The 115,343-nt window shown below is 40.1% G+C and carries 104 protein-coding genes, 1 tRNA gene and 8 pseudogenes (2 of these 113 running past the window's edge); 51 read left to right on the forward strand and 62 right to left on the reverse strand.

The window, feature by feature from the left end; genetic code table 11:
- The 18 genes and pseudogenes from M1E86_RS03980 to M1E86_RS04065 all read right to left on the reverse strand — a co-directional run.
- On the reverse strand, window positions 1-811 hold the 5' portion of the coding sequence (locus tag M1E86_RS03980) for a fimbria/pilus outer membrane usher protein (RefSeq protein ID WP_213912915.1). The gene continues 1,679 nt to the left of window position 1, outside the view; only the first 811 of its 2,490 coding nucleotides appear in the window; its start codon is at window positions 809-811; the stop codon falls past the left edge of the window.
- A 46-nt stretch (window positions 812-857) separates the two neighbouring features.
- Window positions 858-1,409, reverse strand: a complete 552-nt coding sequence (locus M1E86_RS03985) for a fimbrial protein (RefSeq protein WP_213912914.1) — start codon at window positions 1,407-1,409, stop codon at window positions 858-860.
- A 41-nt stretch (window positions 1,410-1,450) separates the two neighbouring features.
- Window positions 1,451-1,900 (reverse strand): annotated as a pseudogene (locus M1E86_RS03990) (fimbrial protein); the annotation flags it as partial.
- Between the two features lie 491 nt (window positions 1,901-2,391).
- The gene (locus M1E86_RS03995) at window positions 2,392-2,874 is read right to left on the reverse strand and encodes a hypothetical protein (protein ID WP_213912913.1); all 483 of its coding nucleotides are present in this window, start codon (window positions 2,872-2,874) and stop codon (window positions 2,392-2,394) included.
- Window positions 2,864-3,682, reverse strand: a complete 819-nt coding sequence (locus M1E86_RS04000) for a winged helix-turn-helix domain-containing protein (RefSeq protein ID WP_213912912.1) — start codon at window positions 3,680-3,682, stop codon at window positions 2,864-2,866. The genes M1E86_RS03995 and M1E86_RS04000 overlap by 11 nt, the downstream gene beginning before the upstream one ends.
- Window positions 3,683-4,033: 351 nt before the next feature.
- Window positions 4,034-4,552 carry a 4-hydroxyphenylacetate 3-monooxygenase, reductase component gene (gene hpaC / locus M1E86_RS04005; protein ID WP_125892066.1) on the reverse strand — a complete coding sequence of 173 codons (519 nt, stop codon included), beginning with the start codon at window positions 4,550-4,552 and terminating at the stop codon, window positions 4,034-4,036.
- A gap of 19 nt (window positions 4,553-4,571) precedes the next feature.
- The gene (hpaB, locus tag M1E86_RS04010) at window positions 4,572-6,134 is read right to left on the reverse strand and encodes a 4-hydroxyphenylacetate 3-monooxygenase, oxygenase component (RefSeq protein WP_125892068.1); all 1,563 of its coding nucleotides are present in this window, start codon (window positions 6,132-6,134) and stop codon (window positions 4,572-4,574) included.
- Between the two features lie 522 nt (window positions 6,135-6,656).
- Window positions 6,657-7,547, reverse strand: a complete 891-nt coding sequence (gene hpaA, locus M1E86_RS04015) for a 4-hydroxyphenylacetate catabolism regulatory protein HpaA (RefSeq protein WP_102139502.1) — start codon at window positions 7,545-7,547, stop codon at window positions 6,657-6,659.
- Between the two features lie 276 nt (window positions 7,548-7,823).
- The gene (gene hpaX, locus M1E86_RS04020; protein ID WP_213912911.1) at window positions 7,824-9,191 is read right to left on the reverse strand and encodes a 4-hydroxyphenylacetate permease; all 1,368 of its coding nucleotides are present in this window, start codon (window positions 9,189-9,191) and stop codon (window positions 7,824-7,826) included.
- Window positions 9,192-9,354: 163 nt separating this feature from the next.
- Window positions 9,355-10,161: a 4-hydroxy-2-oxoheptanedioate aldolase gene (gene hpaI, locus M1E86_RS04025; protein ID WP_213912910.1), complete on the reverse strand. Its 807-nt coding sequence runs from the start codon at window positions 10,159-10,161 to the stop codon at window positions 9,355-9,357.
- 10 nt (window positions 10,162-10,171) lie between these two features.
- Complete coding sequence (gene hpaH, locus M1E86_RS04030) at window positions 10,172-10,975, reverse strand: 2-oxo-hept-4-ene-1,7-dioate hydratase (RefSeq protein WP_125892076.1); 804 nt, start codon at window positions 10,973-10,975, stop codon at window positions 10,172-10,174.
- A gap of 120 nt (window positions 10,976-11,095) precedes the next feature.
- Window positions 11,096-12,559 carry an NAD-dependent succinate-semialdehyde dehydrogenase gene (locus M1E86_RS04035; RefSeq protein ID WP_125892078.1) on the reverse strand — a complete coding sequence of 488 codons (1,464 nt, stop codon included), beginning with the start codon at window positions 12,557-12,559 and terminating at the stop codon, window positions 11,096-11,098.
- Complete coding sequence (locus tag M1E86_RS04040) at window positions 12,556-13,782, reverse strand: Bcr/CflA family multidrug efflux MFS transporter (protein ID WP_426099257.1); 1,227 nt, start codon at window positions 13,780-13,782, stop codon at window positions 12,556-12,558. Before M1E86_RS04040 ends, M1E86_RS04035 begins: the two co-directional genes overlap by 4 nt.
- Before the next feature lie 40 nt (window positions 13,783-13,822).
- A complete protein-coding gene (locus M1E86_RS04045) occupies window positions 13,823-14,206 on the reverse strand; it encodes a 5-carboxymethyl-2-hydroxymuconate Delta-isomerase (protein ID WP_125892082.1) in 384 nt (127 codons plus the stop codon).
- Between the two features lie 9 nt (window positions 14,207-14,215).
- Window positions 14,216-15,097 carry a 3,4-dihydroxyphenylacetate 2,3-dioxygenase gene (hpaD, locus tag M1E86_RS04050; RefSeq protein ID WP_426099258.1) on the reverse strand — a complete coding sequence of 294 codons (882 nt, stop codon included), beginning with the start codon at window positions 15,095-15,097 and terminating at the stop codon, window positions 14,216-14,218.
- Between the two features lie 249 nt (window positions 15,098-15,346).
- The gene (gene hpaE / locus M1E86_RS04055) at window positions 15,347-16,813 is read right to left on the reverse strand and encodes a 5-carboxymethyl-2-hydroxymuconate semialdehyde dehydrogenase (protein ID WP_426099259.1); all 1,467 of its coding nucleotides are present in this window, start codon (window positions 16,811-16,813) and stop codon (window positions 15,347-15,349) included.
- Window positions 16,813-17,592, reverse strand: a complete 780-nt coding sequence (locus tag M1E86_RS04060) for a fumarylacetoacetate hydrolase family protein (protein WP_125892088.1) — start codon at window positions 17,590-17,592, stop codon at window positions 16,813-16,815. Before M1E86_RS04060 ends, hpaE begins: the two co-directional genes overlap by 1 nt.
- Window positions 17,592-18,221, reverse strand: a complete 630-nt coding sequence (locus tag M1E86_RS04065) for a fumarylacetoacetate hydrolase family protein (protein ID WP_213912906.1) — start codon at window positions 18,219-18,221, stop codon at window positions 17,592-17,594. Before M1E86_RS04065 ends, M1E86_RS04060 begins: the two co-directional genes overlap by 1 nt.
- Window positions 18,222-18,651: 430 nt before the next feature.
- On the opposite strand from M1E86_RS04065, the gene hpaR reads away from it, so the two are divergent.
- The 4 genes from hpaR to M1E86_RS04085 all read left to right on the forward strand — a co-directional run bounded on the left by hpaR (window position 18,652) and on the right by M1E86_RS04085 (window position 26,737).
- Window positions 18,652-19,107, forward strand: coding sequence for a homoprotocatechuate degradation operon regulator HpaR (hpaR, locus tag M1E86_RS04070; RefSeq protein ID WP_102139493.1), 456 nt, complete (start codon window positions 18,652-18,654; stop codon window positions 19,105-19,107).
- A gap of 501 nt (window positions 19,108-19,608) precedes the next feature.
- A complete protein-coding gene (locus M1E86_RS04075; protein WP_213912905.1) occupies window positions 19,609-21,282 on the forward strand; it encodes a ShlB/FhaC/HecB family hemolysin secretion/activation protein in 1,674 nt (557 codons plus the stop codon).
- A gap of 24 nt (window positions 21,283-21,306) precedes the next feature.
- Window positions 21,307-26,478 (forward strand): DUF637 domain-containing protein, encoded by a 5,172-nt coding sequence (locus M1E86_RS04080; RefSeq protein ID WP_213912904.1) that lies wholly within the window; start codon window positions 21,307-21,309, stop codon window positions 26,476-26,478.
- Window positions 26,462-26,737 carry a hypothetical protein gene (locus M1E86_RS04085; protein WP_407072567.1) on the forward strand — a complete coding sequence of 92 codons (276 nt, stop codon included), beginning with the start codon at window positions 26,462-26,464 and terminating at the stop codon, window positions 26,735-26,737. The genes M1E86_RS04080 and M1E86_RS04085 overlap by 17 nt, the downstream gene beginning before the upstream one ends.
- 827 nt (window positions 26,738-27,564) lie before the next feature.
- Here the strand turns inward: M1E86_RS04085 and M1E86_RS04090 are convergent.
- A pseudogene (locus tag M1E86_RS04090) lies at window positions 27,565-27,831 on the reverse strand (choline transporter); the annotation flags it as partial.
- Between M1E86_RS04090 and M1E86_RS04095 the strand changes: the two are divergent.
- The gene (locus M1E86_RS04095; protein ID WP_110592367.1) at window positions 27,812-28,090 is read left to right on the forward strand and encodes a hypothetical protein; all 279 of its coding nucleotides are present in this window, start codon (window positions 27,812-27,814) and stop codon (window positions 28,088-28,090) included. The pseudogene M1E86_RS04090 and the gene M1E86_RS04095 sit on opposite strands and share 20 nt — an antisense overlap.
- Before the next feature lie 296 nt (window positions 28,091-28,386).
- Here the strand turns inward: M1E86_RS04095 and M1E86_RS04100 are convergent, their stop codons facing one another.
- Window positions 28,387-29,310 carry an SEL1-like repeat protein gene (locus tag M1E86_RS04100; RefSeq protein ID WP_110592366.1) on the reverse strand — a complete coding sequence of 308 codons (924 nt, stop codon included), beginning with the start codon at window positions 29,308-29,310 and terminating at the stop codon, window positions 28,387-28,389.
- 35 nt (window positions 29,311-29,345) lie between these two features.
- Here M1E86_RS04100 and M1E86_RS04105 point away from each other — a divergent pair, with 35 nt between their 5' ends.
- A complete protein-coding gene (locus M1E86_RS04105) occupies window positions 29,346-29,825 on the forward strand; it encodes a type VI secretion system tube protein TssD (protein WP_213912903.1) in 480 nt (159 codons plus the stop codon).
- On the opposite strand, the gene M1E86_RS04110 is transcribed toward M1E86_RS04105, so the two are convergent.
- Window positions 29,822-30,838: a hypothetical protein gene (locus tag M1E86_RS04110; RefSeq protein ID WP_213912902.1), complete on the reverse strand. Its 1,017-nt coding sequence runs from the start codon at window positions 30,836-30,838 to the stop codon at window positions 29,822-29,824. The genes M1E86_RS04105 and M1E86_RS04110 overlap by 4 nt on opposite strands.
- A gap of 307 nt (window positions 30,839-31,145) precedes the next feature.
- On the opposite strand from M1E86_RS04110, the gene cdiI (M1E86_RS04115) reads away from it, so the two are divergent.
- Window positions 31,146-31,238, forward strand: a complete 93-nt coding sequence (cdiI, locus tag M1E86_RS04115; protein WP_423811129.1) for a ribonuclease toxin immunity protein CdiI — start codon at window positions 31,146-31,148, stop codon at window positions 31,236-31,238.
- A 145-nt stretch (window positions 31,239-31,383) separates the two neighbouring features.
- Here the strand turns inward: cdiI (M1E86_RS04115) and M1E86_RS04120 are convergent.
- A pseudogene (locus M1E86_RS04120) lies at window positions 31,384-31,650 on the reverse strand (choline transporter); the annotation flags it as partial.
- 158 nt (window positions 31,651-31,808) lie between these two features.
- Here M1E86_RS04120 and M1E86_RS04125 point away from each other — a divergent pair.
- Both M1E86_RS04125 and M1E86_RS04130 read left to right on the forward strand, forming a co-directional pair.
- Window positions 31,809-33,602 (forward strand): DUF637 domain-containing protein, encoded by a 1,794-nt coding sequence (locus tag M1E86_RS04125; protein WP_426099260.1) that lies wholly within the window; start codon window positions 31,809-31,811, stop codon window positions 33,600-33,602.
- 12 nt (window positions 33,603-33,614) lie between these two features.
- Window positions 33,615-34,217: a hypothetical protein gene (locus M1E86_RS04130; RefSeq protein ID WP_213912901.1), complete on the forward strand. Its 603-nt coding sequence runs from the start codon at window positions 33,615-33,617 to the stop codon at window positions 34,215-34,217.
- A 136-nt stretch (window positions 34,218-34,353) separates the two neighbouring features.
- On the opposite strand, the pseudogene M1E86_RS04135 reads toward M1E86_RS04130, so the two are convergent.
- Both M1E86_RS04135 and M1E86_RS04140 read right to left on the reverse strand, forming a co-directional pair.
- Window positions 34,354-34,548 (reverse strand): annotated as a pseudogene (locus M1E86_RS04135) (choline transporter); the annotation flags it as partial.
- A 442-nt stretch (window positions 34,549-34,990) separates the two neighbouring features.
- Complete coding sequence (locus tag M1E86_RS04140) at window positions 34,991-35,911, reverse strand: SEL1-like repeat protein (protein WP_213912899.1); 921 nt, start codon at window positions 35,909-35,911, stop codon at window positions 34,991-34,993.
- Between the two features lie 31 nt (window positions 35,912-35,942).
- Between M1E86_RS04140 and M1E86_RS04145 the strand changes: the two genes are divergently transcribed.
- Window positions 35,943-36,422, forward strand: coding sequence for an Hcp family type VI secretion system effector (locus tag M1E86_RS04145; RefSeq protein WP_125895269.1), 480 nt, complete (start codon window positions 35,943-35,945; stop codon window positions 36,420-36,422).
- Here the strand turns inward: M1E86_RS04145 and M1E86_RS04150 are convergent.
- Window positions 36,419-37,435: a hypothetical protein gene (locus M1E86_RS04150; protein WP_426099261.1), complete on the reverse strand. Its 1,017-nt coding sequence runs from the start codon at window positions 37,433-37,435 to the stop codon at window positions 36,419-36,421. The genes M1E86_RS04145 and M1E86_RS04150 overlap by 4 nt on opposite strands.
- A gap of 307 nt (window positions 37,436-37,742) precedes the next feature.
- Here M1E86_RS04150 and cdiI (M1E86_RS04155) point away from each other — a divergent pair, with 307 nt between their 5' ends.
- The gene (gene cdiI / locus M1E86_RS04155; RefSeq protein WP_410480046.1) at window positions 37,743-37,871 is read left to right on the forward strand and encodes a ribonuclease toxin immunity protein CdiI; all 129 of its coding nucleotides are present in this window, start codon (window positions 37,743-37,745) and stop codon (window positions 37,869-37,871) included.
- Window positions 37,872-37,979: 108 nt separating this feature from the next.
- Here cdiI (M1E86_RS04155) and M1E86_RS04160 read toward each other — a convergent pair.
- Window positions 37,980-38,246: pseudogene (locus tag M1E86_RS04160) on the reverse strand (choline transporter); the annotation flags it as partial.
- Window positions 38,247-38,642: 396 nt separating this feature from the next.
- Between M1E86_RS04160 and M1E86_RS04165 the strand changes: the two are divergent.
- Both M1E86_RS04165 and M1E86_RS04170 read left to right on the forward strand, forming a co-directional pair.
- On the forward strand, window positions 38,643-39,038 hold the full coding sequence (locus M1E86_RS04165) for a hypothetical protein (protein ID WP_213912897.1): 396 nt from the start codon (window positions 38,643-38,645) through the stop codon (window positions 39,036-39,038).
- A gap of 50 nt (window positions 39,039-39,088) precedes the next feature.
- Complete coding sequence (locus tag M1E86_RS04170; RefSeq protein ID WP_213912896.1) at window positions 39,089-39,448, forward strand: hypothetical protein; 360 nt, start codon at window positions 39,089-39,091, stop codon at window positions 39,446-39,448.
- A gap of 6 nt (window positions 39,449-39,454) precedes the next feature.
- On the opposite strand, the gene M1E86_RS04175 is transcribed toward M1E86_RS04170, so the two are convergent.
- Together M1E86_RS04175 and M1E86_RS04180 are read right to left on the reverse strand one after the other, a co-directional pair.
- Entirely contained in the window at window positions 39,455-40,411 is a 957-nt protein-coding gene (locus M1E86_RS04175) for a hypothetical protein (RefSeq protein WP_213912895.1), read from the reverse strand.
- Window positions 40,411-40,890 carry an Hcp family type VI secretion system effector gene (locus M1E86_RS04180; RefSeq protein ID WP_213912894.1) on the reverse strand — a complete coding sequence of 160 codons (480 nt, stop codon included), beginning with the start codon at window positions 40,888-40,890 and terminating at the stop codon, window positions 40,411-40,413. The genes M1E86_RS04175 and M1E86_RS04180 overlap by 1 nt, the downstream gene beginning before the upstream one ends.
- 335 nt (window positions 40,891-41,225) lie before the next feature.
- Between M1E86_RS04180 and cdiI (M1E86_RS04185) the strand changes: the two genes are divergently transcribed.
- Window positions 41,226-41,354 (forward strand): ribonuclease toxin immunity protein CdiI, encoded by a 129-nt coding sequence (cdiI, locus tag M1E86_RS04185; RefSeq protein ID WP_410480046.1) that lies wholly within the window; start codon window positions 41,226-41,228, stop codon window positions 41,352-41,354.
- Between the two features lie 108 nt (window positions 41,355-41,462).
- Here the strand turns inward: cdiI (M1E86_RS04185) and M1E86_RS04190 are convergent, their stop codons facing one another.
- The 4 genes from M1E86_RS04190 to M1E86_RS04205 all read right to left on the reverse strand — a co-directional run bounded on the left by M1E86_RS04190 (window position 41,463) and on the right by M1E86_RS04205 (window position 45,134).
- Window positions 41,463-43,469 (reverse strand): BCCT family transporter, encoded by a 2,007-nt coding sequence (locus tag M1E86_RS04190; protein ID WP_125893718.1) that lies wholly within the window; start codon window positions 43,467-43,469, stop codon window positions 41,463-41,465.
- A gap of 420 nt (window positions 43,470-43,889) precedes the next feature.
- Window positions 43,890-44,156 (reverse strand): DksA/TraR family C4-type zinc finger protein, encoded by a 267-nt coding sequence (locus tag M1E86_RS04195; RefSeq protein WP_125893738.1) that lies wholly within the window; start codon window positions 44,154-44,156, stop codon window positions 43,890-43,892.
- Window positions 44,157-44,227: 71 nt separating this feature from the next.
- The gene (locus M1E86_RS04200) at window positions 44,228-44,668 is read right to left on the reverse strand and encodes a GNAT family N-acetyltransferase (protein WP_213912892.1); all 441 of its coding nucleotides are present in this window, start codon (window positions 44,666-44,668) and stop codon (window positions 44,228-44,230) included.
- 142 nt (window positions 44,669-44,810) lie between these two features.
- Window positions 44,811-45,134 (reverse strand): hypothetical protein, encoded by a 324-nt coding sequence (locus M1E86_RS04205; protein ID WP_125893722.1) that lies wholly within the window; start codon window positions 45,132-45,134, stop codon window positions 44,811-44,813.
- Window positions 45,135-45,433: 299 nt separating this feature from the next.
- Between M1E86_RS04205 and M1E86_RS04210 the strand changes: the two genes are divergently transcribed.
- Window positions 45,434-46,120 (forward strand): DUF421 domain-containing protein, encoded by a 687-nt coding sequence (locus tag M1E86_RS04210; protein WP_213912891.1) that lies wholly within the window; start codon window positions 45,434-45,436, stop codon window positions 46,118-46,120.
- 49 nt (window positions 46,121-46,169) lie between these two features.
- Here the strand turns inward: M1E86_RS04210 and cptA are convergent, their stop codons facing one another.
- On the reverse strand, window positions 46,170-47,879 hold the full coding sequence (gene cptA, locus M1E86_RS04215; RefSeq protein ID WP_213912890.1) for a phosphoethanolamine transferase CptA: 1,710 nt from the start codon (window positions 47,877-47,879) through the stop codon (window positions 46,170-46,172).
- Between the two features lie 356 nt (window positions 47,880-48,235).
- Here cptA and M1E86_RS04220 point away from each other — a divergent pair, with 356 nt between their 5' ends.
- From M1E86_RS04220 to M1E86_RS04265, 10 genes and pseudogenes are all read left to right on the forward strand, one after another.
- Window positions 48,236-49,414, forward strand: a complete 1,179-nt coding sequence (locus M1E86_RS04220; RefSeq protein WP_125893728.1) for an ion channel — start codon at window positions 48,236-48,238, stop codon at window positions 49,412-49,414.
- 33 nt (window positions 49,415-49,447) lie between these two features.
- The gene (ccmA, locus tag M1E86_RS04225; protein ID WP_125893730.1) at window positions 49,448-50,080 is read left to right on the forward strand and encodes a cytochrome c biogenesis heme-transporting ATPase CcmA; all 633 of its coding nucleotides are present in this window, start codon (window positions 49,448-49,450) and stop codon (window positions 50,078-50,080) included.
- Window positions 50,065-50,730, forward strand: coding sequence for a heme exporter protein CcmB (ccmB, locus tag M1E86_RS04230; RefSeq protein ID WP_004914238.1), 666 nt, complete (start codon window positions 50,065-50,067; stop codon window positions 50,728-50,730). The genes ccmA and ccmB overlap by 16 nt, the downstream gene beginning before the upstream one ends.
- A 427-nt stretch (window positions 50,731-51,157) precedes the next feature.
- A pseudogene (locus M1E86_RS04235) lies at window positions 51,158-51,769 on the forward strand (POTRA domain-containing protein); the annotation flags it as partial.
- Window positions 51,770-51,772: 3 nt separating this feature from the next.
- Window positions 51,773-52,867, forward strand: coding sequence for a ShlB/FhaC/HecB family hemolysin secretion/activation protein (locus M1E86_RS04240; protein ID WP_426099434.1), 1,095 nt, complete (start codon window positions 51,773-51,775; stop codon window positions 52,865-52,867).
- Window positions 52,868-52,878: 11 nt separating this feature from the next.
- The gene (locus M1E86_RS04245) at window positions 52,879-59,700 is read left to right on the forward strand and encodes a filamentous hemagglutinin N-terminal domain-containing protein (protein WP_426099262.1); all 6,822 of its coding nucleotides are present in this window, start codon (window positions 52,879-52,881) and stop codon (window positions 59,698-59,700) included.
- A complete protein-coding gene (locus M1E86_RS04250; RefSeq protein ID WP_426099263.1) occupies window positions 59,697-64,406 on the forward strand; it encodes a hemagglutinin repeat-containing protein in 4,710 nt (1,569 codons plus the stop codon). Before M1E86_RS04245 ends, M1E86_RS04250 begins: the two co-directional genes overlap by 4 nt.
- Entirely contained in the window at window positions 64,403-64,633 is a 231-nt protein-coding gene (locus tag M1E86_RS04255) for a hypothetical protein (RefSeq protein WP_319863458.1), read from the forward strand. Before M1E86_RS04250 ends, M1E86_RS04255 begins: the two co-directional genes overlap by 4 nt.
- A gap of 20 nt (window positions 64,634-64,653) precedes the next feature.
- On the forward strand, window positions 64,654-65,352 hold the full coding sequence (locus M1E86_RS04260; RefSeq protein ID WP_319863457.1) for a hypothetical protein: 699 nt from the start codon (window positions 64,654-64,656) through the stop codon (window positions 65,350-65,352).
- Window positions 65,333-65,563, forward strand: coding sequence for a hypothetical protein (locus tag M1E86_RS04265; RefSeq protein ID WP_196724419.1), 231 nt, complete (start codon window positions 65,333-65,335; stop codon window positions 65,561-65,563). The genes M1E86_RS04260 and M1E86_RS04265 overlap by 20 nt, the downstream gene beginning before the upstream one ends.
- A gap of 15 nt (window positions 65,564-65,578) precedes the next feature.
- On the opposite strand, the gene M1E86_RS04270 is transcribed toward M1E86_RS04265, so the two are convergent.
- Window positions 65,579-65,755, reverse strand: coding sequence for a SymE family type I addiction module toxin (locus tag M1E86_RS04270; RefSeq protein WP_413776248.1), 177 nt, complete (start codon window positions 65,753-65,755; stop codon window positions 65,579-65,581).
- Window positions 65,756-65,761: 6 nt separating this feature from the next.
- Window positions 65,762-65,881, reverse strand: a pseudogene (locus M1E86_RS04275) (helix-turn-helix domain-containing protein); the annotation flags it as partial.
- A gap of 63 nt (window positions 65,882-65,944) precedes the next feature.
- Between M1E86_RS04275 and M1E86_RS04280 the strand changes: the two are divergent.
- A complete protein-coding gene (locus M1E86_RS04280) occupies window positions 65,945-67,735 on the forward strand; it encodes a VENN motif pre-toxin domain-containing protein (protein ID WP_319863455.1) in 1,791 nt (596 codons plus the stop codon).
- A complete protein-coding gene (locus M1E86_RS04285) occupies window positions 67,732-68,001 on the forward strand; it encodes a colicin immunity domain-containing protein (protein ID WP_285315907.1) in 270 nt (89 codons plus the stop codon). Before M1E86_RS04280 ends, M1E86_RS04285 begins: the two co-directional genes overlap by 4 nt.
- A gap of 61 nt (window positions 68,002-68,062) precedes the next feature.
- Here the strand turns inward: M1E86_RS04285 and M1E86_RS04290 are convergent, their stop codons facing one another.
- On the reverse strand, window positions 68,063-68,290 hold the full coding sequence (locus M1E86_RS04290; RefSeq protein ID WP_285315905.1) for a SymE family type I addiction module toxin: 228 nt from the start codon (window positions 68,288-68,290) through the stop codon (window positions 68,063-68,065).
- Window positions 68,291-68,366: 76 nt separating this feature from the next.
- Window positions 68,367-68,486: pseudogene (locus M1E86_RS04295) on the reverse strand (helix-turn-helix domain-containing protein); the annotation flags it as partial.
- Window positions 68,487-68,549: 63 nt separating this feature from the next.
- Here M1E86_RS04295 and M1E86_RS04300 point away from each other — a divergent pair.
- On the forward strand, window positions 68,550-70,388 hold the full coding sequence (locus tag M1E86_RS04300; protein WP_319863453.1) for a VENN motif pre-toxin domain-containing protein: 1,839 nt from the start codon (window positions 68,550-68,552) through the stop codon (window positions 70,386-70,388).
- A gap of 2 nt (window positions 70,389-70,390) precedes the next feature.
- Entirely contained in the window at window positions 70,391-70,705 is a 315-nt protein-coding gene (locus tag M1E86_RS04305; RefSeq protein WP_036942875.1) for a hypothetical protein, read from the forward strand.
- Window positions 70,706-70,751: 46 nt separating this feature from the next.
- Here the strand turns inward: M1E86_RS04305 and M1E86_RS04310 are convergent, their stop codons facing one another.
- Window positions 70,752-70,979, reverse strand: a complete 228-nt coding sequence (locus tag M1E86_RS04310; RefSeq protein WP_319863449.1) for a SymE family type I addiction module toxin — start codon at window positions 70,977-70,979, stop codon at window positions 70,752-70,754.
- A gap of 515 nt (window positions 70,980-71,494) precedes the next feature.
- Between M1E86_RS04310 and M1E86_RS04315 the strand changes: the two genes are divergently transcribed.
- From M1E86_RS04315 to M1E86_RS04325, 3 genes are all read left to right on the forward strand, one after another.
- Window positions 71,495-71,845, forward strand: coding sequence for a thioredoxin family protein (locus tag M1E86_RS04315; protein ID WP_319863447.1), 351 nt, complete (start codon window positions 71,495-71,497; stop codon window positions 71,843-71,845).
- A 42-nt stretch (window positions 71,846-71,887) separates the two neighbouring features.
- Window positions 71,888-72,682, forward strand: coding sequence for a sulfite exporter TauE/SafE family protein (locus M1E86_RS04320; RefSeq protein ID WP_426099264.1), 795 nt, complete (start codon window positions 71,888-71,890; stop codon window positions 72,680-72,682).
- Between the two features lie 222 nt (window positions 72,683-72,904).
- Window positions 72,905-73,915, forward strand: a complete 1,011-nt coding sequence (locus M1E86_RS04325) for a LacI family DNA-binding transcriptional regulator (RefSeq protein WP_213912883.1) — start codon at window positions 72,905-72,907, stop codon at window positions 73,913-73,915.
- 72 nt (window positions 73,916-73,987) lie between these two features.
- On the opposite strand, the gene M1E86_RS04330 is transcribed toward M1E86_RS04325, so the two are convergent.
- The 6 genes from M1E86_RS04330 to M1E86_RS04355 form a co-directional block, all read right to left on the reverse strand.
- Window positions 73,988-74,959 carry an ABC transporter permease gene (locus M1E86_RS04330; RefSeq protein ID WP_004905244.1) on the reverse strand — a complete coding sequence of 324 codons (972 nt, stop codon included), beginning with the start codon at window positions 74,957-74,959 and terminating at the stop codon, window positions 73,988-73,990.
- Between the two features lie 10 nt (window positions 74,960-74,969).
- The gene (locus M1E86_RS04335; protein ID WP_248467732.1) at window positions 74,970-76,454 is read right to left on the reverse strand and encodes a sugar ABC transporter ATP-binding protein; all 1,485 of its coding nucleotides are present in this window, start codon (window positions 76,452-76,454) and stop codon (window positions 74,970-74,972) included.
- A gap of 156 nt (window positions 76,455-76,610) precedes the next feature.
- Window positions 76,611-77,471 carry an ABC transporter substrate-binding protein gene (locus M1E86_RS04340; RefSeq protein ID WP_370661211.1) on the reverse strand — a complete coding sequence of 287 codons (861 nt, stop codon included), beginning with the start codon at window positions 77,469-77,471 and terminating at the stop codon, window positions 76,611-76,613.
- A 151-nt stretch (window positions 77,472-77,622) separates the two neighbouring features.
- On the reverse strand, window positions 77,623-78,696 hold the full coding sequence (locus M1E86_RS04345) for a zinc-binding dehydrogenase (protein WP_248467733.1): 1,074 nt from the start codon (window positions 78,694-78,696) through the stop codon (window positions 77,623-77,625).
- A 730-nt stretch (window positions 78,697-79,426) separates the two neighbouring features.
- Window positions 79,427-80,728 (reverse strand): anaerobic C4-dicarboxylate transporter, encoded by a 1,302-nt coding sequence (locus M1E86_RS04350; RefSeq protein ID WP_094963063.1) that lies wholly within the window; start codon window positions 80,726-80,728, stop codon window positions 79,427-79,429.
- Between the two features lie 69 nt (window positions 80,729-80,797).
- Window positions 80,798-81,526 (reverse strand): aspartate/glutamate racemase family protein, encoded by a 729-nt coding sequence (locus M1E86_RS04355; RefSeq protein WP_248467735.1) that lies wholly within the window; start codon window positions 81,524-81,526, stop codon window positions 80,798-80,800.
- Window positions 81,527-81,986: 460 nt separating this feature from the next.
- On the opposite strand from M1E86_RS04355, the gene hypT reads away from it, so the two are divergent.
- Window positions 81,987-82,898 carry a hypochlorite stress DNA-binding transcriptional regulator HypT gene (hypT, locus tag M1E86_RS04360; RefSeq protein WP_285315902.1) on the forward strand — a complete coding sequence of 304 codons (912 nt, stop codon included), beginning with the start codon at window positions 81,987-81,989 and terminating at the stop codon, window positions 82,896-82,898.
- Window positions 82,899-83,161: 263 nt separating this feature from the next.
- Here the strand turns inward: hypT and M1E86_RS04365 are convergent.
- From M1E86_RS04365 to mutY, 4 genes are all read right to left on the reverse strand, one after another.
- Window positions 83,162-83,237: transfer RNA gene (locus M1E86_RS04365), tRNA-Phe, on the reverse strand.
- Between the two features lie 183 nt (window positions 83,238-83,420).
- Window positions 83,421-84,494 carry a membrane-bound lytic murein transglycosylase MltC gene (gene mltC / locus M1E86_RS04370; RefSeq protein WP_213912882.1) on the reverse strand — a complete coding sequence of 358 codons (1,074 nt, stop codon included), beginning with the start codon at window positions 84,492-84,494 and terminating at the stop codon, window positions 83,421-83,423.
- A gap of 54 nt (window positions 84,495-84,548) precedes the next feature.
- The gene (locus M1E86_RS04375) at window positions 84,549-84,818 is read right to left on the reverse strand and encodes an oxidative damage protection protein (protein WP_004264665.1); all 270 of its coding nucleotides are present in this window, start codon (window positions 84,816-84,818) and stop codon (window positions 84,549-84,551) included.
- A 10-nt stretch (window positions 84,819-84,828) separates the two neighbouring features.
- On the reverse strand, window positions 84,829-85,881 hold the full coding sequence (gene mutY / locus M1E86_RS04380) for an A/G-specific adenine glycosylase (protein WP_125893704.1): 1,053 nt from the start codon (window positions 85,879-85,881) through the stop codon (window positions 84,829-84,831).
- A gap of 289 nt (window positions 85,882-86,170) precedes the next feature.
- On the opposite strand from mutY, the gene trmB reads away from it, so the two are divergent.
- From trmB to M1E86_RS04405, 5 genes are all read left to right on the forward strand, one after another.
- The gene (gene trmB / locus M1E86_RS04385; RefSeq protein ID WP_213912881.1) at window positions 86,171-86,890 is read left to right on the forward strand and encodes a tRNA (guanosine(46)-N7)-methyltransferase TrmB; all 720 of its coding nucleotides are present in this window, start codon (window positions 86,171-86,173) and stop codon (window positions 86,888-86,890) included.
- Complete coding sequence (locus tag M1E86_RS04390) at window positions 86,890-87,219, forward strand: YggL family protein (protein WP_004914167.1); 330 nt, start codon at window positions 86,890-86,892, stop codon at window positions 87,217-87,219. Before trmB ends, M1E86_RS04390 begins: the two co-directional genes overlap by 1 nt.
- Window positions 87,220-87,332: 113 nt before the next feature.
- Entirely contained in the window at window positions 87,333-88,259 is a 927-nt protein-coding gene (gene glsB / locus M1E86_RS04395; RefSeq protein ID WP_094962054.1) for a glutaminase B, read from the forward strand.
- A gap of 23 nt (window positions 88,260-88,282) precedes the next feature.
- Entirely contained in the window at window positions 88,283-89,014 is a 732-nt protein-coding gene (locus M1E86_RS04400; protein WP_213912880.1) for a DUF2884 domain-containing protein, read from the forward strand.
- 212 nt (window positions 89,015-89,226) lie between these two features.
- Entirely contained in the window at window positions 89,227-90,177 is a 951-nt protein-coding gene (locus M1E86_RS04405) for a siderophore ABC transporter substrate-binding protein (RefSeq protein WP_125893698.1), read from the forward strand.
- A gap of 162 nt (window positions 90,178-90,339) precedes the next feature.
- On the opposite strand, the gene hemW is transcribed toward M1E86_RS04405, so the two are convergent.
- From hemW to rsmE, 9 genes are all read right to left on the reverse strand, one after another.
- Window positions 90,340-91,479 (reverse strand): radical SAM family heme chaperone HemW, encoded by a 1,140-nt coding sequence (hemW, locus tag M1E86_RS04410; protein WP_213912879.1) that lies wholly within the window; start codon window positions 91,477-91,479, stop codon window positions 90,340-90,342.
- Window positions 91,472-92,065, reverse strand: coding sequence for an XTP/dITP diphosphatase (locus tag M1E86_RS04415; protein ID WP_125893694.1), 594 nt, complete (start codon window positions 92,063-92,065; stop codon window positions 91,472-91,474). Before M1E86_RS04415 ends, hemW begins: the two co-directional genes overlap by 8 nt.
- Before the next feature lie 16 nt (window positions 92,066-92,081).
- Window positions 92,082-92,666 carry a YggT family protein gene (locus tag M1E86_RS04420; protein WP_102139769.1) on the reverse strand — a complete coding sequence of 195 codons (585 nt, stop codon included), beginning with the start codon at window positions 92,664-92,666 and terminating at the stop codon, window positions 92,082-92,084.
- Window positions 92,667-92,685: 19 nt separating this feature from the next.
- Window positions 92,686-93,507 carry a pyrroline-5-carboxylate reductase gene (proC, locus tag M1E86_RS04425; RefSeq protein ID WP_213912878.1) on the reverse strand — a complete coding sequence of 274 codons (822 nt, stop codon included), beginning with the start codon at window positions 93,505-93,507 and terminating at the stop codon, window positions 92,686-92,688.
- Window positions 93,508-93,520: 13 nt separating this feature from the next.
- Window positions 93,521-94,213 carry a YggS family pyridoxal phosphate-dependent enzyme gene (locus M1E86_RS04430; RefSeq protein ID WP_125893690.1) on the reverse strand — a complete coding sequence of 231 codons (693 nt, stop codon included), beginning with the start codon at window positions 94,211-94,213 and terminating at the stop codon, window positions 93,521-93,523.
- A gap of 146 nt (window positions 94,214-94,359) precedes the next feature.
- Complete coding sequence (gene ruvX, locus M1E86_RS04435) at window positions 94,360-94,779, reverse strand: Holliday junction resolvase RuvX (RefSeq protein ID WP_125893688.1); 420 nt, start codon at window positions 94,777-94,779, stop codon at window positions 94,360-94,362.
- Window positions 94,779-95,342 (reverse strand): YqgE/AlgH family protein, encoded by a 564-nt coding sequence (locus tag M1E86_RS04440; RefSeq protein ID WP_125893686.1) that lies wholly within the window; start codon window positions 95,340-95,342, stop codon window positions 94,779-94,781. The genes ruvX and M1E86_RS04440 overlap by 1 nt, the downstream gene beginning before the upstream one ends.
- Before the next feature lie 136 nt (window positions 95,343-95,478).
- A complete protein-coding gene (gene gshB / locus M1E86_RS04445) occupies window positions 95,479-96,426 on the reverse strand; it encodes a glutathione synthase (protein ID WP_213912877.1) in 948 nt (315 codons plus the stop codon).
- A gap of 9 nt (window positions 96,427-96,435) precedes the next feature.
- Complete coding sequence (rsmE, locus tag M1E86_RS04450) at window positions 96,436-97,167, reverse strand: 16S rRNA (uracil(1498)-N(3))-methyltransferase (RefSeq protein ID WP_125893682.1); 732 nt, start codon at window positions 97,165-97,167, stop codon at window positions 96,436-96,438.
- A gap of 571 nt (window positions 97,168-97,738) precedes the next feature.
- On the opposite strand from rsmE, the gene M1E86_RS04455 reads away from it, so the two are divergent.
- Window positions 97,739-98,257, forward strand: a complete 519-nt coding sequence (locus M1E86_RS04455) for a prepilin peptidase (protein WP_248467748.1) — start codon at window positions 97,739-97,741, stop codon at window positions 98,255-98,257.
- A gap of 41 nt (window positions 98,258-98,298) precedes the next feature.
- Here M1E86_RS04455 and M1E86_RS04460 read toward each other — a convergent pair whose 3' ends face one another.
- Entirely contained in the window at window positions 98,299-98,943 is a 645-nt protein-coding gene (locus M1E86_RS04460) for a DsbA family protein (protein ID WP_213912876.1), read from the reverse strand.
- Between the two features lie 175 nt (window positions 98,944-99,118).
- Window positions 99,119-99,991: an MBL fold metallo-hydrolase gene (locus M1E86_RS04465; RefSeq protein WP_213912875.1), complete on the reverse strand. Its 873-nt coding sequence runs from the start codon at window positions 99,989-99,991 to the stop codon at window positions 99,119-99,121.
- Window positions 99,992-100,121: 130 nt separating this feature from the next.
- Here M1E86_RS04465 and M1E86_RS04470 point away from each other — a divergent pair, with 130 nt between their 5' ends.
- The gene (locus M1E86_RS04470) at window positions 100,122-101,042 is read left to right on the forward strand and encodes a LysR family transcriptional regulator (RefSeq protein ID WP_213912874.1); all 921 of its coding nucleotides are present in this window, start codon (window positions 100,122-100,124) and stop codon (window positions 101,040-101,042) included.
- Here M1E86_RS04470 and M1E86_RS04475 read toward each other — a convergent pair.
- Window positions 101,016-101,951 carry a LysR family transcriptional regulator gene (locus M1E86_RS04475; protein ID WP_213912873.1) on the reverse strand — a complete coding sequence of 312 codons (936 nt, stop codon included), beginning with the start codon at window positions 101,949-101,951 and terminating at the stop codon, window positions 101,016-101,018. The genes M1E86_RS04470 and M1E86_RS04475 overlap by 27 nt on opposite strands.
- Before the next feature lie 126 nt (window positions 101,952-102,077).
- On the opposite strand from M1E86_RS04475, the gene lysA reads away from it, so the two are divergent.
- From lysA to M1E86_RS04495, 4 genes are all read left to right on the forward strand, one after another.
- On the forward strand, window positions 102,078-103,337 hold the full coding sequence (gene lysA, locus M1E86_RS04480; protein WP_112307884.1) for a diaminopimelate decarboxylase: 1,260 nt from the start codon (window positions 102,078-102,080) through the stop codon (window positions 103,335-103,337).
- A 171-nt stretch (window positions 103,338-103,508) separates the two neighbouring features.
- The gene (locus M1E86_RS04485; protein WP_213912872.1) at window positions 103,509-104,144 is read left to right on the forward strand and encodes a sel1 repeat family protein; all 636 of its coding nucleotides are present in this window, start codon (window positions 103,509-103,511) and stop codon (window positions 104,142-104,144) included.
- Between the two features lie 21 nt (window positions 104,145-104,165).
- Entirely contained in the window at window positions 104,166-104,822 is a 657-nt protein-coding gene (locus M1E86_RS04490; protein WP_213912871.1) for a hypothetical protein, read from the forward strand.
- Complete coding sequence (locus tag M1E86_RS04495; RefSeq protein WP_213912870.1) at window positions 104,819-105,514, forward strand: hypothetical protein; 696 nt, start codon at window positions 104,819-104,821, stop codon at window positions 105,512-105,514. Before M1E86_RS04490 ends, M1E86_RS04495 begins: the two co-directional genes overlap by 4 nt.
- Before the next feature lie 79 nt (window positions 105,515-105,593).
- Here M1E86_RS04495 and fadE read toward each other — a convergent pair whose 3' ends face one another.
- Window positions 105,594-108,059 (reverse strand): acyl-CoA dehydrogenase FadE, encoded by a 2,466-nt coding sequence (fadE, locus tag M1E86_RS04500; protein WP_319863439.1) that lies wholly within the window; start codon window positions 108,057-108,059, stop codon window positions 105,594-105,596.
- A gap of 390 nt (window positions 108,060-108,449) precedes the next feature.
- Between fadE and lpcA the strand changes: the two genes are divergently transcribed.
- Together lpcA and M1E86_RS04510 are read left to right on the forward strand one after the other, a co-directional pair.
- Window positions 108,450-109,028, forward strand: coding sequence for a D-sedoheptulose 7-phosphate isomerase (lpcA, locus tag M1E86_RS04505; RefSeq protein WP_125893661.1), 579 nt, complete (start codon window positions 108,450-108,452; stop codon window positions 109,026-109,028).
- 28 nt (window positions 109,029-109,056) lie between these two features.
- A complete protein-coding gene (locus M1E86_RS04510) occupies window positions 109,057-109,824 on the forward strand; it encodes a class II glutamine amidotransferase (RefSeq protein ID WP_213912868.1) in 768 nt (255 codons plus the stop codon).
- Here M1E86_RS04510 and M1E86_RS04515 read toward each other — a convergent pair.
- On the reverse strand, window positions 109,795-110,532 hold the full coding sequence (locus M1E86_RS04515; RefSeq protein WP_213912867.1) for a L,D-transpeptidase family protein: 738 nt from the start codon (window positions 110,530-110,532) through the stop codon (window positions 109,795-109,797). The genes M1E86_RS04510 and M1E86_RS04515 overlap by 30 nt on opposite strands.
- 416 nt (window positions 110,533-110,948) lie before the next feature.
- Here M1E86_RS04515 and M1E86_RS04520 point away from each other — a divergent pair, with 416 nt between their 5' ends.
- The 5 genes in view from M1E86_RS04520 to nqrE are tightly spaced (at most 4 nt apart) and all read left to right on the forward strand, a layout consistent with a single transcriptional unit that may run on beyond the window.
- Window positions 110,949-112,292, forward strand: a complete 1,344-nt coding sequence (locus M1E86_RS04520) for a Na(+)-translocating NADH-quinone reductase subunit A (RefSeq protein ID WP_125893655.1) — start codon at window positions 110,949-110,951, stop codon at window positions 112,290-112,292.
- Between the two features lie 4 nt (window positions 112,293-112,296).
- A complete protein-coding gene (locus tag M1E86_RS04525) occupies window positions 112,297-113,535 on the forward strand; it encodes an NADH:ubiquinone reductase (Na(+)-transporting) subunit B (RefSeq protein WP_213912866.1) in 1,239 nt (412 codons plus the stop codon).
- Window positions 113,528-114,322: a Na(+)-translocating NADH-quinone reductase subunit C gene (locus M1E86_RS04530; protein ID WP_426099265.1), complete on the forward strand. Its 795-nt coding sequence runs from the start codon at window positions 113,528-113,530 to the stop codon at window positions 114,320-114,322. The genes M1E86_RS04525 and M1E86_RS04530 overlap by 8 nt, the downstream gene beginning before the upstream one ends.
- The gene (locus M1E86_RS04535) at window positions 114,315-114,944 is read left to right on the forward strand and encodes an NADH:ubiquinone reductase (Na(+)-transporting) subunit D (RefSeq protein ID WP_213912864.1); all 630 of its coding nucleotides are present in this window, start codon (window positions 114,315-114,317) and stop codon (window positions 114,942-114,944) included. The genes M1E86_RS04530 and M1E86_RS04535 overlap by 8 nt, the downstream gene beginning before the upstream one ends.
- A 4-nt stretch (window positions 114,945-114,948) precedes the next feature.
- Window positions 114,949-115,343: the 5' portion of an NADH:ubiquinone reductase (Na(+)-transporting) subunit E gene (gene nqrE / locus M1E86_RS04540; RefSeq protein ID WP_125893647.1), read on the forward strand. Its footprint extends 202 nt past the window's final position; only the first 395 of its 597 coding nucleotides appear in the window; it begins with the start codon at window positions 114,949-114,951; its stop codon lies off the right edge, out of view.

Below are 115,343 nucleotides of genomic sequence, written 5' to 3' on the forward strand. Positions count from 1 at the left end.
TTTCATCGGTTTCTAACGATAAACCGGTATATTGCCATGAGTCAAAAATAGAAGAGTAAAAATAGTTTTCACCCACCGTTAAAAGCGACGCAATATTGGTTAATGATCGATACGCAAAAATACGGCTGACGATAGCATCACTATATTGGCTATTATAATTACCAGATGATTTCCTATAGTTAGCTTGGTAGTCTGCTCTAAGTCGCCATGAACTTATATTCAATCCAGTTGTACCATTAACAGAAAGATAAGTTTCTTTGGAGCCACTATTCTGGCGAGTCAAAGAGCTTGTTAATGTGTAATCAAGTAAAAAGCCATTAACCCCATCTTCCCAACGGGTTGGTGGGATCCAGCTTGGGTCGGTGTACTCTAAGTAGCTTTGGGGTAATACTAACGAGAGTGTTAATGTTGATAAATCAACATTTAAAGTTGTTCCTTCTAAATCTGATAAGTCTATACATTGATCATTGTCGCGATATTTAACTAATTGTAATCCTTTATCATTTAATCCTAATTTACTTAGTGTGTTAGATGGTAAACAGATAATATCAAATAGAGTACTTTCTGCTGATATTGAAGAGGCGACCCGAATATCTTGTGCATTACCTAAGCGCTCATTATTAACTTTAAGGGTTAAGTAGTAAGTACCAGGCATAATAAATCCAGCCTGAGAAAATTGGCTAAAGTCAATATTCTCAGTATCTTCAGTATCTAGCATATCGGTATTAAACTCTACAGAAGAGGCCATAGCAGAGACACCAGATAGATAGGAGATAATAATTAAATAGTGAAAAATATTAAATTTAGCCATAGTTTTATCATTAAAGTATTTTCAATTGGTTAATTTCTGTTTTTTATTAGTCGTAAGTTATATTAAATTTAATAATGGTAAAATAATCACCAGGTTCAGCTTCATTATCTAGGGTGTTTATTTCTGTTTCATATTTTAAAAAACTGGTTTTTGTTTTTTCATCAAAATAGATTGAGCTATTTGAAATGGAATATGATTTGTTTGGAGGTAATAAATTATTTTTTTCATCATAAATATAAAGTAACACACCAGTTTTTGGTCCCGATAGTTTAATTGCGTCCATACGTGAGTCTTGTGGCGCAAAAAATTTAATGTTCATTCCTTTGTTATTATTAAATTTACTAATACAGTCATTTAACTTAATATTAAAAGGCTTTCTTGTTTCTGTTTTTTTTTCGTCAGTATTGGTTGTATTTGTAGATGCTGAGTTATAATCAATATATTGATATTGACTATCTGTTCCTATAGAGCATGGAGATGAAACAATATTTCCTTTCAAAAATGCTTCACCGCGAAAATCATTACTTTCTATATTTTCTATATAGGCAGAAGTATAATTAGCGAACAAAGTTATCCATAAAAGATATATTTTTTTCATAAAGAACCTTTTATAGGGAGGGGATTCCCTCCCATAAGGAATTATTCGTAAGTAATTTTAAAGTCAGCAATAGAGTTGAATTCACCTTCTGTTACTGCTGTTGCAGTATCAATACGTTTTGCTAATGCGGTAAATTCTAAAACGTTTTCACCTTTTTTATTACGGATTTGACTCATAACTGATTTAGCTTCATCAAATTTAAAATCCTTGATTTGAATGCCTACGTTACTTGCTGTACCTGTAGTACCTAAAAATTCCTTATTAGCACCTACATAACTTTTCCCGCCAAAGGTAATTTTGATATCCTTAACAGCGACCCAGTTACTGTCTTTATCTTTACTGAATTCATCAAAGTTACATTCTTTTAATTTGATAGAGATATTTTTTTCAGCGGCATTACCAGCTTCTAATGAAGCACGAGAAAGTTGTCCAAAAGGAATTTCTTGTTTTACACTTTCAGATTCAATATTACATGGTGAGTTTACAACTTGCCCGCTAAAGTGTTATTCACCACCGTAGCCATTAGCTAAAGTGGAAGTAGATATAGTTGAAGCAGCAAATAAAAAAGCAATAGAAATTTTATTCAATTTCATAATGTTACATCCTTAAAAAAGTAAATATCTCATTTCAATAGGTCTCTAAATAGAGGGACTGCTATCGAAATAAAAGTTAAATTTGATAATCACAAAACACTTAACGTATTCATCAAATAGTTTTTAGCGTGGTCATTTCGACGAGGAGAATGTTACCCTTAATTTAAGTTTTTCGGAATAAAAATCTTCCGTTTTAATAAAGAATGAAATATTAATCTAATGTTGATTTTATATTAATGTTTTTTAATGTTTTTATTCTGAATTTGCTTTTATTGAAATGTTTTAATGTTTGTAGGTTTAAGGTATTTTAAGGTGATTTAATATGGTGGCGTGTTTTAGAAATAAAAAAAGCATCAAGATATAAAATCTGGATGCTTTTTTTCCACTAATTAGATAGTGCAAATAAAAAGAGGAGAGAAATTTTCTTCAAAAATATAATTTTTATCACTTAACCTTTTTATTTTTACAAAGTAAAGTTGATTAATTTCAGGTACTCCTCGAATATTGAACTTACCTTTCGCCTGGTCACCGGGATCTGTAAATATATTTTCTACGCGTAAAAAAAAATGATCACCTAAAGTTTCTTTTTTAATTAGGTACTTTCTGGAAATATTATAATTTTCCCCTTCGCTATTGATTCTTCCATTCATAACAAAAGTATGCTGGTCAGGTTTGTTTTCATTAGGAATGACACTAAGCAGATAGTAGCCTTTTAAATCAGAGCGACTATCTGAGATGTTTATTTTTACAGTTGCCCTGCAGTTGGGAATGATGGGAGTATTAATGATGTGATAAGCATATAAACTTACAGAAACCAAAATTATAGCTATGGTTAGTAAGAATAATATTTTTACGGGTGATTTATCTGACATAAAAATTCTCACAGCTCACAGTTGTGTTATCTTTAGGTACAGTAGGGCAATATGATAAAAACAAAAAGTTATCATATAAATTTTTATCATTGGCAATAATGCCTACATTATAATAAAAAACCGTTGCCGATTTTTTACAGTCGATATCTAGCTTAGTTAGTTCATTTTGAATTGTTTCAAAGCTGATTGTTGTGGTGTCTGGCTTATGATAACTATTTATGTAGCGGATACTGCATTGATCGATACGACCAACTTCAGGATATTCTGTTCGGCTTGCAAAGAAATAACTTTTAAATAGGTATAATAAGCAGAAAATAATGAGTCCAATAAGTGAAATTTCAACATATCGGTTATTTAACATGTAGTTTTTTTTATTTCCAGCCGCTTGGGTTTGAGTACCTTCGAGCATTTCCGATGAAGGGGTTATTTCCAAGTCAGTAGTAAATAATAATTCATCACTATTATCATTTATTTCCTCACGCCCATTCTCAATTTTTAGGCCAGCAGAAAATTTAAACCCAACTTTAGGTACAGTTGTGATAATTTCATCATCAGAAAAAGATGATAAATGGCGTCTGAGTACAGAAACACTACTATTTAGGTTATTATCAGAGACAACTTGGTTATGTTCCTCCCAAACCCTGCGTAATATGGTTTCTCGGTCAACGATATCATGGTTGTTTTGCACTAAAACTAATAACAAGCGATTTAGCGTGGTCGTTAGCTTTAAGGCATCATTAATATCGTCGGTATATAACAGCCCCTGATGACTGTCATAATTAATATGATTATTAATCAAATAGTTCATTTTTAGATTGATTCTATTTATAGTTAAAATATTTATATTATTTGAGTTTATACCTGTTATTTATGTTGTGTCAATTAAGCATATTTGGTGTAATTTTGAACTTGATTAAAAATCAAATGGTTATGTTTTTGTTTACGTATGCTATGTGTAAGAGAGGAAGCGTGGTTTGTTTTTCAGAATAATGCTATTTTTTAATGTTATTATAAAATAGCTAATATAGGTAAAAGAAATTTCAAGATGAAACATTTTATGGGGGGGAAGTTATTAGGTCACTATTATTTTAGTGAAATCATGGTATATAAAAAAATAGCCCCAAAGATAAGAGGCTATTTAATCTAAATACTTTAGCAATTAAGCGGTTGGCTCAAGTATTTGGTGCATAACAGGGTGGAATCTACGTTTGAAATAGACTAAGCCATGGCCTTCATCACGTACAATGATTTGTTTCATTTCAACCATATAGACAGAATGCGTGCCAATATCTTGAACTTGTGTGATCTCACCTTCAAGGTTGGCAAGGGCATTTTTTAACAGGGGTTGCTGTAAAATACCACTTTCCCATACACTCCAGCCGAAACGCTCTTCCATCGTTGAACCTTTCATGCCTGCGAAATGGCATGCGAGGTCTTCTTGTTCATGGCTTAGCACGTTGACACACAGGCGGCCATTCTTTTGAAATACCGCATTCATAGCGCTATTGCGGTTAACACAGACCATCAAAGTGGGTGGCGTATCTGTAACTGAACAGACTGCGGTAGCTGTGATTCCACAGCGACCCTCAGCCCCATCCGTGGTGACGATATTGACTGCTGCACCAAGACTTGCCATCGCATCTCTGAAACGCAGGCGATGTTCATTTTCTAAAGACATTTTGACCTCCTGCTGCCGATTATTTCAGCAGCGAATCTAACTGATTAATATCATTGTTGTTATGCAGGTGTGGACGTTTCCATCCGTGTTGATCGTAGTCTGATAAACAGCGATCAACCATATCTGTCATGGCTTTCATATTGCCAGAACCGTATGCATGACGCAGACATTGCAGGCGAATTTCATCTTGGCTCCCTGCGTAGTTAATTTCATACAGTTCGTGGCGGCCACCAAATTCACTACCGATTGCATCCCACATAAGTTTAAGGATCTTGATACGTTCAACGTGATCCATCCCATTAGAGCCGCGAACATATTTAGCTAAATACTTATCAATTTCTGGATTATTCATATCACGAACGCTTGATGGTAGGTAAATCAGGCCACTTGTCACGTTACTTTCAATGATATTCTTGATTTTGGTGTAAGCCATTGGTGCCATAACACGGTAAGTTTGGATGGCTTGTGTATCTGGTAGATAAGCACCGCCTTCCCATGCTTGCGCTTCAGAGGTCATTGCATCGGTTAATGACCAGAACAGATTGCGCCACGCGACCACTTCACCGAGATCGGCCTGTACACCACGGAAATCAATAACACCTGTACATTCTAAACTTTTTTGTAACAATCCGGTAATGAAGTCTAATTTAACCGCTAAGCGGACACAAGCTTGTAATGGGAATAAACGTGCAAAACCACCTTGAACTGCCCAATTACGTGCACGGTCGAAATCACGATAAATTAGCACGTTTTCCCATGGGATTAACACGTGATCCATAACGAGAATGGCATCATTCTCATCGAAACGGCTTGATAATGGGTAATCAAATGGTGCGCCAGTGGCACCAGCCACTAATTCATAAGATGCACGTGAGATTAACTTCACGCCATCTGCATCCATTGGTGCAACAAACATCAGGGCAAAGTCAGGGTTATCGCCCATCACTTGTGCGGAACCAAAACCGATAAAATTGTAATGCGTCAATGCCGAGTTAGTCGCAACGACTTTGGCTCCACTGACAATAATCCCTGCATCTGTTTCTTTTTCGAGTTTGATATAAACATCTTTCACTTCATCAGCAGGCTTATGGCGGTCGATTGGCGGGTTAACAATCGCATGGTTAAAGTACAGGCCGCTTTCTTGAATGCGCTTGTACCAATTGCGCGCGTTATCTGCAAATTGACCATAATATTCAGGGTTTGCACCTAAACAGCTGGCGAATGCCGCCTTATAGTCTGGAGTGCGTCCCATCCATCCGTAGCTCTGACGTGACCAATCTGCGATAGCGTCACGCTGTTGGCGCAGTTCATCGGCACTTTTAGCGAAGCGGAAGAATTTGTGAGTGTATCCACCGTTGCCTGTGTCGGTGTTCCAGCAAAGTTGGTCATGAGTCGTTTTATCATGAAGCGCATCATATAATTGTCCTATAGAAGCAGCTGAATTACGAAAAGCAGGGTGAGTGGTGACGTCTTTTACGCGCTCGCCATAAATATAGATTTCGCGGCCATCTTGTAAGCTTTTTAAATATTCTTGGCCATTAAAAGGGCGTTTAGCATCGGAACGAAAATCTTCTGGTTTCATGTCTACCTCGTTATCTCACAATGAGGGCTTGCATTGATAGGGCACAAAGGCTGCAAGCTAAATATGTTAATTTTATGTTTGTTTTGTGTTTCTTAATTGAATCGCTTTACGAGGAGGTTTTAAAGAGACTTTCTAAAGGTTTACTGGTACTTTTCGTTGAAAGGCGATTTTTGTGGGAGAAATGTGATCATCTCGATGTTTTAATATTAATATAATGCTTTATGGTGTATATAACATATTGATTATAATTGTTAAGTTGGTTTATTTCTATGTTAATGTTGTATTTTGTTTTAGTGTGTTATTGTTCTTTTTTTAACCTGATAATTCACTTTTAGTTAAGCACTGTTGGCATTTTTATAAAATTAAAACAAAATGTATAAAACATCAAAAATGTTTTTAAAATGTAAAATATTTTGAGGGGTGATAGTTTGTAGGGACAGAGGAAAGATGGTTTGATATGTAAATAGAGAGGCTTGATGATTTTTTATCTAAATATAAGAATAAAATCACTAAGGATCTCTTTTAATGAATATTTTGTTCTCGCCATAGGCTCGGAGAGCACCCGACTAACCGGTTAAAAAACCGCGCAAAATAGGCGGGGTCTTTGAAACCGAGTTGGTAAGCAATCTCAGAAACAGGGCTATCGGAAAATAACAACATTCGTTTAGCTTCACGTAATATTCGGTCAAAAATCAATCTTTTCGGTGGCCGGTTAGCAAACCGCCGGCACATATCTTTAAGGCGTGACTCTGTGACATCAAGTTTTTTGGCATATTCAGGTACTGCAAGGTGTTCATGATAATGCAAGTCAATAAGCTGATTAAACCGCTGGAATAGACGATGTTCGCCTCTAACCCCCGTTGTTGGGTGTTCATCAAGTGGAATCGAGCGCAGCAGAAACGTAAATAACGCTTGGGCTAAAGAAGCGAGGGCTTGGTCTTTACCTATATAGTTATTAGCCGATTCACGTGCCATCAATGCCCAGTAATGGTTAAAGGTATCGATATCATCAGGTTTATCAGCAACAGATAAACATATAGCTGGAATATCCACTAAGTCGGGATTTGCTGGGTATAACGACCCCAGTAATGGCGTAATTAAATCCTGTCTTACGGTTAATACATGGCCATCAGTGTCTTCTTGAGTGAAAAATGCATGGGCAACGGATGGAGGCGTAAGAATAAATAATGGGGCTTGAACGGAATAGCGCGACTCATCGAGCTGCAAAGTAATATGGCCCGTAACCAAATAGTGCAATTGGAAGAAACCGTCATGGCGATGCGCTTGCATATCACGACCAAAGAAGGCCGCCATATTGCCAAAGGTTTGGTAATGGACGTCGTCGGTGCCTTGGGTTTCGTCGTAGTCTGTACTGATGTCAATATTCGTAATTAAAGTTGAGTTACCCTTCATTCTTCGGCTCGCAGCGTTGTTGGCCTCACAAGCCAACCCTAGTCACATACTTTAGTATGCTCCTAGGGATTAGCTTGCTTGCCGCTTAGCTGCAACTCGAATTGCTCTTCATTCTTTGGCCCGCAGCGTTGTTGGCTTCACATGCTAACCCTAGTCACATACTCGTGTATGCTCCTAGGGATTAGCTTGCTTGCCGCCTAGCTGCAAGCCAAATTATTTTGAGCAATATCCATGGTTATTGAGTTACAGCACTCTAATTTATTAAACCTTACATTTTTAAGGTGTTGCCCTTGGTCTTGAGTTTTTCATTGGGATAGCAATGACTAACAGCGCGCCGACCACCAGCAAACCAGCCACAAAATAGAGGCCTGAGTTAAAGCTACCGGTTTGGTCTTTTAGCCAACCAATTAACAGTGGACTGACGGCAGAACCTATATTACCCGTTGCGTTGATAACCGCAATACCGATGGCACGAGCACGTAAACTGATTGATTGGTCTGGGGTTGTCCAGAACACGGCCATCGCAGTAAATGAACCCGTTGAGGCCATAATAATACCAATTAATTGAATGACGGGATGGCTTGTCATCGCAGCGAGAACCCAGCCGGCAGCCGCAAATAAATACGGTAAAGCGGTATGCATTTTCCGTTCTTGTAATCTATCAGAGCGACGACTCCAATAGATCATCCCGAGAATAGTACAAAATTGTGGGATAGCGGTTAATAGCCCAATCATGGCATTACTACTGCCTTCATTGAAGCTTTGCATGATCTGCGGTGTCCAAATATTAATCGCACTTAACGTATTGGTTAAACAGAAATAAGCAACGGTGTACATCAAGATCACTGGGGTGAAAATTTCTTTCCATAAGCTTTTGTTCTGCAATGCGGTATGGCTTTTGGAGCCATGCGGCTGCACAAGCTCTAATTGGTCTTGGTCCATCATTTCTTGCAGTGTGTCTTTGTCTTCTTGGGTCAGCCATTTGGCTTTCTTTGGCGAATCATCAAGGTAGAACCAAACCAACACACCGAGGATCACGGATGGGAAGCCTTCCAGCAGGAACAGCCATTGCCAACCTTTTAGGTTTAAAATGCCATCCATACCTAGAATATAACCGGATGCGAGTGAACCGAATGCCATGGTGACAGGCATCGCAATCATAAACAAAGCATTAGCACGAGCGCGGAAATAGGCCGGGAACCAGTAAGTCAGATAAACTAAAATCCCAGGTAGGAAGCCCGCCTCTGCGACTCCCACTAACATCCGCAGGACGTATAAGCTCGTTGGCCCTGTGGCAAACATGGTAGCCGTAGATGCGATCCCCCAAAGTACCATGATGGTGGCTATCCAACGGCGAGCGCCAACAATCCCCAACATAATGTTACTGGGAATACCAAAAATCACGTAAGTGGCGTAAAACAAGGTAGCCGCTAAGCCGAACATGGTGGACGTTAGACCGATGTCTTTCCCCATGGTTAGACCCGCAAAGCCAATATTAATACGGTCTAAGAAGGAAAAAACAAATAGCACAAATAAAAAAACAATCAAACGTTTAAATAATTTATTAATTACCCGTTGCTGCGGCTCGGTTAAATTTTTATGTTGTTCAGCAGGGTTAGTGCTTGCAAGTTGTTGATTACTCATATTGTAGGGCCCTCAATTCTTTCTTTTACAGATTATTATAGGTACAAGGGACGAGTAGGCAGTCATGGTGCTGTCTGCCCAATGTTGCGATATTGATTTCTTATTTATCTAATTAAGTTATTTGTCTGTAGGGTTAAAATTAACTTATTTAGAGATAGTGTAATTAATAAACGCTTGGTGTACTTGAAGTCACCTCTGAGACGGTTTTACCAAACTTTGCGGCTAGCGCTTCTGCGGTACGAGCCAGTAGCGTGGTATCAACCCCGACGGCAACAAATAGTGCGCCGAGTTTCAGATAATGTTCAGCCACATCTGGGGCTGCCATCAAAATACCGGGTGCCAAGCCAGCCTCACGAATTTGTAAAGTTGCCTTTTCGATTGCGGCTTTGACTTCAGGGTGGTTAGGGTTCCCTGAAAAGCCCATATCCGCACTAAGATCTGCAGGGCCGATAAACACACCATCGACGCCTTCAACTTTTAGGATCTCGGGAAGGTTATTCATGGCTTCACGAGTTTCAACCTGTACTATCACACACATTTCATCATTGGCACGGGTTAAATAATTAGGCACTCGGTTCCAACGGGAAGCACGTGCTAAAGCACTGCCGACACCGCGTATACCCGCTGGTGGATAGCGTGTTGCGCGTACCGCTTGTTTGGCTTGCTCTGCGTTTTGTACCATTGGCAGCAACAACGTTTGTGCGCCAATATCCAGTAATTGCTTAATAATGACCGGATCATTCCAAGGTGGGCGTACCACGGGTTGTGAAGGGTAGGGAGCAATCGCTTGTAATTGAGATAATGTCGTTTGCACATTATTTGGTGCATGTTCACCATCAATTAGTAACCAGTCAAAGCCTGCACCAGCAAGTAACTCAGCACTATATGGGCTGCACAAGCCAAGCCATAAACCAATTTGTGGTTGCCCACTTTTTAGCGCTTTTTTAAATTTATTTTCTAAAATATCCATGCCATTTTCCTTACACGAAGCGGCAGCTAATTGAACCCATATTGCCGTAATCAACGTGAAACACATCACCTTTACGAGCAGGAACAGGGCGTGTAAATGAGCCACCTAAGATAATTTGGCCCGGCTCAAGTTGCACATTATGCGGTGCTAATTTATTGGCTAGCCATGCCACGCCATTCGCTGGGTGATTGAGTACAGCAGCGGCTACGCCAGATTCTTCAATGACGCCATTACGATAGAGCAGGGCGCTAATCCAGCGCATATCCAAATCGCGTGGTTTGATTGGTCGGCCACCTAAAATCACCGCGCCATTCGCTGCGTTATCTGAAATGGTATCGAACACTTTACGTGGTCGATTGGTCTCAGGGTCGATGTTGTGACAACGCGCATCGATCAGCTCAAGGGCTGGGATCACATAGTCAGTGGCGTTATACACATCAAAGATGGTGCAGTTTGGCCCACGTAATGGCTTTGCGAGTACGAAGGCTAATTCAACTTCAATACGTGGCACGATAAAGCGGTCTGTTGGAATATCACAGCCATCATCAAAAAACATATCGTCAAGAAGCGCACCGTAATCAGGTTCATCAATTTGTGAACTTGCTTGCATGGCTTTGGATGTTAACCCAATCTTATGGCCTTTGAGCACACGTCCTTCAGCAATTTTCACGCCAACCCACTCTTTTTGAATAGCATAAGCGTCATCGATCGTCATTTCTGGGTGATCGAGGGATATTTGACGAATTTGCTCACGTGACTTTTCAGCCTGATTTAGGCGCTGTGCGATTTGTGAGATTACATCTTTTTGTAACATGCTGTTAATACTCCTATTCACCTATTCTATTTCGAGAGCAGCGCTGCACTAAAGCGCTTCGCTGCCACTCGAACTATTCAAGGTGTAAATTGAATGCGTACCCAGCGGTACTCAATTTAACTAATTGGAAAGACCACCAAAGCAGAGGTATTTCACTTCCAAATAATCTTCAATTCCGTAGCGTGAACCTTCACGCCCCAGACCAGACTGCTTAATACCACCAAATGGGGCTACTTCGTTTGAAATAATGCCTTCATTGATACCCACCATGCCGCTTTCTAATGCCTCTGCAACACGGTAGATACGACCGATATCTTTTGAATAGAAATAAGATGCCAAGCCAAATTCAGTATCATTTGCCAGAGCAATCGCTTCTTGCTCATCGCGGAATTTAAATAAAGGTGCCAGTGGGCCGAATGTTTCTTCTTTAGCGACTTTCATGGCTTCAGTGACGCCAGTGATAACGGTAGGCTCAAAGAACAGCCCCCCTAATTTTGCCGGTTTGCCCCCAGCGATGACTTTTGCACCGTGGGAAACCGCATCCGCAATATGTTCTGTGACTTTATCGACCGCGGCTTGGTTAATCAGAGGGCCTTGCTGGGAGTCAGCTTGTGTCGCAGGGCCAATTTTCAGCTCATTCACGGCTTTTGCTAAACGAGTTGCAAATTCATCGTAAACGCCTTCTTGGACTAAGATACGGTTAGCACATACACAGGTTTGCCCACTGTTGCGGAATTTAGCCGCTAACGCACCTTGTACGGCTGCATCTAAATCGGCATCATCAAACACGATAAATGGTGCGTTACCACCGAGTTCAAGAGACATCTTTTTCACCGTATTGGCGCACTGTTCCATCAGCAATTTACCGACTCGCGTTGAGCCCGTAAATGTGAGTTTGCGAACAATTGGGCTTGAAGTCATCACGCCACCAATAGCTTTAGCATCCGTACCTGGAACAATGTTAAACACACCAGCAGGAATACCCGCTTCTTCCCCTAACGCTGCCAACGCTAATGCAGATAATGGTGTTTCTGCCGCGGGTTTTAATACCATCGTACAGCCTGCTGCTAATGCGGGGCCGACTTTGCGAGTGATCATGGCATTTGGGAAGTTCCATGGCGTGATAGCCGCAACCACACCCACAGGTTGTTTTATCGTCACAAGGCGACGCCCCGGTAAAGGTGATGGGATGGTTTCCCCATACACACGTTTACCTTCTTCTGCAAACCACTCAATAAAGCTGGCACCATAGGCAATTTCTCCCATCGATTCAGTGATCGACTTACCTTGTTCAGCACTGAGTAATTCAGCCAATTCCTTTTGGTTATCCATCATTAAACGGAACCATTTGTTTAAAATTTGGCTACGCTCTTTGGCGGTTTTAGCGCGCCATGCGGGGAGTGCTTTTTCTGCGGCTTCGATAGCTTGTTGGGTCTCTAACGCACCGACATTGCTGACGTTAGCGATAACCGCATTATTTGCAGGGTTAGTGACCTCAAACACACCTTTATTTTGGGCATCAACCCATTGGCCGTTGATATAAGCTTGTTGGCGAAATAATGTAGAATTGGTATTTATGCTCATTTTTCGTTGTTCTCCGAAGACACTGATTGGACTTGTGGGCGGATATTTTTAGCTGATAGCTGTTGGCTAACAAAACTTAACCCGGCACACAGCGCCATAACAAGTGCCATAGCGAATGGGGATTCATCTTGTAATACAGAAACTGCAACGCTGGCGACAGCCGCTAAGGCAAACTGAATGGAAATCGCAAGTGCACTGGCACTTCCTGCGATTTTCCCGCGATGTTGCAGTAAGAGTGACAAACTGTTGGTGCCGATAGCATTGACCATCGATAAGAACAGCACGACTAGAATAACAATTATGGGCAAACTTTGTTGGTAAAATAGGAGTAACAGCAGACCAAACGCTAATTGAAACCCACTTTGCATAGTCAGTATGCGCGTTAAACTATAGGTTTTTAGCAGTTTAACGTTCAGCAACAACATGACAATCATCCCCAAGATGTTACAGCCGAACAGCAAACCATAATGTTGTTCAGAAACACCGAAATAATTGATGTACACAAACGGTGAACCACTAATAAAGGCAAACATACCGGCAAAAGAGAATGCCATAGTGCCAATAATACTCAGTGCTTCTCGGTCTGTGAGCACCTGCGCATAATTCTTGAAGGCGACACAAAGGATATTTTCAGAACCGCGCTGGTGAGTTAGCGTTTCAGGGAGCAAGAAAAAAATCGCACACACCGAAGCTAAGCCAATCAACGCTAATAAGTAAAAAATCACTTGCCACTGAAAATGAACAAGTAAAAACCCCCCTAAAAGTGGTGCCAGTAGCGGGGCTATCATGGTCACAAGTGTCATTAATGACAGTACTTTAGGTAGCTCATGGGCAGGATAAACATCCCTTGCAATCGCTCTAGCCATAACAATGGCCACTCCACTACCAAAAGCTTGCAGCGCTCGGAATACAATCAAGGTATTTGCGTTGGTGGCTTGTGCGCATAACAAACTGGCAATAGTGAAAATGGCAAGGCCACTTAACAACATTTTCCGCCGGCCAAGAAGGTCACTTAATGGGCCATAAAACAGCATTCCCACGCAGAAGCCAGCAAAAAAGGCGCCAAGGGTGTACTGCATTTGCCCTTGGGTGGCGTGTAATGCCATTCCCATTTGAGGAAGGGCTGGAAGGTACATATCGATAGACAATGGACCGAATGCCACGAGTGACCCCAGTAATGGGATCAAATAGTGCGGTATGTGTTTATCGAAATTTTTAACCATCTTGCCCTCTCAATAAAATGAAGAATAAAGCTTTAAACTCTTAGTCCTTAAACAAGGCATGAACATTGTTCTGTTTATAATTTAAAACAGGATCAAGCTCTTCCATGGTAAAAGACAGCGCCAGATAGCGTTTTGCCATTAAATCGGCAAAATGGACTTTGATCAGGTCGAAAATCATTTCCCCCGTTTTTTGCCTATCTTCAAGAGAGCGCCCGGCACCGATTTTTAGCGTCATATGGACAAATGCATAATCGTGTTTGCCATCAGCCATTTGCCAAGTATCTAGCCAAATTGCACGGCTACGAATGCCGCCTAATGGAAAAATACCGGTAGCAGCAAGGGCTTCATTCACTTGAGCAAACAGCTCTGGAAGTTTCGCTTCTTCACGAATGTTTTCTGTACATTCTGCATAAAAATGAGGCATAACCGTTCCTTATGCGTTGGCAGCTTGTTTATCAGTGATATAGCTAGGAAGCGGGAACACGGCATTAATTTGCCCGGTGCCTGAGCTGGCAAACAAGTCAGTTAAAACTTCCACTTTTTCAGCGTATTTATCCCAACCTAACATACCTAACAGCATCACGGTGTCGTGCATATGGCCTTCGCCATAGCAGTAATCGGCATACTCAGGCAACATTTTGCAGAACTCTCCAAAACGGCCTTCACGCCAAAGTTTGACGACGCGTTTATCCATTTGCTCATCAAATTCACGTGTGTAGCTATTCATACCGTCTTCGGCTTTTTGGTCATCAATAAAACGGTGTGATAATGACCCGCTCGCCAGTACTGCAACGGTTCCATCGTATTTTTCAATAGCAGTCAGTACGGCTTCACCTAATTTGCGGCTGTCTTCAAAACTATGAGAAGTACAGAATGCTGAAATTGAGATAACTTTAAAGTGGCGGTCACTATTCATGTAGCGCATAGGCACTAATGTCGCATATTCGAGGGTTAAGCTTGGGATTTCATGAGCTTGAGCACGAACGCCTAATTTACGTGCTTCTTCACCAATCATTTGGCCTAATACCGAGTTCCCATCATATTCATATTCCATATCACGAATGAAATGTGGAAGTTCATTACTGGTGTAAATACCTTTGAAATGATCCGCACAGTTAATGTGATAGGCGCTGTTGACTAACCAGTGTGTATCAAAAACAATAATGGTATCAACGCCTAATTCACGGCAACGACGGCTGATTTCTTTGTGCCCATCGATAGCGGCTTGGCGACATCCAAAATTTTTACCTGGTAGTTCTGATAGGTACATGGATGGGACGTGTGTTATTTTTGCGGCGAGTACCAATTTACCCATTTCATCCTCTCTTACCCGTTATATTTTGAGCTGTAGCGGTGTTGGCTTCACAAAACCACCCTAATCACATACTTATGTATGCTCATAGGGATGATTTCGCTTGCCGCCTAGCTACAACTCAAACTATTTAGGGTAAGGAACGCATTACCAATTATTTGTTGTAGCTATTAATTTTTTATGAATCATTTACAGTTCAAATTATTACAGGTTGTTTAATTGACTAATTGAATAAAAACTGTTTTCAGTAACCTATACACCCCAGCGAGGGATGTTGTGGTCTCCGTAGGAGATACAGACGTTCTTCATTTCTGCGAACACTTCGAAGCTGTATTCACCACCTTCACGGCCAACACCAGAGGCTTTGACACCACCGAATGGTTGACGTAAGTCACGCACGTTTTGGGTATTTACAAACACCATACCTGCTTCGATACTGCGAGAAAGGCGTAAGATCTTGCTGACATCTTGCGTCCAAATGTACGAGGCCAGACCGTACTCCACATCGTTCGCCATACGGAGACCATCTTCTTCAGTCTTGAATGGGATCAAACAAGCGACGGGTCCAAAGATCTCTTCTTGAGCAACACGCATGCGGTTATCGACATCCGCCAGAACGGTTGGGCGCAAGAAATGACCATTTTTCAGGTGTTCAGGAAAATCCGTTGGCTTATCTGGGCCACCCGCTAACAGGGTTGCGCCTTCTTCCATACCAATGCGAATATAACCGGACACTTTGTTCCAGTGTTGCTGGCTGATCAAGGCACCGACTTGTGTTTTCGGATCGTTCGGGTCACCGACGATCAGGCGGTTTGCGCGTTCAGCAAAACGTTTTACAAACTCAGGGTAAATGCTTTCTTGAATGAAAATACGGGAGCCTGCGGTGCAACGTTCACCATTGATAGAGAAAATCGTAAACAGCGCAGCATCCATTGCGCGTTCAATATCCGCATCTTCAAAAATCAGAACTGGGGATTTACCACCCAATTCCATTGAATATTTTTTCAGCCCTGCGTTTTGCATAATGGTGCGGCCTGTTGCCGTACCTCCGGTGAATGATACTGCGCGCACATCGTGATGTTTCACCAGCGCATCACCTGCTGTTGCGCCATAACCTTGGACCACGTTCAAAACGCCCGCAGGAATACCAGCTTCTAGAGCCAGTTCACCAAGGCGATTCGCTGATAATGGTGATAACTCAGACATTTTCAGCACCGCAGTATTACCTAGTGCTAAACATGGGGCGGTTTTCCACGTTGCGGTCATAAATGGCACGTTCCATGGGGAGATTAACCCACATACACCGACAGGTTGGATCAGGGTGTAGTTCATCATTTTGTCGTCAACCGGATAGGTGCGACCATTCATTTGTTGGCAAATTTCAGCAAAGAATTCAAAGTTGTGTGAAGCACGAGGGATCAACACATTTTTGGTTTGATGAATAGGTAAACCAGTGTCTTTGGTTTCCATTTCCGCAATTTGAGGAACGTTTTCATCGATTAATTCGCCCAGACGGCGCATTAAGCGGGCACGTTCTTTCATTGGGGTATTAGCCCATTTGGGAAATGCGTCTTTTGCTGCGGCGACGGCTTGATTGATTTCATCTTGCCCACCCGAAGCGACTTCAGCGAGTACTTCGCCAGTTGCTGGGTTGGTGGTTTGAAAATACTCTTTGCTAGCAACGTTTTTACCGTTGATCCAATGATTAATCTTAGTCATTACACACGTTCCTCATACTCTTTTTCGCTGATAATGGTGTTGACCAATCTGCCAACGCCTTCAACTTCAACAATGACTTCGTCACCCGGTACCACGTCAGACAGCCCTTTTGGTGTCCCCGTCGCAATCATGTCTCCCGGTTGCAGTGTCATAAAGTCACTGAGGTAAGCAATTAAAAATGGAATATCGAAAATGAGATCGGCCGTGGTGCCTTTTTGACGTAATTCACCATTAACATAGGTGTATAAAGCCAAGTTATGGGGATCTTTAATGGCGTCTTTATCGACGATCCAAGGGCCGATCGGCGTTAAGGTATCGCGGCTCTTAACACGTAAATTTGGGCGATAATAGTTCTCTAAATAGTCACGGATCGCATAGTCATTACACACGGTGTAGCCTGCGACATAATCCATGGCATCTTCTCTTGAGACCTTATGAGCCGTTTTTCCAATCACCACCACTAACTCAGACTCATAATGCATATATTCAACATTATCAGGGCGAACAGAAACTTGGCGGTGACCTGTTAAGCTACTTTCTGCCTTTAAGAAAATTAAAGGTTCTTCAGGCGGCTTAAATTCTAATTCGGCAGCATGGTCTGCATAGTTCAAACCAAGGGCAAATAACGTCCCTTGAGCAGGGGGTAACCATTCAACATCAGGAGAATCACCCGCGATCACATCCCCATTAGGTAATGTAATGGCTTCGTTATCACCAACAGTGACGGAATATTCAGTGCCTTTAAAAAGGATTTTGGCGCGTTTTGTTATAGTAGACATTATTTTCCTCCTGCTGCCACAACGGTATTTTTCAGGCTAGGAAAGCCTTCCGCTTGGATAACCACGTCATCACCGGGTTTGATGGTGACACGTTGCTGTGGTGTGCCGAGTAGGATCACATCCCCTTGCTTTAAGGTGGCAAAGTCACTTAATGCAGCCACTAACTCGCTAGCATCGCGGATCAGATCTTTAGTTGACCAGCGATCTACTTCTTTGCCATTTACTAGGGTGATGATATCGACAGGCGTATTTAATGACGTTGCGACCATTTTGCCAATTGGGCAGAAAGTATCACGGCATTTTGCTTTAATGGCAGGGCGATAGAAGGTGTCTTCTGGCAAGCTCACTTCATTTGCCAGTGCAAACCCAGCAATATACTGATGAGCATCAGCTTGACTGACTTTGCGTGCATTTTTTCCTATCACCAAGGCTAGCGTAGCGCCACTTTGTACTTCTTCACCTACAGGGTGCAAAATTTGCTCGCCTGAATTGATACGCGTATTACGCGGCTTAATAAACCACACCGGGGTTTTGGGTGGGGTCTTATAAGGGGCTTGCTGGAATGCCTCAAGCCAATGGCTAAGCTGGCTTTGATGATTGAGGGCAACGGCAAATACAGTGCCTTTCATTGACAACTCCTTAATGAAAAGAATTCAACTTTCGAGTAATTATTAACATATTAATAAAGTATAATTTTTAAATTAGCAATAGGTTTATGGAAATGTTAATTTTAATTGTGATCTCATTAACATAATTGAACTGTCTTTCTGTAAGGTGTTGTTATAAATAAAATTATTATTTTTCAATTTTTTTTTAGTTTACAAAAAATTAACTTTAAAGTTGGGTTTTAAATTATTTACTCATTAATATTTTAGGGTTTTTCTTTGAGATTGTTATTTGGCCGTGCTACTCTTAAATAAGGCAAATTGGCGATGTGGAAATTTATGGTGATAATCAACGGGTTCACTAAAGCATTGTGCCAATAAAGCACTGTGGCAGCCGCCATAAAATACCTAAACTGGGCTAAATAACGTTAATTAAGTGGTGAGTTTTAAGCTTATGCATGAATCATTGACAATTGCATTATTGCAGGCAAGGGAAACCGCAATGGGTTTTTTTCGACCGATATTAAAGTCGTATAATTTGACTGAACAGCAATGGCGTATCATTCGAGTTTTAGCTGATAAGCGTTCAATTGATTTTCATGAATTATCAGTCCAAACCTGTATTCTGCGGCCAAGTTTAACGGGGATCTTAACCCGCATGGAGCGCGAAGGTTTAATTTTCCGCTTAAAACCATTGAATGATCAGCGAAAATTATATGTCTCTTTGACACCGGCAGGGCAAGAGTTGTACGACAAAGCTCGGCAGGAAGTGGAAGAAGGCTATCAAAAAATTGAGCAGGCTTTCTCGCCAGAAAAAATGCAGCAATTGACTGCATTGTTGGATGAGTTAATCGCTTTAGAGAGCCCAGATTACAGTAATATCGCTGCTGATAAGAGAAAGAGCGCCTAAATTTTCGTCATATTTCGAACTCTAGCTGTGTTGGCTTCTTTCGGCTATTTGGGTCACATACTTGTGTATGTGGCCTAGAACCACTTCAATTGCCACCTTCCTACAATTCGAATTATTTTGAACATAGTTATTACTTAAATAATTCACTTTTCCCTTTAGATTCACTGAAGTTGAACTTCATTTATACTTTTAGTTGAGTAGCCAATCCCTCACTGTCATATCTTATTTGTAATTGTGAAATTACCTATAGGTTGCTTGTGACAAATTCTTCAGAAAAATCATTCCTAATAAAATCAAATGATTGATTTTCAGTATATAACGTTAGACTTTATCGTTAATTGCAATTTGGTCAAATTAATACAGTGAAATAGCGCAAAAAAACAATATTAAGAATGAAAGTATTAATTTTTAGTCATGGTGGATTTTTTTTATCTAAAAGCAGTTAATGAGAATAAGTTACATTACGGTAAATTTACTGTTCGTAACGAAAATTTAGATAATATGACAAAATATCAAATTATGTGGCGTTTATTATGCTTATCGTTGTTTATGATTTCGCCCTATGGCTACACGGAAAATCAATTATTCCCTTCCACGAATGAAAGTATTCAATTTGAACAAAAACAACGGTTAGAGTCGGAGTTAATCCAACGTAATCTATTGGAAAAACAAAGCACTATTTCCATTGAAGATGCATTGCCATCTCCTTCCCAAAATGAAATATGTTTCCTTATCAGTGAAATCCAATTTGTCGGCGCTACACAGCTCACCAGTAAAACTCAAACTCAGTTAACCTCATCTTATTTAAAACGCTGCCTCACACTGAGTGAAATACAAAAGCTCACCAAGCATGTAACTAATTACTATATGGAACAGGGATTTATTACCTCTCAAGCCATCATTCCAGAGCAAGATTTATCCTCACATCAATTACTATTACAAGTGATTGAAGGGCATATTGAAACTATCGAGATTGAAAACTCCCCTAAGCGTTTAGCTCATCAAATATTCCCTCATCAACAAGGCAAAATATTAAACCTACGGCATATTGAACAAGGGTTGGAGCAACTCAACCGACTATCATCAACCAAATACACCATTGATATCCAACCAGGAAGTCAAAATGGTTACTCTCGGGTTATTATTCATCAACAAGGGAAAAAATGGCCTATCACGAGCCAGTTGAATCTCGATAACTCGGGTATGGAGGCAACGGGAAAACAGCTGCTTACCGGCGGTTTAACGGTAGATTCCCCATTAGGGTTTGGTGAGCAGTGGTCAGTCTCGGGCAATACCGATATGGATGGAAGTGTATCCCACCATAACCGTTATATCGTTGCGAATGTGAATGTGCCTTATGGTTATTGGTCATACCATTACCAATTTTACCGTAACAGTACGTTACAGCCGTTTTATGCATCGGGGCAGCAATATCGTTATGAAGGCAAAAATACCAATCAGCAGCTTGATATCAGTCGCTTAATTTATCGCGATGGGAAGCAACGGCTTACACTTCAAAGTAGCTTAAAACATAAAAATGCCAACACCCAGTTAGCTTCCCAAACCTTGAGTATCAGCAGCCCAACTTTAACCTCGCTCTCATTTACCCCGCAGTACAGCACCACGCTTGGACAAGGTTACTTCACGTTTAACCCAGCCGCTGAATGGGGGATATCTGCCTTTGGTGCCTCACCCGATACCCTCGCGAAAGACTCACCGCGCAGCCATTACCGTAAATTCAGTCTAAGCAGCAGCTATCAGTATTTTTTCTCTAATGCTTTGACCTATTTAACCTCATTTTACGGCCAATATTCGCCCGATAACTTATACGGTATTGAACGCATAAGTGTTGGAGGCCAGTACTCTGTCCGTGGCTACCACGAGCAGTCTTTAAGTGGTAACCGAGGCGGATATTGGCGTAATGAAATTAATAAAGACATCGCCAATACGGCAATTGGGCAACTGCGTTTTATCGGAGCTTTAGATTACGGGTTTATTGCCTCAGATAAATACCACGTTGAACATGACACTTTAGCCGGCGGAGCCGTTGGCCTCTCTTTTACAGGCAATAGCCTAATTTATTCTCAGTTTCTACTCAGTAAACCTTTGCATTATCCCTCACAACTTAAACCAGACAATTGGTCGGCTTATTGGTCGGTCTCATTTTCTCTGTAGCTTTACGTTTTTAAAGGATTATTTATGCTAAATGAACAATTACCTTCTCGCTCAAAGCGGATATTAAGTTACACCATTATTTTCTTAACTGCCGTCTACCCCTTACATCCCGCTTGGGGAGCTGCCATGACGGCAGCAGATAAAAACACCCAAATCAGCCAACAAAATAACGTCCCGATTATTAATATCGCCACGCCGAATGGAGCGGGAATATCCCACAATAAATTTCAACAATTTAATGTCGATAAACAAGGGGCGGTACTCAATAACGCCACCACTAATGTGAATTCCCAAATTGCAGGGCAAATCAAAGCCAATGCGAATTTAAAGGGAAATGCCGCTAATCTGATTATCAACGAAGTTACCGGCAGTAGCCGCTCAGAATTACAAGGTAAGTTGGAAGTAGCAGGCAAAGGGGCGAATGTCTTAATTGCTAACCCGAATGGGATTACCTGCAATGGCTGTAGCTTTGTGAATACCCCAGCGATTACCTTGACCACGGGAAAACCCATTCTGGATAACAAGGGGGCATTGTCTGCGGTTGAGGTGAAAAAAGGCAGTGTGGTTATTGGCGCCAATGGCCTGAATGCCGAAGCACAAACCTATGCCGATATTATCAGCCGCGCCACCGAACTAAATGGGCAAATCAAAGCCAAAAACTTGACCTTGATGCAAGGCACCAACCGTGTCGATTTTCAAAAAGGCATCGTAACACCGATTGCGGGTGAAGGGGCAAAACCCAGTATTTCCGTAGATACCAAAGCACTGGGTGGGATGTATGCCAACCAAGTGAAATTGGTGAGTACTGAATCAGGGGTGGGGATTAACCTCAGCAATGTGCAAGCCAACCAACATGACCTGACGTTAACCGTCGATGGGAAAATTACTCTTGCGGGTAATATCCAAGGGAAAAAAGACATTAATGTCAGCACCAAAAACCTGCAAATTAACGCCAATGCCAACGTGAATGCCGCCAAAGACATCACATTAGCGACCAACACCCTCGCCAATAACGGGAAAGTTACCGCAGGCAAGGATATGCGTGTCTTTGCTGATAACGTCAGTAACACAGGAAATAGCGCACTTATTCAGGCACAAGATAATTTGTGGATACAAAAAAATGCCAAGGGGGATTTGAGTACGCTGATTGAGAATAAGTCAGGGACGATAAAGACCAATGCGGGGGACTTGGTTGTTAGGACAAAAAAACTGACAAATACGGCGAATGCATCTCCAATAGAAATTTCCAATATCAATGCGACTACCAGTGATAAAAATGGCACTTATGTATCTTCTTTTTTTGGTACTAGGCAAGGAGTTGTATCAATTATTTCACTCTACCCTCGATTAGAAAATTTTCCCTATAAAAAATGGTTTGGGGAGATGGATTTGATCAGCAATGACAGCATTAATGTTGAACGAAAACAGTATTTGAATCTGGGAAATATTGGGACTATCGCATCAGGAAAGAATGCCTATATTAATGCAAATGATTTAGTTAGCGATTTTGGAAAAATTGCAGCAAAAAACAATGTGATATTGACAGGACAAAATGCATCAATATCCTCTTTTAACTCAGGCAAGTTAGATCTTTGGTATAAATATGATACATCTAATGTAGATTTAGGAAAATTTGCAGATGAAAGTGATGATGATGGAACTTATGATATTTTTTATGTTGGTGAGCCGGTAGACTTTAAATTAATCGATAAACTTTATTCTTGGGCTCCCGAAGCCTTAAATTATAAAACGATATCGGCAGGAAATAATGTTGTTCTTGATTTTAAAAACGACATTAATCTTGAAAGTAAACTTCCTAATACTGAAAAACCCATAGCAAAAATAGTACAAGTAGGTAATCCATCTTTTGCCATTACTGCAAAAAACATTATCTTAAATTCCAATAATATAAATATTTCTACCAACTTACAGTCTGAAAATGATCTGTCTATTATCGCTGGTCAAAACATTAATATTCATGATGCACAACTGGTTGCAAAACAATCACAAAGCCTAATTGCCAATAACGACCTTAACCTTAAACAGGTTAATTTAACGGCTAAAGACAGTACCTTGATTGCGAAAAATGGCAATCTTCAATATAGCTTAAATCCTGTCTCTGCGTTTAAAGATAATGTCTTATCTCCTCCGGTTATCAACGCCGCAAACTCGTTACATATCCAAGCGGGTAAAAATATCACTTTTGATAATGCGCAGTTAGCCAAAACGAATAAACTTACCCTCAGTGCCAATGACAATATTGTTATTCATCGCGATGAATCCAATTTCATGAAACTCGCGGTTTCAGAGCCTGTCACCAATATTAATGCGTTACTCACAAAAACAGGAAATTGGACAAGTTCAGGGGAAATAAACCTCACCGCAGGTAAAAATATTGAAGCGCATGGCATAGCCTTCAACAGTGGAAAATCACTGACGTTCAATGCAGGCCAAGATATTCGTCTAGGCTCAAAAGCCATTAAAGATGTCGATAACATATTTAGAACCAATCGCTACCCAGAATTACGTTCGCAACTCATCGCAAATGGTAATATTACGTTAAATGCAGCCCGTGATATTGACTTGCAGTCGGCTAACCTTCAGTCCAAAGACAAAATTATTGCACTTTCTGGCCGTGATCTTAAATTAACCGCTACCGCTTACTCTGCCATTCCCAACCCCAACGAAGATAACCAAGATGTACGTTATGTGACCTCGACACTTTCCGGTGACAAAGGCATCACACTGGCCTCCAATGGCGCACTCACTGCACAAGGTAGCACAATCAAATCCCTAGATGACATCACACTCTCAAGCGGTGGAAATGTACGCTTAGAGTCGGTCAAAACGAACTATCGTAAGCAGTCAGGGAAAAAATTTGAAGAGTTATATCGCCAAATTGGCACTGAAATTAACAGTGGTAAAACCCTGACCATTTTGTCAGAGGGGAGCATTCTTTTCCAAGCGTCTCGTCTCGTTGCCAAAGGTGCGATGGATATTGCGGCAAAAGGTGGGTACCTCTATGCCCAAGCCATGGAGGAAAGCAGTTACTTCGAAGAGTATAAAAAGAAATGCAATAGATGGACGCTTTGTATCACGAAAAAGGAAGTGAGAAAAACACGCAGTGATAAAACCAATAAAGTCACTGAATTTACTGCTGGTGGCGACATTAACTTATTGGCAAAAGATGATGTCACCTTAGAAGCCACCAAAATTAATACGGGCAAGAATGCCAAAATCACCAGTCAAACCGGTAAGGTCAATTTTAAAGCGGTCAAAAACTCGCAATTTGAACAGGTGATTACAAATTCTAACGGTTTTTATATCACCCAACGTAATAAAGGCTATACCTCAGATAAATGGGTTTTACCTGCATTGCATATTGGTGGAAAACTGACTGTTGATGCGAATAAAGGGATCACTGCGGATGTCAAAACCAAAGAAGGACAGTCATTCGAGCAGGCGCTAGCCATATTAAGTCGCACTCCGGGGTATGAGTGGCTCGGGGACGTTAAAAATAACAAAAACATCAATTGGGCTGTTGTAAAAGATGCTTATAGCCAGTGGGATATAAAAACTGAAAGCCTTAATCCAGTCGTAGGTGCTGTGATTGCCATTGCTGTAGCGGCTGCTACTTATGGAACCTCTACAGCCGCCAGTGTTGGTGGACTTGCGAGCTCGACTGCCACAAGCATGGGGGCTTCAGCGACGACAGCGTCAATGGCTTCTGCTGCGGCACAGGCGGGGTTTGCCTCACTTGTTTCTCAAGCGTCTGTCGCATTAGTTGAGAATAAAGGAAACCTGTCAAAAACCTTATCTAGCCTAGGGAAAAGTGATACTGCAAAATCAATAGTGACCAGTATGATTATTGCGGGTTCACTTGAAGGGTTTGATATTGCGTTATATGGCAAAGTCACTGATCCTGCCAAAGTGACCTTACCAAAACTCAGTGATGGAAATTGGACTCAAGTCGCGCAGCGTGTGGTAGGGCAAAGTGCTATCAGCTCAACCATCGGAACAGCGATCCAAGGAGGGAGCTTCACGGACAACTTTAAAACAGCCCTACTCAATAGTGTGGCAGGGCAAATTCAAGCCGAAGGGGCTAACCTGATAGGCGACAAATTCCAGTATTTATATGTAGATAAACAGGGAAATATTCTGGGGCATGCAGGAAAAGCTCTAAGTCATGCGGGGTTGGCGGCGCTAAGTGCAGAAATTAGTGGTGGTAATGTAAAAGGGGCCGTCGTTGGTGCATTAGCCGCTGAATTGGCAGCACTATCTCTTGATAACAAAAGCAAAAATAATTTAAATGCAGATACTCAAATAATCAAGGTGGTTGGGGCTTTATCTGGCGGTATTTATACAGGTGAAGCGAGTGGTGCATACAGTGGTGCTAATGCCGCAGAAAATGTATTTCTTTTTAATCACCATTACCATAATTTTTTTGGAAATACGGGCGATAACTTTTTCGCAAGTGGTTTTGAACTTGAAAAAGTATTAGCGAGTGATAGCAGCCTTACGGAGCAAGAAAAACGTAGTATTCGGAAAAATTATCTTAACGGTGCTGGGGGAGAAGACCCTGTAAAGTTAATATTAGAGCATCTTCCCGTTTCAGATACTATGATGGCATTAGCACAGGCCAAGGATACTAAAGATTACGCAATTGCACTATTAACATCGTTACCATTAGAACGAGCTGTAGCCGTTATGGGGCGATTGATCAAAACAACAGGCACGGCCCTTCAGCGGAAACCATTAAAAGGAGGGGCTGGAGGTAACTGGAATGTCATGAATGAAATCGTTGACCCAACTGTAGTGAAACAGGTGACGCCGACTAGTTGTGGCGCTGCATGTGGGGAAATGATATTAAAAGATCGTAATATTTTCACATCTCAGATTAAATTAGGTACAGAATTAACATCAATGAATTCACTTGCCAATAAACTAAATAAAGTTGACAGCGGTTGGGTTGCTAATAATGTTTCTTCCTCAAGTTTTGAGTCATTAAATCGTACCGGTTCTTGGAGTGCAATGATGTGGGACTCAGGTAATAAAGTTGGTCATTGGGTTGTTGTTAAAGGCGTAGACAATGGAGGTAATGTAATAATCAACGATCCATTTAAAGGAACACGGTACACAATGAAAGTTAACGAATTTAAGGATGCATGGAATGGACATAGTGTCTACAAACCATAATATATTTTTATTATCAATAGATTATGATAATACAACGAAAAATATTAGCTATGGTTTTAGTGTCAATAAAGAAACTAAATTTTTCATGGCAAGTATATTTGAGGCTAAAGGAATAAAAGGTATAAATTATACGGATGAACTCGATAAGTTAATAATGTCTATAATGCCATATAAACCAGAAATATCTAAATTTTTAAGTGAGATAACTTGGGATTATATCGAAGGCAGAAATATATCTCTACCAGCTAATTTAATTTAAAACATGGCTCTACGCTAGAATCATTATTCAAATTTTGTAACAGTCTCCTATTGATAACCTGAGTGAGCTTGATGAGGCTTCCAGTATTTGAATGGGTTTGTTGGATCAGCGAGGCCATTTGAGCAGAAATATACGGTTCATCCACTGTGAGGTGTTTTGACTTGAAGGAGGGTTTATCCGACGAAGCCTTATATGTATTAGCTCAGACCTTACAGTTACCGGTTATTTATAAGGTGTCTGTCAGGTCAAATCTAGTTCAGTTTTTTCTGCCGGGGGGAGGGCGGCCTAGACTGTAATTTAAATTGTGTACTTGCCTGCTTTTGATATGTTAATCCCAACAAAAAAGCACGAGCTATCAAATGACACTACGAGAATTTTTAGAGGGGCCTTGGAATGGAAATGCCGTTTTTAGTCAGTAGTGTATATCTTAATAATATACAATATATTAATGGAAAGGCTTTTTTAACTATATCGATAAACGGTGTTAGTCACGTTTTTATAGCGTATCCTGAAGGGGGGGAGATATCAGTCATGAGATCATCGGATGAACTATCAAAACTATTAATGCACCTATCACAATATGAAAGCTCGATATATAAAAAGATATTCACCTTGGTATGGGATTATGTTAAAGGCAAAGACGTAATACTTCCTGCAAAATTATTATAAGAAATCTGGTAATAACAATCAGTAAGCCCCAATGATAGGGGGTAGATAGCTCTAAGTTCAATAGAATTGAGCAAAAAAGATTGAAAACACAGGCGGCTATAATTTTAGCCGCCTGTGAATTCTTATAGATACATTTTAGGTAGTGCTTCTTTTTTGGTCTACTTACCCAACAAGTGCAAGAAGTGAATATGTTTTTCGTACTGATCAAGAATATCGTGAATGATTTGCTCTTTTGCCCAGCCCATAACATCGTAGTCTTGCCCACCTTCTTTTAAGTGAATTTCAGCGCGATAATAGCGTTGTTCTTCGCTCTTTTCATCATCACTTTCTGTCCCCATACCTGCTAAAGCAAAGGCTGGTTGAATGTAGTAACAGGGGAGAAATTCATAGAAAAAGTTTATATCTTTGCCTAAATCGACTTCAAAGCTAAATTACCAGTCCTTCCCACATGATTTAAATAACAGAGCAGTCGGTTTCTATATCTCAATTAGCAACAACGGCAATAATGCGAAGCTCAAGTTGTGTTTTAAATTCATCGCAAATGGCAATATCACGTTAAATGCCGCTCGTGATATTGACTTGCAGTCGGCCAACCTTAAATCCACAGACAAGGTCATAGCGCTTTCAGGTCGTGATACTAAACTATCCTCAATTGCCGCCGTGCTAGAGCTCGAATTATTTTGAATACCAATTTGTTTTCGTCATATTTCGCATTGTGGCATTGTTGCTGGCACTGGCGTGCGGATATACTTAATCGTTATGCAGCCATTTTGGTCGGCAGGCGTTGGTCTATCACATCTTGAATCACATTTAGCCGTTTCACATCTTCCAATGTAAAAAATTCCGCTCTATAAGCAGTCATGTGCCCCCCTTAATAGTTAGCTTACGTGACGGACACCTTAACTTAGCCCAGAGCGGACATTACAATTTTGCTATTACAGCGTTTGATCGCTTAAGCTCCTTTATGTTAACACTATGTATTAATTACTTTTTTTATGCATTTTTTTATCTAAGTAGTCAATCCGTGATTGAATATCGGTGTAACCTAGTTGATAAGCTCTCTTGTATAAGTTGATCGCCTTCTCATAACTTTGAGGAACACCTAGCCCCTCCTCATACATTAAGCCCAAATTAATTAACCCGCCAAGCCCTTCTTTATTTGAAGCATCTTGATAGAGCTTTACTGCTTTATTGATATCGATTTGAACACCAAAGCCATGCTGATAAAGCAACCCCATTGAATTCATTGCCGCGGGATCTCCGTTTGCAATGCCTATTTCATAGCATTTTATTGCCTCATCATAATTTTCTAAGTCACTGTACAAATCACCTAATCGAGTAATCGCAAAATCATTACCGAATTTAATCGATTCTTTATACCATTTTTCAGCCAACTTAGTGTTTTTCTCTCCACCTCGACCATCTCTATATAAATCACCTAAACTCATCATGGCGCTGCTTGATTTATGCTTTTTAATTGCTATTTCAAACATTTCTTTAGCTTTGATGTAGTTATTTTCGTATTTATATAATATACCTAAATTATAGTCCGCGGAGGATGACCCAAGTTCAGCGGCTTTTTGATAAAGTAAAATGGCCTCATCTTTTCTCCCTTGGTCTTCTGTTAGCATTGCCAAACGATTCATCCCGTTTGCATCATTCTTATCCGACAGTCTCTGATAAATTTCTTTTGCCTTTTCGAGGTTTTTTGCGACACCAGTGCCCGTTTCATAAAAACGCCCGACGATTAATAAAGCCTCATCATCCCCTTGTTTTGCTAAAGCCTCACACGCAAGAAAATTATTCTCTTCAGGAATACATTTAATCGCAGGTTCAGAATAAGACAATACGGGATTGCATAAGAGTAGGAATACAGTGACTATTGTAATTTTATTGTTTAACATAATCAAAATTCACCTAATTATGGACTTATTTACTAATGGCTAATTTAATATATCTAACGTTAGAAGGAAAACAACAAGGTTTGATATCACGCGGTTGTGGAACTTTAGATTCAATCGGAAACCGTTATCAAACAGGTAAAGAAGATGCGATATTTGTCACTGAGTTAAATTTTTCCATATCCAGAGCGCAAAATTTGTCGCACCAACCTATTGAATTTACCAAATTGATAGATAAATCATCACCATTATTGTTAATTGCGGTTTCAAATAATGAAACTCTCAATCTCGTCTTCGATTATTATCGTACGGCTCAAAATGGCGGAATTGAAAAATATTTCACAGTAAAATTAAACGAAGCCTCTATTGTTGACTACTCACATCAATGCCCAAACAATATTTTACGTAATGATATCGAACCGGAGGAGCGATTGACGATCCGATATCGTGATATTACAACAGCTCAAATCATGGCTGGCACATCGGGCTATAGTATATCCAATGATAGCGTATTCTAATTTTTATACTTATTAATTAAGTGTCGAATTTCAGCAACAAAAGCATCATCACTCGCGGCATTACTTGGGCTTGCAGCTAACGTGATTAATGGGCTTAATTCCTCTTCAACAAAATAATAGGCCATGGTGATTTGACTTTTGTCCATCGCGTTATAAACGGCGCGATTTTTATTCTTCAGTCGCCTTGCTGCTTCCGCCATTTTTTCAATGGTGCCATAGCTGTATATTAGAGTGGCTGCAATGACTGTTCGACTGATCACCGCGCGGGGACCACCGAAAGGTTTAAAAAAAGACGGGTGCTTTGTGATAATAGAAGCAACAATACGCGTGATGATGGCAGTGACAATAAAATTCCGAATCTGTGATTCCGTCATGACATCAATCGTCACACCTTCGGCAAAATTTCTAACCGATACATTCACTCGCTGTTCAACATCAAATCTGTCATTAAAATTAATTGGTTTATTTATATTAGAAACCGTGCTTGCCATTTGAATATAATCAGATAGCTTTCGTTTTCTCGTTGGCGGCATTTGGCTAACGATAGACCCAATGACAATATTGATAACCTCAGAAAGGTTTTCATAGGGGTCATAAACAAACCGCAGTAAATAGATAGCCTCAACATTTTCTTGCATGACACGAGGATTTCGAGATACCCGAGATTTTAGAATAAAATCCATCCCTCGTAGAGTCGGAGGGATTACACCAAGTTCTGCTGCTGTATCTATTGTTCGTTTAACACCTTTTACTGATGTTACGCCAAAATCCTCTGTTCCTTTTACCCAGGGATTACTGAGTGCCGTTTTAACCGAAGGTTCATCACCATCACACCGATAATAAATTGATTCATCTAACCCGCTAGGGGGTAAATATTCATTGGAGCGATTATGTGCGCTTTTAAGGTTTTTCAAAATTCGACGATAAATAGCCAATCTTTTTTCCATGGCTTCATTAGCATCCATGATTTCACCGTTTTTGCAGTAAAACCACTCTAAATCCCCACACTGCATACAATCCCCCACCTTATCCTTAAGTTAAACTTAAATCATAAATGAAAGAGAATTAAATGAATACATTTAACTTTGTATTTATTGATTACCATAAGACCCATTATGCTAAACGAGCAAGTTTAGAGAATAAAACAGCCCGTTAGACATCATAAAACCGCCTCAGCGCGTTTTTAGCAACACTGAGATTGAATGCGAAAACACACTGAAATCGTAGAAAAACATAAACCTGTTTTGTGGTGATTAACGATTTAACCAACCAAGTCAACGCGGATGGTAACCGAATCAATTAGAAAAAAGACACTTGGTCATGTCTGTCTATTTGAGGGATAAAACTTTCTTCTACTATGCCAGATTAGCTTGTGAAAAATATTTAAAAGTTCATCCTGAAGCGCTTAGCTAGCGTCAGTACTTTATTATCAAAAATGCAAATGTCATAAAATAGGATCCTATTGCATTAATTGACAATCGAATAAACACAGGCGGCTATAATTTTAGCCGCCTGTGAATTCTTATAGATACATTTTAGGTAGTGCTTCTTTTTTGGTCTACTTACCCAACAAGTGCAAGAAGTGAATATGTTTTTCGTACTGGTCAAGAATATCGTGGATGATTTGCTCTTTTGCCCAGCCCATCACATCGTAGTCTTGCCCACCTTCTTTTAAGTGAATTTCAGCGCGATAGTAGCGTTGTTCTTCGCTCTTTTCTTCATCTGTTTCAGTCCCCATACCCGATAACGCAAATGATGGTTGAATATAGTAACGGAGGCGAACTTCATAGAAAAAGTTCATATCGTCGCCTAAATCCACTTGAAAGCTAAATTACCAGTCCTTCCCACATGATTTAAATAACAGAGCAGTCGGTTACTGCGGATGTTAAATCGAAAAATGGTCAGAGCTTAGAAAATGCCTTAGAGGCTCTTGGTCAAACAGAAGGTACACAGTGGCTTGCAGGCTTAAAAGACCATGAAGATGTGCAGTGGAACTTAGTTAAAGACGCCTATGACAGTTGGGATTATAAAAGCCAGAGTTTAAACCCGGTTGCTGCTGCGCTGATTATGATAACTGTTGCAGCGATGACGTCAGGTACAGCAACAAAATTTGCGGCTTGGGCAGCATCCGGTAGCAGTGGTACGAGTGCTGCGGTGATATCAGGCGCGGCTTACTCTGGTATGACAGCTCTTTCAACACAAGCAGCGATCGCACTGGCTGAAAACCAAGGAAACCTATCCAAAGCGCTTAATTCACTAGGTAAAAGCGAAACAGTTAAATCTATTGTTGCTCAAATGGTGATCTCCGGGGCGCTTAATGGTTTAGATGTCAAAATGGGATGGACAAAAGGGAATCCGGGGAATGCTAAGTTACCTTTATTAAATAATGGGGATTGGAATAAGGTTGCTCAGCGTGTTGCCGCGCAATCTGTGATTAGTTCAACCGTGAATACCACGATCCAAGGTGGCAGCTTTACCGATAACTTTAAGAGTGCCTTACTTAGTAATATTGGCAATCAGGTGAATGCGGAAGGTGCAAAGTTAATCGGTGATAACGGAGAAATTTTAGGGCATACAGGCAAATTATTAAGTCATTCAGTTGTTGCAGGGGTGAGTGCTGAAATCGCAGGGGGAGATGCCAAAGGTGCAGTTGTTGGTGCGTTAGCAGCAGAATTAGCTGCAATTTCATTGAACAGTAAATTGTTTGAGCCCAAATATATCAATGAGCAAGAAAGACAACTCGCATTGCTACAAGATGCTATCAAGGGTAATGACGCCAAAACTCAATTCACTAAAGTATTAGGTGGATTTGCAGGGGCATCAATTACCCATAAGCCAGAAGGCGCTTTTTCTGCCGCTAATTCTGCCGAGTTGGTATATACGTATAATTATACAGAGCATCAGTTACAGCAAATCATTATAGAGAACAATCTGGATATGATGGCGGCGGCTAAAGGAGATAAAGCTGCTGCACGACGTGTTGCGGCGCGCCAAGAAGCGGCAATATTTGTTGGTTTTGTTGCAGCAGGTGGATACGTCGCAGTTATTGGCGGCGAAATTGTTTTAGCAGCATCTCCTGAAATATTAGCTGCAGCAAAATTAGGAATGCAGGGATGTAAAGCAGGGCTAGTGCTCTGTTTCAATAAACTAGCCATTAGTTCAGCTGAAGTTATTGCCCCAGAAGCCGCTGTTTCTAGCGGAGCAGCTTTAGGAGCTGGTTATAAATTACTAGCGAGCTCTGAGGAGGCAGCCAAAGCACTTGCAAATACCACAATGAACAGTTCAAAGCATATGCTAATGGCTGGAAAACAAGATGCGAGTAAACTAAAGTCCCTCCTAAATGTTGAGAAACTACGTGTTGAGGCTAATAAAAAAGTTATTGAGGAAATTAATAAATTTTCATCTAAAAACAAAGCTAGAGATACAGCAACCATGGTTGCTGCATATGATATAAAAAAAGGCACTATCATTGTCAAAGGTAGCGTAGGTAATAAAATTGAGGCCGATATGCTTCATAAAGATACAATAACTCTTCTCAAGAAAAAATTGGGAGGAGCTGATGTTGGGACTAAAACTATTTATTGTAATAATATTGTTGGGGGGTGTGGAGAGGTATTAGCTGCTGACCAGCTAATAAGGAAAGGAGTTAATCCAACAGATATAAGGATTTCGCAAGCATATAGACCTAGAGATGCCCATGGATTCGATATATCAGAAGTTCCCCCAGAAGCGCTTGTACCTACTTGTAAAAATTGTGTCAAAGTATTTTTAGAATAATAAGGGATATCTATGGAATTGCAGCTAGATAACAATTGGTCACCCGATTTTGCTTGTAACTATACTTGGGTCGCCGGAGATAAAAATGGATTGCTTTCCTTGATGTTAAGTAATGGTTATGGTTGGCTCCCAATAGTTTTACTTAACTCATCTATTAGCAAGAATGATATTAATCTTTTATGTGAATATATAGATGGGGAATCAACAGACTATGTCAATGAAATAAATTTGAATGGCAGTTATACAGTTGATTTATACTCAAGCTATTCTTATGTATCATATCGCGATAAGAATGAGTTAATAAAAAGTTTTAATTCTAGACTTGAAAATAATAAGAACTGTATTGCTTCACTAGCTACCAAAATGGGAATGTTTTGTTATGAGGCTTTAGAGTTACCTTCTGAAGGTGAAAACTATCCAATAGGTTATGATGGTGAAACAAAAATGGGAGATTATTATCGTTTTATTGTTCCGACAGTATTTTTAACAATAGATGATATTCCTATCCCTCTTAGAAATTATATTGTTGTCTCAGATACTATTGATTTCACTGTAGACCAGTTATTTGATAACGACAAAATTAGTGAGTATTTTCCTCGTATGTACCATGGTTAAGATTATGGGCTATACGAAAAAATAAAACATGGCGAAAGTTTGGAATGTATCATAAATAACCGCCATCTTTATATAAAGATGGCGGTTATTACTGTATAAACTTCAGTCTTTAATGTTCACTCGCACTTTTTTAGGGTTACTTACTCAATAAGTTCAAGAAATGAATATGTTTTTCATATTGGTCTAGGATATCGTGAATGATCTGCTCTTTTTCCCAGCCCATCACGTTATAATCTTGCCCACCTTCTTTTAAGTGAATCTCAGCGCGATAGTAGCGTTGCTCTTCGCTCTTTTCTTCATCACTTTCTGTCCCCATACCCGATAACGCAAATGGTAATATCACGTTAAATGCCGCTCGCGATATGGATTTGCAATCTGCTAATCTTCAATCCAAAGACAAAATCATTGCACTTTCCGGCCGTGATCTTAAACTATCCTCAATTGTCGCCTTGCTAGAGCTCGAATTATTTTGAATATCAATTTGTTTTCGTCATATTTCGTATTGTGACATTGTTGCTGGTGCTGGCGTGCGGATATACCTAATCGTTATGCAGCCATTTTGGTCGGCAGGCGTTGGTCTATCACATTTTGAATCACATTTAGCCGTTTCACATCTTCCAATGTAAAAAATTCCGCTCTATAAGCAGTCATGTGACCCCCTTAATAGTTAGCCTACGTGACGGACATCTTAACTTAGCCCAGAGTGGACATTACTAAATTGGAGCCACAGCGTTGGATAGCTTAAGCACCTTTATGTTAAATTCAGACATTAATTACTCTTTTTCTATGAAGTTTTTATTTAAGAAATCAATGCGCTTTTGGATATCTTCATAACCTAGTTGATAAGCTCTTTGATATAATTCGACAGCTTTTTCATAATTTTGGGGTACACCGAGTCCTTCCTCATACATTAATCCAAGATTTACCAATCCACTAAATTCATCTTTGCTAGCTGATTTTTGATAAAGTTCAACCGCTTTATTGATATCGCGTTTTACGCCAAAACCATATTTATATAATAATCCCATAGAGTTCATAGCCACAGGATCACCTTTTTTTATGGCAATTTCATAACATTTTATTGCTTCATCATATTTTTCTAAATTTCCATACAACATACCTAGCCGTGTAATCGCGTAATCATTACCTGATTGTATCGATTCCTTATACCACTTCTCAGCCAACTCCGTATTTTTTTCTCCTCCAAGACCATCACTATATAAATCTCCCAGACTCATCATGGCATAACTGGAATTATGTTCTTTAATGGCTATTTCATACATTTCTTTTGCTTTAACATAATCATGATTTAATTCATATAACATTCCTAAATTATTGTTTGCTGAGGATGAACCTAATTTTGCAGCTTTTAGATAAAGCTCAATAGCCTCTTCTTTTTTTCCTTGATCTTCTTTGAGCATAGCTAACAGATTAGTCCCTCTCGCACTGTTTTTATCCGCAAGTTGCTGATAAATTTCTTCTGCCTTTTCGAGATTTTTTTTCACACCAGTGCCCGTTTCATAAAAACGCCCCACCATAACTAAGGCATCGTCATCCCCTTTTTGAGCCAAGGTCTCACAGGCTGCAAAGTTCATTTCTTCGGGGATGCATTTAACCTCGGATTCAGCATGAGCCAATACAGGGTTGCATAAGACTAAGAATAAGGTGACGACTGCGAATTTATTGTTTAACATAACCAAAATTTACCTACAAATGGACTTATTAATGGCTAATTTAATCTATCTCACATTAGAAGGGAAACAACAAGGGTTGATATCACGTGGTTGTGGAACTCTGGATTCAATCGGAAATCGTTTTCAAATAGGGAAAGAAGACTCAATTTTTGTCACCGAATTAAACTTTTCCGTATCTCGAGCTCAAAACTTGTCGCATCAACCCGTAGAATTCACCAAACTGATAGATAAATCATCGCCGTTATTGTTAATTGCCGTTTCAAATAATGAAATCCTCAATCTGGTTTTCGATTACTATCGCACAGCTCAAAATGGCGGAATTGAAAAATATTTCACGGTAAAATTAAACGAGGCCTCTATTGTTGACTACTCACACCAATGCCCAAACAATATTTTACGTAATGATATTGAGCCTGAAGAGCGGCTGACGATTCGATATCGTGATATTACAACCGCTCAAATAATGGCGGGTACATCGGGCTACAGTATCTCCGATGATAGCGTCTTTTAATTTTTATACTTGTTGATTAAATGGCGAATTTCAGCAACAAAAGCATCATCACTCGCGGCATTGCTTGGGCTAGCCGCCAATGTGATTAACGGGCTTAATTCCTCTTCAACAAAATAATATGCCATGGTGATTTGACTCTTATCCATTGCATCATAGACGGCGCGATTTTTATTTTTTAGCCTTCTGGCCGCTTCAGACATTTTCTCAATCGTTCCATAACTGTATATAATCGTTGCCACGATAACGGTTCGACTTATCACCTTCTTAGGACCGCCGAACGGTTTAAAAAAAGACCGATGCTTTGAAACAATCGCGGCAACAATCCGAGTGATTATCGCAGTGACAATAAAATTACGAATTTTCGATTCGGTCATAACTTCAGCGCAAACGCCGATAGCAAAATTTTTAACTCCTACATCTATGTCCCGTTTGACATTAAATCTATCTTCAAAGTTAATTATTTGATTTTGATTAGATTGCGTCTTTACCATTTGAATATAATCAGATAATTTTTGTTTTCGCGTTGGTGGCATTTGGTTAACGATTGAGTCAATAATAATATTGACGACCTCAGAAAGATTCTCATAGGGGTCATTAATAAATCGTAATAAATAAATCGCCTCAATATTTTCTTGCATGACTCGAGGATTTCTAGAAATTCGAGATTTAAGCAGAAAGTTCATTCCCATCAACGGAGGGGGCAAAACACCAAGATACGCAGCGGTATCTTCTATTCTTTTGACACCCTTAGCGGATGTCACACCGAAATCTTCGACTCTTTTCACCCAGGGATTATTTAACGCATTATCAACAGTTGGGGGATTACCTTCACACCGATAATAAATCGATTCATCTAATCCTGTCGGGGGTAAGCAATCTTTTGAACGATTATGTGCATTCTGAAGCTCACGTTTTATTTTTTCAAAGATAGCGAACCGTTTTTTTTGGGCTTTATTTGCATCGATGATTTGACCGTTATGACAGTAAAACCACTCTAAATCCCCACACTGCATACAATTTCTTACCTTATCCTTAAGTCAAACTTAAATCATAAATGAAAGAGAATTAAATGGATACATTTAACTTCGTGTTCATTGATTATCATAAGGCCTATTATGTTAAACAGGCGAACTTAGTGTCTAAAACAGCCCGTTAGACATCATAAAACCGCCTCAGCGCGTTTTTAGCAACACTGGGATTGAATGCGAAAACACACTGAAATCGTAGAAAAACATAAACCTGTTTTGTGGTGATTAACGATTTAACCAACCAAGTCAACGCGGATGGTAACCGAATCAATTAGGAAAAAGACATTTGGTCATGTCTGTCTATTTGAGGGATAAAACTTTCTTCTACTATGTCAGATTAGCTTGTGAAAAATATTTAAAAGTTCATCCTGAAGACTTAGCTAGCGTCAGTAATTTATTATCAAAAATGCAAATGTCATAAAATAGGATCCTATTGCATTAATAGACAATTGAATAAACACAGGCGGCTATAATTTTAGCCGCCTGTGAATTCTTATAGATACATTTTAGGTAGTGCTTCTTTTTTGGTCTACTTACCCAACAAGTTCAAGAAGTGAATATGTTTTTCGTACTGGTCAAGAATATCGTGGATGATTTGCTCTTTTGCCCAGCCCATCACATCGTAGTCTTGCCTACCTTCTTTTAAGTGAATTTCAGCGCGATAGTAGCGTTATTCTTCGCTCTTTTCTTCATCTGTTTCAGTCCCCATACCCGATAACGCACATGACGGTTGAATATAGTAACGGAGGCGAACTTCGTATAAAAAGTTCATATCGTCGCCTAAATCCACTTCAAAGCTAAATTACCAGTCCTTCCCACATGATTTAAATAACAGAGCAGTCGGTTTCTATATTACAATCAGCAACAGCGGCAATAATGCGAGGTTCAAGTTGCGTTTTAAACTCATCGAAAATGGCAATATCACGTTAAATCCCGTGATATTGACTTGCAGTCGGCCAACCTTCAATCCACAGACAAAATTATTGCACTTTCAGGCCGTGATCTTAAACTATCCTCAATTGTCTCCTTGCTAGAGCTCGAATTATTTTGAATATCAATTTGTTTTCGTCATATTTCGTATTGTGACATTGTTGCTGGTGCTGGCGTGCGGATATACCTAATCGTTATGTTTTTATTGCTTTATGTGAAAAAAAATGGCTTACTAAAGTCAAATGCTACATAAGGAAATCACATGAAACGCAAAATGATCATGAGAATAATTGGGTCTGAACAGGAGATAATCACGAAAGATCTTTCAAATTCAAAAAATGATGCAGTCCTAATTAATTCAATTAGTTATTCTAGAGAAAAAGATGAACATGGCACTCCAATTCTACGATTGACGATTGATAAAGACTGGGAACATTCAACAGCCTCAATCTTTGACGCGATCAAAAACGATGAAAAAATAGATATTACGATTAAATATTTTATTGAGGGGGAAGAACCTTCTATTATCAATTACAGTAATGTCATTATTGACCGTATAAAATCGTTATTTTGTGCTGACGGATTCAATTTCGATGACAACCTTGCGATAAGACAAGGTAAACTGTATGAATTAATTCAAGTGATTTCATATAATTAAATTTATCAGTGGTATTCTATTGCCATCTTTTCATTACAAGAAAACTAATTATGAATGATAATAAATCAGAAGAAATCATTAAAGAATTAAAAAAAGAGGATTTAGATAAATTATCTTTAATTTACTCCTCTAGAGAAAGGAATATGGATTTCCAAACATGGATATACAATCTATTTGTTAAAACAAAAATGTTATTTCCATTTTTAATAGCATTCTCAATCAATGAAATATCCATCATTTTTTTAACTGAAAAATACAAATTAATTTCTACATTAATATTAATTATCGCATATTCAATACCTATGTTAATAATTTTATTTATATATTCAATAATAAATAAAATACCTTTTGTTTTCTACCTAAAAATGAAAATAAAGTTATTTTTTAGATTGAAATCGTTCAAATTTTAAAAAAAATTAATTGTTTTCATACTGTTCTAAAATTAATTTAAACTTAGCAATTGAAGATCCAGCGGCAACGGCTAATAATATCTTGTTAGATGTATTAAGTTTTCTTTTATAATTTTCGCGAGTCCATCTAAAAATTCGAAAACCGGCATTATCAGGAAAAAGTCTTTCAAAAACAGTAACTCTTCTTAATCCACTCTGTGTTTCTGTTGGTAAGTTTCTTATTTGATTTCTTTTTTGTGGATCTACAACTTTATATGCTGCAAACCCCATATAAAGAGAAGTTATAAAATCCAGCTCATAATATACTTTTTTAGCAGTTACTTTATCCCCTCCAACAAGGTTAACGCCTCGTTCTATACCTAAAAGTGTTATATTATCTCCTATATTAACTTTACCCTCTGTAAATTCATATACAATATCAGATAAGCCCTGATGAATTTTCCCTCCTCCTATCCCCATACTTAATATTCCAGCGCCTTTCATTGTAGTACTACGTATTCTTGAACCAACTTTATATGTAAAAAAACCAGCAGCTGTTTGTAATGCACCACCAAGGATATCTCCTGTTTTTTCTCCATAAAAAGCCCATCCTTCACCTGAAAAACTCTTTGTCTCATTGTAGATATTTTTGTTTTTCTTTCTTAGTTCAGCATAAGCTAATTTTTCTGATTCATATTCGAGTTTAATTTCCTCAGTGTATTTATATATATCAGGCCAATTTCCTGTTGAACCTATGTTTTCTTTAACCCAATCCCTTGTGCCATCTATTCGTTGATGCCTAGCGTTGTTATTATATAAAGCAATATTAAAATCAGCTCGAATCAACCTTATCACTTCATTTATTTCACTTCTGTAACCTTGTTTACAGTAGGGGTCGTCAAGAAAATACCTTGCAGATAACTCAGATATTTTTCTTAATTCATTTGCATACCATTCAAAGGTCTCTTCTGGGCTAGAGAACATTAAAAGCTCCTTTCTTCCCATATACTGTATGTACTAGTACCAGCAATAACATGCTCCCAGGTAACCGATTTAAATCGAAACGATACAGACTCTTCTGGTTGGGCTTGATTGTGAGTAACAGAATTAGGATAAAAACAATTTAGGTCAACAATTGAGGCATCTGTCAGCTTTATTTTATAATATAGCTCTAACCCACCATTCATTGATGTTCTATAAAAAGCAAAGTCGCACGTTAATATCTCACTCGATGTTAATGCTTGAGAAAGTAGTGGGGAAGACTTATCAATTGGCTTACGAATACTAATAGGCTGAAAACTGACATTTTGATGCATCGATAAATTAGAAGATAATTCATGAATAAGGATTTCATCTTCATGTCCCTTTTGATACTTATTCCCGATAGAATCTATCGTTGAGCATCCTTTCGAGATTAAACCTTGTTTATTTCCTTTTAGCGTAAGATAAATTATATTCGCCATTTTAAGCATTCCCTTTGTCATTAAAGTTCAATATAGATAGTTCACAATACCATACGCGTTACTTAAGTTAAATATCATAATTGAGCATAGGTTGCGTTTACCTTGATTTTAAAATTTCCATAAGACCCATTATGCTAAACGAGCAAGTTTAGAGAATAAAACACCCGTTAGACATCATAAAACCGCCTCAGCGCGTTTTTAGCAACACTGGGATTGAATGCGAAAACACACTGAAATCGTAGAAAAACATAAACCTGTTTTGTGGTGATTAACGATTTAACCAACCAAGTCAACGCGGATGGTAACCGAATCAATTAGGAAAAAGACATTTGGTCATGTCTGTCTATTTGAGGGATAAAACTTTCTTCTACTATGTCAGATTAGCTTGTGAAAAATATTTAAAAGTTCATCCTGAAGACTTAGCTAGCGTCAGTAATTTATTATCAAAAATGCAAATGTCATAAAATAGGATCCTATTGCATTAATAGACAATTGAATAAACACAGGCGGCTATAATTTTAGCCGCCTGTGAATTCTTATAGATACATTTTAGGTAGTGCTTCTTTTTTGGTCTACTTACCCAACAAGTGCAAGAAGTGAATATGTTTTTCGTACTGGTCAAGAATATCGTGGATGATTTGCTCTTTTGCCCAGCCCATCACATCGTAGTCTTGCCCACCTTCTTTTAAGTGAATTTCAGCGCGATAGTAGCGTTGTTCTTCGCTCTTTTCTTCATCTGTTTCAGTCCCCATACCCGATAACGCAAATGATGGTTGAATATAGTAACGAAGGCGAACTTCGTATAAAAAGTTCATATCGTCGCCTAAATCGACCTCAAAACCTATTCGGTCATCTTTATCGGTATGGATATGGCATACCGTACCTTGCTTAGCCAGTTCTTCAGAGACCATTTCCATCGATGGCTTCACAGATTCTTCCATAAAGCGTTTAACATGTGCACGTTTAGGGAAATAGACAATGTTACGTAAACGTCGTTGCCATGGAATAGGGTTACGGCTCGCTGTAGGAGCAATCGTTGCTAATTGCTGGCTATCGCGTTTATAGGCATCAACGCGTAACGCTTTAAATAACCCATAAATAGAAATTAATAGTACGATTGCAAATGGAAGTGCGCTAGCAATAGTCAGTGTTTGCAAGGCTTGCAATCCACCGGCTAATAACATTGTAATGGCAACAACACCCATTAAACCTGCCCAAAAGATACGTTGCCAAACTGGCGTGTTGGAATCGCCGCCAGAGGCTAGTGTATCAACAACCATTGCACCTGAGTCAGCTGAGGTCACAAAGAATACGATAACCATCAACATAGCAAAAAAAGATAAAACTGATGAGAACGGGAAATAATTAAGGAATTCAAACAAAGCGAGAGACACGTCTGCTTGAACGGTTTCAGCTAATAGTGTTGCACCTTTATTTTTAATTAGATCAATCGCTGTGTTACCGAAGAATGTCATCCACATCAATGTGAAACCTGCGGGGACAAATAGTACTCCCATAACAAATTCACGAATGCTACGGCCGCGAGAGATACGGGCAATAAACATACCGACAAATGGCGACCAGGATAACCACCATCCCCAGTACAGTAGCGTCCAACCACCTAACCAACTGCTTGATTTGGGTTCATAGGCGTAAAGATTAAACGTTTTACTAACTATTTCAGATAAATAACCGCCCGTATTTTCTACAAAAGATTTTAATAGTAATACAGTAGGACCTAAAATAACCACAAGGAGTAATAATAGAAATGCTAAGCCAAGGTTTAGCTCGGATAAAATACGGATCCCTTTATCTAATCCTGAGACGACAGAAATAGTCGCTAAACCAGTAAAAGCAATAATTAACCCGACTTGTACCATTTCATTAACGGGTAAACCAAATAAATGGTTCATCCCAGCATTGACCTGTAATACGCCAAACCCTAATGAGGTCGCGACACCAAATACGGTACCAACAACAGCAAACACATCAACTGCATGGCCAATAGGGCCATAAATACGCTCCCCTATAATAGGATACAGAGCGGAACGTAAGGTCAGCGGGAGGCCATGACGATAACTAAAAAATGCTAAAATTAATGCGACAATGGCATAGATAGCCCAAGCATGTAACCCCCAATGGAAGAAAGTTAAACGCATCGCTTCTTTAGCAGCTTCAACGGTTTGTGGTTCACCGACTGGCGGATTGAGGTAATGCATTACAGGTTCAGCTACCCCAAAAAACATGAGCCCAATTCCCATACCAGCGGAGAAAAGCATAGCAAACCATGACACATAGCTAAAATTAGGTTGGGCATGGTCTGGCCCCAATTTTATTTGCCCATAACGAGAGAGTCCCAGATAAGTCACACTCAGAAGAACAATAGCGACAGCAAGAATGTAGAACCAGCTAGCGTTATTAAATAAATTTTGTTGAAGATGACTTAGATGAGATTCTGCGACTTTTGGCATTAAAGCGGCAAAGCCGACAATAACCAGAATAATGATGGCAGAGCTATAAAACACAGGGGGACTTATTTTAGAACGAATTTTTTTAGAATCAGTATCAATTTGACTCATAACAACCTTCTTTTGTTTTATTTTATTTTTGGCATACCGATATCGACAAAGTATGCAGCGAGCTGTCCTTCTTTATGAAACAGTGAATAATGATGAAAAAGTTCCCTAAGGAAACGAAATAGAAAGAACAATAATATGGTGTTGATGACAGACTAAACTGCCTAATATAGTAATAAAAATCCGAGCTTTTCTTACCCTCATCAGTTAAAAAATAGGCGGTTATACTGCCATGATATGGATGAATGATCAATATAAACGGGGAAATAAGATTAAGAAGAGTATGGAAATATCATGTTAATTATCATTTAATTAATAATTAACAATGTAATATTTACATGTTTTACCAATAAGTTAACGTCAATGAGTGAAAGTGAGGACTAGATAAGTAAAAACGACAGATAAATTGGAAGGAAAATGTAATTAGCGTAATTGACTATCCTTACTGCCACGCCGGTTGTAGCCACTAAATGCAGATTGTTTTTTATCTAATTCATTTTGGCAGTTAATGCAGAATTTAACACCCGATAATGCTAAACGGCGAGCCTCAGGAATAGCCGCCCCACATTCCTCGCAAAACTCAGCGCTTTCACCGGAGTGTAATTGGCGACGCGCTTTCGCTACCGCATCATCAAGAGTGGCATCAATTTGTTCTTGAACCGCATCTTCATTTGCCCAGCCATTTGCCATCATTCACCTCGACTTGATTGAATATTGACCTTATATCAATATAGAGGTAAGAAAATTTAATTCAAGGGCAATTATTGCTCTAAAGATAATGTCATGTAAATGTGGTCCATTCCCTCTTCATCATACATTTCACCTTCTATTTGATATCCAAGAGTATGGTAAAAATTAATGGCAGTATGTTGTGCAGAGAGTGTGATCTTACTGTAATGATGGGAACGACCATATTGCTCTACAAATGTCATTAATTCACGTCCAAGTCCTTTACCGCGATGTGTTTTTTGAACTGCTACGCGGCCTACTTTGATGAGGTTATCGTCAAGTAGCACACAACGTAATACCGCAGTAGGCTGCCTATTTAAATACAAAACGACATGTAAAGCGGACTCATCATATTCATCGATATCGATATCAGCGGGGAACCCTTGCTCTTGAGTAAAAACTTGTTGGCGTAGGTTGAAGGCATCGGTGAGGAGTTCTGGGTTTGCATACCCAATGCTATGTTTAATTTGCATAAGTTTTCCTGGGAGCTAACGAGTAAGATGTGCAATTATATCGTGGAATGGCGAATTAGTTAGGAGGGTTTTGGTGCTTTTCTGAGGAAAATAAGAATGCAGGCATTTAAAGCCCACATTCTTGAAGGGGACCGGGGGATAATTATTTTTTATCCGCTTCAGCGTCATTCTCTGCCTTGAGTGATTCCGTTTTTTCTTTCATATCGGTTGCCACTTCATCGGCTTTATTAATCGCATCTGTTTTGACTTCTTGGCTCAGCTCTGATGCATTTTGTTTCAGCTCTTCGGCTTTATTTTGAGCATCTTCTGTCAGCTCATTAGCTTTTTTTTCACCATCTTCTTTTAATTGCTGGGCTTTTTCTTCTGCTTGTTTAACGGTGTCACTTGGTTTTGATGAGTCATCACAGCCTGCGATAACTGTAACCATTCCCGCGAAAAGAAGTGAAGTGATGAGTTTTATATTCATAAACATATCCTTAGCACGATGCTGGTAAAAATGGTATTGAAGCTCGATATTGGCATAATCGCCAATGTGTATATTTAACTATAGTTGAAATTAAGTGAGTTATAAAACAATTAGATAATCAATTGAAGTTGTTGTGTTTTTTCGTTGTTAGAACAAATGGATGACTATTTTTTTGAAAGTCATCTCTTGTTCCATGCTATAGAGCTATAAAAGATAGAGAATCAAGCTAAACTGATTAAACTTATTATTAAATAAATAATGAAAAAAATGTATGGCTTAGAAAATAAAGGAATAGCATTATGGCGTACTATTATTCGTTGATTATTTTAAAATTTATTATCGGTTTTGCCATTGTTATCACTCATATGAATCTATCGGGGAAAACACAGCTTTCCCAAATGACTCCTATTGATTTTATTGGTAATTTTGTCTTAGGGGGCATTATTGGTGGGGTGATTTACAGCGATACTATCCCACTGTATCAATATGTGACTATTTTAATTATAGGCGTCTTGTTTATTAGTATTTTGAACTTTTTAACGAAAAAATTTAACTTTTTTCGTAATGTGGCGATTGGTAATCCCATACCCATTATTAAAAAAGGCCAATTTATAATGGAAAATATTTTAGAGAAGGCTAATAAGATAGACCTTATCAATATTTCATCTAGAATTCATGCACAAGGCATTCATTCCTTTCAAGAAATTTATTATGCACAAATAGAACCTGATGGGCAGCTAACTATTATTTGTGATGAAAAAAATATGCCATCAGTGATCCTGATAAAGGAAGGGGTTATTAGAAACTATGATTTGGAATCCATTGAAAGGGATGAGGCTTGGTTAATGCAACAAATTGAATTACAAGGTATTGAATCAATAAACGATATTTTTTTAGCTGAGTTTTGGCGTGGTGAAGTCACGTTTATTTTGCGGGATGGTAAAATAAACCGCAAGGGTACACAGCATCTGAAAGTTATAGCTTAAATGAATAAGTCGGTGAAATGCAGATAACATTTCACCGACAGAGAGTTAATTATTGTTTTAAATCATCATAAAGCATTAATGAGGATTTATTATCTGGGTCACCAATATAACGAGGCTGAGGCTTAAATGCCTCATTAAACAGGCTTTTTTCGGGTTCAAACCCGGTATAGTTTAAACCTGCTAAATCAGACCACGCATAGATAAAGTCCATATTACTGAATGGTCGGGCTGTTTTATCATTTAAATCAAATTGATGTGTCGCTAACCACTCAGGTGATTGCCAAACAAGGAAAGGTACATTATAAATAATCCTACTTGGCTTACCTTCACTGCGGCCTAACATTTCATGGGGCGGGGTATCATAAACATCTTCACCGTGGTCTGAGAAAAATACCAAAAAACCATTTTCTTTTGAAGAATCAAAGTCCTTGATTAATGTTGAAACAACATAGTCGTTATAATATTGCGCGTTATCATAAGCGTTATAATCTTTTACTTCGTCATCATTTAGATTAGCAGGAACCACGCTGTCTTTATCTTTGAAAATAGCTTTATCTTCCGGGTAACGGAATTCATAGCGCATATGTGTCCCTAACAGATGAACAACAATAAATTTCTTTTCTGCAGGGTCTGCAAGCGCTTCCTTGAATGGAGAAAAAACCACGTCATCATAAATACGTGAGCTTTGCGCCATGTCATTGTTCAAATAATATTGCTTATCTGTTTGGCGAGAGAACGCCGTTAACAAGGTATTACGCTCAGTCATTGTCTGCTGGTTAGTGATCCAAAACGTTTTAAAACCTGCTTGCTTCATCATGTTCATGATAGAAGGGCGTGAATTGAAAAGTTCAGGCTCTGTTTGTGTCGCAAACGTCAGAATTTGCTGTAGTGCTTCAATAGTATAAGGTCGCGACGTCACAACATCATTGAATACGGATAAATTAGCAGGATAATCGTTAGCTAGCTCATCTAACTCAGGGGTAGTTGGGCGCGAATAGCCATATAGACTCATCCTATCTCGGCTAGTGGACTCACCAATCACCAACACAAATGTGCGGGGAGTGTCACCGTTTGCATCGACGAAGTTTTCTAATGGTGGAATTTTACTGTTGTCGCGGATTAACTCCTCCATGTTTGCCAGCTGGTTTTTATATAAAAGGTAACCACTCACAAACTGCCATGGTGCAGCATAGGCGAGCTTACTATTTAAATAAGACGCGACATTAGCTATTGGTCGGTCTTGTTTAATGCCTTTGTTATAATAAGGAATTCCGAACAAAATAACTAAAATCAGCAACGAAATACCGATGCGTCCTGGTTTTGGTAATGTGACTGGTTTCAGGCGTGTCCAAAGGAAAATTGCAACGACAGTGTAGGCGAGTATGACACCTAATACTTCGAAGCTAAAATATTGCTTAAGGAATTCGCCTGCTTCATTGGTATTGGTTTCAAACATCACAAACATGACACTTTGGGATATTTGATGCCCATAAACCACAAAATAAGCGAGAGCAACAACCGAAGAAAGCCATAAAACAATCCCAATCAGCCCTGCAACTAGCTTAATTTTTTTAGGAAATAGTAAGGCAGGAACCAACCAAAGAGAGCTATAGAGTAGTGAATCTCTTAGGCCGATGGAATTACTTTGCCCTGTTACTAGCACATACAGTTGTAATAGGGATGAAAAATACCAAAAGTAGATCAATAACCAGAACAGCGAGGCCCAGCTAAATTTTTCCGAGTGTGTAGTGTTACTCATAGGTTTTTAAACTCTTGTTTTCTATTATTGTTAAATCGAATTGAAAAATAATTGAGAAATCGATTTTTAGATATAAAGACGTAGTTTAAGTTCCAAAATATATTCTTTATAATTAATAATTTCTTAATCATTCTGTAATGTTATGTTTATTCAAGTTTTTTCAAAGAACATGTTTGATGTTTATGGCAGTTTTCGTGATATTCCATTATAGACGATGTTTGGCTCGCTATTAGCCAAAATAGTAAAATAGCTCGTGCATTTGTTATCGTCTTTACGCCATTGATACTATCCTTTGACCTATTTATGGTATATAAGAAAATTTGGTGAATGCACTGCGTGAAGGGTGAGAGCAATACATGTTAGATAACTCATTTGTGGCTTTTTTGAAATCACCCCTATCAATTAGGGTGCTTCTTTCATTGCTAATTATTATTGATGGCGCAATGATTTTAAAACCCGTGTTAAGCGCTTACACCGACTATATTGATTGGCGTGAGTCTGGGCTAACACAGTGGTTGAAATCACTGGGTTTTATGAAATTGCTGGATATCCCGCGATTTTTATTGGGAATTTCACTGATTTTCTTATCGCTATTTATGGTTAACGGAGCCCGTATCGCTTGGGTGTTTTCACTATTTTTACTTGGGATTATTTCATTTGTTGACCTGAGGTTAACACAAGAAAACATACATCAAGGTTATTTTTCCCTCTTTTTATTGGTTGCTTTGTGCCTTTTTTGGAAGCTATATCATCACCATAGCTTAACCAGTGCCGGGTTTGTGGCAATAACCTGTATTATTGCATTATTGCTGTATTCCATTTTTGGTACTTTATATATTGGTGATGAGTTTTCACCAGTCGTTAAAGACGGCACAACGGCCTTTTATTTTGCTTTAGTCTGCATGACAACGGTCGGGTTTGGTGACATTGTCCCGGTTACGGTTGATGCGCGTGTATTCACAGTGACAGTGATTATTTTAGGGATCACAATTTTTACCACTTCAGTGGTTTATATTGTTGGGGTGTTAGCTAAAGGTACGAAAGAAATCGTGCGTAAGAGGTTTTCTTATATGAAAAATCATTATGTGGTGATTGGTAGCACACCAATGGCCGTCAATGTCTATCAAGGGCTGAAAAACCGAGAACTGCCGGTGGCCGTGATTTGCCAAGAAAACCATCGCAGCCATTACCCTGAAAAGGATAATATTGTGACCGGTGACCCAACCAGTTCCGAATTGCTCGCCGCAGCTAATGTTAAACATGCAAAGTGTGTGTTAGTGATGACAGATAGCGATTCGCTCAGTACTTTCGCTTTATTGGGAGTGAAAGAGCAAGCAGGGGAAGGTAGCTCGGTAAAAACCGTGGTGTTAATTAACCAAGAAAGCAATATGGATAAAGTTCGCTTACTTAAGCCTGATATGTTGTTTTCATTATCTACGCTAGGTTCAGAGGTTTTGATGCAAGTGCTTTGCGGTGAAGCAATATCGAGCGACTCGATTAGTGATATGCTGTTGAACAAAGTTGCAAAAAGCTAACCTTTAAAATAAAAACAACAGGAATTGTGCTGCATGCTAAGTGCTCAAGATGTGAGTTGCCTTCGGCAAAATAGGGTTCTATTTCACCAGCTAAATTTTACCGTTCAGCCCAGTGAGATCTTGCAAGTTGAAGGGCCTAATGGTGCGGGGAAAACCACCTTGTTACGCATGATGGCGGGGCTATTAAAACCTGATGAGGGTGCGGTTTGTTGGAATAATCAATCGATTGAAAAACTGAAAGAAGAGTTTACGCGTCATCTACTTTATTTAGGGCACAAACCCGCAGTGAAATCATTATTGACCCCGTATGAAAACCTCAAATTTTATTACCGAATGCATAATAAAAGCAGTGAAGGTGACCGTATTTGGGCCGCTTTAGAGGAAGTTTCGCTAATTGGTTATGAAGATATCCCTGTAAGTCAATTGTCTGCGGGCCAACAGCGGCGTGTTAATTTAGCGAGGTTATGGCTTAGCGAAGCCCCTCTGTGGGTACTTGACGAGCCTTTTACTGCAATTGATGTTGCGGGAGTGGCGCGTTTAACAGAACGTTTTCATCAACATGCAGAGCAAGGGGGGATTATTTTGTTTACCTCTCACCAAGCGATGTCAGGGCAATTTGGCTCACTAAAACTGACGGGTGGGGTTGAAACATGTTTTGGTTATTAATTAAAAGAGAACTTAAAATTGCTTTTCGTGGTTTTTCTGAATTGGTTAACCCGTTGTGGTTTTTCTTAATTGTTATCACACTATTTCCTCTTAGTATTGGTCCTGAACCTCAGTTATTAGCACGTATTGCGGTCGGGGTATTTTGGGTTGCCGCTATTTTGTCTTCGCTGTTATCGCTAGAGCGCTTATTTAAGGATGATTACCTCGATGGCTCCCTTGAACAGCTACTTTTGGCCCCACATCCCTTATTTATTACCGTTTTTGCTAAAGTCATTGCACACTGGTTAGTCACTGGGCTGCCCTTGATCTTGCTATCCCCTGTTGCTGCATTAATGCTGTCTTTTAGCGCAGATACGCTATTGGTGCTAGCCGGTACGTTATTACTGGGGACGCCAGTATTAAGCTTTATTGGCGCGATAGGCGCGGCATTAACGGTTTCTTTAAAAAAAGGTGGCGTTTTAGTCAGCCTGCTAGTTTTACCGCTGTATATTCCTGTGCTTATCTATGCAACAGGTACAATGGAGGCACATAGCTTTAAAATGCCGCTAGATGGCTATTTTGCCATTCTCGCAGCGCTGTTTGCCGCCAGTATTACTTTTTCGCCACTTGCGATAGCTGCTGCGTTGAAACTTAATATTAGCAATAGTTAGCTGCTCACCTCTTCTCATCAATGGGTAATTAGGGTGTCGGTATGCCCTAATTACCGATCTTTCCTACCTTCTTTTTTATAAAGTTGTAATAATTTATTTCAAATGTAATTGGTTAGATTTTCTTTACTCTTTATAAGGGAGAGAGCACTACAACTATTTGATTTTTAGTCACTAAAAATTACGCCTTAAGGTACATTTTTGATGTTTATTTGGCTTGAATAAAAGATTTCCTACAAGTTAAACTTGTTTTTGTTTTTGTAATAATCTGATATATAAGATTATTTTATTTTTATTGAAAGTGATTGGTTATTTTAAAATTAAGTAGACAATTAACAAAAAATGCGAAGCAATTGGATTGTTATTTAATAAAAAGTATGTAAAGTTGCGTATATTAACTTAATCTAAATCCAAATTATTAAAAAAACTAATGCTTAATATACGTACCTTACTGAACGGATCAATTTGTTTTGCCTTTTGTTTTCCTGCTCTTGCAAAAGCGTCATTATTGAAACCAGATAACACAGATAACTTGTTCAATCGTCAAACGCATCAGCAACAAACGTTACAACAGCAGTTTGATGCAAAATCTCCCGATGTGAACTTATCTGCCTCCATTGCAAAAACACGTCTGCAATTTCCGCAAGAGACCCCTTGTTTTTTAATTGAGCAGGTTATTGTCAGTGGACAAGATACTTTCCCACATTGGGTACCTATAGAAAGGCTAGCGGGTCAGGCTGTTGGTCATTGTATTGGTGTTGATGGCATCAATTTATTAGTCACTGACGTATAAAATCGGCTGATTAGCCACGGCTGGATCACCAGTCGTGTATTGGTTCCTGAACAAGATTTATCAACAGGCGTTCTGCAATTAGTTGTCATGCCAGGCAAAGTACAAAAAGTCATTTTTACTGATGACTCATCACAATACAGTACGCTGTATACCGCAATGCCAGCCCATTCAGGTAATTTATTGGATTTGAGGGATATTGAGCAAGGCTTAGAAAACCTACAACGTTTGCCAACTGTACAAGCATCGATGGAAATGATCCCCGGTGATGGCCCGGGTGAAACCCAAATTGTGATCAACCGTCAGCAATCACGCTATTGGCATGCGGGCGCGTGGGTGGATAATACGGGTTCAAAAAGTACCGGTAAAAACCAAGCGGGCGTGATGCTTGCATTAGATAACCCGACTTCTCTCAGCGATCTTTTCTATCTTACAGCGACTCGCGATTTAAGCTTTTCTAGCGATAAAGACACCACCAACTACAGCGCGCACTACTCGGTGCCATTTGGTTATTGGCAGTTTGCCACCACCGCGAGTGATTATGAATACACTCAAACTATTGCTGGTGCAAATAGTGATATTGAATATCGCGGTAAAAGTAAAAGCTTGAATTTGCAACTGAGCAATGTGCTTTACCGTGATGCCACAGCGAAAACCACCGCGACCTATGATCTGAATTTGCGCGAAACCCGTAACTTTGTGCAAAACACTGAAATTGAAAATCAAAAACGGCGCACTACAGCGTGGAAGTTAGGTCTAAACCATCGCCAGTATGTGGGGCAATCAACCATTAACGTGGGGGCGAGTTACCAACACGGGACGCGTTGGTTTGGCGCTATGCCTGCTTTTGAAGAGTTTCGTCGTAAAGACTCTCAAGATTATGCGACAGCCCTCGCGATTGTGATGCAGTTTAACGCATCAGCTAGTATCCCTTTCAGAGTGGCCGAACAATCGTTGCGTTTTGATACCCAGTATTCGCGTCAAATAAGCGACCGTCCCTTAACGCCTCAAGATCAATTTAGTATTGGTAACCGTTGGACGGTGCGCGGCTTTGATGGTGAGCGCACACTCAGTGCGGATGAAGGCTGGACACTTCGCAACACCTTGTCATGGTCACTGCCTATTCCGGCTCAAGAGCTCTACGTTGGCGCTGACTACGGCAAAATCAGTGGGCGTTGGACTAACCAGAATCTAGGGACTCACCTTGCGGGTGGGGCGATTGGCCTACGTGGTGCAATCAGCCCTGCGAATTTAAGTTATGACTTATCTATCGGTACTCCCTTCTCTAAACCTGATGGTTTTAGAACCGACCCTGCCACTTTTGCTTTCTCTGTAAACTGGAATTATTAAGGACTCTCAGGATGAACAAGTTATTTTACCGCCTAATTTTTAATGCTGCTCGCCAAATGGTGATGGTGGTTTCAGATATTACTCGCAGCCATCGTGCGGGTCCTGCGGGTTCGAGTGAAAATCACGTAGAGAAAGCAACAAGTTGCCGAGTGCGCTGGTCAATTAAACCGATAGTCACTTCTTTGTGGTTTACATTAGGCATGGTGAGCTTTAGCGTTTCGTCATCGACCATCGTTGCAGATGGTAAGGCTCCGGGTAACCAACAACCGACCATTGTTAATACGCAAAATGGTTTACCGCAAGTTAATATTCAAGCGCCTAACCGTGATGGCGTCTCTCGTAACCAATACAGCCAGTTCGATGTTGATCATAAAGGGGCGATCCTCAATAACAGCAGCACCAATACGAACACACAACTTGGTGGGATGATCCAAGGTAATGATTGGCTCGCTAAAGGGGAAGCCAAAATTATCCTCAATGAGGTAAATAGCCGTGACCCGAGTCAACTTAATGGTTTTATTGAAGTGGCAGGGAAAAAAGCGGATGTGATCATCGCCAACCCTGCGGGGATCACCTGTAACGGTTGTGGGTTTATCAATGCCGATAAAGCTTTGCTATCGGCGGGAAAAACTTTAATTGAAAACGGTAAAATCAAAGGATTTGAGGTCGATAAAGGCAGCATCAACATTCTTGGGAAAGGCTATAACGGCAATGGTACCAACTACACCGCGTTGATTGCCCGCTCAGTGAATATCAATGCGAAATTGCATGCCAAAGATTTAGCGATCACGACAGGGAAAAATACCGTGGCAGCGGATGGAACAACCATTCTTAAAACGGATAATTCCTCTGCCGATGATAAGCCTGAATTTGCTTTAGATGTTGCCGTATTAGGGGGGATGTACGCCAATACTATTAAAATGCGTGGGACAGAGCACGGTGTAGGCGTGCGTAATGCGGGGCATATTGGGGCACAAGCCGGGGATATTACCCTGTCAGCGGATGGGAAAGTAGGTAACTCTGGCGTGATCACCGCTAGCCAAAATATTGCCCTGACTAGCCAAGATGCTATCAATAATACCGGTACTATACTGGCGCAAAACGATATCCAGCTCAAAGCGAAACAGGCAATAACTAACACCGATAAAGGCCAAATCGTTGCAGGGCGTGATGCAGCAGTTCATGCAGAGCAAATTAACAGTGATCGTAGCGCTTTATTAGCGGCAGGGGTTGATAGCAAAGGTAAGCTGACCTCCGCGGGTTCATTAACAGTTAAAGGAGATAAATCGGTCGCATTACAAGGGGATATCCTAGCTAAAGACACATTAACGGCTACGGGTAGTACCTTAGATTTATCCCATTCCAATACTCAAGCAAAAAACATTGCACTGACGGCGACAGCAGCAGATATCCGTACTCAAGAAGCGCACTTACTGGCAACCAATAACGCGACATTGACCGCCAAACGAGGCATTGATAATCAAAAAGGGGAGATCGTTGCCAACCAACTAACCTTGTCAGCGCCAGAATTTATTGATAATCAACAAGGCAAACTGGTTCAAAAAGGTAATTCAAAAAATACGTTGAATACCAAGCTATTAAACAATCAGCAAGGGGAAATTAACCTTGCAGGTGATACTTCAATCACGACGCAGCAGTTAAATAACCAGTCTGGGCAGTTACTCAGCCGTGATGGCAAGGTTGATATTCAAAGCAAAAACCTGAGCAACCAACAAGGCACGATACTCGCATCCGGTAAACAAGGCCTGATCATCAAAACAGATACGCTTGATGGGCAGAAAGGGGAAATTCTGACCAGTGGTGCACTGGGGTTAACCGCAAAATCGGCCAATCTTGACCAAAGTACAACACAAGCAGAACACATTAATTTACAAGCAAATACGTTATCTCATCGTCAAGGCAATATGCTGCAGACGGGTGATAAAACGCTGAAACTCAATGTAGCTAATGGATTGGATAACAACCAAGGGAGTATTGCATCCAAAGGTGATCTGAATTTGCAAGCAGGGGCCGTTGACAACACGGATGGTAAAATCCTCACTAGCTCGAACCATCGTTTAGACCTAACATCTGCTGGTGAATTGAATAATACTCGTGGGGTTATTCAAACCGATAAGTACCTGATGATTAAAGCCGATAAGCTGATCAACCAGCAAGGTAAAATGAGCAGTTTATCCGGTGCTGCTTTATTAACGGCAAATCGTTTAGCAGGTGAAAAAGGGACTATTTATACGCAAAATGCATTGCGCATAGAAAGTGCCGATATCAATTTAAACCAAGGCTTCACGCAAGCAGGCCAAGTTTCTATTTTAGCCAACAACTTTACCCATCAGGGTGCCACCTTGTTGCAAACTGGGGAAGGTAAAACTGAGCTACATATTCAAAACCAATTTGATAACCAGAAAGGTGAAATTTCCAGTAATGGCCAAATTGATATTGTGGCAAACGGGCTAAACAACCAAGACGGCAAAATTATTGCGGCAAAATTAGGCCATTTGACGTTGGCTATTCAACAGGCGCTGAATAATACACAAGGGACATTATTAGGCAATCAAGGTATTCAGCTAGCAGCGGAACGCTTAATTAACCAATCCGGTAAAATTATTGCCAGCTTTGGTGATAACCAATTGACACTTAAGCAGTTGGATGGTGAAAAAGGGGAAATTCTCTCAAAAGGAAAACTGGCTTTAACGGGGGATGAACTTAATCTCAATGACGCGGTGACGCAGGCCGATAACATCCAAATTGAAGGACAAAACCTGTCTCATCAGCGTGGGAAAATGCTGCAAACGGGCAGTGAAAAAGGGCAAATCAAGCTTGCTCAAACCCTTGATAACCAGTCAGGGAATATTAGCAGCCAAGGCACACTAAGTCTTGATGTCAATACGCTTGCTAACCAGCAAGGTGTTGTGGTCGCGGCAAAAGTCGGGTCACTAATCCTAAATGCGAAGCAGAGCGTAGATAACACCCAAGGCACCTTATTTGCCGAACAAGATTTTACCCTTAACACACAGTCGTTCACCAATATTGACGGTAAAGCCATTAGTAAACAAGGGAATATGCTGCTGACCACTGAAGAATTGCAAGGTCAGCGTGGTGAAATCATTGCTCAAGGCGATTTATCACTAAGTGGTAAAGGCATTGACCTAACAGCTGCAAACACACAAGCACAGCACATCCAACTCACTGCGAACCGCTTAATTCATCAAAAAGGCACCATAACCCAATTAGGTGAACAACAGGGGGTCATTGAGGTATCCCAATATGTTAATAACAATGCTGGGGATATCAGTGGTAACGGCTCTTGGCTGATCAAAACTAATACCCTTGATAATCAACAAGGTAAAATATTCAGCGCAAGAATGGGGCAGCTTGATTTACAAATTCAACAAGTGCTGGATAACACGGGTGGAGCATTGACCGGCCGGCAGGGTGTATTTGTGGAAACCCAATCATTGATTAACCGCACAGGTAAAGTGATTGCGAGCATGGGGAATGTCACCTTAAATAGTCAATCACTAAACGGTGATGAAGGTGAAATACTGGCAGCGAACACCTTGAATATTGAAGGTGGAATGCTTTCGCTAAATCAGGCTGTCACCCAAGCAGATCATATTTTAATAACGGCAAATACCCTTGATCACCAAGGGGGTAAATTATTACAAACTGGCGATAAAGCCGGGAAAATTAATTTACAAGGGAAGCTGAATAACCAAGCGGGTGAAATAGGCAGTAATGGCGACTTTTCATTAACCGCCAATAGTCTTGATAATCGTGATGGACAAGTCATCACCGCAAAAAATGGTCAGTTAGACATTGATTTAACTCGTGAATTATTAAACCAAAGCGGGGCACTCATTGGTGAGAATGGGCTGAACATAACGGCAAGTGATATCGAAAACCAACAAGGAAAATTGGTTGCTCGCCATGGTGATGCAAAGCTGGATGTGGCTAATGGTATCAATAACCAAGCAGGGCTAATTGCTGCAGAACAATTGTTGCAGATGAGCAATCAAGCACTACAAAACCAGTTGGGTTACCTACAAGCCAATACCATTGATATTAATACCCATAACCAGCGGTTTGATAATACACAAGGCTCGTTGCTAGCTCTGCAAACATTGGTGTTAAACAGCGGTCAAATTGACAACCAGCAAGGCTCCATTCAATCCGGTAGTGACATGCTGATTGATACTCACGGTGAGCAGCTTAATAACACTCAAAGCGGTGACAATAAAGGCATTTATGCACAAGGCGGGTTAACCCTAACAACCGGTGAGCTCAATAATGAGCAAGGCCGACTTGTGGCGAAAAATACGCTTAAGCTGAACAGCCAAGGTGTTAACAACCAGCAAGGCTTGGTGGGCAGCCAGTCTGAACTCTCAATGACAACGCAACAATTGGATAACCGTGAAGGCGTGATTAAAGGCCGCTCTGTGAGTATTGACACACAGGGGCAGAAACTGACGAATCTTGCTAAAAAAGCCGGTCAAGGCATCTTTGCTAGCCAAAATCTAGCGATGACAGTTGGAGAGCTAATCAATCGCCAAGGGCAAATACAAGCGAACCAAATCTCCCTCGATAGTCAGAAAAAACGTGTTGATAATACGGAGGGGGAAATTCTTGCCGTCAATAATTTAACGGCAAACACGGGGGCACTGGATAACCAACAAGGTCGACTTCAAGCAGGAAAGCAGCTCACACTCAACACCCATGGCGAGCAGATAAACAATAGCTTTACGCAAAAAAATGGTGGTTTATTAAGTGGGGGCGGTTTATCGATTGACAGCGGAAAACTGCTTAACCAGCAGGGGCAAATTCAAAGCTCAGGAGCGGCATCACTCACCACGACAGGTATTGAGAACCAGAACGGACAAATTTTCGCTGGGCAGTCGATGGATATCAATACCCAGCAGCAGGCATTGCTAAATCAGCAAGGGACATTAGCGAGTAATGGCAAGCTTGAATTGATTACTGGGGATTTAAATAATACCCAAGGTGTGGCTCAAGGAAAACTTGGACTCACAGTGAATGCTGAGCAAATTGATAACCAAAAAGGGTTATTACTGAGCCAATCGGCGTTAAAAGTGACAGGAAAAAACCTCGATAATACTGAGGGGGTTGTTCAATCTCAGGGGAGTACAACGCTGGATATTCATCAACGGATTGATAACCAGCAAGGGCAAGTTTTGTCCGGTCAAAACCTGAACGTAAATACCCAACAACTCAATAATACGAGTGGTGTTATTCAAGGTCTCAATAATGTTGAACTGGTAGTCAAACAGCAAATTGAAAACCAGCAAGGCTGGATCAAAGCCAATGAAAACCTTGATATTTCTGCGGAGTCTATCGATAACAAAAATACAGCTCAAGCAGGTAAAGGCCTTGAAGGGGCAAATGTTAACCTCAGAACCACACATTTAGATAACCAAAGCGGGGCGGTTCGTGCAGGGCAAGCGATTGAAGCGAATATCGCACAAAGCCTGAATAACATACAAGGGATGCTATCTGCGGGAACGGATTTGAATGTAACCGATAAAGCGCAAGGTAAAGTCCTAGCAGTATCAAATCAGCAAGGGGTGATAGTCAGTAATGGCTCTGCCACGATCACGGCGAACCAGTTAACAGGTGAAGGTAAACTTATCGCGCAAAAAGCGTTATCGCTCACCTTCAATCAACTATTTGAAAATACGGGACGCATTCAGGCAGGTGAAAACCTAAAGGCTAATTTTGCTCAAGGTTTTACCAATAAAGGGTTAATTTCTAGTCTTGGCGAGCTGGTTTTAAACACAACGACCGTTATTAACCAACTTTCAGGTGAGATCAGTGGGCAAAGTACCCGTATAAAAGCCAGTGGTCAGGTACATAACACTGGGCTCATTGATGGCGTATTAACCCATATTGTTGCTAATTCCTTAAGTAACTTAGGAACAGGCCGCATTTATGGTGATTTCCTTGCCATCGCAGTAAATAGCTTAGTCAATGATAAACAAGGAGATAAAGCGGCGGTTATTGCTGGGCGTAAAGAGGCCAACCTTGCAGTTGGTGAACTGTTGAACCGTGATCACGCTTTAATTTACAGTGATGGTGATTTAACCATCGGTAGCCAATTAAACGACCAGCTAAAAGCCACCGGTCATGCTAAAAGCGTGAAAAACCACAGTGCTAACATTGAAGCGGCAGGTAACCTCACACTAAAAACGGATTTACTTGAAAATAAAGATATCCATTTACAACTGACTGATGAAGCCGTGGAAGTGAGCCGTGAACATTTCGACTGGTACGATTTTGGTAATGGGCGACGTTATAAAATTCAGCCGCGTAATGGCAACCAAACACGTTACGCTATTAATGAAGATGGTACGCTGAACAAGGAAGTGGGTATTCATTATGAAAAATCTAATCGCTGGCGGATGTTTGAGTATGGTAACTGGACTAAGAATTTTTATGAATACGATTACGACCGTATCATTTATGAAACCCAAGTTATCAAACGCGATGCCGCATTGATTACGAGTGGAAAGCACTTGACGATTGATGGTCAGCAGCTGAACAATGAAAATTCACGCGTTGTTGCGGGGCAAAACCTGATCTTAACAGGCTATGATCTCAACAACGAAGAAGCACAGGGTGTTCGCCGTATCTTTGAAGATGGAAATACGATTTATCGCTATAAAGGCGGTGGTAAATGGAAAACGCGTACTAGCACGTCAAAATACCAAGGGGTTAATAGCGAAGAAGATTTAGCCTTACATCTATTAGAGGTTGCCGAGAACGCGGGGGGATCAATAAAACTCAGCTCGATTCAGTGAAAGTGAACCAACTGGATGGGCAAGCCGAACGTGTTTCTGACGCTAATCAACAAGAAAACCAAGGTACAGCTGTTACTGAGCAGGCGTTAAAAGATAGCAAAAACACGCCATTAGACCTGAAGCCAGGCCAACAAATGGAAGTGGCGCAGTTACCTTCAATTTCAGACAAAGTGGATGTTAAAGACGACAAATCGGTTGACTCATCATTACACGTTGATGATGCCAACATCGGTAACGGAGCTGACATTCAAGGGCAAACTGATGTAGGCAAAGGGGAAAATATCACTGCGGAGACAGGGCCTCAGGGGAAAGACAACCTCGATACCGTGATAAGAACCGTTGGGCCAAACACTCAATTACCCGACAATAGTCTGTTTAACTTAACACCGGGTAGTGATAGCCAATTTTTGATTGAAACCGACCCGCGTTTCACTAACTACAAGAAATGGTTGTCGAGTATTGATATTGTCACCAATGAGCAGCTCCATAAGCGTTTGGGGGATGGTTACTATGAGCAACGTTTAGTTCGTGATCAACTGATTGAAACCACAGGACAGCGCTTATTAGGCAACTACAATAGTGATGAAGAGCAATATCGCGCGCTGCTAACTAACGGTGTTGCGTTTGGTAAGCAATTTAACCTGACTCCGGGCATTGCATTATCACCAGAGCAAATGGCGAACTTAACCACAGACATCGTGTGGATGGTGAATAAAGAAGTCACACTGCCGGATGGCCGCGTTGAAATGGTTAGTGTTCCGCAAGTGTATGTCCGAGCCCGTCAAGGGGACTTAAACGGTAATGGTGCATTGTTAGCGGGGCGTAATGTTTCCGCCAACATGACCGGTAATATCCTTAATAGCGGTGAAATCAGTAGCCGTGAACTGACCGATTTACGTGCTGAAAATATCGAAAATAGTGGGCGCATTCAAGGTAAAGATGTACAACTTGATACCCTAAAAGATATTAAGAATATCGGTGGGGAAATTCGTGGATTAGACAGCGTTTCTCTTTCAGCAGGTCGCGATATTCTCAGTGAAACTGCGCAGCGTGGAGATGGCCAATCACAATGGCTCGATCGTCCTGCCAGTATTTATGTCACAGGTGATAATGGCCAGCTTACCTTAAAAGCGGTACAAGATATCAACTTGATCGCCACAGATGTCGGCAATTTAGGCGTTGATGGCAAAACTTCCATTATTGCGGGACGCGATATTAGTTTAGAAACTCGTGATGTCAGCTCGGCATTTGATTACACGCATAATTCAAGTAATTACTATCGTGGGGCTAATAGCACTGAAGTCGGCACGCAAATCCAAACTAAAGGGGATTTAACCTTATCGGCTGGGCAAGATCTTTCCGCTCGTGCAACGACTGTGACCAGCGGTGGAGAGCTGGCGATCAATGTTGGACGTGACATCAATATTTCCTCTGGTATTGAAACTAGTGACTATGCGAAACACACAAAAAGCACGGATAAAGGCTTTTTATCAAGCACGACAAAAGAAACTCATGATGAGGTGAACGAACGTACCGCTATCAGTAGTACGTTTAGCGGCGATAGTGTGAAAGTGACCGCAGGGAACAACGTCAATATCGAAGGGAGTAATTTACTTGGAACCAACGATGTCAATGTTACCGCTGGAAATCAGTTAAATGTGACCACTTCTGATGAAGCGTCCCATGAAACACATATGTCGAAAACAACCAAGTCAGGCCTGATGAGCACTGGCGGCATTGGTTTCACGGTTGGTTCAAATTCACAAAAAGTGACCACCGATACGGATAGTAACCAGAAAAAAGGCAGTGTGATTGGGAGTACGGCAGGCGATGTGACATTGACCGCAGGTGGTACAGCAAGCATTCATGGTAGTGATGTGATCGCGGCGAAAGATATCAATGTGATCGGTAGTGATGTGAATATTACGGCGGCTGAAAATAGCCGTACCGATATCACCACAGTGGAAACCAAATCCAGTGGGTTGACGGTTTCCCTCGGCGGTGCAGCGGGCAGCATGTTAGATGGAATGGCGCAGACCGCGAAATCGGCAAAACAAGAAGATGATGGACAATTAGCGGCCCTTAAAGGGATGAAGGCAGGTCTACAAGGCGTTCAGGCTCAACAAGCGGGTGAGCTAGCAGGTTTGAAAGAAGGCGGCAGTGTAGCAGATGCCTTTGGCGTTAATGTGTCATATGGCAGCAGTTCGTCTAAATCGACCACCAAAACCGAGCAGCATACGGCGTCAGGTAGTAGTTTAAGTGCGGGGGATAACATCACCCTTACTGCGACGGGTAAAAAAGAGGGTAGCCAAGGGGATCTGACAGTACAAGGTAGCCAACTGGATGCGGATAAAAACGTCACGTTAACCGCCAAAAATGATATCAACCTGACCAGTGCCACCAACACGCAAAAAGTGGATGGGAAAAACGAAAGTAAAGGCGGCTCAATCGGTGCGGGTATCAGTACGGGCGGTTGGAATGTCAATGCGAGTGTGAATAAAGGCAGCGGCTTTGAAAAAGGTGACAGCCAGTTCTACACCGATACGGAAGTGAATGCAGGCAAACAACTGACCCTCAACAGCGGCAAAGATACCACGCTGACAGGCGCACACGCGAGTGGGGAAACTGTTAAAGCCAATGTGGGCGGCGATTTAACTTTATCGAGCCAACAAGTTACTGATAAGTATGACTCAAAGCAACAGGGCGGCAGTTTAAGCGGCAGTATTGGAACAGGCTTAAATACCACCGCTTCAGTGAATGTTAATAAAACCGAGATGCACAGCGATTATCAATCGGTGGATAAACAAACGGGTATTAATGCAGGCAAAGGCGGTTTTGATATCACCGTCGGTAATCATACGCAACTCGATGGAGCGGTGATTAGCAGCACTGCGGACGCTGAAAAGAACAAGTTGGATACGGGCACGCTGGGCTTTGGGGATATCAAAAATAAAGCTGAATACAAGGTGGATAGCCAAAGTGGCGGCTTTAGCACAGGGGGTTCTCCATTTGCAGACCAGCTTGCGGGTAATGCCGCAGGCTCCTTGTTGACCAATGTGAATAACAAAGGGAAAGACAGCAATACGACACACTCAGCGGTGTCAGAAGGCGAGATTACAATTCGAGATAAGGGTAATCAGAAACAAGATATCAACGAGTTAAGCCGTGATACAGATAATGCCCATGAGAAGCTCAATACGATTTTTGATAAAGAAAAAGAGCAAAAACGGATAGAAAAAACACAGTTAGTGGGCGAATTAGGTAAGCAGATTACTGATATAGCGGTGACGAATGAGACGATTAAAGCTACGAAGGATGTAGATAGAGAGCACCCTGAGTTGAGTGGCAAGGAAAGAGAAGATGCTATTCAAGCTCAAGTTAACAAATCTGAATGGGGTGTCGGAGGGGATAATCGCCGTATAGTCGAGTCAGGCACCGCTTTGATTCAAGGGCTTATCAGTGGAGATGTGAATAAAGCGGTGGCGAATGCGAGTGCGCCGTACATTGCGAATGAAATCGCCAAAAATATTCCAGAGAAGAACAAAGAAGGACGCATCATTGCCCACGGTATTGCGAATGTTGCATTAGCGCTGGCAAAAGGTGAAAATGCAGGGGCACAATCGCTCGGTGCAATGACAGCGGAAGCGGTTGGAATGTTATCTGAGAAACTGTATAACAAACCAGCTAGCCAACTGACGGAAGACGAAAAAGCGACAGTCAGTGCATTTGCGAGTCTGGCAGCGGGTATTGCAGGCGGTTTAGTGGGTGGAGATACCTCGAGTGCAGGGAATGCAGCCCAAGCAGGGAAGACGACGGTTGAGAATAACTATCTCACGGGGGATGAAGCTCGCCAATTAGATAAAGATCTCGCTGCATGTAAAGCAGAAGGTAGAGATTGCCGTCCAGTTCTTCAAGAATATATTGATATCAGCAATAAAAATAGCCAAGAATTGATTGAAGCCTGTACTGGTGGTGGAGTCTCTTGTGTCTCATGGGAAGAGATGATCATTGGATATACTAATGTAGCCAATGATGAACATCCTTTACAGATACGACTTGATGAGAAGCTTAAAGACCCAGAAGCTGCCGCATTAGTTAATTACCTCAATGGCACTGATTTAAAATTTTTAAAAGATAATATTACGGAAGGCGATAGAGTATTAGATATCGTGATGACTCCAACATCATGGCCTGTCATGGTTCTGGGAACAAAAAATATACTCACGAATAGTGTGACCAAAGGCAAGGAGCAGTTAATTGCGGTTGGTGTTTCAGGTGTAGCAAATGCAGGCATTCAATATGGGTTTACTGGTGAAGTTAAGCTTTCTGATGTTATTGGTGCAGGTGTTATTGGATCAATCACTGCTGGGAAGGGATATAACCCAACGGTAACATGGAATGCTTTAGGTGGATATTATCAAGCTGAAATTAAAGGCGATGATCCTTTCATAGGAGCTTTATTAAGTAAAGCAGGGGCATCTGTAGGTTATGCATCTGGAAATATAATCAAGATTCCATTTGATAAAAAACTGAACCCAATATCTAAACAATATGAGTGGGAACCAACAGGAGTATGGACTATTACAAAGCCTGTTCCACAAAATCCATTACCATCAGTTGTTGGTAATGTGGGTGACTCTGTAGCTTCTGGGGCATTCAATGAAGGAATGAATGAAGCATTAAAAGATAGGAAGGAAAAACAATGATAAACAATAAACTCAGATCTATTATTGCTTTGTTTTATCTATGTGGCAGTCTTTTTATCGTATTATTCATGATAGCGGCACTTTTTGGGGTATTTGGTTATTGGGTTGGCGGTGGGGATAATATTTTTTCATTTTTTACCAGCAAATTGTTTACTTATTTAAAAGTGGGTTTAGTTGGGGGGGGGATAGGTATACCTTTATGGTTTTTTTATTATCGTAAAATATGAGTAAGTTTAGCTAAAAAGCAATGACGCTTATTGTTGTTGAGAATAACTTATTCGGTGGAAATGAAATAACTCACACCCAATACGTACAAGCTCACGGGAAAGATGTGATGTCCTGTGCCGATAACCCTGATTCAGAATCCTGTCGTCGAGGAATGGCAATGAACAAGGCTTATGCGATGGCTTTGGGAAGTGGCGGAATAATTTACTTGCCGGGTGGCATGCAAATGACAGCAGTTATAGGCGGAACCTCAAATGCAGGTATTCAGTATGTATTGACTGGTAATATCAATCCAGAAGATGTTCTTCTTGCTTCCTATGTCGGCGGATTTACAGCTAACACAGGTTTAGTTGGAACCGTGGGAATCAATGGATTAGGTGGTGCCACTTCAAGTTTATTGAAAGATGAGGATCCATTACAAGGCGGATTAACATCAGGGCTTAGTTCTGGGGTTGGCTATGGAGCTGGTAAGTTAATTAAGCTAGGTGCTAACAAATGGGGATATTGGGTCTCCGATGGTTTTGACCCTAAATATAATCCGAAGCTACAAGGTGGCGCAAATAAAGGACAATTAGGTTTATCAAAAGATCTATCGCCTGCTACATTGCCAGGAATCGGGGGGAATATAGGTTCATCTTTAACGACTGAAGCTACTAATAGTAAAGTTCAAGAAACCATTAAAAAAGAACAGGAAAATAACAATGAAGTACAAAAAAAGTAAGGGACTTTTTTTTCTTTTTTTAACTTCAATGTGGGTCATTGCAATTTTTGTTTTAGGGATCTTTGCATTTTTGTTTGCTGAAAGTTATGCATGGTTATTTATGAATACTGAACTAATGTTTTCATTTGAGTATGTAAAAAAAGCAGGCAACCTAGCATTGATGCTAGGCCCAATGCTAGGTGTGATAACCTACTTTATGTATAATAAATAGTCAAGATAGCTAACCTCACTCCTCTGCCAACCGGATAATCAACTGTCCGGCTTGACGAGTGAGGGTATAGTGTCTGCCCACCTCAAGCCCCATCTCTTTCAACCACTTACCGCTTAAAGTGAGTTGCGGGCTGGGGTTGGGTTTACCTCGGTTCGGGGCGTAAACCACTGTATACTGTCTGGTTTTGACCACTTCCAATTAATTACTCTTTGATGTCCACCGTTTAGCATCATGCATATGTAAGATGCTGTTGATCACGGTCTCAATCGCTTCTCTCTCTTTCTCATCGAGTTGTGAAATCGCTTCAAACTGTCGCTTATTAATACAGGCAAAGGCGGTTTTGATATCACCGTCGGTAATCATACGCAACTCGATGGGGCGGTGATTAGCAGCACTGCGGACGCTGAAAAGAACAAGTTGGATACGGGCACGCTGGGCTTTGGGGATATCAAAAATAAAGCTGAATACAAGGTGGATAGCCAAAGTGGCGGCTTTAGCACAGGGGGTTCTCCATTTGCAGACCAGCTTGCGGGTAATGCCGCAGGCTCCTTGTTGACCAATGTGAATAACAAAGGGAAAGACAGCAATACGACACACTCAGCGGTGTCAGAAGGCGAGATTACAATTCGAGATAAGGGTAATCAGAAACAAGATATCAACGAGTTAAGCCGTGATACAGATAATGCCCATGAGAAGCTCAATACGATTTTTGATAAAGAAAAAGAGCAAAAACGGATAGAAAAAACACAGTTAGTGGGCGAATTAGGTAAGCAGATTACTGATATAGCGGTGACGAATGAGACGATTAAAGCTACGAAGGATGTAGATAGAGAGCACCCTGAGTTGAGTGGCAAGGAAAGAGAAGATGCTATTCAAGCTCAAGTTAACAAATCTGAATGGGGTGTCGGAGGGGATAATCGCCGTATAGTCGAGTCAGGCACCGCTTTGATTCAAGGGCTTATCAGTGGAGATGTGAATAAAGCGGTAGCGAATGCGAGTGCGCCGTATATTGCGAACTACATCGGTCAACATATCGAAGATGATAAAGGGAAAATAGCCGCACACGGTATTGCGAATGTTGCATTAGCGCTGGCAAAAGGTGAAAATGCAGGTGCACAATCGCTCGGTGCAATGACAGCGGAAGCGGTTGGAATGCTGTCAAAAGAACTGTATAAGAAAGATGTGAGCCAACTGACGGAAGACGAAAAAGCGACAGTCAGTGCATTTGCGAGTCTGGCAGCGGGTATTGCAGGCGGTTTAGTGGGTGGAGATACCTCGAGTGCAGGGAATGCAGCCCAAGCCAGTAAGACGACGGTTGAGAATAACCATTTAAGCCCTGAAAAGACGAAAGCTAGGAGTGAAGAGTTTGCGAAATGCAACGGTGATAGTAGTTGCCGTGCTGAGGTTAGAGACACTTATCGAAAAGAATACGATAAGGTTCAAGAGCAAATCAATAACTGTAGTAGTCCAGACCAATGTGTTGCTGTCGCGAAAGAGTTGAAAGAGTGGCAAAAAATCTACTCAGAGCGAGCGAAAGAGCTACAAGATAAAGCTCATAATAATGGTGGTATTGGAGCCCTCACTGATGCTGAACAGAAAGAGTGGGCTGAGATTAGAGGCACACTTCCGAATTTAGAAGGTTCTCGCAATTTAGCTATTTATCGTGCTGAGTTATTAGGTGGCTCAGAAGAAACCACAAAAGAGCGCGATTTAGCGATGGCTGCGGCAGGGATCGGCGCTGGCGCAGGAAGCGGAAAAGGTGATAAGGGTAATTCTAAGCAACCAGCAAATGAACAAAAAAACAGTTCAAATAAAGGCAATACAAATACACAGCCTAATAAAGAGAATATTAATTCTTCTGCTTTAACTGGAATTACTCAAAAACAACTAGATAAAAAATTTAAGCATGCGATTGATTTTGGTATAACAACAACAAAGAAAAACCCTGATACCCTTCGTCAATATGAAAATGCAATTAACAATCATATGGCTGATAAGGTTACTACACCTAAGGGGACTTATGGCTTTGTAAAAGATTCTAAAGTTTACTTTAATTCAAATACAAATAATGCTGTTGTGTTGGATAGCACTGGTAATTTCGTCACAGGTTTTAAGCTTACACCAGGAACACCTCAGTATGATAATTATATGAAAAATGGAGTATTACGATGAGTTATATGTTGTTGGAGTTTACAAAATCATATGCTGAAGGCAGAGTAAAACCTGAAACTTTCAGTGAAGCTTATATTGAGCTTTATCGGCTAGAAAGAGACCATAATTTATTGTTAAAAGATAATGATAAATTAAGTGAGTGCCTTTCCAGTATTTTTTGTATAGCAGATCTTTACAACCCTGAGTCAGACAAAGAAGAGTACGAATTAAATGATGAAGACCTTCTCATTCAAGTAAATGTAGAATTAGATAAATTAAATGACTAAATCTCGTTTTAAGTAATTATGAAAGAGATCCCTGTTCCACACTGGGATCTCCTTAGCAATTTTACTCCCTCTCTGCCAACCGGGTAGTCAGCTGTCCGGCTTGGCGAGTGAGGGTGTAGTGACTGCCTACCTCAAACCCCAACTCATTCAGCCACTTACCGCTTAAGGTGAGTTGCGGGCTGGGGTTGGGTTTACCTCGGTTGGGGGCGTAACCCACTGTATACTGTCTGGTTTTTACCACTTCTTCTTTAGCCGTCAGTGTTTTTACATTACAATCGCGCTTAGCCATGGTGACTACTCCTGTTAGTTGCTGTGGTTAGCGGTTAAATCGAGTTGCACCTCGTTTTAGCCGCGCTAAAATCTAGTTAATTACTTTTTGTTGTCCAACGCTTCGCATCATGTATATGTGAGATGCTGTTAATCACGGTCTCAATCGCTTCTCTCTCTTTCTCGTCTAGCTGTGAAATCGCGTCAAACTGTCGCTTATTAATGCAGGCAAAGGCGGTTTTGATATCACCGTCGGTAATCATACGCAACTCGATGGGGCGGTGATTAGCAGCACTGCGGACGCTGAAAAGAACAAGTTGGATACGGGCACGCTGGGCTTTGGGGATATCAAAAATAAAGCTGAATACAAGGTGGATAGCCAAAGTGGCGGCTTTAGCACAGGGGGTTCTCCATTTGCAGACCAGCTTGCGGGTAATGCCGCAGGCTCCTTGCTGACCAATGTGAATAACAAAGGCAAAGACAGCAATACGACACACTCAGCGGTGTCAGAAGGCGAGATTAGAATTCGAGATAAGGATAATCAGAAACAAGATATCAACGAGTTAAGCCGTGATACAGATAATGCCCATGAGAAGCTCAATACGATTTTTGATAAAGAGAAAGAGCAAAAACGGATAGAAAAAACACAGTTAGTGGGCGAATTAGGTAAGCAGATTACTGATATAGCGGTGACGAATGAGACGATTAAAGCTACGAAGGATGTAGATAGAGAGCACCCTGAGTTGAGTGGCAAGGAAAGAGAAGATGCTATTCAAGCTCAAGTTAACAAATCTGAATGGGGTGTCGGAGGGGATAATCGCCGTATAGTCGAGTCAGGCACCGCTTTGATTCAAGGGCTTATCAGTGGAGATGTGAATAAAGCGGTGGCGAATGCGAGTGCGCCGTACATTGCGAATGAAATCGCCAAAAATATTCCAGAGAAGAACAAAGAAGGACGCATCATTGCCCACGGTATTGCGAATGTTGCATTAGCGCTGGCAAAAGGTGAAAATGCAGGGGCACAATCGCTCGGAGCAATGACAGCGGAAGCGGTTGGAATGTTATCTGAGAAACTGTATAACAAACCAGCTAGCCAGCTGACGGAAGATGAAAAAGCGACAGTCAGTGCATTTGCGAGTCTGGCAGCGGGTATTGCAGGCGGTTTAGTGGGTGGAGATACCTCGAGTGCAGGGAATGCAGCCCAAGCAGGGAAGACGACGGTTGAGAATAATGCACTGAGTCTGCCACATGGACTGGCTGATTATGGACAATCGGCGTTCACACTCGCCGAGTCAATGGAAAAGAAAGGGTATAGCATCCATGATGTTAATGCTGCTCTAAATGACTTTGCGAAAGGTGATCACCCAGAAGGACAAGATCCTGCAAGAGGCTTCCTTGAAGCATGGGGGAATATGGTCGGTATTCCATTAGACGTATTTTGGTCTAATGAGCAAATGACCCCAGAGAAAGCTGCCGAAATATTAAGTGGCTCACCTCCAACAACAACAGCTAAGGCATTACAATTTACAGCGGCAAAAGCTTATTTGGCATTTGCGAAAAGCGGCAAAGAAATGCCAAGTTGGGATGCAGGAAAAGGTGAGTATAGCTTTAAAGATGCAGGGAAAGTAACAGATGTTAAGCATCCAAATAATCAGTTTGATGGTAAAACTGTATATGATGCCAGCGGCTCCGTATATGAAGGTGGCGTATGGAAACCGAAAGTAACAAATGGCTCTCAAAATGCAATAGATAAAGATCAACTGGCTAACCCTATCACTCAGTCTCGTATAAATATTCAAAATGGTAATGCAAAAGCTGGATGGGAACATTTAGTTAAGCGCCATTTTTCTGGTAAGCCTAATGCTAGCCAATTTACGATTAGTCAATCAGAAGTTAAATCATTGCTTCAAAATCCTGATGTTACAAAGGTTCCGATTAGTAAGATACAAACATCAGATAATAAAGCAACTGGGCAGAAAGAGATATTGTACCAAAGGGTAGTTACGTTAGATAAACCTATTGGAATTGATAAGTTTAGCAATAAACCCACAAATACAATGACTATTCTTACCGACAAGCATGGAAATTTAGTAACAGCTACACCTGGAGTGATCGATTAAACATGAAGAATGAAAATAATGATGAATTGATAAAGTTTAAAGAAATAGAAAAAAATATTATTTTTCCATTTCTAGCTAATGAGTTTACGCATATTGATTCCGCAAATATTCTATATCAAGGAATTGATCAGTATGTTGAAATCTACGGATATTTAATAAATAAAAAGTATGTCATTGAATTTGATCTTTCAACTATAGACCATTCTATTAGTAAAAATGAAATATTGACAGTAGAAGACTATGAAGCAAGTTTAAGAGGAAAAGGTAGAGCTAAAAGGGATGCTCGCGATTTTTTAAGGCGATTAATGAGCAGCTAAGATAGAGATCCCTATCCATATAGGGTCGGGATCTTCCTTAACGATCTCACTCCCCCTCAGCCAACCGGATAACCAACTGTCCGGCTTGGCGAGTGAGGGTATAGTGGCTACCTACCTCAAAGCCCATCTCTTTCAGCCACTTACCGCTTAAAGTGAGTTGTGGGCTGGGGTTGGGTTTACCTCGGTTCGGGGCGTAACCCACTGTATACTGTCTGGTTTTGACCACTTCTTCTTTAGCCGTCGGTATTTTTACACAACAATCGCGCTTAGCCATGGTGACTACCTCGTATAGTTGTTGTGGTTAGCGACTGTTGTGAGGTGTGAACTCATAATTGCCATGCGTTCTATCTCAACGTTTTATGCTGTTAGATCTCGTTGAGATCCGTTAGACATATTTCAGTCATAATCTAAATAAAAAATTTAAAGGTTTTATTAAGTGTAGAGAGTCTGGTTTACTGTTAATTATAAATATCTTTATATTTCACCAAATAATGTGATTACTATAACGCTTGAAATACAAGTTAAAAAATAAATGTATAATAAATCAGTTATATATAATTATAGTTTCTTTAAGTCAATATAAATATTGATAGCAGTTGAAAGCTATTTTAATCATTTGTTTTAAATCATATTTACATGCATTTTATGATGGGTAATAAGTTAATTCATTGATTTTAAATAATAATAAAATTCCCAATAATATTGATCAACTAATGGATAAGAAGTGATATATTATCGAGTATATTGTTTTTGTATGTTGGTTTAGGAAAAGATCACAAAAGGTAGCATATGATGCCGAATATTTTATCATTAGATAGTGATAATTTCTCGAGTACACTTTACCCCCTAGAGCAAGATGAGCAACAAACTGTAGTTGTTTATTTTTCGGCATCGTGGTGTTTGCCTTGTAAAAATATGAAACCTATTTTCATTAAACTTTCTGAGTATTTTCAACAAAGTAACATCATTTTTGGCATTGTTGATATTGCTCAATCGCCCACTTTAGCTCCTCGATATGGTATAAAATCAGTGCCGACAATTGCGGTTTTCCAAGATACTCGGTTAATCGATATTATTGCAGGAGAAGTACCATTTAATAGGGCATTAATGGTATTGGAGAAAACGCTCGGTAAGCGTTAATATTCAGCGAATATATTTAATAATAATGATAAGAAATTCATAATGTTAATATTGATATTAGAAGGGTTATTGATAGGCTGTCTACTCGGTTTGACGGGAGCTGGCGGGGGAATTCTTGCTGTTCCTGCTTTAATGGCAAGCCAAGGTTGGAGTGTTGCACTCGCTGCGCCTGTTGGGCTTCTAGCAATTACAATAGCGGCTTTTATCAGCGTTATTCAAGGGCTTATAAAAAAAAGTATTCGTTATAAAGCCGCAATTTGGATAGCATTATTGAGTATCCCTTCTGCTAAGTATGGTATTTACCTTGCCCATATTGTACCTCCAGTTTGGTTAACGCTTATTTTTAGCCTTGTTATGCTTTATGTCGGGGGGCGTATATTTTTCAATAGGGTTGATGAGCAAAATGATGCACATTGTTTAATTAATACAGAAACTGGGAAATTTATTTGGAACACTAAAACAGCGTTAATCTTTGGGGGGATTGGTGTCATTACAGGATTACTTACTAGTATGCTAGGTGTCGGTGGTGGTTTTATTATTGTTCCTGCATTGCGAAAGTTCACTAATTTGAATATGAAGAGTATTATTGCAACATCGTTAATGGTTATTTTCTGTATTGGTAGTATTAGTATTTTTATTAATGTTTTGAATGGGTTTCAATACCCTAAAGAAATTAGTATTATATTTATTGTCTCTTGTGTCATTGGTTTATTAATCGGTCGATTAATAATGCATTATATTTCCAATAGAACCATTCAAATGCTATTTTCAATTGTTGTTATTCTTGTCGCTTTAGGATTGATTTTATCAGTGCTGATTGAGCTAAAAGTTATTTAAAATATATTTTAAATGTCAATTTGTTTATTTAACATTTCTAATTCATGCGGTATGTCACTATTTTGAATTATCAGTCATTTATTCTTCTTAAAGAAAGTGAAATTGATTTATCTTCAAGCTCAAAACGGTATAATGAATAATCGCATATTTCTCCCTGATAATAGCCAAATGGATTACTAGCCTATTCTTCAGGGGATTCATTAAAGGTTGACTAGTATAATTATGACAAAACAAGATAGCTCAACAACAATAATTGATATAGCAAAACGTGCCAATGTAACCGATATTACCGTCTCTAGAGCATTTAATCATCCTGAGATGGTAAAGAAGGAAACTCGGGATAAAATATTAGCTATAGCACAAGAACTCAATTATGTGCCAAATCTTTTTGCACGTAATCTGAAAAATAAAAATAGCCGTATAATAGGTGTGGTTACTGACAGCACATTTAACCCATTTTATGTTGTGCTTATTCAAACAGTCTCACGCTTAGCGAAAGAAAAAGGCTATCAAGTCATGATTTTTGATTCAGATAGCGATGAAAAAGCAGAGAAAACAGCAATTGAAACGTTAGTCAGTTACAAGGCGAGCGGTATTCTATTATCCCCCGTTCGTGACGATAAAGATTACCAACCAAGTTATTTATCATTAATTGATAAACATAATGTGCCTTTAGTCTTTGTTGACCGGTCAATTTATGGCTATCAAAATAAGTACTCGGGTTTATTTTTGAAAAATTTTGAAATTGGTGCCTTAACAGGAAAATTTCTTAGTCAACAAAATAGCGAAAATACACTTATTGTTTCAGGACCAGAAGGTTCTGAAATTAGTTTGTCTCGTTTAGCGGGTATATATGAAAATTTTCCAAATAGAAAAAATATTAATGTCTTATACAGCAGTTATATGTTTAATAAGAATGATGAAGATTATCTAAGAAGAAAAGTTCAAGAGCTTTATACACCTAATATGTACATCGTTGGGTTAAATGGAATTATTACCGCTGGGATGTATAAAATTATTATAGAATTAGGCCTCTCTTGCCGTTATTTTTCTGTTGATTTACCTCCTTATGCAGATACTTACCATTTATCTATTTCAGGTGTACATCATGACTCGGTATATCTTGGTGAATTAACGACTGAGCTATTGTTTTCTGAGATAGAGCGAGACTCCCATAAAGGTCATAAAACTAAGCAAATATTTGTTGATGGGAAACTTGTTGTTTATGAATAATAGTTAAAGTGTAAGTACAAGTAGGCAGGTAATGATACCTGCCTACTTTAATAGTTATGAGGGGTAATTCATTTAGCGTTTCATTGAGCTAATTAATGTCGCCCCCCAAATAATTAGTCCTTTTACAATATATTGAACATAAGGCGAAATACCTAATAAATTTAAACCGTTATTAAGTACACCTAAGATCATTGCGCCAATGAGTGTGCCAATGATCATACCACGGCCCCCTGCGATTGAGGCACCGCCGAGTACGACTGCAGCAATTGCATCTAACTCAAAGCCTACGCCTGCATTGGGTTGCCCGCTCATGACTCGAGAGGTAAATATTAACCCAGCGAAAGCCGCAGTAAAACCGCTAATGACGTAAACTAACATTTTATAACGTTCAACGCGGATACCACTGAGACGAGCGGCTTCTTCATTACCGCCTATCGCGTAAATATAGCGGCCAAAAGAGACATGATTTAGTACAACATAGAAAATAAGATAAAGGCCAAGCATTAATAAAATAGGAACTTGAATTCCCATTAATTCTTCTCGTCCCCAAAAAGCAAACTCTTGAGGTAATCCTGAAACTGGGTAGCCACCGGTATAAATTAAGGCTAACCCTTTAGCAATAATCATGGCGCCTAAGGTGACAATAATTGGTGGCATTTTACCATAAGCGGCTAAAATCCCATTAATAAAGCCAAAAGCAACACCCGATAATAGTCCAAGAGCGATGGCTGCATAGGGGTCCATGCCATAATATTTCATCAAGCCAGCCATCAAGGTTCCAGACAGCGCCATAACAGCACCAACGGACAAGTCAATTCCACCTGTTAAGATAGCAAATGTCATACCGATAGCGATAATGGCATTAATAGAAACCTGACGAGCAATGGTCGAAAGGTTATTTACAGTTAAAAAATGTTCATTAAAAATGGACATGCAGACAAATAAAAGAATTAAACCAACAAGTGGTAAAAATGCAGGTATTTTTGTTAGCTTAGAAAAACTAAATTTATTTTTAGTTAATGGAATTGCACTTTGATTAGACATAGTCGTTATCCTATATAATATTGCCGGCCGCATGTACCATGATCTGAGTTGAGTTTATTTCGTCTCCAGTTAACTCAGCGGCAATTTCACCATCTCGAAAAACCAAAACTCTATCACTGACACCAATAACTTCTGGTAGCTCCGATGAAATCATAATAATGGAAATTCCTTTTTCAGTTAGAGAGCGCATTAATTGATAAATTTCTGATTTTGCCCCAACATCAATACCTCGAGTGGGTTCGTCGAAAATAAGAATTTTGGCTTGTTTATTTAGCCAGCGAGCAATAACAACTTTTTGCTGGTTTCCACCGCTTAAAGTAGAAACTGCAGTGTGAGGCTCTGGTGTTTTAACTTTTACTTGGGAAATTAAATCAATAGATAAAGTGAGTTCTTTTTTGTTTTGAATTAAAAATAATTTTTGAGCGTGATTGTTTAGCCATATATTTTCTTTAACGGAAAACGGCAATACAAGTCCTTGAGTTTTTCGGCTTTCTGGTAATAAACCGATACCTAATTGCAGTGCAGTCGCAGCTGATTTAACTTTAACTTCTTTGCCTTCTAAAACAACTTTTTTCTTGTAAGCCTTATCAGCACCAATCATGGCAAGAATAGTTTCTGTGCGACCTGAACCGACTAATCCAGCAAGCCCTAAAATTTCACCTTTTTTTAGTTGAAGGTGGTTAGTTGGGCTATATGAAAAACGCTGAACTTCCGCATCTAAGATGACTTCTTGCTCGTTAAATTGGCGTTTATGAGGGTAAATATTTTCAACTTCACGGCCAACCATCATTTCGATAATAACGTCTAAATCTGTTTCATCGACCTTACGCGACCCTATATATTGTCCATCGCGTAGTACACTGATGGTGTCACAGATTTCATAAATCTCTTCTAAATGGTGGGAAATAAAAAACATTCCAACCCCTTTAGCTTTTAAATCGCGCATTACATCGAATAAATGGTTTGCTTCATTGGGGGTTAATGTCGCAGTTGGCTCATCTAACACTAAAATTTTAGCATCCAAAGACAGTGCTTTTGCGATTTCAACAAACTGTTGTTCTGCAATACTTAAATGGCTAATGGGTTCATCAATATTGATGTTTACACCCAGCTCAGCTAGGATTTCCTGCGATTTTTTTCGCATTAATTTTCTATCTAATAAACCAAACTTATTTTTCAGCTCTCTATTTAAAAATATATTTTCAAAAGCATTTAAATAAGGAATAAGAGAAAATTCTTGGAAAATAATACCTACGCCTGCTTTTATTGCATCTCTGTAGTTATTAAAGGTGTGTTCTTTGCCTTCAATCAGAATTTGTCCGCTATCAGGTTTATGTATTCCACATAACACTTTCATTAGCGTTGATTTACCTGCGCCGTTTTCACCTAATAATGCGTGAACCTCCCCCTTTTCTAGGGAGAGATTAATATTATCTAACGCCTTAACCCCAGGGAAAGTTTTACTGACATCTTTTAATGCTAATAATTGCATCATATTGCTTCCCTATATTTCTCAACTGCTTAAAAATGGGTAACAAAGCCATTTGGAATTTTTATTCCAATATGCATTTAATAATTAATATTTATGAAAATGTATTGCACCGAACATCAGAAATACAGGTGCAATACATCGGTTATTGATAACTAACGATTACCAGTGAAAGTCTTTAGCATTTGTTTTGTCAATCAATTTAACATCAATTGGGACTTCTTTAGGGACATTGGCGCCCCAGTATTTTGCTAAGCCCATAGCTAAACCAATACGAACTTGGTCACGAGGGAATTGCGCCGAAGTAGCAATAAATGGCGAGTTACCTTTGGCAATCTCAGCAACCGCTTCAGGAGAACCGTCAACACTCACTAATTTGACATCACGGCCAGAAGACTCAATCGCTGCTAACGCACCTAAAGAACCGACATCGTTAACACTGAAGATCCCATTGAGGGTCGGATTTGCTTGCAACATGTTTTCTGTCACATTCATCGCAGTATCGCGTTCTTGTTTACCGTTCAATTTAGTTACGATTTTAATATTTGGGTATTCTTTCATTGCCGCTTCAAAGCCACGAACACGCTCAAGAATTGGTACAACAGGGATACCATCTAAAATTGCTACTTCGCCTTTGCCGCCTAATGCTTCACCTAAACGTTTGCCCGCCATTAAGCCCGCGTCATAGTTTTTAGAACCGACGAAAGAGTCAATTGGGCCATTTGCTTGTGCATCAATGGCGATAACTACAACTCCGGCTTTTTTCGCAGCCAGTACAGCCGTTTCAGCACCCACGCTATCTGCCGGGTTAATTAACAGAATATCGATTTTTTTCTGTAACATATCTTCGATATCACTGGTTTGTTTTGATACATCATGAGCCGCATCTGAGATATATAGTTGTGCGCCCATATCGCCTGTAGCGCTCTCTAAGGCTTCCTTCATGGTGACGAAATATTCATTGTTTAATTCTTGAAATGACATGCCCACTGAAACTGGCTTAGCGGTAGCGTTAAATGCCATACCTAAAGTCAGTACACTTGCAGCGACAGCTAACTTTTTAAATTTACTCAGCATAAGATGTTCTCCTAAAAGAGCGTTTAATTATATGTAGGGTTTTTACTTATTTAGTGTTTATTTGAATTATCAATTATTACTGCCAGTTAAAACATGTTTATGGCTTGATGACGACTTTAATTGAGTCTGCCGATTTCGCCATGACAAAAGCTTCTTCCCACTCATCGATGGAATAGAAGTGAGTAACGATATCATCAGCGCTAACTAAGCCACGGCTAAACAGGTCTATAGCAACTTCATAACTATATGGGCCTAAGTGGGCTCCGCGGATATCGAGTTCTTTGCGGTCACCAATGATTGACCAGTCAACAGTTGTTTCTTTACCGAATACGCTAAATTCCACGAAACGGCCAAGTTTGCGGATCATTTCTAGTCCTTGAGTAACACCAATTGGCGCGCCCGTTGCTTCAATATAAACATCACAGCCATAGCCTTCCGTCATATCTTTAACTAATTTAATGGCATCTTCTTTCAGTGGGTTGATAACAATATCAGCACCAAATTTCTTTGCTAATTCAAGGCGTTCATCAATCGCATCGATAACAACCAGTTTTTTCGGTGTTTTTAATTTGGCGACTTGGATCATACACAGCCCTAGTGGGCCTGCACCCGCAATGACGACGACGTCATTTAAATCGATATCACCACGGCGTACAGTGTGGATAGCACAAGCCATTGGCTCAATTAATGCGGCATCTTTATCGGATAGTTCATCAGGGATTTTATGGATAATAGCGCGTTCTGAAAAACGCATATATTCAGCCATACCACCGTCGGCAACTTCTTTTTGGAAACCGTAAATATCATGGGTTTCACACATCCAGTATTTACCTGATTTACAGAAACGGCATTCCCAACATGGGACAATTTGTTCTGCTAAGATGCGATCGCCGATTTTCAATTTGAATTTTTCAGCGGAGCCTTCACCTAGCTCAGCAACGCGGCCATAAAACTCATGGCCAGGAACTACTGGGGCTTTGATCCATGGGTCATCACCCCAAAACATTTGAGCACCATCGTTGGCTTTACAGTCACCCGCACAGATCCCGCATCCATCAACTTTGATGACAACTTCTCTAAATCCTGGCGTTGGTCTTTTAATATTTTCAAAGCGATAATCATGTGGGCCATGACAAACAACTGCTTTCATTTTTTCAGGTAGGTTACTCATGTTCTAAGACCTCTTTCTAGTTGTTAACCCTAATGTTGACGTCAACATTAAGCGTTTTTTTATAACGCATTTGCTTTAGTTTTTTAACGCTTAACTATGAACAATGTATGTATGTAAGAAAAATGGTTATTTAATGTTATAGATAAAATAAATTTTTTTTAATATGACGACGTCGTCATTTTTGAAAGTAAGTATCTTAAAAACTAAAATTTGTGATTCAAACCCTAATCTTAGTCACTTAATTGAGTACTTTCATTGGGAAATGAGACTGCCGAAATTGACTCTGTAACATGATGAAAATCATGATAAAAATCTTAATTCATTCCTTGTTTTGTTTTTTTAGAAATGAATATGAAGTCGAGTATAATTATTTTAACTATTTTCAGAAGCGGATATTTCATGCAAAAACATTTCAGCTCACACTTTTGAATGAAAACAAATTTAAACTACATTTAATAAAGAGATATTGAATGGCTAATAGGCCATTATTTTTAATTTATAAAATTTAATTTAAAAAATTAAATAGAGTAATGAGTCATTTTGATACGCTGTCATAATATTTTTTGCAGATATACCTATGGGTATGAAAAAAATAGCTTTATACCTCGTAATTGTATTTTGCCAATTAAACAAAGTATAAAGCTAAATAGAGCCAAAGTTTAACTTCATTTTGTCAATAAAATCATTTTATTACAGCGTAAAGGGTGTGAGGGAGACTCACACCCTTGTGCTAGACAATCATTGGTGCAATGATAAAGCCGAAAGCGACACCGGCAATAATTCCACCTAGCCCTGGTAACATAAAGGGATGATTTAAAATATATTTTCCGACTCGAGTAGACCCAGTAGAGTCGAATTCAATGGCAGCTAATGATGTTGGGTAAGTGGGTAAGACAAATACCCCGGTGACGGCGACAAAAGAGGCCAAAATTGCCCATGTCGGGACATCTAAGGCAATGGCTAATGGAATTATTAACGGTGTTGTGGCACCTTGCGAATATAACAAGGCACAGGTCAAGAACAGAACTAAAGCCAATAAAATAGGATATGCAGATAATACATCTCCCGCGATGGCCTTGATTTGGTCCATATGGGCATCAACAAAAGTGGTACCTAATGTCACAATTCCGAGGATCACTGCAAGAGAACTCATTCCTGAACGGAATGTTGGTGCTAATACAATGGAATCCGGTGATGTTTTACAGAAAACCACCATCAAACATGCTGCACTTAGCATACAAATGATGATGATATCTCGTGTTCCCATCGGCTTACCGATATCAAAACCGGGACGTAATTGTGGGAATGCAGCGAGGATCACGATAGCAATCGTGGCAATAATAAATAGAACAACAGAGAATTTTTCTCTCGTTGTGCTCTCGCCTTTTTTCTCTTCGTATTTATGAACTAAGCCTTTTTGTAAACGTTCTAAATATACCTCATCGTTTTCAAGTTCGCAGCCCTGACGTGATGCAATAAAAGCGGCAACCATGGCAGCAACAAAAGAGGCGGGTAAACAGACTGACATAACCACAATAAACGTGATGCCGTTACCTTCCATAATGGTCAGCATCGCGGCCATTGCGGCACTGATTGGAGAACCGGAAATCGCAATTTGTGAAGCAACCACTGAGCCAGCTAATGTTCTAGATGGTCGGATGCCCGAATCTTTTGCAATTTCTGCTATCACAGGCAGCATAGAAAACACAATGAAACCTGTACCAGCCATGATAGTCATCACCCAAGTGGTGATTGGCGCTATAATGTTTAGATACTTAGGATTTTTACGCATAAATTTACTGGCTAGGCGGACTAGATAATCCATCCCGCCCGCAGCTTGTAATGCAGATGCTGCTACCACAACTGTCATAATAATCAGAATAACATCAACAGGTGGTGAACCTATAGGTAAACCAAATCCGATAGTTAATACCGCTAATCCTAACCCACCACAGAGTCCTATACCTATTCCGCCCATGCGTATACCAAAGAATATTGCACCTAATACAACAATGATTTCTAGCCAAACCATAATCGTCTCCAATAGACAATATATTGTCATTAGTAATATTAAAAAATTAATTTTGATATTTGATATAAGTTAAATATTTTTATTTATCATTAAATTTTGTTTTCCGACTCTGTTTTCATACCAGTGAATACTTGCTCTGACTAATGAGCTGGTTGAGTCGATATATTTATCTGGATAACTATTAATTTCATTTTCAAGAATAACGGGAACCTCGGTGCAGCCAAGAATAATAATTTCAGCGCCTCGGGAAAATAAAATTTCAGCTTGCTTTTTCATAATTGACTCAGCAAATTTTTTATTTCCTGATTTTAATAAATAAATGCTTTCCATTACATTTTCTTGGCTTTTTTTATCAGGGGTAATGCAGTTTAAATGTTTATTCTCTATATTTTTTTGATATAGTCCCATATACATAGTGGCATTTGTTGCAAGTAATCCGATATTTTTTTTCTTGGTTTCTAGTACTTCTTTCATTGTCGTCTCAACAATGCTTAGCATGTCGACATGGCAAAATTTTTTTAGTTCACTAAACCAAAAATGTGCTGTATTACAAGGTATAACAATACATTCGGCCCCGGCACTTTCTAGTTTCTTTAAATAGTCAGTCATTAAAGGTAAAGGTGATTCACCATGGTTTAATAGCGCTTCTGTTCGATCTGGTATATCAGGAATAGATGATATAATTAAAGGGATATGCTCTTGGTCTCTATTTGCTACGGTATAGCTTACAAATTTATTAAATAAATCAACAGTAGCGGCAGGCCCCATACCACCTAATACACCAATTAAACCTTTCATTTTAATACCCCTGCATTTCATTAGCCTTTTTATAAAATAAAAATCAATAAATGCTTATCTTTCTTCATTTATTTAACATATTGGTTAATATTCAAATGATTATTAACTTACTTATTGCTGCTTAACTTGTGGTTAATATTTATCAATGTTTGTCTTGGATGAGAAATGCAAGTAAGTATGGTTTGATGCAAGATACGCATTAAGAACTTTTATTCAAAATAAAAATATTTTTATAAATTGCTCTGAAGGCCTGAATAGGCTAGGTTTTATGAATTAAATAAATTAAATAAAATTTATTTTTGATTTTTGTTAATGTTTTAAATGGTAGGGCTATGCATAATACAAATAACATAACTACAAATCTAGCTTTGTTATTTAACTAGTCATTAACTTAAAATATCAATAAAAATACGTTTTATTTTTTATATTTTAACAGCAAGTCAATTTAAGGCTTAATAAAATGAAAAATATAGAAACAAAATGGCTATATGATTTTTTAACTCTAGAATCATGTCGACATTTTTCTCATGCAGCAGAACAGCGGAGTATTTCTCAGCCCGCATTTAGCCGTCGTATTAAAGCTTTAGAGGAAGCCATTGGCGTTGAATTATTTGATAGAACGACTTCCCCTTTACAGTTGTCTGAAGAGGGCAAAATTTTTCATTCTCAAGCGCGTAGTTTATTACAACAACTGGAATGTAACTTAAATGAACTATCCGGTCACAATGTATTGAGCCTACCGAATATTAAAATTGCTGCCGCTCATTCGCTGTCACTGACATTACTGCCTAAATTGGTTCACGGGCTGTCTGGTTACGGTGAGGAGTTTGTTTACCATGTTGAAGCCATTGATGTGGTGCAAGTTGTGAACACATTGAGAGAAGGGAAAAGTGATTTTATTATCTCATTTTATGATGAAGATTTAATGCAATCCCCATTTTCCTCATTGAATGTATTTGAATCTGAATTATACCCAATTTGTGCAGCGGATGAGCATGGTAAGCCGCTATTTGATATCTACCAACCTCAAGTGCCATTGCTGAATTATACCAGTGCTTCATATATGGGAAGGTTAGTTAATCGTCGGTTAAGTGAATTTGGTGCGATCAATTCGAAAACACTTTTCATGTCATCAATGAGTGAGTTGTTAAAAAATATGGCTTTGGATGGCCATGGAATTGCATGGTTACCCATTTATTCCGTAATGAATGAATTAAAAGAGAAAAAGCTAGTTTGTTTGGAGACCCCTGAATTAACAATACCTATCCAAGCGTATATTTACCGCATGGACACACGGCTAAATAAAACCGCAGAGGACTTTTGGCGCATTTTGAAAAAGAATATCCCTGAGGATTTACGGAATTTATCGTAGTAGAAGGGGCTTTTTCATTATCACCTCTACAATTTGTTAGGCAGAATTTAATTATAGTTGTCTTATTTTTTAAGGGAAGCGAACAAATCAGAGGTGGATAAATCAATGAAATTGTCATTTCCTTGGGAGATAACATGCTATGTCCACCTAAATGGGGCAGATATGAGGGCGAGTTGAATTTAGTTGAGTTGAAATTGGGCGAGTGTTGACCTCAGAGAGGTATAAAGCAAAAACCCGCCTTTTGGGCGGGTTCTTTGAATAAGTGGTGCCCGGACTCGGAATCGAACCAAGGACACGGGGATTTTCAATCCCCTGCTCTACCGACTGAGCTATCCGGGCAACGGAGCGTATTAAACCTGATTTCATTGGTTGAGTCAAGGCGCTTTCAATAAACTTTTGACTGTATGCGCTTTTTTTCAACATGTTAGCTAGTTTTTAATCGAAAACACATAAAATTATTAAGGTTAATGACTAATGCCAGCCTTAAATCAGATTTTGGCTGGCATTCACTATTGGAAAATTTTAACGTAGATAATTTTTCTGTGCTTTATTCACTTTAATGAGGTAATTACGTGACTCTGCAGCAGGGTGCTTAGTGGACAAGGTTTCATACACTTCACCCGGTTCTAAATTATTAATACGCTGCGCAGCTTGCTTTTTATCGCTGTGGAACACCCGCAGAACGCTGCCTGCGCCGCCATTATAGGCGGTAATAACAGCATAGCGGCGTGAGGTTTGGTTACGAATATCGCCTAAGTAGGTGTTTTGCAATATAGCTAAGTAAGCCGTACCCGTATCAATGTTTTTCTCTGGGTCAAATAAATAGCTACGGCTAGGAACACCGGATTTTCCTTGTGAGCGGAAAACATCTTTGCCGGCTGTATTTGGCATAATTTGCATTAAACCAAGCGCATCAGAGCGGCTAACCGCATAAGGGTTGAAACTCGACTCAATTTGCATAATCGCAAGGATTAATGACTCATCTACGCCATATTTGGCCGAGGATTTCTTAATATAAGGTAAATATTTATGAGCCCGTTTATCTAAATGGTTTGGTACTAGTTGCATAGTTACGGACCAAACAACATTCATACCCGATTGGCGGCGCTGCATTTTATTTTCAATCAGATAATCAGCAAACTTTGTGGCTCGCCATTCCCAACGAATCGCTTCACCTGTGTTATCAAGCACTTGGCCAAATAAAAAGGGTTCTTTGCTATGGGGAATGTCATTGATATCAGAATAGAGGTCAATGGAACTTGGGTCGTCTCCCATTAATAAGGTGGTGACAATCGCTTTTTTTAAATACTGTGAAGGTTCTACCGCTGAAATAGTCTCTACAGTAATGGTCCCCGCTTCAAAATTAATATGGCTACGAGTTCGGTACTCATCGGTATATTTAACGTAGTCTTTTGGACCAGCAATTAACACTTCTTTAATGCCCCAAATATTTTCAATATTGTGGGCAAATTGGCCCATTAAGATATTGAACCCATTGGTATCTTTGACATAATCCGGGTTAAAGTCAGGTTTTTGCTTGCTTGAACAAGAGATAATTAGAGGGATCAATAAACTCAGCGCAAATAGTTTTTTCATACGATTCACAGTCTTGGGGCAAAAGTCTACCTACTGAGTAGGTAGACAAACAGATTATTTTTCAGGTGTATAGCCATCAATATGGATGTCATGGCCTTCAAACAAGAACTTAATCATTTCTTGTTCTAACATTTTACGATCATCGGGGTTCATCGTATTGAGTTTCTTTTCATTAATGAGCATGGTCTGCTTAGTCATCCACTGACTCCACGCCTCTTTTGAAATCTCGTTAAAAATACGTTTTCCTAACTCACCTGGGTAAAGCTGAAAATCTTGCCCATCTGCATCACGTTGTAAAAATGTACAAAAAATGGTTCTACTCATTAATTTTTCCTCAAATATCAGGTAGTAAGGCGAGCTGTTTTAGTAAACTTTCAACTGGGGCTGCAAGGCCGATAGTTGCGCCTAGGTGTAAGTTATACCAGAGTCCTTTGCCTTCATCCATGGCAGAATTAAATGCCTGAATGTTAACTTTTACAGGGATAATATCTAAATGAAAATGGCTAAATGTGTGGCGGAAAGAAATTAATTGCTCTAATTGAGAATATTCTAAGCCTGATTCGGCCAGATAATCATTAAGTTGCTCTAAAGAGTCAAACTGTGGGAAGGCAAATAGGCCACCCCAAATGCCAGATGGTGGACGCTGTTCTAGCCACACATTATCGTCGTGCTGCATAATCAAAAACCAAGCACTTCTCTCAGGGATTTTTTGCTTAGGTTTTTTGCCCGGGTAGTTTTGCCATGAATGATTGGCATAGGCCATGCAGCCAAAATTAAGTGGGCACAGCTCGCATTTTGGCTTACTTCGGGTACAGACCATCGCGCCTAAATCCATCATCGCTTGATTAAAAAACTCGACTCCCTCTTTGGGGGTGACATCAGTGCTGATTTCCCACAAACGGTTTTCGACTTCTTTTTTACCCGGCCAGCCATCAACCGCATAAGCGCGAGCTAATACGCGTTTAACATTACCATCTAAAATAGGATAATGCTGTTTTTGCGATAATGATAAAATTGCCCCAGCAGTGGAGCGGCCAACACCGGGCAGCGCGAAAACTTCATCAAATGTAGTGGGAAATGAGCCACCATATTGAGTCGCGATCACTTGAGCGGCTTTATGGAGATTTCGAGCCCGAGCGTAATAGCCGAGCCCTGTCCATAAGTGTAAAACTTCATCAAGAGGTGCGTTGGCAAGGGCGGTGACGTTCTCAAAGCGAGAAATAAATTTCTCAAAATAGGGGATTACCGTACTCACTTGGGTTTGTTGCAGCATAACTTCAGATAACCACACATGGTAGGACGATTTTTCCTGTTGCCATGGCAACGTTTTACGACCGTATTTGTGATACCAGTTGAGTACTGCAGATGAAAATTGTTGAGCTTCCATTAATAATTTTATTTTTTATTGATATTTCCAGTCATGATAGGAATTGCAACATAGACGAAGGGGGCTGTAAACCGCTATTGTGTTGTTTAGTGTAAAGTTAGCGAATTATCAACTGCATCCTTGTGGAAGTTTTGCTAAACTCCGATATCCGCCATGCCTCAAGGGTAAGATTAATCACTATTACTTAGGCATTTAGGGCTGTAAATTGATAGATTTGGTAACAAATCACTTTATAAACTTGATTGTTGGCACATTAACTTAATTGGGCACTCATTTTAGAACCTTTATTATGATCAATAATGTTATCTCCCCCGAATATAATGAAGATGGGCGGGTTATGCGCCGAGTCCGTAGTTTTGTCCGCCGTCAAGGGCGTCTGACAAAACGTCAGGAAGACGCATTAGAAAAAGAATGGGCAGAAAAAGGCATTGATTTTATCAATGAGCCTTTTGATTTTGCCAAAGTATTCAATAACTCAAATCCAGTGACTTTGGAAATTGGTTTTGGGATGGGCGCCTCATTGGTGACCACGGCATCTCAAAATGCAGATAAAAACTTTTTAGGTATTGAAGTTCATGCACCCGGTGTTGGCGCATGTTTAGCATCGGCAAAAGAAGAAAACGTCACTAATTTACGGGTGATGTGCCATGATGCAATAGAAGTTTTAGACTGCATGATCCCAAATGGTAGCCTTGAAATGGTTCAGTTATTTTTCCCTGATCCATGGCATAAAGCGAAACACAATAAGCGTCGTATTGTGCAAGTTCCATTTGCAGAAAAAATTCGCAGCAAACTAGCTATCGGTGGTGTTTTCCATATGGCAACGGATTGGGAGCCTTATGCAGAGCACATGCTTGAAGTGATGACGAGTGTCGAAGGGTATAAAAACTTATCACCATCAGGTGATTACGTTCCTCGTCCAGAAACAAGACCAGAAACAAAATTTGAAAAGCGCGGCCAGCGGTTAGGGCACGGTGTATGGGATTTAATGTTTGAGAGGATCAAATAATGGCTAAACAACCACGTAGTCGTCGTTTACGTAAAAAATTACGCTTGGATGAGTTCCAAGAGTTAGGCTTTACCGTTAAGTGGAGCTTTAAAGAAGGTACGCCGATTGAGGAAGTTGACAGCACCGTTGACCAACTGATTGCAGAAGCGATTGAACCGAATGGTTTAGCGTTTGAAGCTAGTGGCTATATGAGCTGGGAAGGGATCGTTTGCCTGCAAAAAATTGGTAAATGTACCGAAGAGCACCGCCAAATTGTTGAAAATTGGCTAAAATCAAAAGGGATGAATGACGTCGTCGTTTCTGAGCTTTTTGATGTTTGGTGGGAATAATAATTTTATTGAGTAAATCTCAATAAATAAACTGATTTTTCAGTCGATTGAAGAGGCATCCAAAAATTGGGTGCCTTTATTTTCTGTTGCAAATACTATCTGGAGTCAACGTTTTGAGCGCCATGTTTTCTAACCAGCTACTCAACGATATCCTAGACCAAGTTCGCCCACTGATTGGGCAAGGTTGTGTTGCAAATTATATTCCTGCTTTAGGTTGCGTACCTTCCCACCATTTAGGCATTGCGGTATCCACGATTGATGGTGATATTTTCACCGCAGGGGACGCATATCAACGTTTTTCAATTCAATCTATTTCAAAAGTATTAAGCCTCACGCTTGCAATGACACGTTATGAGGAAGAGGAAATTTGGAGCCGCGTAGGTAAAGAACCCTCAGGACTACCCTTTAACTCGTTAATTCAAATTGAAATGGAAAAGGGGATCCCACGAAACCCGTTTATTAATGCGGGGGCAATTGTTATTGCGGATATGCTGCAATCACGCCTAAGCGCACCGAAACAGCGTATGTTGGAGTTTGTCCGAAAGCTATCTTGCGAACCTGATATCAGCTATGACACGGTTGTTGCTCGCTCAGAACTGGAACATGCCAGTCGTAATGCCGCTATTGCTTATCTTATGAAATCTTTTGGGAATTTTGAAAATGATGTTTTAACAGTTCTCGAAACTTATTTTCATTATTGTTCTCTAAGTATGAACTGTGTTGAATTAGCGAGATGTTTTTCCTATTTAACATCGCAAGGAATGTCATCTTGTTCCATTGATCCTATCATCACACCGCTACAATCAAGGCAAATTAATGCATTAATGATGACTTGTGGTATGTATGACGGCTCTGGTGAGTTTGCATTTCGGATAGGAATGCCCGGAAAGTCAGGCGTTGGCGGGGGCATTGTCTGCGTAGTACCAAACCAATTTACTGTTGCGGTTTGGTCACCTGAGCTAGACTCAGCGGGGAACTCTTTAGTCGGCTGTGCGGCTTTAGAATTGCTATCGAAACGAATTGGGCGTTCTGTTTTTTAATTCATGCTCTACTAGGAGATTTTATGTTACGCCGTACATTAATTGCATTTTCACTCCTTGCTTGTGCAACGAGCCAGGCTGCAGACTATAGCTGTTCTGTAACACCAAAGGATGACATCTTTATGACACCTGAAAGTGTGCAAGTCATTGGTGCGAGTGGCGATTTAAAAATTACGCCAAATGGTGATATCACGCTTAACGGTAAAAATATTGCTGCAACAGATGCCCAAAAGCAGCAAGCTATTCGTTACCAAGCCGCTATTCGTCAGGACTTACCTTGGATAAAACAAGAATCAGAAAAAAAATTATCAGCCTCTAGGGAAACGATAGACAAAGTTGTCGTTAAAGTGGTCGGTAGCGATAGCAATATCCGTAACCGGTTAACAAAATTAGAAAAAGAGCTTAATGGGCAAATCAATCAAATTATTGAGACTCGCCCTAGTGGTTATGTGTTTCACCATGAAGCCATGAAAACTGTTGAAACGAAAGGGCGCGAGCTAGTTAATGAAAGCCTAGGTGGTATTTTACAAGACAGCATCAACGAAATGGGGCGCAAGCAATTGTTATCAGGTGGTGACGCCAGTAAAGCGCTACAAGGCATGTTAGGGAACTTAGGTGGGTTACAGCAAGAACTCGAATCAGAATGGAAAAAACAAGAGAAAAGTTTCCAGCAATTTGGCCAACAAGTTTGTTCTAAAGTGACTTCAATAGAACAACAGCGCGCTTCGTTACTTAATTCAATCAAAAGTAGCTGATAGCGCTAAAATCACCAATAACCTTATGAACAGTAATGTATTTTTTGTACATTACTGTTTTTTTATTTAGCGATATTATTGTCATCATCAATTTGTGTGATATTAATTCCATTAATGGGAATGAAAATGAAATTGATTCTTATTTGATTGACATCTAAGCCACTCACTTTACAATGCGGGTTTGGCTTAATGACTAAATTGGGATCATTTAAATGAAAAAATTCATACCTGCTCTACTTGTTTCTGTGTTGTCATTCTCTGCGCCTATCGCTCTAAGCGCTGAATCTACCACTTTCACGCCAAATGCGGTGATAGCGCAAGGTGCGGAGAAAGTAACGATCAAACATCTATCAGGTGAAACTGAAGTCGTGAAAAAACCACAAAAAGTGGTTCTGTTTGATTTTGGTGTTTATGACTCAATGCAAAAACTCGGCTTAGGCGACAAAGTTGTTGCACTCCCAACAGGCAATGCTCCCGCTTATATAAAAGGCAGCATTCCTGCATCAATGGAAAATGCAGGTGGAATGAAACAACCTGATTTAGCCAAAATCGCGCAATTAAAACCTGACCTGATTGTGATCACGGGTCGTCAAGGTAAGTCTTATGATGAGTTATCAAAAATTGCACCCACTATTAATTTAGGTTCTGATAGCAAACACTATATTGATTCTGTGAAAGCCAATATTGGTGTGATTGGCGAACTTTATGGTAACCAAAAAGCGGTTGATGAGCAGTTAGTCCAATTAGATAAAGTCATCGCAGACGCCCAGAAGAAAGCGGCTGATTCCAATAAAAAAGTTTTAGTATTGATGCATAATGACGGCAAATTAATTCCAAATAGCCAAGCCGTTGTTTATAGCGTTGTGAAAGCGCAACGCGCTGACCTACCGGTTGATGAAAGTGCAGATAAAGCAAAACGTCGTGTAGTGGATACCAAAACTATTGCTCAAGCTAATCCAGATGTGATCCTGATTGTTGACCGTAGCGAAGCGATTGGTGCAGGTAAATTGGATAAAACAGTATTTGAAGATAGCAACATTCAAGAAACCAAAGCGTATAAAGATGGCAAAATTACTTACCTGCAATCTGACTTATGGTATTTGTCAGGTGGTGGTTTAGTTAGCTTAACAGAGCAAGTTAATGCGGTGGTGAATGCTCTATAACAGATATCTGCCACTGTCTTATTGATAGTGGCAATATGTATTACCTCAATTGTTATTCTTGTCTATTTCGTTTTTACCTCTAAACAAAAAGCCCACTTTAATTTGAAGTGGGCTTTCATCTAATTTACAAGCGAAATGATTTATAAATGAATGGAATAACCGCTATTCTTCACCTAAAAATAACTCTAATAGAGAATTGAGAAACAATTTTCCATGCTCTGTGATCTGCCATTCATCCGCTGTTTCTGTGATATAACCTTTAGCTAAGGCTTCATCAATAGCCGCTCTAACTGTTGACTCGGGTAACCCGGTATATTGGGTAAACTCAGTTCGAGGCATGGCTTCAAGTAAACGAAAACGGTTCATGAAATATTCAAATGGCCTATCAGAGGCGTCAACATCATAAGATTGATGCATGTATCGGCCTTCCATATAACCTCGAGGATGCTTTGTTTTTACGGTTCGTAAAATTTGCCCATCTTCAAAAGAAATTTTTCCATGAGCGCCACAACCAATACCTAAGTAGTCACCAAAGCGCCAGTAGTTGAGGTTGTGTTGGCATTGGTAACCGGGTTTAGCATAGGCAGATGTTTCATATTGCTGATAACCTGCCGCACTCAATAATTTATGGCCTTCGGTATAAATATCCCACAGCGTATCGTCATCGGGTAATACTGGAGGACGTGAGCCAAATTGGGTGTTTGGTTCAATGGTTAATTGGTACCAAGACAGGTGTGGAGGTGCAAGTTCAATGGCTTGGCGCAGGTCAGATAAACCTTCAACTTGAGTTTGCGCAGGTAACCCGTGCATTAAATCGAGGTTAAAGCTTCTTAAATTAAGATTGGTGGCTAACTGAGCGGCGCGCTTCGCTTCATCAGCGCCATGAATACGGCCTAAAGTGATTAACTTGTCATTACCGAAGCTTTGTACGCCAATAGAAATACGGTTGATCCCCGCTGCTTGGTAACCAGCAAAACGGTCAGCCTCAACAGTACCGGGGTTGGCTTCCATGGTGACTTCCGCATGAGGGTCTAGAACAACTCGCTGACGTACGCCATCCATTAAGGCCTGCATTGACTCTGCAGTTAATAAACTGGGCGTTCCACCCCCAATAAAAATGGTTTTTACCGAACGCCCAGCAACTAATTTTGCATCAATGTCTAAATCGGCCAATAAGTGCGCCACATATTCTTGCTGAGGGATTTCTCCTTTAAGTGTGTGTGAGTTGAAGTCACAATAAGGGCACTTTTGCACACACCAAGGGATATGGATATACAGGCTCAGCGGAGGTAATTTAAGCATTCTTTAGCACATCCAACATCATTGTGAGTGCTCTTCCACGATGTGAAACGGCTTGTTTTTCTGCTTTAGTTAACTCTGCTGAGGTGCAACCTAATTCAGGAACATAAAATATTGGGTCATAACCGAAGCCACCTTGGCCTTTGCGTTCATGAGTTATGACACCGTGCCAGCGACCATGAAAAACCAACGGCGTTGGGTCTTCTGCATGGCGTAAATAGACTAATACACAGTTGAATTGAGCCTGACGTTGGTCATCAGGCACATTTTTCATTGCTTCTAATAGCTTAACTAGGTTTTGCTCGTCTGTTGCTTCTTCACCTGCGTAGCGGGCAGAGTAAATTCCCGGCGCGCCACCGAGGGCATCAACGGAAATTCCTGAATCATCAGCAATTGCGGGTAACCCGGTTTGCGCTGCTGCATGGCGCGCTTTTAGGATCGCATTCTCAATAAAGGTTAAGCCCGTTTCTTCTGCGGACTCAACACCTAATGAGGTTTGAGCGACGATATCCATCCCAAAATCACGTAGTAGGTCAGCTAACTCATTCACTTTTCCCGGGTTACCGGTGGCTAAAACAACTTTTTGCATTATTTAAAACTCGTTTTTACATAATACCAATGGAATACATCATTGCAGTTAATGATGGGTCAATCATCAGTGAAATATCAACACGCAAATAATTCAGAGCGATTAAAATAAACATGACAATCATTGCGGAGAAATCTAACCCGCCCATCGCAGGGATGATTCGGCGAATTGGTGCCATTAAAGGTTCTGTTAATTGGTACAATAAATAATCTACAGGGTTACGGCCTTGGCTAACCCAGCTTAAAATCGCACGGATTAAAATCATCCAAAAAATCAATTTACCAGTATAGGTTAATAATAAAATCAGCCCCATAGGCAGAATGCTTACACCTAAAATTGGGAGTAAGTTAGTCGCCCACATACCAAAGATAATGGCTGCAATCGCTAAAATAAACGCAACAACGACAGATGCGGTATCTATCGCACCAAAAGAAGGAATGACTCGGCGCAATGGTGCGACAATAGGTTGTGTTGCTTTAACGACAAATTTAGAAAAAGGGTTATAGAAATCTGCACGTACCCACTGCATCCATACGCGCAGTAGTAATACAAAAATGTACAGTTGGATCAGGGTCGTAACGACGAATACTAAGGTCTGCATGGTGAGTTCCGCGATTAATTTAAAAAAGTTTTTCCATTTCTTCAGCTCTATTTATTGCGCTTTGCATTGCATCGGCAACAATCTGCGGAAGATTTCCATTATAAAATTGCTCTAAAGCCATCGCGGTGGTACCGCCTTTAGAGGTGACTTGTTCACGTAGAGTCGAAAAAGCCGTATCGTTTTGCGACTTAGCAAGCTCTACAGCTCCTTCAATCGCATGAAGAACAAGGTCTCTAGCTTGCTGTTTATCATAACCGAGTTGTTCCGCTTTTTGTTGCATCGATTCCATAAATAGAAAGAAATAAGCCGGAGAGCTACCAGTAATAGCAATAATGTTATTGATTTCTTGCTCTTGTTGGCACCAAATCGTTGAGCCGACACTCTGCATCAGTTCTTGTGCAAATTGTTTGTCTTGCTCTGAAACTTTCCCTTGAGCAAATAGCCCACTAACGCCTTTCCCTACCAATGATGGTGTGTTTGGCATGATGCGTACTACATTCAGCGAATGAGCGAAATAGTCGTTATAACGTTCAGCTGGGATCCCAGCCGCAATGGTGAGGATTAATTTTTGCTCAAAATCAGCCGCATTTTGTAGTGGTTCACATACTTCTTTCATCATTTGCGGCTTAACAGCAAGGACAATCACATCTGCAGCTTTAACAGCGGCTAAGTTATCATCACTGCTGATAATGCCATATTGTTCAGCCAGTTTTTCTCGACGTACAGGCGTAGGAGAACACACCGTGATCATCGATGCTGGGTAGCCATGATTAACCAGCCCAGCAATGATGGCATGCGCCATATTTCCGGCGCCGATGAAGGCAATTTTACGATGTTGCATTCTGTTCTCCTATTTATGGGTGATATTGGCGCGCGCCAAAAATAGCGGTTCCTATGCGAACAAGTGTTGAACCGCAATGGATTGCTGCGCGCATGTCGTCAGTCATCCCCATTGAAAGCGTGTCAACTGTGGGATAAGTAATTTGTAATTGCTTAAATGCCTCATTCATTTGATGAAACACCGCACATTGGCGCTCATAATCCGTTTCAGGTGCAGGGATTGTCATTAGCCCGCGTAACACTAGGTTTGGCATAGTAGCGACCTGTGCAGCAAGTTCTGCGACTTCTGCTAGTGTTATACCCGATTTACTGTTTTCATCGCTGATATTAATTTGGATTAGCACATTGAGAGGGGCTTTTTCACTAGGACGTTGGTCATTTAAGCGCTGGGCAATTTTCGCTCTGTCTAAGGTATGGAACCAGTCAAAATGTTCAGCGACAAGGCGGCTTTTATTTGACTGTAACGGGCCAATAAAATGCCAAATAAGGTCATTTCTGTTCGAAAAATATTGAATTTTTTCAACACCTTCTTGAACATAATTTTCACCAAATTGGCGCTGACCTGCCTCAATGGCTTCTAAAATAGCTTCACAAGGTTTTGTTTTACTTACCGCGAGTAGCGTAATGTCTTGTGGTGAGCGCTGACACTCTGCGGCAGCATGCTCAATACGCGCGGTGACATCAGAGATATTATTTTGAATGGTCATTGTTTTATTCAATATAGTTTATTCAATACTATTTTATTCATGTCATACATGAACAGCGACTGTTGACCATAGTGTAAAGCAAATTACATCAGAGCGGCACCTTTGCATGAGATTAAGGCGAAAAATAACCTCATATTCGTGTAAATTTAAAGATGTTGCTCAAACCAGCTTTCAAGGATCACTACGGCAGAGGCTGAATCCACTTTGCCCTTACTGAGTGCGCGATAACCACCTTGTTCAAAAAGACCTGCTTTTGCTTCAACAGTGGAAAGACGTTCATCATGTAATTCGACTTTAACACCAAAACGGCCATGAATGCGATTTGCAAAATTACGGGCTTGGCTTGTAACGAGTTGCTCGGTACCATCCATATTAAGGGGAAGTCCAACAATAACCAACTGAGGTTGCCATTCTTTAAGTAACTTTTCGATTTGTTGCCAATCAGGGCGGCCGTCACTCGCTTTTAGTGAGGTTAATGGTCGTGCAGTACCTGTAATTTCTTGTCCAACCGCTACACCGATGCTTTTGGTTCCAAAATCAAAGGCTAACAAAGTTCTTCCAGACATTAAGCATGCCCCGCTTGCATTGAAATGGTATAAATATCAACACCAATTAATTTAGCCGCAGCGCTCCAGCGCTCATGAATGGGGGTGTTAAAAATAAGCTGAGGAGAAGCTTCGACAGTTAGCCAGCTATTTTCCATAATTTCCCGTTCAAGTTGGCCAGGTTCCCAGCTTGCATAACCTAGCGCAACTAATGAGTTTGCAGGTGAGTGCTCACTTCCTAACGTTTCTAAAATGTCTTTTGACGTTGTCACCATCACTTCATCATTTAAATGCAGGCTAGATAAAAAGCCCTTAATTGGTGTGTGTAAGATAAACCCATGCTCTTCTGCAACTGGGCCACCTGCGATGACTGGCTTTTTTAAATTACGATCATCAACTTTATCTGAAATTGTGATTTCGAGTTTTTTGAGCATCGTATCGACGGAAAAGTCATCAATAGGTTTGTTAATCACAATCCCCATCGCCCCTTTTTCGTTGTGCTCACACACATAAACGACCGATTGTTCAAAATAAGGGTCTGTTAAGGATGGCATGGCGATAAGAAAATGGTTTTGCAGATTCAAACTTAGACTCCAGCAAATTTAATCATAATTAATAGAATACAATAAAAGGTTAGATTATAGGTGGTAGAGCAAACTGATGACGTTTACCGTCTAAAAACAGTAAAAATCATCAGTAAAGATAAACCACCGCTATAAATTATTTATTGAGACGGCGTTCAATGGCATCCATTAACATACCGGTAATGGAGATATCAAATGCAGCTTCAATTTCCCGTGCACATGTTGGGCTAGTCACGTTAATTTCGGTTAAACGGTCACCAATGATATCGAGGCCAACAAAGATTAAGCCTTTTTCTTTTAATGTTGGTGCAACGGCTCGTGCAATGGCCCAATCACTTTCACTTAAAGGACGCGCTTCCCCGCGCCCACCTGCAGCAAGGTTACCTCGGGTTTCGCCTTGAGCTGGAATTCGCGCTAAGCAATAAGGAACAGGTTCACCATCAACAACTAAGACACGCTTATCACCATCTTTAATTGCCGGCAGAAAGTTTTGTGCCATGCAGTAGCGAGAGCTATGTTCTGTTAGCGTTTCAATAATCACACCCACATTTGGGTCATCTTGCTTGAGGCGGAAAATCGAAGCGCCACCCATGCCATCTAGTGGTTTAAAAATGACATCGCCATGTTTTTGGTGGAATTCTCTCAACTTTTGTGGGTTGCGAGTGACTAATGTGTCCGGTGTTAGCTCAGCAAACCAAGCAGTGAAGAGTTTCTCATTGCAGTCACGTAGGCTTTGTGGTTTATTCACAATTAAGGTGCCAGCTTGCTCCGCTCTTTCTAGAATATAAGTCGCATAGATAAACTCAGTATCAAAAGGCGGGTCTTTACGCATTAAAATGGCATCAAGAGAACTTAGCGCAATATCTTGCTCTCCTTGAAACTCATACCATTTTTCTGGGTTTTCTTCGACCGTCACGATTTTGGTTTGTGCGCGAGCTTCACCTTGGTGTAAATACAGGTCATTCATTTCCATATAATGGATTTCATAACCACGACGCTGAGCTTCCAACATCATTGCAAAACTGGTGTCTTTCTTGATTTTGATGGATGAAATAGGATCCATCACTATACCGAGCTTGATCATTTTTTCTCCTTACCCCAGATCACCTAAGCGCACTTGCAGTGCTGTGATAGCGGTTAGCGCAGTCGTTTCTGTTCGTAATACTCGAGGCCCTAACAGTATATCGGTAAATTGATAATTTGCTGTCATGGCAATTTCGTCTGCTGACAAGCCACCTTCAGGGCCAATCAACAATCGTACTTTCTTCAGTTCAGTGGGTAACGTATTAATACTTTCTGTTGCCCTTGGGTGCAAATTGACTTTAAACGCGCCGTCATTTTCCGCGCACCAGGCTTCAAGGGGTTGCACTGGGCGAATTTCTGGAATTCGGTTGCGGCCGCATTGTTCACAGGCTGCAATTGCAATTTTTTGCCACTGCAGTAATTTTTTTTCGAGCCGTTCACCGTCTAAGCGAACACCACAACGTTCTGATAATAAAGGTGTTATTGTATTAACCCCGAGTTCAACAGATTTTTGGATGGTAAATTCCATTTTTTCCCCACGAGACATGACCTGCCCAAGGTGTAAATCGAGTGGGGATTCTCTATCGTCAATTTGGCTATTTTCAATATGCACGAATACATTTTTTTTAGTAGCTTCAGTAATTTCAGCGCTAAAGATCTGATTGCTGCCATCAAAAAGTTCGAGTTTTTGGCCCGCTGTCATGCGTAGTACCCGACCTACATGGTTTGCAGCATCATCACCAAGAGAAATCGTTGTCTTTATTTGAAGAGGCTCAGGGTGATAAATGCGTGGAACGCGCATAGTTTTTCCTTAGTACAGACTGGGTTAATAAATAATATAGCTTTGATGAATATGGGGGTTGAATTGTTAAACTCAAGCACTGCTACCTAGTTTATAACGAAATACTGGCCTTTTATAGTATGTCTGTGCCATAAGGGACATCATTAAACAGTAATGAAAGTGAACTAAGTGATAATAATATTCGAATAAACCGACTTTAATCTACGGAATTAAAGTGTTTGGACTAGATGAAATTCACAGTATATTTATTTTTATCTCCATAAAGGAATAAGGAGTTAATATGAAGGAACTAATCTGTGTTTTAATATCATCGGTTATATCTATTATTGCACCATCAGAGCAACTCACCCCATCGTGTCAAAATGAATCTGGTATCTATTTCATTGATTTTGTTTATATTTTCTTTTGTTTTTTTATGTTGTTAATATCGATTTTCTTAACTAAAAAACTGCTCATCTATTTGCCGGTTGTTTGTTTTGATAAATCGGCAATCATTATGAAAAACACTATTTTGTTTCTAATATATAGTGCGTTAATTTCTATAATATATTTGGCATCTAATGATTTTAGAATGATTTTATTTTTAATTTTATATATTAATTTAATAATTCCATTATTTATCATTGATAATAAAATAGGTTATCTTCCTGATATCCTGACATACCCATTATTATGGTTGGGGCTGTTATATCAAATCCATTTGCCGAATGGGAATGTCGTTTCCGCTATTTATGCGGTGTTACTCGGTTACTTAGTGATGCTAATGGTGGTGACATTGGTTGAGAAAAAAACGCATCAACCACAAATGGGAAGAGGGGATTTTAAACTCGTTGCAGCTTGTTCGGCCTGGCTTGGGGTTTGGCAATTACCTTACTTTCTGGGGGTTGCCGCAGGGGTGGGGCTATTACAATACTGGGTAACCTATGGGTTATTGCCTAAAATATACACAAAGAAGCAACAGACAAACCTAGCTGATTTTGAGGGAGCATCTTTGGTACAAATAGCTAAAGAAACGAAGACAATCCCATTTGGGCCTGCGTTAATTATTAGTGCTAGCGTATGGTTGTATTTATCAATAAGGGAATACTGAATAAAAAAACAACCATACGTGCATACAGGAAAGGGAATTTATTAAGATGCTGCAGTGACTAAAGAATCTAAAAACTGCTGCCACTTACTCGGTTCACCAAGGTAATTTTGTAATGGAACGCGTAACCATTTATCTTGCTGTTGTATCAACAGCGTTGGGAAACCGGAAGCCCCTGACTGTGCTAACAGCGCCTTACTGCTTCCGATGTGGGCTGGAGTTTCATGCTGTTCACATTCGCTGTAGTCGGACACATACTGGGTGACATCAAGGCCAATCTCTTTTGCGAGGTCGAGAAGTACGTCAGCATCTTTAATGTGGCGTCCTGAAACATAGTGCGCTTTTTGGATGGCTTTAAGCATATCAAAGCCTTTGCCTTGCTTGGCTGCTGCTAATATCGCGGTTTGTGGTGGTGTTGAGTCCATAACCAAATTAGGTTCGTGTAGCATTTTTATGTAGCCATCGCCAAACTCTTGCACAGTCATTGATGCAATTCGTTTATCGGATTGCAGGATATATTGGCGAAACTCATCATCTAAGTGTAAGCGTGCATTACCTGCTAACATGCCACCACCGTGCATTTCAATATTAATATTTGGGTGTTGGTTGGCAATTTCGACTAAAGGTGCGGCAGCGTAACACCAGCCGCAATAAGGGTCATAAATATAGTGTAGGGTGATGTTGCTCATAATCGTTCTCTTGGTTTGCTATTTTTAAGTAATTTGAATTAAGTTGTATCATTATCATCAAAAGATTAATACCACGATCATCCAGTTAAATCAGCCAAATTGTTTTGGGTAAGTCATTCAGTGAGTAGATGCGGGATATACTCACTGAATGGCTGGAATAGTGAATATTACTTGGTTATTGAGGCCATTTCATTTCGCCTTTAATGACTTTCGCACTAAGCTCTAAACTTGATTTGTCATCTAATTGTGGATACTTCGCTGTAACTTTTTGGATGAGTTCATCTGAGTTTCTACTTGTTTTATATGCACTTTCAAAGTCCTGTAAATATTTTTGAGTGAAAGAAACCGTCGTTACATCTAATTTAGACGCCCCCGTAAAGTGGCCGGGAACAACGGTTGCTGGGTTCAGAGCTTTGATGTCTTTTAATGTTTGTAGCCAATTTTTGCGTGACTCTTCTGTTTGGGTATCCGCTACCCATACATGAATATTGTCAGAAACAATAACGCCACCCACAACGGCTTTTAATGATGGAACCCAGAGATAAGTTCTATCTGGTGACACGCCATCAAGGCCTTTAATTTCAAGTTTTTCGCCATCAACGGTGAAGTAGTCTCCTTTAATAACTTCAGGGACGATAACATGGGCAGGGGCTTCATCTTTTAATACACCGCCCCAGTAAGCCAGCTTGCCATCTTTAGTGGCTTTAATGGCTTCAACTGTGTTTGCTGTTGCGATCACTTTAGCCTCTGGGAAGGCGTTTGTTAGGGTATCTAGCCCAAAATAGTAGTCTGGGTCAGAATGGCTAATGTAAATCGTAGTTAATTTTTTATTGAGTTTTTTAATCTTATCAACCAATTGTTGTGCATCATTTTTTTGAAACTGTGCATCAATCAACACCACTTCACTTGAACCGCTAATTATTTCAGAGGAAACTGGAAATACGCTGTTATCTCCAGGGTTATAAACATCTAGTGTGAGTGTTTCAGCTTGGGCCAGATTTATCGTTGTGGCAAATAGCGCGGTTGCCGCTAATAAGGTCAATTTCATGTTGTATCCTAAAATGAAGTTATACAGAAAAGTTTGTTTTGCATGTCGTGTATACTAAATTGCAATGATGAGATGAAAAACCCCATAATTAGGTGTTGTTTGTTGCATAACTCGGTCAAATGAGAATGGTATGGATAGATTAAAAGCGGCAGAAGTATTTATTACTATTGTTGAACAGGGCAGCCTAAGTGGAGCCGCAGAAAAACTGGATATGTCTAGAGCGATGGTGACACGCTATTTGTCGGAAATGGAACAATGGGCGGGAGTACGTTTATTAAATCGCACCACACGGAAATTAAGTCTAACTTCAGCAGGGGAAGGGGTATATCAACAATCTTTGCAACTTAATGCGATTTCCCAAATGGTGCCTGTGCAGCAAGAGCTTGATGCAAAAGCATTATCTGGTTTAGTGCGTATTAGTTGTTCACAATCAATCGCCCAAAGTGCGCTCTCTGTGGCTATTTCTGAGTTTATGAAGCTCTACCCGAATATGGCTATTGATATGCAAATATCGAATAAATCGGTTAATTTGATAGAAGAACGAATTGATTTGGCTATCCGTATCACAAATCAATTGGAACCGAGTTTAATCGCAAAACCCTTGTCAACTTGCCATTCTGTCATTTGTGCTTCACCTGACTTTTTAAAAGGAAAAAAACAGCCTGAAAAGCCAGAGGATTTAGTTTTGCTTGATTGCTTAACCTACAATTTTTTTGGTCGTAGCTTATGGGTATTTGAAAAAGCAGGCGTGCAGTATAGTGTATTAGTTGATGGGCGCTTAAGTGCTAACGAATCCGTATTTCTCGCTGAAGCAACATTGCAAGGCGCAGGTGTCTCTATGCAACCTTATTATTCAGTTGCTAATCATTTGGCTTCAGGGAAGTTAGTTCAGTTATTACCTGAATATACGCCAATGCCGCTAGGTATTTACGCTGTGTATACTAGTCGGCAAAAAATGCCAACCGCCCTGAGGGTGGTGATTGATTATCTGGCCAATTGGTTTGAAACTTCACCTCACTGGCAGTTATTGATGCAACAGCGCGGAAGTTAGCTGGGTTTTTATTTGATTAAAGTTATCCTCTAAATGTTGAGTAAAAATATTGGTCAATTGTGATGAGGGGCGGTGAATAGGCCTTATCAAGCTAACAGTAAAAGGAATCGAAAAACTGAGTGGGCGCAGCGCTAACTTCCCAGCGGATTGTTGGTGAAAATCTAATGCAGTTAACGGGTTAACAATAGAAACTCCAATCCCTTTTAGTGCCATGGCGCAAATGGATGATGCCGAATGCGTTTCCATGACCATTTTGCGTTCGACGTGATGTTCCGCAAAGGTTGAGTCAATTAACTGACGATAGCTGTCAGTTAATGACAGGCTAATAAAACGTTGGCCTTGAAAATCGCTGGGGGTTAACACGTCTTTTTGGGTTAAAGGGTGGCTCGCCGGTAAGACACACACTTCATTTAAACTTCCCAGTGTTTGTTGTTCAGTTCCTGGTGGCATTTGTAGATGCTCTGTTAAGCCGAAATCGTAACGTTGGGCTGACAACCACTCTTCTAGTACAGGGGACTCTTGTGGGATCACCGTGATACTGACATCAGGGTAGTTTTCCATAAATGACTGGCAAACTTGGGGTAATAAAGATTGGGCGAAAGCCGGTAGACAGGTTATCGATATTTGTGCATGTTCGAAGCGGCGGATGGTTTCTGCTGAATTTTTAATGCGTTCCAAGCCATAATAAGAGCGTTCAACCTCTTCAAGAAAGCGTAACCCTTGTGCTGTTGGCTGTAAACGTCCTTTGACCCTATCGAATAACTTAAACTGTAAAAGGTATTCTAAGCGAGCAAGTTCACGGCTGATAGTCGGCTGTGAGGTGTTTAGCAGCGCAGCGGCTTCCGTTAGGTTAGGGGTCGTCATTACTGCACGGAATATTTCGATGTGCCGCCATGAAATGGCTTGCATAAAAAGTCCTTAAATAAAGTCTATATCAAATATGAATAGACTTTAGCAAAATAGATATTTTTTTTCCCGTATTATTCTTTGAATAATAGCTTTTAATATAATAAAAACTTGCAAACGAGAAAGACAATGACTTCATTCGCAACGACAACAAGCCAATATTTAACCCCTGAGTATTTACGCGCATTACCTGAGCAGTATGGTAGCCCTGTTTGGGTTTATGATAGCGCGGTGATCATTGAGCGTATCAAGCAATTACAAGTTTTTGATACCGTGCGCTTTGCACAAAAAGCGTGCTCGAATATTCATATCCTGCGCTTAATGAAGCAGCAAGGCGTTAAAGTCGATTCCGTTTCCTTAGGGGAGATTGAACGTGCGCTGGTGGCAGGGTTCCAGCCCGGGCGTGAAAACTCAGAAATCGTCTTTACAGCGGATGTGCTCGATAGGGCGACATTAGCGAAAGTCACTGAGTTAGATATCCCTGTGAATGCTGGCTCGATTGATATGCTTGAACAAATTGGCGAGCAAAAAGCTGGCCATCCTGTTTGGCTGCGTATCAACCCTGGTTTTGGTCACGGTCATAGCCAAAAAACTAATACTGGCGGCGAAAATAGTAAGCACGGTATTTGGCATGAAGACTTATCTTTAGCGTTAGAAAAAATTCGCCATTACAATTTGTCATTGATTGGTATTCATATGCATATTGGTTCTGGGGTTGACTATCAACATCTTGCCGATGTATGTGATTCTATGGTGGCGTTAGTCACAACCGCAGGGGTTGACCTTCATGCCATTTCAGCAGGTGGCGGGCTATCAACACCGTATCGTGAAGGCGATGAATTAATCGATGTGCAGCATTATTACAGCTTATGGGATAACGCTCGCCAACGTATCGAACAACACTTAGGACACAAAATTGAACTTGAAATAGAACCTGGCCGATATTTGGTTGCGGAATCAGGCGTATTGTTAGCTGAAGTGCGAGCCGTTAAAGATATGGGTAGCCGCCACTATGTGCTTGTAGACAGTGGTTTTAATGATCTAATGCGCCCAGCAATGTATGGCAGCTATCACCATATTTCAGTATTACCCACGGATGGACGTAACGTTGATGGGGCTCAACTAAAAGACACTATTGTCGCTGGCCCTCTGTGTGAATCAGGAGATGTATTTACCCAGTTAGAGGGCGGTTTAGTGGTAACTCGCGCTTTACCTGAGGTAAAAGTTGGCGATTTTCTGGTTTTTCATGACACTGGCGCTTATGGTGCATCCATGTCATCAAACTACAATAGCCGCCCATTATTACCCGAAGTGATGTTTGTGAATGGCAAACCACAATTGATTCGCCGCCGCCAGACGATAGAGGAATTATTGGCGTTGGAGTTGTAATTTAAATAATTCCTCAAAAAATTAATGGGTCCAGCTATTAAATAAATGGCTGGATTTTTTTGTTTTTAATTAAGGTTAAAATTACTCTTTTAGGTTGTTTACAATACTTTTTTATATGTAAAAATAAATTTGTTTTCTTTTAATGATTGGTTTTATTTAAATGAGAATAATATGAAATTGATGATTTTTATACTTGGCTTAGCCTTTTTAGAGTGTAAAGCTAATGGTTTTAAAAGAGATATCATTATGCCATCATATAGGATGTTATCATTTAATTATGATAGTAAGTATTTAATATATGAACCATCTATTAGTGATGAGTACCCACCACCAAGAAATGAAAAAGATTTCTTTTTGTTAGTTGAAAAGGCTGCATCAGGAGATTCAAATAGTAATTTATTATTATTTAAATTATTCCTTAAGGATTCTAATTGCAAGTATTTTGATTTTAAACCGTCGATACCTAATTTCATCTGCAAAAAAGCTGTTAATTACTTAATTGAATCAGTTAATATAAATCCTGATAATAATATGGCGTTATTTGAAATGAGTAAACTTTATCATAAAGGGGTTGTATTGAATAAAAATGAAAATAAAGCAAATCTAATTCTAGATAAAATAATAAAAAAAGGAGGGAGAGATTCTGTATTAGTCTGTGACTACTTAGTTGAAATTACTCTTTTTGATGATGATGGAAATATAAAAAATATTGATAAATCTAGATATTATGCAGATATTGGTGCTAAAAATGGTAGCGAAAAATGTAAAAAATATCTCAATGATATAGATAACTATATGAGAAATTAATAGAGATAAAAGGGGGGATGTATGGATGTTAAAGAATATATACCAGAACATTATTTACAAAGCGTAAATGAAGGTGATAGTCGATTGTTTGAATTAGATGATAATGGTTTCTCTAGCTATGGAGGACCTAGCTTTACTATATTTGTTTCTCCGCCAGATAGCCAATATATAGATGTTGTAGGTGATAATACAAATATAGGGGATTCTTCTTTTGGTCATGTGTTTATTGGTCTTAAAGGCACAAATCCGGAAAGTAACCAATTTGAAAGCGTATCTATAGGTTTTAGTGCTGGTAATAGTTTTTTGACCAATACGGATAATATTTCATTCGATGATCATAATAAGTATTCAGAAGCATCATCTTTGACAATTGTGGGACAAGGACCTGTGTTTGATAATGATTTAAATAATAATGGAGTGGAAACTTTACCATATGATTTTGGTGTGCTATTTAAATTTAATGGAGAGCTAAAAAAAACCGGATGGGTTTCTCCCAGTGATGCATTATTGGTAATGGATAAAAACAGTGATGGTAAAACGCAGTCTGAAGAATTATTAGGTTTGAGTAAGGCCGGTATTTCATCTATAAGCTTAAATAATGAATTAATGACTACAATGAAAAATACACTACCATTTTTAAAATCAAATAACGATCGCGTATTTAATGGGTTAATATGAAATGGTTATTGGTTGTGCTAGTTTTTATTCTCAGTGGATATGATTCATATTCATACAGTGAAAATTTTTTACAAAGTAGTGACGTGAAACCTCCGTCGTATAGGATGCTTGCTTTTTCTACTAATAATATGAAGTATGAAGAAGAGAAAAAATTTTTTCAGGCCATGACACCAATTGAGACAGCAGAGAAATTTTATCTACTCAAAAATAAAGTAGATAAAGGTGACGCCAAAACCCATTATCTTTTATTTTTATTATATTTTGATGATTCGACCTGTTCTGAAAAAAGTCTAGTCAATTTAAAGCGAATTGCAGATGAAAATTGTTTAATTGGTTTAGAATATTTAAATAAAGCTGTAATGATTGATCCTAATTTCCAGCTGGGTTTATACCGATTAGCTTACTTTAATAATCACGGAGTTGGTGTGGAGATTGATTTGGATCAGTCAATAAAATATTGGGAAAGGTTGATAGAAACTAAAGGTTATTACCGTCTATTAGCGTTAGAGGCCGCCTCTGAAATCTATTTTTATGAATTTGGAAAAATAGACAAAGCAAAAGAGTATCTAACAATTTGTGCAAATGAAGGTGGGGAGATTTGCCAATTTAAGCTAGGTGACTGGGATAATAAAATTAAATTACGACCTTATATATTAGAGGCTAAACAGCGAAAAAACTCCCCGAGTACGTAGAAAATTGATGTACAATTTACACTAATAAAAAACTCAAGGGGCGAATAACTCCTTGAGTTTTTTATTACTTAATAATCAATCAAGCCGCTTTCTTTTTCTTACTGGTTTCTTCATTTGACGGCTCATTTGGCGACTTTTTTGTAGGAAGTACACCCAGATCATCAAATTCAAACTCATCGACATTAATTGTCCGTAATCGACTTGCTTCTGCTCTACGCAAGATATCGGCTTCTTCTTGCGTAATCACATTTTCAGGAAGTAATTGGTCAGCAAGCTTATCTAAGCGAGTAAAGCTGAGCTTACGCTCTTTTAAGCGGCAAATACGTTCGAAAATAGGTTCAGCGGCAATGATATCCAGCAAGGCTTGGTTAACTAAGCCATGAGGGTTGTTTTCCGTAGGTGTTAAATACTGCCCACGGCCCAATCTGTCGCGCGTTTCTGATGGCTCCATCAGGATTTGAGCCAGTTTATGGTCTAGTCGGTCTGATGGTGTCGACATCGCACGGCCAGTAGGGAACAGTGTGATGCGCATGATCCCGGCAACCAATTTGTTAGGGAAGTTTTTCAGGAGGTCATCCATCGCTTTTTCTGATTGATATAAACAATCTTCAACCGCCCATTTCACTAACGGTAAGTCTGCTTTCTGGCGACCTTCATCTTCATAGCGTTTTAAAGTTGCAGATGCGAGGTATAAGTTACTTAAAATATCCCCTAAACGTGCTGAGATACGTTCGCGGCGCTTCAAGCTACCACCTAACACACCCATGGCAACATCGGATAGCAATGCTAAGTTGGCACTTTGGCGGTTTAGCATTTGATAGTAACGACGTGTTTCATCTTTGGTCGGAGCATGACTTCCACGGCCATTGGTCAAACCAAGCCAGAAGCTACGGAATTGATTACTAATTACATGACCAATATGGCCAAATACGGCTTTGTCGAATTTATGTAAGTTATTATCCTGTGCTGCGGCCATTTCTTCTAATACAAAAGGATGGCAACGGATAGCCCCTTGGCCAAAGATAATCATACTGCGGGTGAGGATATTTGCCCCTTCAACCGTAATGGCGATTGGTGCGCCTTGATAGGCTCTAGCAACAAAGTTTGAATCCCCAAGGCAAATGCCTTTACCGCCAGTAATATCCATGGCATCAATAATGGCGCGCTGGCCTCGGTGCGTACAATGGTATTTAACAATAGCAGATAGAACAGCAGGTTTTTCACCTAACATAATCCCAGAGGTAATGAGAGTTGCCGCCGCATCCATAAGATAAGTATTACCCGCAATGCGTGCTAATGGCTCTTCAATTCCTTCCATTTTACCAATGGGTAACTTGAATTGGCGACGAATATAAGAGTAAGCTCCCGTTGCGATGGCAATACTCTTCAAACTACCTGTTGAGTTAGATGGCAATGTAATACCACGGCCCACAGAAAGGCACTCAACCAACATTCTCCAGCCTTGGCCTGCCATTTTTGGACCACCGATAATGTAATCGATAGGTACAAAAATATCTTGTCCGCGGGTAGGGCCATTCATAAATGGAATATTTAGTGGGAAGTGGCGATGACCAATTTCAACTCCTGGGGTGTTGGTTGGAATTAATGCACAGGTGATACCAAGGTTTTTCTCACCGCCTAATAGCTTATCTGGGTCTGAAAGTTTGAATGCGAGGCCTAATACGGTGGCAATTGGCGCTAAGGTAATATAGCGTTTGTTCCATGTTAAACGCATTCCTAATACTTGCTCGCCTTGCCATTCACCCATACAAACAACACCTGAGTCTGGGATAGCACCGGCATCGGAACCTGCTTCAGGGCTGGTTAGCGCAAAGCATGGAATTTCTTCACCCGTCGCTAAGCCAGGTAAATAACGTTGTTTTTGTTCGTCAGTACCATAATGTTGCAGTAATTCGCCCGGGCCTAATGAATTTGGCACACCTACCGTGATAGCAAGAATACCAGACACGCCTGCGAGCTTCTGTAGAACCTGTGACTGTGCATATGCAGAGAACTCAAGGCCACCATATTCTTTTTTGATGATCATAGCGAAGAAGCGGTGATCACGTAGGTACTGCCATACTTCAGGTGTTAAGTCCGCAAGTTCATGGCTCACTTCGAAGTCATTGACCATGCCACAAACCGTTTCAACAGGCCCATCAATAAACGCTTGTTCTTCTGCCGTTAATTGAGGTTTCGGGTAGTTGTGTAGCTTGTTCCAATCAGGAGCACCACGGAAAAGATCACCCTCCCACCAAGTTGTTCCCGCATCAATCGCTTCTTTTTCTGTACGTGACATCGGTGGCATGACTTTTTGGAACATTTTCATCGCACGAGCGGAGAAAAGAGATTGGCGGACTGGGCTGAATACAAAAGGAAATAATACCAAGGCGACTGGTAGTAACAGCCAGTAGCTCCAAAGGTTCATGGCGCCCATCACTGCGGTGTAGGCTAATAACAATACTGTGCTAAAAATTAAAGCGGTTCTGTGATAACAAAGTACGCCGATTAAGGCGAGAAATAACACAATGCTGAGAAGGATCATAATTAAGCTCCCATCCACTTGTAAGAGGTCTGACCTGTTTGTTGCTTTAATCTATACCCATTAATAAAGAGTTAGCAATATATTTACATCTTAATTACAACTTAGCTCACAAAAACGTCATATAAAGGAAGTTATCGTCGGAATTTGTTTTATTGGCTCTATAAAAAGTAAGGTGATTGGTTATGAGTTCCGATGAACTTTGTCGATAGGATCAAGACAGCACAATCAAAAGTAGAAACAAAATTATCCCTGTGCAACAATCTGACTATTAAAGATTAATTACTGATATCTATTTGAGTTTTGCCATGGAGCGCTATTTTTCTTTTAGGATAATTTGGATATGAATTAATCGTACTTTCTATAATGTATTCTTAATTAAGAGGAAATCTCATGTATCAAGACTTAATCCGTGGTGAGCTGACAGAAGCGGCCGAAACGTTATCGAATTTTCTTAACGATGATGCCAATATCGCTGCTATCCAACAGGCCGCAGTTCTACTCGCTGACTCTTTTAAAGCGGGTGGCAAAGTATTATCTTGTGGTAATGGAGGATCTCACTGTGATGCAATGCATTTTGCTGAAGAATTAACAGGACGTTACCGCGAAAATCGCCCTGGCTATCCTGCGATCGCAATATCAGATGTAAGTCATATATCTTGCGTGAGTAATGACTTCGGCTATGAATATGTGTTTTCACGTTTTATCGAAGCTGTAGGTATGAAAGGGGATGTTTTACTCGGAATTTCTACCTCTGGTAATTCAGGAAATATCATTAAAGCGATTGCGGCTGCACGTGAAAAAGGCATGAAAGTCATCACGCTAACAGGTAAAGATGGCGGGAAAATGGCCGGCACCGCGGATATCGAAATTCGAGTCCCACACTTTGGGTATGCCGACCGTATCCAAGAAATTCATATTAAAGTTATTCATATCTTAATTCAGTTAATTGAAAAAGAGATGGTGAAATAACAGTTATTACTGTTTCAGGAGTTTTTAAATGTGCGAGTTACTTGGCATGAGTGCCAACGTTCCAACCGATATTTCGTTTAGCCTAAGTGGGTTAATTTCCCGAGGTGGGCAAACTGGCCCACATAAAGATGGCTGGGGAATTACCTTTTATGAGGGGCTCGGGTGTCGCACATTTAAAGATCCCCAACCGAGTTTTGTGTCACCAGTCGCTCGCTTTGTGCAGGAATACCCGATTAAGTCAGAAAGTATTGTTGCTCATATTCGCCAAGCAAACCGAGGGGATGTGTCGTTAGTAAACACTCACCCCTTTACTCGAGAGCTATGGGGGCGCAATTGGACGTATGCGCACAATGGGCAGTTAAAGGGATATCGCACACTGAAAACTGGTCGCTATTGCCCGATAGGTGAAACCGATAGCGAATGGGCATTTTGCTGGATACTTCATCAACTCAGTGAAAAGTATCCACGCAGGCCATCGAATTGGAAAAGTGTATTCCGCTTTATTGCGACCTTAGCTGACCAATTGCGTCATAAAGGTGTGTTTAATATGTTGCTGTCTGATGGGCAATATATGATGGCATTTAGTTCAACGAATTTACATTGGTTAACGCGCAAGGCACCATTTGGTAAAGCTAAATTACTTGACCAAGATATTGAAATCGATTTTGAGCAATGCACGACACCTACTGATGTCGTTTCTGTTATTGCTACGCAACCACTAACGGGTAACGAAAATTGGCAGCGAATTGAACCTGGCAACTTTGTCTTATTCTATCTTGGTGAGCGCATATTGTGATTTAGACCCTAACAATTTTGTTGGGGTTTCAGTTTGGTCAATAACTGCATATTTACCGAACGCGACAGACACCTCGGCGGGTCTTCCTGTACGGTTGAAATAGTCGTAAGCAGGTTGGAGTTGTTTCCAAAAGCTATAGTGGCTGGAATTGCGGTAGCGCAGCATATTTTCATTTGTCATTCTAAATGGATAAATGCTGACGTTAATGACAGGTTGGCCACTGAGTAAGGCCGTTTCTACTCTTTGGTAAATTTCTCCCATATATTTATCCGTCATGGCATAACATCCTACAGAAACGCAACTGCCATGGATCATAAGATAGCTACCGTTATAGCCTTGTGCTTTATCAAACTCATTAGGAAAACCAATATTGATAGATCGGTAATACCGACTGTTAGGATTGAGCTGTTCTGCTGTAATTTGATAAAATCCTTCCGGGCTTTTCAGGTCACCCTCAATTTTTTTGGGACCTAGCCCGCCTGAAAATTTACAAATTGGGTACGTTTTCGATAACTCATATTTTCCTGATGGCGTTTTTTGATAGAGTTCTAATAAACCTTCTTGCTTAAATATTTGAATAAAAATAGATGTGTTTAGGTTATCAGATACGTTATTGTTAAGTAGAAATGAATAGTTACTCGCCTGAATAGCAGGGGAATATATGAGTGTAAATAAGAAAATTGCACTAAAAAATTTACTTAATTTCATATTTAAGCCATATCACGAAAATGTTATTGAATAAAAAGAGTACATATTTTATGCATTCTAGATGAGTAAATCGGAAATTAATATAGTTTGTTAATAGTTTTTAGATGGACCTTTGTTGCTTAAAAAATAAACATTAGTCGATAAATATGAGCTAAAGCATCGATAATAACGAATTGTTAACAGAAAAATTTAAATATTAATGCAATTTGCTTGAACTATGTCACTTCTATAGCCGGACATAGCGAGTGGGAACTGATAAAATTATAGTTGGCAGAAGATAAAATTTAGTAACAATTATGTGAGAATACCTGCTTAAGTGATGACAATTGCTTGAGCTATTTTTTATTTAATGAGTCGCTATCATTCATTGCTGAATCGTTAGCTTAGGGTTTAACTGATAAACTTGTGCAGATCTTATGATTAAAATTAAAAAAGGCCTCAACCTTCCTATCGCAGGTGAGCCAGCCCAAGTGATAGAAGACGGCCCGAAAATTCAACACGTAGCTTTGCTAGGTGAGGAATATGTCGGAATGCGTCCTTCGATGCTGGTTAAAGAAGGTGAGCGTGTAGTTAAAGGACAGGTTCTTTTTGAAGATAAAAAGAACCCAGGGGTTTTGTTTACAAGCCCCGCCTGTGGTCAAATTATTGCGATTAATCGTGGTGAGCGTCGTGTGCTTCAATCTGTTGTCATCGAAATTGATGGTGACGAACAAGAAACTTTCGCAGCTTATACTCGTGATGAGCTATCAACGTTAACTCAACAGCAAGTTGAAGATAATTTGATAAAATCGGGTATGTGGACATCTTTAAGAACGCGTCCATTTAGCCGTTCACCTCAGCCTGGTTCTTCACCTGTCGCTATTTTTGTCACTGCAATGGATACTAACCCACTTGCAGCGGATCCTGTTTTAGTTATTCAAGAGCAAGAACAAGCATTTAACGATGGGCTTTTGGTTTTAAGTCGCTTAACGGAAGGTAAAATCCATGTGTGTCATGGAGAGGGAGACTTACCGAAGAACACAACACATAACCAAATTTCTTATACTCAGTTTGCAGGGCCGCATCCTGCTGGTTTAGCGGGAACTCATATTCATTTCTTAGAACCTGTTAGTATTAAGAAAAAAGTTTGGAGCCTTAATTACCAAGACGTTATTGCTATTGGTAAGCTATTTGTTACGGGTCACCTATACACAGACCGCGTAATTTCATTGGCAGGGCCACAAGTTGAAAAACCACGTCTTCTGCGTACTCGCCTAGGTGCTGATTTATATGAATTAACACAAGGTCAGCTTAAAGCAGGTGAAAACCGTATTATTTCGGGTTCAGTCCTTTGGGGCGTGACATGCGATGATACTCATCACTATCTTGGTCGTTTTCATAATCAAGTCTCAGTGTTAGCCGAAGGTCGCGATAAAGAATTATTTGGCTGGATTATGCCTGGTGTTAATAAATTTACGATTACTCGTACCACAATCGGGCACTTCTTGAAAAATAAACGCTTTAATTTTACAACGACAATGAACGGTGGCGAGCGTTCGATGGTACCAATTGGTAACTACGAGCGAGTCATGCCTCTTGATATCATGGTCACTCATTTATTGCGCGATCTCCTTGCCGGAGACACTGACACATCACAAGAATTGGGCTGTTTAGAGTTGGACGAAGAAGATTTAGGTTTATGTACCTACGTTTGCCCAGCGAAATATGAATATGGTCCGGTATTACGTGATGTTCTGACCAAGATTGAGCTAGAAGGGTGATTCCATGGGTCTGAAAAATTTATTTGAAAAGTATGAGCACCATTTCGAGCCCGGTGGAAAGCTAGAAAAATACTATGCGTTATTTGAAGCAGTTTCGACTGTTTTTTATACGCCGGGTACGGTAACAAAAGGGCGTTCTCATGTCAGGGATACCATCGACCTGAAACGTATGATGATATTGGTATGGCTAGCGGTTTTCCCAGCAATGTTTTGGGGAATGTATAACGTTGGTAACCAAGCTATCCCAGCATTGCACCAATTATATAGTGGGGTTGAGTTACAACAAGTTCTCGCGAGTGATTGGCATTATAGCTTAGCGCAGTTTTTAGGCGCATCGCTTTCGATGGATGCAGGGTGGGGAAGTAAAATGCTGCTGGGTGCAGTATATTTCCTTCCTATTTATGCTGTAGTGTTTGCTGTTGGTGGTTTCTGGGAAATCTTATTTGCGATTATTCGTGGCCATGAAATCAATGAAGGTTTCTTTATTTCATCAATCTTATTCGCACTGATTGTTCCACCGACATTGCCTTTATGGCAAGCGGCATTAGGGATAACATTCGGGGTTGTTGTTGCAAAAGAAATTTTCGGTGGAACAGGGCGTAATTTCTTAAACCCAGCATTGGCAGGACGCGCATTTTTATTCTTTGCTTATCCAGCTCAAATTTCCGGTGACCTAGTTTGGACTGCTGCGGATGGCTTCTCTGGTGCAACACCATTATCACAATGGGCAACCGGTGGTGAGCATGCGCTAATGAACACAGTGACTCATGAACCTATCACTTGGATGCAAGCCTTTTTAGGTAATATGCCAGGTTCAATCGGTGAAGTGTCAACTCTGATGCTGTTTATTGGTGGGGCTCTTATCATGTTCTTCCGCATTGCATCATGGCGCATTGTTGCTGGTGTGATGGTTGGTATGATCGTAATGTCCTACCTATTCAACGCCATCGGCTCTGATACCAACCCGTTATTTGCTATGCCATGGTGGTGGCACATGGTACTTGGTGGCTTCGCATTCGGTATGATTTTTATGGCGACAGACCCAGTATCAGCTTCATTCACAGACAAAGGTAAATGGGCGTACGGCATTTTGATCGGTGTAATGTGTGTCCTTATCAGGGTTGTTAACCCAGCTTATCCAGAAGGGATGATGCTGGCGATCCTATTCGCCAACCTGTTTGCTCCTCTGTTTGACTATCTGGTCGTTCAAGCAAATATTAAGCGGAGAAAAGCTCGTGGCTAATGAAAAACCAATGAATAACGATAGCGTCGGCAGAACATTTCTAGTTGTTTTTATTCTTTGTCTAGTGTGCTCTATTGTCGTCGCAGGTGCTGCCGTTGGTTTAAAACCACAGCAGCAAGAACAAATTCAGTTAGATACTCAACGTAACATTTTAAGTGTTGCTGGATTGCTACAGCCTAAAATGACCGCTGAGGAAGTTCAAAATGTGTATAAGGAACGCATCGAACCTAAGCTTTTGAATTTTAAAACTAATGAATTATCTGACAGCACTAGCCGTTATGACTTAAATAGCGAGCTACGCAGCGAAGAAACGAGTATTGCACTCTCTCCTGCAGAGGATATTGCAAAAATCCGCCGCCGTGCCAATAGTGCTGAAATCTACTTGGTTAAAGATGAAGCAGGAAAAATATCACAAATTATTTTACCTGTTTATGGCTCTGGTTTGTGGTCTGTCATGTATGCCTTTATTGCGGTAGATGCAGATGGCGTTACCTCTCGTGGTATTACTTACTACGCACATGGTGAAACACCAGGGCTGGGTGGTGAGGTTGATAATCCTCAGTGGAAAGCACAATGGCCAGGTAAAAAACTGTTCAATGAACAGGGGATCCCGGCAATTAAAATCGTGCGCGGTGGTGCTACAGATAACCCATACGGTATCGACGGCCTTTCAGGTGCGACTCTAACATCAAACGGGATCCAATATATGTTTGATTTCTGGTTAGGGGATAACGGTTTTGGTCCGTTCCTGAAAAAAGTACGTGAAGGAGCGCTGAATAATGGCTGATTCAAAAGAAGTAAAACGCGTCCTGCTTGGGCCGCTATTTGATAATAACCCAATTGCTTTACAGATATTAGGGGTTTGTTCTGCATTGGCAGTGACAACAAAGTTAGAAACCGCGCTTGTTATGACGATTGCTGTAACCTTAGTAACGGCTTTTTCTAACTTCTTTATTTCACTCATTAGGAACTATATTCCGAGCAGTGTGCGTATTATCGTTCAAATGGCGATAATTGCATCTTTAGTTATTGTCGTTGACCAAATTTTACGTGCATACGCCTATGAAATATCAAAACAACTTTCTGTATTTGTTGGCTTGATTATTACTAACTGTATCGTCATGGGACGTGCTGAAGCTTACGCAATGAAAGCTCCACCAATTGAAAGCTTCATGGACGGTATTGGTAACGGTCTAGGTTATGGTGTGATCCTTGTTTTAGTCGGTTTTTTCCGTGAGTTATTTGGTTCCGGCAAATTGTTTGGTATCACAGTTTTTGAATCACTACAAACCGGTGGTTGGTACATGCCAAATGGCTTGTTCCTCCTCGCGCCAAGTGCATTCTTTATCATTGGTATGCTGATTTGGGGACTACGGACTCTGAAACCAGCTCAGGTAGAGAAGGACTAATCACATGGAACACTATATTAGCCTGTTTGTTAAAGCCATCTTTATTGAAAATATGGCATTAGCATTTTTCTTGGGAATGTGTACTTTCCTTGCGGTATCGAAGAATGTAAAAACCGCTTTTGGACTGGGTATCGCTGTAACGGTCGTTCTTGGGATCTCTGTTCCAGCCAATAACTTGGTATACAACTTGGTATTACGTGATGGTGCGATTGCGGAAGGTGTTGACTTATCCTTCTTGAACTTCATCACTTTTATCGGGGTTATTGCCGCGTTAGTTCAGATCCTGGAAATGATTTTAGACCGCTACTTCCCGTCACTGTATAACGCGTTAGGTATCTTTTTGCCATTGATTACCGTTAACTGTGCAATTTTCGGTGGTGTTTCTTTCATGGCTCAACG

Origin of the sequence: Providencia sp. PROV200 (assembly GCF_049901995.1) — a bacterium.
Lineage (GTDB): Bacteria > Pseudomonadota > Gammaproteobacteria > Enterobacterales > Enterobacteriaceae > Providencia > Providencia rettgeri_E.

Bases quoted from the DNA above. Each gene is read 5' to 3' on its own strand.
- M1E86_RS03985 (WP_213912914.1), bottom strand. From the start codon at position 1,409: ATGAAAAAAATATATCTTTTATGGATAACTTTGTTCGCTAATTATACT.
- M1E86_RS03995 (WP_213912913.1), bottom strand. From the start codon at position 2,874: ATGTCAGATAAATCACCCGTAAAAATATTATTCTTACTAACCATAGCT.
- M1E86_RS04000 (WP_213912912.1), bottom strand. From the start codon at position 3,682: ATGAACTATTTGATTAATAATCATATTAATTATGACAGTCATCAGGGG.
- hpaC (WP_125892066.1), bottom strand. From the start codon at position 4,552: ATGTCTTTAGAAAATGAACATCGCCTGCGTTTCAGAGATGCGATGGCA.
- hpaB (WP_125892068.1), bottom strand. From the start codon at position 6,134: ATGAAACCAGAAGATTTTCGTTCCGATGCTAAACGCCCTTTTAATGGC.
- hpaA (WP_102139502.1), bottom strand. From the start codon at position 7,547: ATGAAGGGTAACTCAACTTTAATTACGAATATTGACATCAGTACAGAC.
- hpaX (WP_213912911.1), bottom strand. From the start codon at position 9,191: ATGAGTAATCAACAACTTGCAAGCACTAACCCTGCTGAACAACATAAA.
- hpaI (WP_213912910.1), bottom strand. From the start codon at position 10,161: ATGGATATTTTAGAAAATAAATTTAAAAAAGCGCTAAAAAGTGGGCAA.
- hpaH (WP_125892076.1), bottom strand. From the start codon at position 10,975: ATGTTACAAAAAGATGTAATCTCACAAATCGCACAGCGCCTAAATCAG.
- M1E86_RS04035 (WP_125892078.1), bottom strand. From the start codon at position 12,559: ATGAGCATAAATACCAATTCTACATTATTTCGCCAACAAGCTTATATC.
- M1E86_RS04040 (WP_426099257.1), bottom strand. From the start codon at position 13,782: ATGGTTAAAAATTTCGATAAACACATACCGCACTATTTGATCCCATTA.
- M1E86_RS04045 (WP_125892082.1), bottom strand. From the start codon at position 14,206: ATGCCTCATTTTTATGCAGAATGTACAGAAAACATTCGTGAAGAAGCG.
- hpaD (WP_426099258.1), bottom strand. From the start codon at position 15,097: ATGGGTAAATTGGTACTCGCCGCAAAAATAACACACGTCCCATCCATG.
- hpaE (WP_426099259.1), bottom strand. From the start codon at position 16,813: ATGACTAAGATTAATCATTGGATCAACGGTAAAAACGTTGCTAGCAAA.
- M1E86_RS04060 (WP_125892088.1), bottom strand. From the start codon at position 17,592: ATGTCTACTATAACAAAACGCGCCAAAATCCTTTTTAAAGGCACTGAA.
- M1E86_RS04065 (WP_213912906.1), bottom strand. From the start codon at position 18,221: ATGAAAGGCACTGTATTTGCCGTTGCCCTCAATCATCAAAGCCAGCTT.
- hpaR (WP_102139493.1), top strand. From the start codon at position 18,652: ATGCATGAATCATTGACAATTGCATTATTGCAGGCAAGGGAAACCGCA.
- M1E86_RS04075 (WP_213912905.1), top strand. From the start codon at position 19,609: ATGACAAAATATCAAATTATGTGGCGTTTATTATGCTTATCGTTGTTT.
- M1E86_RS04080 (WP_213912904.1), top strand. From the start codon at position 21,307: ATGCTAAATGAACAATTACCTTCTCGCTCAAAGCGGATATTAAGTTAC.
- M1E86_RS04100 (WP_110592366.1), bottom strand. From the start codon at position 29,310: ATGTTAAACAATAAAATTACAATAGTCACTGTATTCCTACTCTTATGC.
- M1E86_RS04105 (WP_213912903.1), top strand. From the start codon at position 29,346: ATGGCTAATTTAATATATCTAACGTTAGAAGGAAAACAACAAGGTTTG.
- M1E86_RS04110 (WP_213912902.1), bottom strand. From the start codon at position 30,838: ATGCAGTGTGGGGATTTAGAGTGGTTTTACTGCAAAAACGGTGAAATC.
- cdiI (WP_423811129.1), top strand. From the start codon at position 31,146: ATGTCTGTCTATTTGAGGGATAAAACTTTCTTCTACTATGCCAGATTA.
- M1E86_RS04130 (WP_213912901.1), top strand. From the start codon at position 33,615: ATGGAATTGCAGCTAGATAACAATTGGTCACCCGATTTTGCTTGTAAC.
- M1E86_RS04140 (WP_213912899.1), bottom strand. From the start codon at position 35,911: ATGTTAAACAATAAATTCGCAGTCGTCACCTTATTCTTAGTCTTATGC.
- M1E86_RS04145 (WP_125895269.1), top strand. From the start codon at position 35,943: ATGGCTAATTTAATCTATCTCACATTAGAAGGGAAACAACAAGGGTTG.
- M1E86_RS04150 (WP_426099261.1), bottom strand. From the start codon at position 37,435: ATGCAGTGTGGGGATTTAGAGTGGTTTTACTGTCATAACGGTCAAATC.
- cdiI (WP_410480046.1), top strand. From the start codon at position 37,743: ATGTCTGTCTATTTGAGGGATAAAACTTTCTTCTACTATGTCAGATTA.
- M1E86_RS04165 (WP_213912897.1), top strand. From the start codon at position 38,643: ATGAAACGCAAAATGATCATGAGAATAATTGGGTCTGAACAGGAGATA.
- M1E86_RS04170 (WP_213912896.1), top strand. From the start codon at position 39,089: ATGAATGATAATAAATCAGAAGAAATCATTAAAGAATTAAAAAAAGAG.
- M1E86_RS04175 (WP_213912895.1), bottom strand. From the start codon at position 40,411: ATGTTCTCTAGCCCAGAAGAGACCTTTGAATGGTATGCAAATGAATTA.
- M1E86_RS04180 (WP_213912894.1), bottom strand. From the start codon at position 40,890: ATGGCGAATATAATTTATCTTACGCTAAAAGGAAATAAACAAGGTTTA.
- cdiI (WP_410480046.1), top strand. From the start codon at position 41,226: ATGTCTGTCTATTTGAGGGATAAAACTTTCTTCTACTATGTCAGATTA.
- M1E86_RS04190 (WP_125893718.1), bottom strand. From the start codon at position 43,469: ATGAGTCAAATTGATACTGATTCTAAAAAAATTCGTTCTAAAATAAGT.
- M1E86_RS04195 (WP_125893738.1), bottom strand. From the start codon at position 44,156: ATGGCAAATGGCTGGGCAAATGAAGATGCGGTTCAAGAACAAATTGAT.
- M1E86_RS04200 (WP_213912892.1), bottom strand. From the start codon at position 44,668: ATGCAAATTAAACATAGCATTGGGTATGCAAACCCAGAACTCCTCACC.
- M1E86_RS04205 (WP_125893722.1), bottom strand. From the start codon at position 45,134: ATGAATATAAAACTCATCACTTCACTTCTTTTCGCGGGAATGGTTACA.
- M1E86_RS04210 (WP_213912891.1), top strand. From the start codon at position 45,434: ATGGCGTACTATTATTCGTTGATTATTTTAAAATTTATTATCGGTTTT.
- cptA (WP_213912890.1), bottom strand. From the start codon at position 47,879: ATGAGTAACACTACACACTCGGAAAAATTTAGCTGGGCCTCGCTGTTC.
- M1E86_RS04220 (WP_125893728.1), top strand. From the start codon at position 48,236: ATGTTAGATAACTCATTTGTGGCTTTTTTGAAATCACCCCTATCAATT.
- ccmA (WP_125893730.1), top strand. From the start codon at position 49,448: ATGCTAAGTGCTCAAGATGTGAGTTGCCTTCGGCAAAATAGGGTTCTA.
- ccmB (WP_004914238.1), top strand. From the start codon at position 50,065: ATGTTTTGGTTATTAATTAAAAGAGAACTTAAAATTGCTTTTCGTGGT.
- M1E86_RS04240 (WP_426099434.1), top strand. From the start codon at position 51,773: ATGATCCCCGGTGATGGCCCGGGTGAAACCCAAATTGTGATCAACCGT.
- M1E86_RS04245 (WP_426099262.1), top strand. From the start codon at position 52,879: ATGAACAAGTTATTTTACCGCCTAATTTTTAATGCTGCTCGCCAAATG.
- M1E86_RS04255 (WP_319863458.1), top strand. From the start codon at position 64,403: ATGATAAACAATAAACTCAGATCTATTATTGCTTTGTTTTATCTATGT.
- M1E86_RS04260 (WP_319863457.1), top strand. From the start codon at position 64,654: ATGACGCTTATTGTTGTTGAGAATAACTTATTCGGTGGAAATGAAATA.
- M1E86_RS04265 (WP_196724419.1), top strand. From the start codon at position 65,333: ATGAAGTACAAAAAAAGTAAGGGACTTTTTTTTCTTTTTTTAACTTCA.
- M1E86_RS04285 (WP_285315907.1), top strand. From the start codon at position 67,732: ATGAGTTATATGTTGTTGGAGTTTACAAAATCATATGCTGAAGGCAGA.
- M1E86_RS04290 (WP_285315905.1), bottom strand. From the start codon at position 68,290: ATGGCTAAGCGCGATTGTAATGTAAAAACACTGACGGCTAAAGAAGAA.
- M1E86_RS04305 (WP_036942875.1), top strand. From the start codon at position 70,391: ATGAAGAATGAAAATAATGATGAATTGATAAAGTTTAAAGAAATAGAA.
- M1E86_RS04310 (WP_319863449.1), bottom strand. From the start codon at position 70,979: ATGGCTAAGCGCGATTGTTGTGTAAAAATACCGACGGCTAAAGAAGAA.
- M1E86_RS04315 (WP_319863447.1), top strand. From the start codon at position 71,495: ATGATGCCGAATATTTTATCATTAGATAGTGATAATTTCTCGAGTACA.
- M1E86_RS04320 (WP_426099264.1), top strand. From the start codon at position 71,888: ATGTTAATATTGATATTAGAAGGGTTATTGATAGGCTGTCTACTCGGT.
- M1E86_RS04325 (WP_213912883.1), top strand. From the start codon at position 72,905: ATGACAAAACAAGATAGCTCAACAACAATAATTGATATAGCAAAACGT.
- M1E86_RS04330 (WP_004905244.1), bottom strand. From the start codon at position 74,959: ATGTCTAATCAAAGTGCAATTCCATTAACTAAAAATAAATTTAGTTTT.
- M1E86_RS04335 (WP_248467732.1), bottom strand. From the start codon at position 76,454: ATGATGCAATTATTAGCATTAAAAGATGTCAGTAAAACTTTCCCTGGG.
- M1E86_RS04340 (WP_370661211.1), bottom strand. From the start codon at position 77,471: ATGGCATTTAACGCTACCGCTAAGCCAGTTTCAGTGGGCATGTCATTT.
- M1E86_RS04345 (WP_248467733.1), bottom strand. From the start codon at position 78,696: ATGAGTAACCTACCTGAAAAAATGAAAGCAGTTGTTTGTCATGGCCCA.
- M1E86_RS04350 (WP_094963063.1), bottom strand. From the start codon at position 80,728: ATGGTTTGGCTAGAAATCATTGTTGTATTAGGTGCAATATTCTTTGGT.
- M1E86_RS04355 (WP_248467735.1), bottom strand. From the start codon at position 81,526: ATGAAAGGTTTAATTGGTGTATTAGGTGGTATGGGGCCTGCCGCTACT.
- hypT (WP_285315902.1), top strand. From the start codon at position 81,987: ATGAAAAATATAGAAACAAAATGGCTATATGATTTTTTAACTCTAGAA.
- mltC (WP_213912882.1), bottom strand. From the start codon at position 84,494: ATGAAAAAACTATTTGCGCTGAGTTTATTGATCCCTCTAATTATCTCT.
- M1E86_RS04375 (WP_004264665.1), bottom strand. From the start codon at position 84,818: ATGAGTAGAACCATTTTTTGTACATTTTTACAACGTGATGCAGATGGG.
- mutY (WP_125893704.1), bottom strand. From the start codon at position 85,881: ATGGAAGCTCAACAATTTTCATCTGCAGTACTCAACTGGTATCACAAA.
- trmB (WP_213912881.1), top strand. From the start codon at position 86,171: ATGATCAATAATGTTATCTCCCCCGAATATAATGAAGATGGGCGGGTT.
- M1E86_RS04390 (WP_004914167.1), top strand. From the start codon at position 86,890: ATGGCTAAACAACCACGTAGTCGTCGTTTACGTAAAAAATTACGCTTG.
- M1E86_RS04400 (WP_213912880.1), top strand. From the start codon at position 88,283: ATGTTACGCCGTACATTAATTGCATTTTCACTCCTTGCTTGTGCAACG.
- M1E86_RS04405 (WP_125893698.1), top strand. From the start codon at position 89,227: ATGAAAAAATTCATACCTGCTCTACTTGTTTCTGTGTTGTCATTCTCT.
- hemW (WP_213912879.1), bottom strand. From the start codon at position 91,479: ATGCTTAAATTACCTCCGCTGAGCCTGTATATCCATATCCCTTGGTGT.
- M1E86_RS04415 (WP_125893694.1), bottom strand. From the start codon at position 92,065: ATGCAAAAAGTTGTTTTAGCCACCGGTAACCCGGGAAAAGTGAATGAG.
- M1E86_RS04420 (WP_102139769.1), bottom strand. From the start codon at position 92,666: ATGCAGACCTTAGTATTCGTCGTTACGACCCTGATCCAACTGTACATT.
- proC (WP_213912878.1), bottom strand. From the start codon at position 93,507: ATGCAACATCGTAAAATTGCCTTCATCGGCGCCGGAAATATGGCGCAT.
- M1E86_RS04430 (WP_125893690.1), bottom strand. From the start codon at position 94,213: ATGACCATTCAAAATAATATCTCTGATGTCACCGCGCGTATTGAGCAT.
- ruvX (WP_125893688.1), bottom strand. From the start codon at position 94,779: ATGTCTGGAAGAACTTTGTTAGCCTTTGATTTTGGAACCAAAAGCATC.
- gshB (WP_213912877.1), bottom strand. From the start codon at position 96,426: ATGATCAAGCTCGGTATAGTGATGGATCCTATTTCATCCATCAAAATC.
- rsmE (WP_125893682.1), bottom strand. From the start codon at position 97,167: ATGCGCGTTCCACGCATTTATCACCCTGAGCCTCTTCAAATAAAGACA.
- M1E86_RS04455 (WP_248467748.1), top strand. From the start codon at position 97,739: ATGATTTTATTTTTAATTTTATATATTAATTTAATAATTCCATTATTT.
- M1E86_RS04460 (WP_213912876.1), bottom strand. From the start codon at position 98,943: ATGAGCAACATCACCCTACACTATATTTATGACCCTTATTGCGGCTGG.
- M1E86_RS04465 (WP_213912875.1), bottom strand. From the start codon at position 99,991: ATGAAATTGACCTTATTAGCGGCAACCGCGCTATTTGCCACAACGATA.
- M1E86_RS04470 (WP_213912874.1), top strand. From the start codon at position 100,122: ATGGATAGATTAAAAGCGGCAGAAGTATTTATTACTATTGTTGAACAG.
- M1E86_RS04475 (WP_213912873.1), bottom strand. From the start codon at position 101,951: ATGCAAGCCATTTCATGGCGGCACATCGAAATATTCCGTGCAGTAATG.
- lysA (WP_112307884.1), top strand. From the start codon at position 102,078: ATGACTTCATTCGCAACGACAACAAGCCAATATTTAACCCCTGAGTAT.
- M1E86_RS04485 (WP_213912872.1), top strand. From the start codon at position 103,509: ATGAAATTGATGATTTTTATACTTGGCTTAGCCTTTTTAGAGTGTAAA.
- M1E86_RS04490 (WP_213912871.1), top strand. From the start codon at position 104,166: ATGGATGTTAAAGAATATATACCAGAACATTATTTACAAAGCGTAAAT.
- M1E86_RS04495 (WP_213912870.1), top strand. From the start codon at position 104,819: ATGAAATGGTTATTGGTTGTGCTAGTTTTTATTCTCAGTGGATATGAT.
- fadE (WP_319863439.1), bottom strand. From the start codon at position 108,059: ATGATCCTTCTCAGCATTGTGTTATTTCTCGCCTTAATCGGCGTACTT.
- lpcA (WP_125893661.1), top strand. From the start codon at position 108,450: ATGTATCAAGACTTAATCCGTGGTGAGCTGACAGAAGCGGCCGAAACG.
- M1E86_RS04510 (WP_213912868.1), top strand. From the start codon at position 109,057: ATGTGCGAGTTACTTGGCATGAGTGCCAACGTTCCAACCGATATTTCG.
- M1E86_RS04515 (WP_213912867.1), bottom strand. From the start codon at position 110,532: ATGAAATTAAGTAAATTTTTTAGTGCAATTTTCTTATTTACACTCATA.
- M1E86_RS04520 (WP_125893655.1), top strand. From the start codon at position 110,949: ATGATTAAAATTAAAAAAGGCCTCAACCTTCCTATCGCAGGTGAGCCA.
- M1E86_RS04525 (WP_213912866.1), top strand. From the start codon at position 112,297: ATGGGTCTGAAAAATTTATTTGAAAAGTATGAGCACCATTTCGAGCCC.
- M1E86_RS04535 (WP_213912864.1), top strand. From the start codon at position 114,315: ATGGCTGATTCAAAAGAAGTAAAACGCGTCCTGCTTGGGCCGCTATTT.